A 114,106-nucleotide genomic window follows, 5' to 3' on the forward strand; every position below is an offset into this window, starting at 1 on the left:
CTCGAAGGCGGCGGAAACGACACGACCGTCGTCGGCGAGCGACGGATCGACCGGTTCGAGGTGACCCTCGAACACAACGGGACGGCGCGACGGAACGTCACGTACGCCCCGAGGGAGCCGGGACGGTACCGGGCCGTCTTCCTCCTCTACCGTGGAGAGCCGCCACAGGACCCCTCGATCGATAACGCGTACCTGGAGACGCACCTGTGGCTCAACGTGACGCGCTGACCGTACCATCCATGATCGTTCGTTACTTAGCTAAGCATACAAAAGCGTTATATTACATTGGTCGAATTAGAAAATAAATGGATCAGACAGCTGGTACGGTACGAGCGGCGGGTGAATCGTCGTGGTAGCCCTTAGCACGCAATCGGCCTTCCTGTTGCTGGTCGCCACTGCCGTCCTCGTCTGGGGAGTCGCGCGCTACCGTCGACGGTTCGTGAAGGTTGACCTCTACATCGCTCTCGCGATCGCCGTCGGCGTCTTCATGGTCGGCTTCTTCCCGACGGTGTACGACGCCATCGGCGTGCTGCTCGACATCGAGAACCGCGTCATCACGATCCTGCTCGTCGCCAACCTCGGATTCATCGCCTTCTGCCTGTACCTGCTCGGCACGCTTCGGGAGACGCGGGTGAAGCTCGGGGACCTCACGCGGAACCTCTCGATCGATCAGGCGTCGACCCACCAGACGGCGTACCCCGACGGTGGCGATCAGTCGACGATCCACGTGGTCATCCCCGCCTACAACGAGGAGAAGAGCATCCGCGGCGTCATCGAATCGCTGCCCGAGTCGCTGCTCGATCACCTCGTCGTCCCCGTCGTCGTCTCGGACGGCTCGGCGGACGCGACGGCGGAGCGCGCGCGCATCGAGGGCACGATGGTCGTCGAACACCCGGTCAATCAGGGGCAGGGCGGCGCGTTGAAGACGGGGTTCGAACTCGCCCAGCAGGCCGGCGCGGACATCGTCGTCACGATGGACGGCGACGGGCAGCACCCCGCCGAGGAACTCGAACGGCTCGTCCGCCCCATCGTCGAGGGCGAGGCGGACTACGTGATGGGATCGCGCCGGCGGGGGGCGGACAACTCCGGCAACGGCGCGACGCGTCGCGCCGGGATCCGGGCGTTCACCGTCCTCATCAACTCCCTGACCGACGCGAGCATCACGGACTGCACGAACGGGTTCCGCGCGATCCGCGGCTCCGAACTCGACCGGCTCACCCTGACCGAAGAGCGCTTCAGCGCGCCGGAACTCATCATCGAGGCCCGGAAGAACGGACTGCGCATCCAGGAGGTCCCGATCACCGTCGAGGAGCGCCAGGCGGGCGAGACGAAGAAGCCGAGCCTCGGATACGCGGTCGGGCTGACGCGGACGATCCTGACGACCTGGCTGCGGTGATTGGATGGCCTCACCTTGCCGTCTCTGGTCGGGATTGGGTTTCTTAGACGGTCGACTCCGACACCTCGTTTTTCGCCCTCGTTACGATCAATTTACAGCTAGTGGTCGTTATTGATACGCTGGTAGTACGTTCAAGAGAGATGCCGGGACGGAGGAAGTTACGTATCGACTATCCAGACGGTGTGACTTCGCAAACTGGAGCATACCGTACTTCACGCCGATGTCGAAGCAGTTTCACGCAGAAACCGTGGAGTCACCATCTCTCGTAGAGTATCGCCAGCGGCGGGTTGATCACGGACATATTCAATTATCCAATCCTCAATTGGGTCGTCGGAAAAGCGTATAGCCATCGTTCGCATATATTCGATGGTATCGAGCGTTCAGAACCCGCTCTGGGTTCCAGAGCAACTCCCAAGATCCAGTATCGGTTCGATAGACATCGATTGTTCGGCGAACGGCGATATACCGCCGATTTTGTTCCAGAAGAGTGGCATTCACGTAGCCAGTCGTAATCGGGGTATACTTTCCTTCGTCGTGTCCGGCGACGATTGCAGGTGGAGATGATTCGACGGCCGCATAGTAATCGAGGCTGATGTTTCCATCGACGTACTGATAACCGGCGAGTTTTCCAGCGACTTCTTCAGAGGTGAGATACTGTCGAGGACGATCGGGAAAATCGGGAGCAGCCACGGGAGTAATAATCTGTGAGGTCACCATGACTAGGAGAGATACGTACAGCGCCAATCGCGTGAGTGCAGTAGAAAAGCGGCGAGCAGACACCTGAGAGTTATAAGATATCGTGAGCAATTTAGGGAGTCCGAGAGCAACGAGGGCGACTAGGAGGAACTCCCCTTGAAAGAGAGCGCGGGCAGGATTGATAGCTCCCATGAACAGTCCAACCGCGACTAACGCGACGGTTGTACTTGACGCGGCGAGGAGATACTGAACTGTCAAAGTGTCTCGGTCGTAAATATAGACAAGAACCCAGCCGAGTCCCGCGGAGATCAGGAGCGTGATGAAGCTAAAGAGATTAGATATGATTCGCATAGCGTACGGCATCGAGTGGACTGCAGCCGTTGGAATCCCACCAACGTCAATCATTTCAAGCGATTTACCAGATAGAAGGATGAATAGCCTGAAGGCGAACCTAGCGGCATAATCAGTGGCGAAGGTCCATTGAACTGCGAGCAAACTTCCGGTAAACAATAGGACGTACGTCATCCGCTTGAGTTGAAGTCGGTACGTGATATTGGAGCGAGAGAAGAACTGGAAACGGCCGATTAGATGTATGATAAACATGAAACATATTGTAAAGAAAAACGAAAATACAGATAATTTGTGAGTGTATGATAACGCTGTAGAGAATAACACAATCAGGAGTGCAAACTGCCAGGACCAATTGTCGAGGTACCTGAGAACGGCGACGGTTATCCCCCCCCAATAGACGACCGACAGCGTCTGAGCGATAGGTGCGTACGACCACGTCGTGGAGAAGGTCGCGACGGCGATCAATAGAGCAGCAAGTATCGCCATACGCCGCGGAATGAGAGTGCCAAGCAGTCGATTGACGATGATGGCCGTGGAAAGCGGCAACACCACTCCGATCAGAACGGGGAACACACCGATAGCAGCCGGCGCATTAAGCCCAGTGATCAAACCGACGCTCGCAGTAAAAGCGAAGAACAGCGGCGCTTCGGAGTAAAATCCGAGATCAAGCACGCTTATACTCTGGCTATCAATCACCGCCTGTACACCCCGTGCGAACAGATCAGGATCCATCCCAATCAGGCTAGCAGGGAAACCAAAGACGCTCATCCGTAGCACATTGTTGATTTCACAGCGTCGCTCGAACAGCGTGTTTGAGAGCGTCTCGACCGGGTTTCCGAAACAGTTCCCGACGTAGTTGGAACGCTCTGAGATACTGCGTCAACTTGTCTTTCGAGACGCCTCGATGGGGCGAGAGCCACCGTCGCGTCAGCGACGCGTGGCTCTCGCAGGTGTTGACGTGAACTTCCTCATCGGCGTATTCGCCGTCGCCGTGGACGACGTATTCGCGGTCGAATGCGTCGTCGTCTTCGAGCGGTTCGTACGCTCGAAAGCCGTCGGTATAGACCGTGAGCGACTCCTCTTTGCGGTCAGCAAGGAGGAGTCGAATCGTCGATTCGTCGGCGGCTTTCGCTGGAATCACGTACCGCTGTCCGGTCCCGCGATCAGCGATTATGAACACGGGTGGCTTGTCGCCATCGTACGAACCTCGCCCGCGCGTGGACAGGCCACGCGAGCGCGACTCCTGGTCGCGCTCGCGGCCTTTCTTCCCCGCGTTGACGTACACTTCGTCGATTTCAACCGGACCAACGAGATCGAGGGAAGGCGCATCGAGCGCTCTGGCGAAGCGCTCGATGCGCCGGTGCATCGTCTTGTGTGTTACCTCGATTTCGCACTGTAGTTGGCGGAGACTGGTGTTAAACCGGAGAAACGCGTAGATCGAGAACAACCACCGGCGGAGCGCGATCTTCGAGTGAGCAAAGATTGTGCCCGTCTTGTCGTTGAACGTGCGGTCACAATTCTTACAGAGATACCGCTGAAACTCTCTGTAGCTGCCGTTTCTGACCGTTCGGTCAGAACGGCAGCGAGGACAGGTAACACCGTCACGCCAGCGAACCTGCGCCAACAGGTCCGCTGCGACCGATTCCGACCCAAACACATCTAGCGGAATCATTCGTGTCGGGCACCGCTGACGCGGTGCCCTTGTCCTCTTCGACTCCGCAGCGACCGCTCTGCAGTATCAACAATCTCCTACGCAAGAGCGATACTAAATTTTATATCGTATTGCTTCGCGACGTGGGTCGTGCAACGACGGACGTTCCTGACGACGGTTGCGGTGACGGCGGCCAGCTCGACGATCGCGGAGGGGTTCGACGGCGCGCTCGGCCACGCCCGGGCCGCGTCGACCATCTCGCCGCTCGTGTTCGGCTCGACCGCGAGCCTGCTGGACGCGAACTACGACCCGCTCACCGACGACGCGCTGATCGCGGTGTGGGCCGAGTCGACCGCGACGAACGGCGACTCCGACGGCGACGGGTACGGCGTCGCCTACCCCGACGGGACCGCGATCCCGCTCGCGGCGGCGGACGGCGACGTGGTGGGCTTCGGCTCGATGCTGGTCGAGGACGGCACCGACTGGCAGGCCGGCAACGAGGAGTTCCTGCTCAACGTCTGGGACGCCCACGCGGGCGGCGGGACCGTCCTCTGGGACGAGGGACACGGCCAGTACTACACGCGCTCGAAGTTCGGCGAGTTCGTCGCCTACGCCGAGGAGAACGGCTACGCCGTCGCCGCGACGACGACGCTCGCCGACGACCTCCCCGGCGCGAGCGCGGCGGTCGTCACCTCCCCGAGCACCGCGTTCACGGAGGGCGAACTCCGGTCGCTCGCGGACTTCGTCGCGGACGGCGGCGCGCTGTTCCTGCACGACCAGAGCGACTACGGGAACTACGACGAGACGGCGAACCTGAACGACGTCCCCGGGTACCTCGGCCTCGGCTTCCGGTTCAACGACGACGAGGTGACCGACCGGACGAACAACGGCGGCGCGGACTACCGGCCCGAGACGGACGAGTTCAACGCGTCGTTCCCCTACTTCGCCGACCGTGAAGGGCTCGGTCTCGACCCCTCGAAGACCTACACGGTCCCCGTCACCGACGTCGTCGACGGCGACACGGTCGACGTCGACCTGGACGGGACGACCGAGTCGGTCCGGATGCTCGGCATCGACACGCCGGAGAAGGCCTCGAACAGCCAGTACGAGCGCCCCGAGGAGTGGGAGGGGATCGAGGACGCGACCTACCTCGAGTCGTACGGGGCGAGTGCGACCGACTACGCGACGGCGCGACTCGCGGGCGAGACCGTGGACGTCTCCTTCGACGAGAACGAACCGGTCCGCGACGAGTACGGTCGCCTGCTCGCGTACGTCCGCTACGACGCCGACGGCGACGGCGCGCGCGACCGGCTCTACAACCGAGAGATCCTCGCGGACGGCTACGCCCGCGTCTACGGCTCCGGATTCTCGCGCCACGACGAGTTCTGGGCCGAGGAGGACGACGCGCGCAACGCGAAGCGCGCCGTCTGGACGGAGAGCGACCCCGCGAACTCGACTGAGATACGCAACCGCGCGGTGGACGACCTGTTCTTCCCGCCGACGGCGACGGTCCGCACGGCGACCGGCGGCGTCGACCCCTCGCGCGTCCCCGTCTTCGCGGAGTCGACCGCCGCGCAGGACCTCGACGGCGGACACGAGTACGCGGGTGACCTCCCGCTCGTCGCGCTCGACGAGGCCGCCAACGTCGCCGTCTTCGGCGGCCCGCTGATCGACGAGTCCTACGAGGAGGCCGAGGGGTTCTCGACGGACACGAGCGGCTACGAGAACTTCGTCTTCCTCTCGAACGTGATCGACCACCTCACCGACCGTACCGGGGACGTGCTCGTCGACGGCGGACACGGGCAGTTCGCCGCCGACTTCGCCCTCTCGAACGAGGACGCCGCCTACTACCAGCGGTACCTCGAGGGCGTCGGGATCGGGTTCGAACAGCTCAACGATCTCACGAACGCCCGACTGGGCGACGCCCGGGCGCTCCTCGTCACCGCCCCGACCGACGCGCTCTCGGCGGCGGAACTGGACGCGATCGCCGCCTTCGCCGCGAACGGCGGGGCGGTCGTCCTCCTCGGCAGCGGCCGGGCGACCGCCGCCGCGCGCGACAACCTCGACGCCGTCGCCGAGGCCCTCGACACCGATCTGCGGGTGAACGCCGACGTCGTCCGCGACTCGACGAACAACGTCGGCGGCGACGCCGCGATCCCCGCGACGTCGAACTTCGACACGTCCTTCCCGCTGTTCGACGCCTACGGGTCGGGCGGCGGGACGACGGGCGGAAAGCTCGCCGTCGCGGAGATCCACGCGGACGCCGCCGGGAACGACTGGGAGAACCTCGACGACGAGTACGTCGTCTTCGAGAACGTCGGGGACGCGGCGCTCGCGCTCGCCGACTGGCGGGTGACGGACGAGGTGGACAAGACGTACACGTTCCCGGCGTTCACGCTCGACGCGGGCGCGACGGTCACGCTTCACACCGGATCGGGGACGGACACCGGGACCGACCTCTACTGGGGCTACGGCGCTCCCGTCTGGAACAACGGCGGCGACACGGTGTCCGTCTACGACGACGCCGGGACGCTCGTCCTGAAGGAATCGTACTGAGACCGGACCGTCGATCGGTCAGCCGTCGGCAGGCCGACGGTCGGCCTGCGGTTCGCAATCGGCCGGTAGTCGGCCGACGGTCGGCGGTCGTCGGCAACCGTCGATTACGGTCGGGGGCGCAGCGGGCGCTCGACGGGGAGTCGGCGCGACGCTCAGCGGGCGACGATCTTCGTCCCGCGGACGAGCGCGACCACGATCCCGACGCCGACGACGAGGTGCATGACGCCGAGGACGGCCACGAGTTCGGTCGTCGCGCCGGGCAGGCCGGGGGCGACGGTGACGAGCGGGAGCGCGGAGAGCGCCAGGACGACCGCGGCGACGGCGACGAACCAGCGGTCCGGGCGGGCGACGAGGCGCGTCAGGACGGCGTAGACCAGCGTCGCGCCGACGGCGGCGACGGCGCTGCTCGTGACGATCGGGGTCCACCCCATCGGGTCGAACCCGGCGGGGACGACGAGCAGCGCCCCGGCGACGAGGCGGACGAGCGCCGCCCCGAGGACGGCGACGACGAGCGCGAGCGCGCCGCGGACGAGGAGGTCGCGGGAGCTTCGAGCGGGCGTTACGACGGACTCACGGGGAGTTTCGGCGGTAGGCATGACGCATACGATAGGACGGCTGAGGAAATAAACTCGTAGCCTCCGTCACGCGATCCCGTTGTCGCGCAGGAGGTCGCAGAGGACGTGCGCGTAGAGCACGACGGCGGTGAAGGCCGCCACCGGGACGGAGACCAGCGCGAGGCCCGCCACGAGGAGGCCACCGACGACGTGGTGGCTCAGGTGTCGGCGGCGCTCCATGCCGAGACCGCGGAACGTGCCCTCCTGCTCGACGAACGCGCCCCGGAGGTCGCGCAGTCCGGCGCGCAGGTGCGACCAGTTGCCCGTCTGGATCCGGGCGAGCAGGAAGTGATCGAGGTCGACGAACACGCTGAGCGCGACGCCGTATACCCAGAGCGCGACGAGCGCGACAGTCGAGAACGTCCCCGCGACAGCGAGGACCGCGACCGCGACGGCGCTGACGACCGCCCCGACCGCGGCGTGTTCCGGCGAGTGCATCGACTCCCCCGTCGTCGCCCGCACGTATCGTCCTGTCGCCGTCGGACCGCCTCCTCGACCCGCCCTCCTGACGGCTCGAACGCTACTAGCGGTACGAATATGCGTGTCATTCATCATCAGGTCAGATACAAATGCGGAGAGGGTATACGCGCTGGTAATGCCAGCGCTGTCGTTCGAACCGCTCACCTTCGAGGAGATCGACCCGGACGAGCGGCCGACCCTGGTGCAGGCGTTCGTCCCCCTGGTCGGGATGCTCCTGTTTCTCGGCGTCGGAAAGCTCGTCTTCGGTCTCGACCCCCAGTTGCCGCTCCTCTGGAGCATCGCGCTCACGGGCGTCGTCGGTCACTACTGGCTCGGCTTCTCGTGGGAGCGGCTGTACGAGGGCGTCGTCGACGGACTCGTGATGGGGATGCAGGCGATCCTCATCATCTTCGTCATCTACATGCTCATCGCCACCTGGATGGGCGCGGGGACGATCCCGGGGCTCATCTACTACGGTCTCGACGTGCTCTCGCCGCGGGTGTTCCTGCCCGCGGCCGCGCTGTTGGCGGCGCTCGTCGCCTTCGCCGTCGGGTCGTCGTGGACGACGGCCGGCACGCTCGGCGTCGCCTTCATCGGCATCGGGGCGGGGCTCGGCGTCCCCGCGCCGATGACCGCCGGTGCCGTGCTCTCGGGCGCGTACACCGGCGACAAGATCTCGCCGCTGTCGGACACGACGAACCTCGCCGCCGCCGTCACCAACACCGACCTCATGACCCACGTCCGGACGATGCGCGTCGGGACGACCATCGCGCTGGGCGTCTCCGTGCTCGGCTACGCCGCGCTCGGCCTCGGATTCGCGGGGGCGGTCCCCGCCGGCCGCGTCGACGCCATTCAGTCGGCCATCGCGGGGGCGTACGCGATCCACCCGCTCGTCTTCCTGCCGCTGCTGTTCACGTTCGCCCTCGCGCTGCGTGGCTACCCCGCGCTCCCGACGCTCGCGGCGGGCGCGCTCCTCGGCGGGATCACGCAGATCCTCGTCCAGGGCGGCCCGTTCGTCGGGACGTGGACGCTCGCCTCGCTCGGGCAGACCGTGACCGCCGCGTCGTTCACGGCGGCGTGGGAGGTCGCACAGAGCGGCACGTCTCCGGAGACGGGGATGAAGCTCGTCGACGACCTGCTCGCGAGCGGCGGCCTCGTCGGCTCCGCGTGGACCATCACCATCGTGATCCCGGCGCTCGCGCTCGGCGGGATGCTCGAACGGACGGGCGTGCTCGCGGTCGTCGCCCACTCCATCGGCCGGGCGGTCTCAAGCGTCGCCGGACTCACCGCGGGGACCGTCGCCGCCGCGTTCTCCATGAACGTCCTCTCCGCCGAGCAGTACATGAGCATCGTCGTGCCGGGGATGAGCCTCCGCGGCATCTACGACGACTTCGACCTGGAGAGCCGCAACCTCTCGCGGGCGGTCGAGGCGGGCGGGACGACCACGAGCGCGCTCGTCCCGTGGAACTCCGGCGGCGTCTACATGGCGACCGTCCTCGGCGTCCCGACGCTCGCCTACGCGCCGTACTACTTCTTCGGCTTCCTCTCGCCGCTGGTCGTCGTACTGATGGGTCTCGTCGGCTGGCGCATCACCGCGCAGGACGAGGAGAGCACGCCGGGGCTCGCCGCCGCCGCGCGCTCGCTCGCCGACGACGACTGAAGTACGAGAACGGCGAGTCTACCTCCGCTCGCTCGTTCCCGCCTCGCCCCGCTCCGCACCGCCCACACCGCGCGTCACCTACCCGAGGAACGAGAGCTGCGCCGTGCCGTCCATCCGGAGTTCCGTCAGGTCGCCGCTGAAGTGGTAGGCGTCGACGCCGCCGTCGACGCGCCCCTCCACCCGACCGCCGGCGACCGCGTCGGCCGCGCGGTCGTCGCCGCCCCACGGGTGCTCGGCGATGGTACCGTCGACCGCCAGCACGTACGAGCAGGGGTCGCCGCCGGTCCCGTCCACGACGAACGTGTGGGGCAGGACGGCCCCGTCGATCCCTCTCGAGGCGAGCAGCTCCGGGTCCACCTGTCGATCGTCGACGTAGACCGCGGCGGGACCGTCGAGCTGGAAGTCGGTGACGATCCCCGTAACGCGGTAGGCGTCGGTACCGCCCAGGACGGCACCCTCCGCGCTGCCGCCGGAGATGGCGTCCCCGGCGTCGGCCGCCTCGGCGTCGGGGTGCGGGTCGATACCGCCGCTGACGGTGAACCGGTAGGTCGCCGCCCGATCGCCCGTGCTCACGACCGCCAGGGTGTGGGAGGGACGAGACTCAGACAGGAGTTCCGAGGCGGTGACGGCCTCCCCGTCGAGTTCGATCTCGACCGGTCCGTCGACCTGGAAGTCGGTCACCGACCCGGTGAACCAGTACGCGTCGGTGCCGCCGACGAGAAAGCCGCTGGTCGCGTTCCCGTCGAGGTAGTCCTCCGTCCCGAACGCCGGGTCGAACGACAGATCGCCACTCACCGCGAACGAGTAGGGCGACGACTCCTCGGAGTGCAGTGTCAGGTGACGCCTGCTCCCGTCGGCGGGTGCGTCGTCCCCGGATCCGTCCGGCGATCCGTCGCCGACCGAGCCGTCGTCACCGGATCCGTCGCCGGTATCGGTCGATCCGTCGCCGGCGTCGCCACCATCCGTCTCCTCCGCGCGATCGTCCATCGAGCGGAGTTCCGAGGCGGTGACGGCCTCCCCGTCGAGTTCGATCTCGACCGGCCCGTCGACCTCGAACGAGGTGACGCGGCCCGTGAACCGATAGGCGTCGGTGCCGCCGACGAGAAAGCCGCTGGTCGCGTTCCCGTCGAGGTAGTCCTCCGTCCCGAACGCCGGGTCGAACGACAGGTCGCCGCTCACCGCGAACGAATAGGGCGACGGCTCCTCGGAGTGCAGTTTCAGGTGGTGTTCGGTCGTCTCGGCCGGTTCGGTCGTCTCGGCGGGGCGGATCGAGGGCGACGAGCCCTCGGCGGCGCTGTCGTCGTCGCTCCGTCGCCACCGCTCGCTCGGGAGGGGACAGGACTCGTCGTAGCGCAGGCCCCGCGTCTCCGCCGACGAGCGGACGTAGTCGATCGCCGTCCCGGGGACGTTGATCGTCGTGTTGTCGACGACGCAGTCGGGGGAGTCCTCCAGGTGGATGCCGTCGCCGTGCTCCATCTGGACGCAACAGTCGCGGACGACCGACCCGGGCCGCTTGTCGAGGAAGACCGCCCCGTCCTCGTTGCGCGCGGATCCCGTGATCGAGACGCCGTCGAGGGTGATCCCCCAGCTGTCCTTCGGGGGAACCCCGTGGGACGGGAAGCGCTCGCCGGGGGCGAACGCGAAGACCGCGGGCTGATCGTCCACGTCGTTGCGGATTCGCGTGTTCTGGATGGTGACGTCGCCGTCGGAGGCGTTGACGACGATCGCGCCCATGCCGGGGGTTCCCCGGTACGCGCTGCGCACGACGACGTCGCAGTCGTAGACGCCGCCGCCGGTCTTGCCCCACGGTCCGCTGGAGAAGTACAGCCCGCTGACCCCGCCGGGGTCGCCCGTGTTCTCCGGGTGGGCGTCGTCCCAGTCGAGGACGATCGTGGAGTCCCGGACGTAGGATCCCGCGCCGAGGCGTAGAACGGCCATGTCGTTGTTCTTGAAGAGGCAGTTCTCGAAGTTGCACGATCCCTCGTGCTTGCCGGTGTAGAGGCCGCCGTCGCCCGCCGCGTTCTCGATGTGACAGTTTCGCCAGGTGAGCGTCCCCCTGTGTCCCTGGAAGACGCCGCCCGCGCCGTCGTTGACGCCGTGCGGTTCGAAATCGGACGGGCCGGTGTGGACGAACCCCGTAACGAGCCCCTCCCCGTCGGGATCGGTGATCTTCGGGAGCAATCCCCAGCGGTCGGTGTCGCCGCTCGTGTTGAACCCCGCGAACTCGACGTCGTGAACCTGGAGTCCGTCGCGAATGCGGACGACGTTACCGATGTCGCCGCCGTCCCGGCGCATCCGCTGCTGGAAGGTGAGGTTCTCGATCAGGACGTCGCTACCGTCGCGGATCCAGAGGAAGTACGACGACTCGCCGGGGGGCGTGACGAACTCGACGTCGTTCCGGTGCGCGCCGAGTCCCCGGACGCCGAAGCGGTTCAGCTCGCGCTGATCCTCGTATCCGGTGAAGAGGTATCGACCCGGCGGGAACTCGACGAGCGTCCCGTCGGTCATCGCGCCGTAGAACGCCTCGTCGATCGGTTCCTCGCCGCCGGGGTCCATCCCGAGGTCCTCGACGGCGTTCAGGACCCGGTCGAACTCGATGCCGTGGCGGGTCGTCCCCGCCGCCCGCCCTACCCGACTGCCGATCGCGACGACGCCCGCCGCCGCCGCGCCGAGCCGCAGGTACTCGCGTCGATCCAGAAGCGACCGGTCCGCCTCCGCCTCCCCCTCCATCGGGGGGCCATCGTCCGCTGCGGATTCGCTCACGCTCCCACGTGCCAATTCGTCCATGCCACCATCATTCATCGGGTACGATGTAATAAGTATTTTGTTGTATATCAAAATTAAAAGATAGTATGTTAGAATAACATGTAAGTTAGCCAGATACCAGGAGACGGCCGATCTCCACTATCGGAATTGCCACATGACGGGGTAGACACGCCGCTCACACGAGTAGTAGAATGTGCGCCGAATCTATCGTATAACGGTCTAGCCAGATGTAAAACACATATTATAGGTGTAAATACCATCTCCTATTCCATATCGTCAGTATCGACCGTATCCAGTAGGGCCAAAAGATTCAACACCGAGAAGGTACGCGCTCCGTCGAGAGGGGGGACGTTCCCGACGCACCACCGTCGGCAGAATCCCCGGACGGCAGGCGCTCCCGTAGCAGACCGCGGGCGCACGACCTGCCGGGGCCGGTCCACCGAGCGTCGAGGGCACCCACGAGTAGCGTCGCTCACGGCTCACCGCCGGTCGACGGCGGTGACGAGTCCGAGGGGACTCGAACCACGGTCGCACGGTTCCTCGCTTCGCTCGGACTGCGTGCTCCCTGATTCGAATCGCCACCTCGATCCGCTGGCCGTCGCTCACGTCCGTTCGCGACAGGCCAGCGAGCACGGTGGGATTCGAACCGGAGGGAGACGGTCGCCCTCACTCCGTTCGGCCGCTGCGACTCCCAGGGTTCGAATCCACGAGGATCGTCACTCACGGCTCACTGTCGTTCGCCGGAGGTGACGAGCACGGTGGGATTCGAACCCACGACCATCGGATTAGAAGTCCGACGCTCTATCCTAGCTGAGCTACGTGCCCTATCGACGGGTTCACGCGAGAGCATCAAAAGGAGTCGGTTTCGTGCAGCGCCCGAGGCGGCCCGGACAGAACACAGCCGTTAAGAACGGAACGGACCGACTCGCGGGTAATGGGAGTCATCGGGACCGTCGGCCTGCCGGGCAGCGGAAAGGGCGAGGCGGCGACCGTCGCCCGCGAGATGGCGATTCCGGTCGTGACGATGGGCGACGTCATCAGGGAGGAGTGTCGCCGCCGCGGCCTCGACCCGGCCGACCACCACGGTGAGATCGCGCGTCGACTCCGCGAGGAGGAGGGACCGCTCGCGATCGCAGAGCGGTCGCTCCCGCACGTCGAGGAGGCCCTCGAAGGGAGCGACACCGTCCTCGTGGACGGCCTCCGATCGGACGCCGAGGCCGAACGCTTCGAGGAGCGCTTCGGGGAGGCGTTCACGCTCGTGGCCGTCACCGCGCCATTCGACCTCCGCGCGGAGCGCGTCGGCGCGCGGGCACGGGACAACACCGACCACGACGGCGAGTCGCTGGCGGCGCGCGACGAGCGCGAACTCGGCTTCGGCATGGGCGCGGCCATCGAGCGCGCGGACGTGACCATCGAGAACGACGGGAGCCTCGAATCGTTCCGCGCGCGGGTGCGGGAACTGCTGGAGGAGGAGGGAGGAAAGGAGAGAGGGGGGTGCGATCGATGAGCGCCGTCTACAGCGTCGACGTGACGATCCGCGCGCCGGTGCGCGCGACGGAGGTGACCGACCGCGTCGCGGACGCGATACGGAACGTCTTCCCCGGCGTCGAGGTGGAGGAGCGCCCCGGCGAGGTCGTCGCGACGACCCACTCCCTCGAGTCGTTCTCCGAACACCTCCACCGCGCGGAGATCCTCGACACCGCCCGGATGACGTTCCTGGGGAACCTCGAGGGCGACACCTTCGCGTTCCGGTTGAAGAAGCAGGCGGCGTTCGCGGGGCGGGTCAACTTCGCCGTCGGCACCCCCGACGAACTGGGCGACATCGAGGTCGAGGTGACCGTCCGCGATCCGGACCCCGAGACGTACGTCGACCACGTCGCGCCGCCCACGGAGGACGGCGTCCCGATCGACCCCGACGAGCGCGGTTCCGATCGGTGAGCGGGGAGAGCGCGGCGAGCAGGGAGAGCCGGCGACCGGCCGCCGATCTCCCCCGACCCGTCAGTCCAGCCTACCGACGAAGCGGTCCCGTCAGTCCAGTCCGCTGACGAAGATGGCGATCCACTGCCCCCAGTCGCGCGTCTCGCGCACCTCGACTGCCGTGACCCACTTGACCCACTGGAAGCCGCGCCGCCCGGGCGCGACAACGCGGAGGGGGAAGCCGTGGCCGTGGTCGAGGCGCTCGCCGTCGACGTGCATGGCGAGCAGCACGTCGCGGGCGACGTCCACCGGGAAGCCGAAGCGGTAGCCCGTCACCGAGTGGAAGGTCACCCAGCGCGCCCCCTCGCCGACGCCCGCCTCGTCGAGCAGGTCGGCGACGGGGACGCCCCGCCAGTCGCGCTCGACGAACCAGCCGCTGGTGCAGTCGAGCACCTCGCGCCGCTCTGCGCGCGCGTCGAGGTCGCCGTACCCGAGCGTCAGCGGGCGCTCGACCGCCCCCGCGACGTGGAGTCGCCACGCCTCGGCGTCCACGGGATCGGGATCGTCGAGCACCCAGCTCGTCACCGGGAAGCGGTTGCCTGACCCGCCGCGCGGCTTCGAGCCGGTGAACCGGCGGTCCGCGCCGGCCGTGTCGAGGGCGGCGACGGCGGCCTGCTGGACGCGCCAGGCGAGCGCGCCGAAGAGGACGAGCCCGGCGTACTGTAGCGCCGTCCGGCGGCCCTCCCAGTCGGCGCGGGCGGGCGTCCGGAAGCGCTTCGCGAGGTGATAGAGGACGAGCGGGACGACGAGCACGCCGAGGGCCATGTGGAGAGTGAGCAACGTCCACCCCGCGAGGTCGGGATCCGCGCCGAGTACCCACGCGATCCCCGTCGTGAGCGCCGCGAGCGCGACGGCGGCGAGGAGCACCGACAGCGCGACCGTGCGGTCCGGGCGGACCGTCACCCGACGGCGGACGCGCCGGAGCTTCCAGAACAGGAGGACGACGAGGACGAGGCCGCCCGCGCCGTGGAGGACGAAGAGCCACGCCTCGCGGGCGCTCCCGGCGGTGAGGCTGACGACGCCCGTGACGACCGCGAGCGTCACGAGGACGAGGACGGTCCAGTCGACCAGCCGCGGACGGGGTTCGAGGCGCACGGGCGTCCTAGGCCCCGGAACCACATAGGGTGTGCGAGGGCGGGCGTGATCGCGATCGGACTGCACGACGGCGGAAGACCGCTATCGGACGGGGGGACGGGCCGGACGCGGTCGACGCGGCGCGGAGACAACAGCGTCATACCGTTCGGGGGACTCCATTCGACAAGCAATGTTCATCCCGCTGCGCGTGCGTGACGTGATGACGGAGCCGGTGGAGACGACGGATCCGGGGGCGGCCGTCGCCGACGCGGCGGGCCGCCTCCGGACCGGCGGGATCGGATCGCTGGTCGTCGTCGACGGCGGACGGCCCGCCGGCGTCGTGACGAAGTCCGACCTCGTCCGCGTGCTCGCCGACGGCGCGGACCCGGAGACGGTCACCGTCGAGTCGACGATGTCCTCCCCGCCGGTGACGATCGGTCCCGACGCCCCGCTCGAACGCGCGGCCGAGACGCTTGAGGAACACGAGATCGAGCACCTCCCGGTCGTGGCGGACGGCGACCTCGTCGGCATCGTCACCACGACGGACCTCACCTACCACCTCCCCGAACTCTCCCTCCAGCACAACTGGCGCGAGATCGGCGAGTTCGCCCGACTCGGGAACGACGAGACGGCCTACGAGTCCGCCGAGTGGGAGTTCACCCACACCCGCGAGAACGGCGCTCCGGTCGGCGTCGGCGACACGGTGCGCTTCAGCAAGGAACTCTCGGAGACGGACGTGCGGTCGTTCGCCCAGTCGAGCGGCGACACGAACCGCCTCCACCTGGACGACGAGTTCGCCCGGGAGACGCGCTTCGGGCGGCGGATCGCCCACGGAACGCTCGTCTCCGGCGTCATCAGCGCCGCGCTCGCGCGCATCCCCGGCCTCACGATCTACCTCTCGCAGGACCTCCGCTTCCTCGCGCCGGTCGACGTGGGCGAGACGGTCACCGCCGTCTGCGAGGTCGTCGAGGACCTCGGCGGCGACAGGTTCCGCCTCATGACGGCCGTCTACGACGAGGACGGCGAGCGCGTCGTCGACGGCGAGGCGATCGTCCTCGTCGACGACACGCCCTACGACGTCGAGGAGAAACTGGAACCGGTCGAGGGCGACGACGACTGACTACTCGCGCCCGCCGCGAGGAACGATCGGTTCTCCCCGTCGACGAGGTTCGCCAGGCGGCGGGTGCAGGCGGCGTCGAACGACAGCGGCGCGCCCGCCAGCCGGGCGAGCGAGATGGCGTCGTCGGCCTCCCTAACGGTAGGCGGGGCGCGGCGGTCGGCGGTCGGAGACGGTCGGTACGTCGTGGAACTCGGTGGGTGGGTGCTCATCGTGCGAGTGGCGTGGTGTGGCGTGGTGGTCTGCGGGCGGGGCGGGGGTCGAACCGTCACCGAGCGCGTACCGGGTGCATGACTGTACGCCACTCGACGGGTGTATCCATCATAAACGTTCATGTCAAAACAGTCGTTGCCGCCGGTCGGGCGTGTTGACACGCGCCGCGGTCGCGGCCCTACGGCCAGGCGAGCAGCAGCACCACGGCGACAGCGATCCAGAACACCTTGAGCGCGGTGTTCACGAGCACGACCTTCGAGCCGAACTCGGCCCCCCAGATGCCGTACTGAAACGGGATCGAGCGCTTGAACGTGGAGACGGCGAAGGAGACGACGCCGCCGACGAGCATCGTCGCCACGGCGGTCCGCGGGGTGAACACGCCGTCCTCGACGAGCGGCGCGAGCACGAGCGCGCCGTTGGTCGTGTCCAGGGTGAACACCGCGATCACCGGAATCGCGGCGACGGGTAACCCGATCAGATCGGCGAGCGGGTCCGCCGCCCCGCCGACGCGCGTCAGGTCGTAGCGCGCCGTCAGGAGGGCGACCGCGGCGTAGACGACCAGCAACCGCGGGAGGACGTCCCGCGTCTTCCCGAGGCCGCGTTCGACCGCGTCGCGGAGGAGGACCGGCAGCGGTCGGTCGTCGCTCCCGCCGCTCCCGCCGCTCCCGTCGGCCTCGACGGTCGGCGTCGCCGCCCGATCCGCGCGGTCGTCGAGCAGGAGCGCGCCGGCGACGACGCCCGTGCAGGTGATGGCGAGCGCGACGGCCGCCCGCGCGCCGACGTAGAGCAGGCCGACCTCGAGACCGAGGATCGGGATCAGTACCGGCGCGTAGAAGGTGAACACGTGCTGGACGAACCCGAAGAACGTGTTGATGGTGACCGCGACGAGCGTCGCGCGGTCGTCGAGCGTCCCCGACTCGCGGAACTCCGCGAGCATCCCGTAGCCCGCCGTGGTCGAGGCGGTCGTGGTCAGGATGGCGGTGCCGACCTCCTCGGGGAGGTTCGCCGGGCCGGTGAGCGGCCTCGACAGGCCCGCGATGGCGCGAACCGCGCCGAGACCGACGAGCAGGTCGGCCAGCGCCACCCCGACCGAGATGAGCAGCGCGATGGTCGCCACCCGCGGCAGCACGGTCCCGAGCGCGAGATCGACGAGTCCCGGCACACCCGCCCTAGCGCCGCTTTCGGCAAGTGTGCGTCGATCCGCCCACCTCGCGGACTTCCACACAACTCACGCCCCGCGCCTCACGCCCCGCGCCCCGCGCTCACTCCGAGGCGTCGCGGAGGCGCTCCAGTCGGTGCGAGAGCGTGGCGGCGAGCGAGGAGACGGCGCGCGACCCGAACAGCGCGACGATGAGCGCGCCCAGGGTGTCGAACAGGAGGTCCACCACGGTGTCCTCGACGCCGTACTGGTAGAGGACGGGGTCGTACCCGGTGAGCGTCCCCACCTCGCGCGCGAGGAACTCGAGGACCTCCCAGAAGACCCCCAGCGCGACGGTGAACAGCAGGATGTAGACGAAGAGAAACGACTGCGTGAAGTGGACGGCGTCGGAGTGCTCGTCGAGCACCTTCGCGGTGGCGTAGCCGACGGCGGCGACGATCGTCGCGGAGAGGGTGTGTGTGAGGTGGTCCCACCACCACACCCGGGTGTAGACGCCGAGCATGCCGATCGCGTGGAGCGACAGCGCGGCGGTGATCCACAGCGTCACGCCGGGATCGAGCGGGAGGCTGAAGTCGCGTTCGAGGACCGCCGGGAGGACGGTGATGGCGAGCGCGACGGCGGCGTTGACCACGACCCCGACGTTGTGCGTGAGGACGCCGGCGACCAGCACGATCGCGATCGCGACCTGGAACAGGCGGGTGATCCCCCGCTCGGAGACGCCCAGGTACTCCCACACCACGCTCATCGCACGGACTACGCGCCCCTCCGGCTAAACCGTGTCCCCGCGGATCCGACACGACATACGTTTATCCCGCACCTCCCTACCGACGGTCACATGATGGCAGTGACGCACGTCCTCGTGGGCATGGCGCTCTCGGGTGTCGTGCTCGCGTTCGCCCCCGACCTCGCCCCGGTAGCCCTCGCCGCCGGCGCGCTCGGCGGCGCGTTCCCCGACTTCGACCTCTACGTGGGACACCGGCGCACGCTCCACTACCCCGTGTACGCGACGCTCGGCGGGCTCGTCGCGCTCGCGGTGAGCGCAGCGACCCCCGCGCCGCTCACGGTGGCGCTCGCCGCCTTCCTGCTCGCCGCGGGCGTGCACGCCGCGATGGACGCCCTCGGCGGCGGTCTCGAGCTGAAGCCGTGGGAACGCACCTCCGAACGGGCGGTGTACAGCCACTTCCACGACCGCTGGCTCCGCCCCCGTCGCTGGGTGCGCTACGACGGCGCGCCGGAGGACCTCGCGCTCTCCGCCGTCGTGGCCGCGCCGCTGCTCGCGCTCTACGACCCCCCCGTCTCGCTCGCCGTCGGCGCGCTCCTCGCGGTGGCGATGGGATACGCGCTGCTCCGCAAGCGCCTCGCCGACTGCTGGGCCGTGCTCGTCGCCCTCCTGCCGCCCTCGCTCGCGACGTACCTCCCCGATCGGTTCGGCGAGGTGCGGGGAGACGGCGGCGAGGTGCGGTGAGGCGGCGGGGAGACGGCGGTGAGGCGGCGGGGAGACGGCGGGAAGGTGGGCGGACGCGCCGACCCGCCGACAGCCTATTTATACGGGGGTAACGAACCGCCGGCGTGGCCTTGACGGAGCGACTATTGGGGAGGGTGGCGTCGGAGCGAGTCCGTCGAACGGGGCTGGACGTCGTCGGACTCGCGCGGGAGAAGCAGGTGACGACGGTCGCGGCCAGCCTGGGGTACCACGCGTTCAACACGCTGGTCCCGCTCGCGCTGTTTCTCGTCATCGGCCTCTCGCTGTTCGGGGGGACCGATCAGGCCGCCCGGGTGGTCGAGTCGACGACCGGCGTCGGTTCGACGCAGGTCCGCTCGCTGGTCCGCTCGGTCGTGAAGACCCGGACGGGGCGCTTCCGGGCGGCCGCCCTCGCGTTCCTCATCCTCGCCTGGAGCGCCGTCCGGACCTTCCGGGCGACGAACGGCGCGTTCGTCTCCATCTACGGGACGAGAGAGGGGACGCGGTGGACCGAGCGGGCAGTCGACATCGCGCTCGCGACGGTGACCATCCCGCTCGCGCTCGTGCTCGTCGGCGTCGGCGGCGTCGCGGTCACGTTCGCCGGCGACGGGTTCGTCTGGCGGATCGTGAGCCCGTTCGTCCTGTTCGCGGCGCTCGTCGTCGCGTTCCTCCCCATGTACTACCTCTTTCCCGCGGCCGACGTGACCGTTCGTGAGGTGCTCCCCGGCGCGACGTTCGCGGCCGCCGTGTGGACGCTCTCGGGCCTGTTCTTCCGCTTCTACGCGACGATCTCCGGGAGCGTCCACTTCTACGGCGTCGCCGGCGGGCTGTTGCTCCTGCTGACGTGGCTCTACCTCGGCGGCCTCGTCGTCCTCGTCGGCGCGATCGTGAACGCCGTGCTCGCCGGCCGGACCGAACCCGACGAGGAGTGGACCCTGGACTAGAGCAGCGACTGCACGACGACGAACAGCACGATCACCCCGAGCACGTCGCAGACGTTCGTCACCACCGGGATGACGACGTCGTCCGGGTCGAGTTCGAACCGGTAGGCGGCGTAGGTCGCGGTGACGGTCACCGCGACCGCGAGGACGGCCAGCGCCGCGCCGCTGAGGGTGGCGACGAGGACGACCGTGAGGAGCCGCAGTTCCGACCCGCCGGTCACCGAGGAGAGCGCCCACGCCCCGATCCCCACGACCGGGAAGACGGTGAGCGCGAGCGCCACGGTGGCCCCGGCGTTGCCGAGGAGCGTGTCGTCCGGGCCGAACGAGAGCGTCCCCAGGTGGAACGCCGTGGACAGGCGGGCGGCGAGGACGCTCCCCAGGTTCCCCGCCGTCCCGATGGTGACCGGCACCAGCACGAGCAGCGAGGGGTACCGAAGCAGCGTCGCCTCGAAGCTCCCGAGGACGAGCCCGCTCCCGATCTCGACGAGCGTGAGCGCCAGCAGGATCGGCAGCATCGCCCGAGTGATGGCCCGCACCGACCACTCGGTCGTCATCCGGCCACCTCGAGGACGAGCCGAACCGCCAGGTAGAGGAAGGTGACGCCGAAGACGTCGCCCGCGGTCGTGACGATGGGACCGACGAGCGTGTCGGGGTTGTACCCCCGCCGATAGCCGGCGAAGACGACGGCGACGACGATCGCCGCGAGGACGACGCCCGAGAGGAGCGCCGCCACGAGCGAGATCGCCACGAGCACCCACAGCGGCGCGGCCGGCATCGAGAACAGCGCGAGGACGACGTACGCCGCCACCGCCGCGAACGCGCTGGCGATCACGCCGTTGCCGATGGCGGCGGCCACCGCCGATCGCAGGCGCTCGTCTGCCTCCGCCAGGGAGGGGGCCACCAGCCCCTGGTGGAGCGCCGTCGAGACGCGCGCGCCGAGCGATCCGTAGACGTTTCCGCGCGTCGCGAGGATGGCGGGGACCAGCACGAGCAACCCGGGGACGGCCTCGAACTCCGCCCGCATCCCGCCGAGGACGACGCCGGCCAGCAGGCCGCCCACGGCGCTGGCCGCGAGCGCGGGCAACCCCTCGCGGTAGGCCTCCCCTGCCACCTCACGGACGGTCATTCGTCCGTGAGAATGCCCCCGGGGACCAAAAATCGGGCGGGAGACGGCGACGCGTGGCATCGGTCCACGGTCGACGGCCGGGGACGCCCCCGTCGAGGGCGGCGACGGGCCGGGGTCAATCGCCGAACGGTCCGAGGCCGCCGAGCCCCCCGCCGCCACCGCCGCCGCGCTGCTGCATCTTCTTCATCATCCGCTGCATGTCGCCGTCGCCCATGCCCTGGAACTGCTTGATCATGCGCTCCATCATCCGGTGCTGTTCGAGCAGTTCGCGGACGCGCTCCTCGGGCTTGCCGGAGCCGCGGGCGATGCGTCGGGTGCGCTCGGCCCCGACGATGCGCGGGTCGCGGAGTTCCTCGTCGGTCATCGAGTCCATGACGACCTCGAAGTCGCGCATCCGACCCTGCGTGACGTCCATCGCGTCGTCGGGGAGCTGGTCCATCAGCCCGCCGCCGATCCCGGGGATCATGTCGAGGACCTGATCGAGCGGGCCCATGTTGTTCATCGCCTGCATCTGCCGACGCATGTCGAGCAGGGTGAACTTCCCCTTCATCATGTCCTCGGGGTTCCAGTCGTCCTCGTCGCCCGTCTCCTGCATGGCGCGCTCGACGCGCTCGGCGAGCTGCTTGAGGTCGCCCATGCCGAGCAGGCGGGAGATGAACCCGTTGGGCTCGAAGCGCTCTATGTCCTGGACCGTCTCGCCGGTCCCGAGGAAGGCGATGGTCGAGTCCGTCTCGTTGACGGCGGCGAGCGCGCCGCCACCCTTCGCCGTGCCGTCGAGCTTCGTGATGACGACGCCATCGATGCCCACGGCGTCGCCGAACGCCTGCGCCTGGTCCTTCGCGCCCTGTCCGATGGCCGCGTCGAGGACGAGCAGGTTGCGGTCCGGGTCGACGAACCCCTCGATCTCCTTCAGCTCCTCGATGAGTTCCTCGTTCAGCCCGGAGCGACCGGAGGTGTCCACGATGCGGACGTCGGCGTCCTCGGTCTCCTCCAGGCCGCGGCGGGCGATCTCGACGGGGTCCTCCTCGTCGGAGTCGCCGTAGAACTGCACCTCGGCGCGCTCGCACATCTGTTTCGACTGCTCGTAGGCCCCCGGACGGAAGGTGTCCGTCTGGATGACCGCGGGCCGGAGCCCCTTCTTCGAGAACCACCAGGCCATCTTCGCCGCGGTGGTCGTCTTCCCCGACCCCTGTAGCCCCGCGAGGAGGATCGTCTGCGGTTCGAGCGGGAGGTCGGTGCTGTCGCCGATGAGCGCGACCAGTTCCTCGTAGACGATGCGGAGGACGTGATCGCGGGCGGAGGTGCCCGCCGGCGGGTCCTCCTCCAGCGCGCGGGTGCGGATGGAGTCCGAGAGCTGCATCACGATGTCGACGTCGACGTCGGCCTGCAACAGCGACCGCTGGATCTCCCTGACGACCTCGTCGACGTCCTCCTCGCTCAGGCGGGACTTCCCCTGCAACTTGTCGAGGGTCCCCCGGAGAGAACTGCCGAGATTGTCGAGTACCATTACCTCCGGGTAAGCGATGCAATCGGTAAAGGCTTCGCTCCGGGGGCGACGGTGCGGTTCGGGTGCGAAGGGTCGAACGGGGATCGCCGACGCGACTACCGCGAAGGCCCCATGGACGGCGGAGATCGGAGGTAGAAGGTCGACACACCACACAGTTCAGGCTAGTGTATTTTTCCGGTGAGAGACGCGGAAGGAGGTATGTCTCACACGATCGATGATGAGGCTGAATCGGACGGCGGCGGGCGGTCGGGGCTCTCCAGGCGGACGCTGTTGAAGGCCGCCGGGACGGCCGGCGTCGCCTCGCTGACGCCGCTCGTCGGCGTCGGGTCGGCCGCCGCGGCGCGCATCGACGCATCGCTCGACACGGCGACCGACGCCCTCCAGGAGGTGCTCGTCGTCTTCGACGCGAACGCCGACGTGGACCGCCTCCGACACCTCGATCTGGAGAAGGGGTATCACCGGTTCGAGGTGCTCCCGATCGGCTACACGGCGCTGACGGGCGCGCAGATCGAGACGGTCGCCGCGTGGCCGGAGGTCCGGTACGTGCAGGCCAACCGGGAACTCGAGTACTACAACGACGACGCGCGGGCGACGACTCGCGCCGGTGCCGTCCAGTCGGACCTCGGCTACACCGGCGAGCGCGCCCACGCCGTCGTGATCGACTCGGGCGTCGACGGCGACCACCCCGACCTCCGCGACGACCTCGCGGCGAACTGGCGGTACGTAAATCCCCTCTCGAGCGGCGAGGACACGACGTGGGTCGAGGCCGGGAGCGTCGACACCGACGACAACGGCCACGGCACCCACTGCTCCGGGTCCATCACCGGGTCCGGCGCGGCGTCCGACGGGCGGTACCGCGGGATGGCTCCGGACGCCGCGCTCACCGTCTACTCCGCCGGTCTCGCGCTGTTCATCGTCAAGCCCGTCGCCGCGTACGACCACCTGCTCGCGCGCGTCCGCGACGGCGAGGCGGACGTGCAGGTCGTCTCGAACTCGTGGGGCGGCGGCGACGGCACCGACTTCGATCCGGACGACGCGGTCAACGTCGCCACCTGGGAGGCGTACAGGGAGGGGATCCTCTCGGTGTTCGCGGCGAGCAACTCCGGCCCAGACACCGACACACTCAACCAGTACGCGACCGCGCCGCACGTGCTCGGCGTCGCGGCCACCGACGACGAGAAGCGCGTCACCGACTTCTCCTCGCGCGGGCGGAAACCGAGCTACGACGGCCCAACGAACTACGACCGGAAGACGGCGCTGCGCAACCTCGAGGCGTACTACGCCGCCGATAAGACCGAGACCGAGGTCGATTCGGGCTCCCACTCGGGGACCGTGACGGCGACCGCGAGCGAGTACCACCGCTGGGACGCACCGAAGCGGGCCGGCTACGTCGAGGCGACGCTCTCGTGGACGCCGAGCGCGGAGGACGTCGACTTCTACCTGCGCGAGGGATCGCGGGACGGCCCCGTCGTCGCCAGCGGCGCGACGCTCGAGGAACCGGAGACGCTCTCGGGCGCGATCGAGGGCGGCACCGCCTACTACTTCGAGGTCCGACCCTACGCGACCGTCGCGGCCGACTACGGGATCGAGTTCACCGCCTACGAGGGCGTGAAACGGGACGTGACGCCGAGCGGGATCTACCGCCCCGGCGTCGGCACGCCCGGAAAGCTGGTGATGAGCACGCTCGCGCCCACCGACCCCCTGCAAGCGTACGGCGCGACCGGCGGCGAGGCCGACGCCGAACCGTACTACGGCCGCATCAGCGGGACGAGCATGGCCTGCCCGGTCGCGGCGGGCTGTGCGACGCTGCTCGTGGACGCCGCCCGGGAGAACGGCGTCGCGTTCGAGCCGATCGACGTGCTGAACACGCTCGAGGCGACGGCCGAGGACGTCCACGAGAGCTACGTGCCCTGGTCCATCGGCGCGGGCTTCGTCGACGCCTACGCCGCCGTCGAGCGCGCCGCGGACGGGAAGTGGGCCTCCTTCGGGGAGGTGAAACTGGTCGATGAGTGACCGCTCGACCCCCCGGCCGCGCGTCGGTCGGCGTCGGTTCCTGCGGGCTGTCGGCGCGGGGACGGCCGCGCTCGCCGCCGCGACCGGCCCCGTGAGCGCCCACGAGTGGAGCGGCGCGACGAGCGACACCTCGACAGAGGGCGATCACGACCACGGCGACGCGACGCTCCACGGCGCGTCGAGCAACGTCGAACTCGTCGGCTACCACAGCCTCGGCGGGGTCGGCCCCGCGAGCGAGAGCGGCTCGCCCGACAGCCCCCACTACGGGGCCATCACGGAACTCCGCGTCCGCGGCGACTACGCCTACGTGGGCGTCTTCTCCTCCGACGACCCGACGAACGACCGCGGGATGGCGATCCTCGACGTGAGCGAGTTCAACGCCGCCGGGACGCCGAGGGAGCTTCGGGAGGCCGAACTCTCGGTGGTCTCGTTCCTGCGCAACGACAACCCCGCGTCGGCGGTGATGGACGTGAAGGTGAGCGACGACGGGCGATACGCCTTCCTCTCGAAGCAGCCCTACACGGCGCTGTTCGAGGAGACCGACCCCACCCCCGGGACCGACGGCGAGTCCGCGAGCGTCAGCGCCAGCGCGCTCCAGGCGGTGGACGTGAGCGACCCCGCACACCCCCGCGTCGTCGGCACCTACGACGCCTGGGACACCGGGCCGCACAACGCCACCTACCACCGCATCCGTGGGAGGGAATACCTCTTCGCGGTGAAGGACCTCAACGACGGCACCGCGGGGCTGTACGTCTTCGAGTTCGACCGCGCCACGGGCGCGATCCTGCCGGTCAACCGGTGGACCGTCGACGGGAACCTACCGTCGGTCGGCGACGGCGGCCTCACCTACGTCCACGACGTAACGGTGCAGGACGACCCCCGACTCGGCGTGCCGGTGGGCTACCTCTCCTACTGGGACGCGGGGCTGTACGCGCTCGACCTCTCCGATCCGACCGACGTCTCGGTACTCGGCCACTACTCGATGAACGCCGCCCACTACGCCGAGTCCGCGCCGGCGTTCGTGGACGGGACGCGCGTCGTCGTCGCCGGCCAGGAGATATCGAGCGTCGCGGACGGCTCGAGCGGGAAGCTCTACCTCCTCGACGCCGACGGCCTCGACGACGGGTTCGACGGCGAGGACAACGTCGAGCGGCTGGCCGAGTGGGAGTGGCGCTCGAACGTCACCTTCGAGAACTTCACGCTCAGCCCGCACAACTTCCAGGTGACCGCCGACGGCTACGTCCACCTGGGCCACTACCACGGCGGGACGCGCTTCCTCGAGATCGAGCGCGACCCGTGGGCGCTGACCGAGCGGGGGTACTTCCGGCGCGCCCGGGACGTGCCCGAAGCGTCGAAGATGGAGGGGCTGAACAGCGCCGCGCCGTTCACCTGGTGCGCCGTCGAGCACGAAGGCGTCACCTACGCCGCCGACGTCAACACCGGCGTCTACGCGCTCCGGTTCGCCCCCGACAGCGGCGGCGACCTGAAGGGCGCGGGTGTGGGGGCCGTCGCCGCGGGCATCGCCGGCCTCGGCGGCCTGCTCTACCGCCGGGGGAGCGACGCGAGAGGCGCGCCGTCGGGGCCGTTCGACCGAGGGTGGAGGTGAGGCGGTCCCGACGATCTACGGCTGCGTGAGCGTCACGTCGCCGAAGCCCGACAGCGACCCGGACTCCGCCCGCTCGACGGCGTCCAGCGCGTCGACGAACCCCGCGCCGATGCTGGCGGGCGTGTAGGCCTCGCGGGCCTCGTAGGCCGTCGCCTCGAGCGTGTTCAGCACGTCGATCGGCGCGGGGTCGCTCCCCGTCGCCTCCCGGTAGGCGTCGACGACGAGGGCGGCCGTCCCGCTCACGACCGGACAGGACATCGAGGTGCCGCTGATCGCCGCGTAGTAGAGGTCGCCGTCGGGGCTCGTCGCGTTCAGCACGTCGAGCGGCGACATCGTGCTCACGACCTGATTACCGGGCGCGCCGACGCCGTTCCGGTAGAGCCCGACGGGGCCGGAGACGTCCTCGCCGGCGTAGTGCGCCCGGAGGTTGTCGAGGGCGGTCTTCCGGTCGTAGTTCGCCTCGGAGTCGGCCGACCGGCCGCGCGAGGAGAAGTCGGTGACGGCCTTCGCGTCGTCCGTCGCGGCGATCGAGAGGACGTGCGGGGCCTTCGCGTAGTCGTTGAGGGTGTCGTGGTCGGGGCCGGAGTTGCCCGCCGAGAACACCGGCAGCAGGTCGGCCTCGAACGCCCGCCAGGTGGCCGTCTGGAGCGCGCCGTCGGGGTTGTAGTCGTCGGCGCTGGCCGACCCGTAGGAGTTCGAGACGATCGACACCTCGTCGGCGTGGTTGGCGAGGACGTGGTCGTACGCCGCCGTCGCCTTCAGGATGCTGAGCGCCGCGCCCGACGAGTAGACGGTGAGCGCGGCCTCGGGGGCCATCCCCCGGTACTGTCCGTCGCTCGCGGAGCCGTCGCCCGCGACGGTCCCGGAGACGTGCGTCCCGTGGCCGATGTCGTCGGAGTCGAGGCTCCCGACGGGCACCCACAGCGTCGGCTCCGTGAGGGGGCTGCCCACCCAGCGGTAGTTGTTCGCCACGTTCGCCGCGAGGTCGGGGTGGTCGCCGTCGACGCCGGAGTCCACGACCGCGACGTGGACCCCCTCGCCGGCGTACCCGAGATCCGACTGCACCTGCGCCACCTTCGTCACCTCCCGCGCGTCGTCGTTGTGGTAGTCGAGTTCGCGGTTGGCCTCGACGTAGCGGACGCCCTCCTCGGCGGCCAGCGACTCGATCTGCGGCCCCGTCAGGAGCGTGTACGCGACGGGAAGTACGTCGAACTCGAGGACCCCCTCCGCGAGGTCGAGCGAGTCGAGCAGCGAGAAGTCCGCGCGGCTCTCGAACACCACGAGCACCTCCTGTAGCGCGTCGCTCGCGAGGTCGAGCGTGTCGTCCACGGGATCGAGTTCGAGCGCGCTCGCGCGCCCCGCCCCGAGGGGGAGGAGCGACGCGGTCCCGAGCGCTCCGGCGGTCTTCAGCGCGGTTCGTCGCGAGATCGATCGAAACGGTGTGTCGTCGGTCATGAGATTCGGTCGACGCGGAGGCCCCGATCGGTCGTGGCCGGCCCACGCCGGAGCCTCGATCGTCAATCGATTCAGAGTTTCGCAGGCTAAAATAAAAACTCCCGGAACAGTGTGGTGTGGGACACCGTCAGTCCGGACGAACGTATCCGTCGACGGACGACCCGGACCCCTCGGCGGGACCGCACGCCGGTCGGAGGATCGTCCGCGCGGCCGGTCAGAGGTCCGTGTTCGCGCCCGCGACGAGGTTCGCGTCGCTGGTTCCCGCCACGTCGACCCAGCCGTCGCCCGCGTTCACCTGCATCGGGCCGAACGTATACGAGCCCGTGTAGGTCAGTCCGTCCGGGGCCTCCGCGAAGTAGGTGTAGTCGCTCCCCGCGTCCGCCGCGGCCTCGCCTCGGAAGTAGACGTACGTCGCGCCCTCGCCTTCCTCGACGCGCTCGATGTCGGGCGAGGCGTCGGTGAGAACGGTCCAGTCAGCGGGCACGACGTCGCGGACCGCGACGGTCTCCGATGGGTTCACCGCCAGGTCGACCCGGTTCGTCTGCCCGCCGGTGAAGGCGCTCCCGTCGTCCGTGCGCGTCCCGGCGACGAACAGCCCCTCTTCCACCTCGACGCCGAGGTCGAGGTGGACCCGCAGGTCGTCACCGTTGACCGCGCCGGGGACGTTCACGAGCTTCGCGACCACGAGGACGGTTCGCTCGGGGCTGTCGCGCCCGAACGACACGGAGACGGTCGCGTTCCCGTCGAGTCCCTGCGCTCGCCCGAGGACGTTCGGCTCGCCGCGGGCCGCGGGCGACTCCGCGTCGTAGACGAACAGATCGAGATGCGGGTCGCCGGCCGCGTTCCCCTGGTCGGCCCCCGAGAGGTGAGTCGTCTCGACGGTCGCCGTGACCGTCCCCGGTCCGGCGATGACGTAGCCCGCGACGGCGCGCTCGTCGTCGGGGACGTTCAGCCCCACGGCGTCGCTCGTCGTTCCGGACAGCTCGCGGGTGACGGCGTCGACGGCCGCGCCGGGGTTGACCCGGCCGTAGCCCTCGTAGGGGTCGCGCCCGCCGAAGTCGTACGTCGGCGTCTTCACGCGGTGGTACGGCGCGGCGGTGAAGACCGTCTCGCTGGCGGTGGCGAGCAGGGTCTGTTTGAGCCGGAGGACGTCCTCGATGCCCGTCTCCTCCGGCGCGGGCAGCGCGATGCTCGCCGGGGCGTCCTCCTCCATGGCCTGCGCGACGAGCGCCGCGACGCCCGTCGTGTAGGGCGTCGCCATCGATGTGCCCGCCTTGCCGGTGTACTCGCGGATCGGCGGCTGCTCGTCCTCGGGCGTCGTCGGGTCGCCGTTGCGCGCGGCGACGATCAGGTCGGTGACGTAGCCGCCCGGCGCGGTCACGTCCGGCTTCGTGTACGAGTCGTCCGGTTCGGGCGAGAGGAAGTCGGCGTCCTCGTCGATGGCACCGGTGCCCCCGCTCGAGTAGGCGGAGATACCGTCGAGCGGTCCCGTCGCGACGACGCTGACCGCCTCGTCGGCGACGGCGGGCGCGCCGTTCCCGTTCGCCGGCGTGGCGGCGTTGCCGGCGGCGGCGCAGGTGAGCACGCCCGCCTCGGCGATGTCCCTGATCGCGGCGGGAGTGTCGTCGAGCGTCCCCCCGGCGACACCGAGCGGGAGACCGCCGACGTAGCCCCACGACATGTTGACCGCCCGGAGGTTGAAGATGCGCGTGAAGTCCTCGGCGTAGCGCGCGAGGTCTGCCGTCGGCGCGCTGAGCCCCTGGAGGCCGAGAACGCTCTGGTTCGGCGCGACTCCGGCGTGCAGCGAGGGATCCTCGCCCGTCCGGTCGGCGGCCGTGGCGTCGGGCGCGAGGAACGCCCCGACGCCGACGCGTTCGACGTACGCCGTCGAGAGGCGGGTCCCCCCGGCCGCCTCGACGTAGACCGTGTAGGTTCCGGTCGTCTCCGCCGGGGCCTCGACGACGGCGTTGTCCCCCGTGCTCGCGTCGCTGTCGATCGACGTTCTGTCGATTTCCCGACCGTCCGGTCCCTCGATGCGGAGTTCGACGCCGGTCCCGTAGGCGCTCCCGAACACGCCCGTCCCGGCGTCCGCGTCCACCTCGTAGACCAGCGCGCCGCCGGTCAGCGACGAGAGGGCCGCCCGCGGCTCCGCCTCGATCACGCTGTCGGGGTCGATCGCGCTCGCACGGCCCGACCCGGCCATGATGGACGAGCAGTGCGTCCCGTGGCCGTTGCCGTCGCGGGGGCGGTCGTAGCTCCCGTAGCGCGAGCCGGCGTCGTACCACCCGACGGTCTTCGGCGTCTCCGCCGTCGGCTCCCCGTCGATCCCCTCGAAGACCACGCGCTCGTCGTACGTCTTCACCCGCCCCCGGATCTCGAAGTACTCGCCGGTCAGCTCGTAGGTCGTGGTCGTGTTGAGGTAGAGTTCGACGGCGTAGCGGTACCGCCGGTCGGGTTCGACCGACGCGGTGATCGTCTCCGGCATCTCGGCGGTGGCCGCGCGCTCGACGGTCTCCCAGCCGCCGTCGACCCGCCGGTCGAGTCGGAGTTCGAGGTCGTTCGCCGCGTCGGCGTTCGGCGACCACGACAGCGCGGCCTCCAGCTCGTCGACGCCCTCGCTCGGCGTCGTGAACTCGTGGTGGATCTCCTCGCCCGTCGCGAACGTGCCCGGCCCGGCCGTCCCCGAGAACGACGGCGCGTCGCCGACGGAGACGCGCTCCGTCCGGTTCCGGTCGGGTTTGGTGAGCGTCACCTCGCCGTCCTCGACGAACGCCTGGACCCCGTTCCACGGGCCGAGGTCCGGGTGGCGCGCCTCGACGCCCGAGTCGGTGAGCGCGACCGTCCGATCCGCGCGGCCGCGATAGCCCCGTCTCCAGACGTGTCGCGCCTCGCGTGCCCGCCAGTTCAGGAACGCCCCGTCGAGCGGGGTCGCGGCGGTCGCCTCCCCGCTCGCGACGACGCCGACCGCTCCCAGCCCCGCCAGCAGTCCCGCCGCTCGGACGAACGTCCGCCGAGAGACCCCCGTCGATTCCCCTGTCCGTCGCGTGCAATCTCCTGGTGATCGCATCACCCGTTATCGGAGAGAGTGTTACAAAACGTACACACCTTAATTGAGAGGTGTGTCACCGGGATCGAACGTCACTGCGACCCCTCCGCACCGTCGAGCGCCGCCTCGACCAGCTTTCGTTCCGCGATACGGATGTGCTCGTGGAAGGTCGCCGTCGAGATGCCGAGCGCTTCCGCGATCTCCGCGCCGGTGTTGGCCCGGGGCGTCTCGAAGAACCCCGAGAGGTACGCCGTCCGCAGGACCTCGCGCTGGCGATCGGTCAACTCGTCGGCGAGCGCCGTCGCTGACTCCCGGTCGCGCGTCCGTTCGCGGCGCGCGACGAGCGTCGCCCCCGGGAAGCGACGCTGCACCGCCGTCACGACCTGCCTGACGCTCGTCCCCTTCGGGAGCAGCGCCACGATGCGACCGACGCCCTCGCTCGCGCGGGTCTCCTCGACGACGCCGCCGAAGTCGGCGAGTACGTCGGCGATCGTGGCGTCGGTGGTCACCCGGACGATCCCCCCGTCGGCGTCGGCGCGGGACACCGACGCGTCGAGCCCCCGGTCCGCGGCGAGGTCGACGACCGCCTCCGGGGAACCCCCCTCGACCCGGAGGAACTGGACGTATCGACCGTCGCCGTTCGGCACCGCGCCGACGAGTTCGACGCGCGGGACGACGCGGGAGGCCGCCACGGGGAAGACGTCCCCGTCGTCCACCCGGAACTCCACCTCGACGACGGTGTCGGCGATGAGCGCGCGCCGCCGCTCGACGGCGCTGATCGCGTAGGCGATGGTCCGGCCGAGTTCCCCGAGCACGTCGCGCTCGGTGTCGTCGAACGCGTCCGGGCGCGAGGCGTAGACGCAGAGGACGCCGTACGTGACGTCCCGGTAGCGAAGCGGGATCGCGGCGGCGGAGGCGAATCCGCGGTCGAGCGCCGCGTCCCGCCAGCGTTCGGTTCCCCGCGCGTCGGTGAGGTCCTGGGCGACCTCGACGCGCCCCGACCGCGCGGCCGTCGCGGCGGTGAGGTCGTCGGCGTCGAACGAGAGGTCGCGTCGCGCGTCGAGGTAGGAGGCACCCTCGCCGGCGTGCGCCACGGGTTCGACGCGGTCGCGCGCCGGATCGTACTCCCCGAGCCAGGCGAACCGGTAGGGTTCCTCGCCGGCGAGGCGGGCGCAGACCGACTGGACGATCTCCTCGCGCGTCGAGGCGCGCAGGAGGTCGCGGTTGACGCTCCGGATGACCTCGTTGATCCGGTTGAGCGTCCGCAGGCGGTCGGCCTGTCGTTCGAGCGTCCGCTCCCGACGCCGGCGCTCGGTGACGTCCCGACCGATACCGCAGACGCCGACGACGGTCCCCTCGTCGTCCGTCAGGGCCGTCCCGGTGAACTCGTAGGGGATGCGCTCGCCGTCGCGCGTCACGACCTTCGCCTCCGCCGTCGCGCTCCCCTCGCGGATCGCCCGCTCGATCGCGGCCGAGATCGGGACGACGTCCTCCGGCGCGACGAAGTCCGTCGGTCGCATCGCGGCGACCTCGGCGTCGTCGTACCCCGTCACCTCGGTCACCGTCCGGTTCCACGCGATGAACCGCAGGTCCGTCCCGAAGAGGAAGAAGATGTCCGCGAGTTCGTCGATCGACTCCCGGACGAGGCGATCGCGCCGCGTCCCCCGCTCGCGGCCGAGTTCCGACCGGACGACGGCGGCGACCGTCGCGGCGTCCGTCCCGGGATCGCCCGTTAGGTGAACGCAGCGGTCGGCCCCCGCCTCCAGCAGTTCTGCCGGCGTCCCCGCGGCCTCGTAGAGGGCGACGTGCGGTCTGGTGGAGACGGCGCTCGTCAGGCCGCCGCCGGCGAGCGGGGAACCGTCGAGCAGGCAGTCGGCCGCCTCGGACGAACTGACCGCTCTGACGTCGTGGTCGTCGTCGAGGCGACGTCGAAGCCGTTCATCCACTGGCCCGACGACCAGCGCATGAATGGTGGCTGGCATCGCCTTAGCTACGCAACCAGACGCTTGAACGTTCCGTCTACGCGTCACCATCGCGGCTCGCGGGGATCTCCCGCCGACCGTCGGTCGTCTCGCGCGCGGCGGCGCGGCGCGGTCCCACAGAGCTACGGTCGCGCCGCGGGAGAGGTCCGCATGGACCGAATCTCGGCACGCGACTACCGCGACCTCGTGACGGTGGCGGACCCGCAACTCTCGCCCGACGGCGAGCGCGTCGCGTTCGTCCGCACGGTACCGACGGGCGACCGCGAGTACGAGTCGACGATCCACGTCGTCTCCACGGATGGCGACCCGCGCCGGTTCACCGCGCGCGAGGGGACGGACGCCGAACCGCGCTGGTCGCCGGGCGGCGACCGACTCGCGTTCGTCAGCGAGCGGGGGGAGGACGACGCGCCGCAGGTGTGGGTGATGCCCGCCGACGGCGGCGAGGCGGAGCGGATCACGAACGCGGTCGGCGGCGTCGCCGACGTCGCGTGGTCGCCCGACGGCGAGCGCATCGCGTTCACGCAGCGGGCCACCGCCGACGAGCGCGAGCGCGGCCTCGACCTGGACGCGAACGCCGAGGAGGGGTACGAGCGCGCGCCGCCCGACCCGCGGGTCATCGATCGCACCGTCTACCGCGCCGGCACCGCGTACTTCGACGGCCTGCGCGAGCACGTCTACACCGTCTCGCTCGACGACGGGGCCGTGACCCGCCACACCGAGGGCGACGCCGACTTCGTCGCGCCCGCGTTCGACCCCGACGATCCCGACACCCTCTACTACGCGGTCAACCGTCAGCCCGACCCGGACGACAGCATCCGGTACGACGTGGACGCGCTCGACCTCGCGACGGGCGACGCCGAGACCGTGACGCGGACGACCGGCTGGGTCACCGACCTCGCCGTCTCCGGGGGACGGATCGCCTACCCCCGCACCCCCGAGGAGCGGGCGTCCATGCGCGGGACCGACGTCGAGGTGTTCGACCGGGCGACCGGCGAGGCGGTGACGGTGACGAGCGCGCTCGACCGCACCGTCGAACCGACGAGCATCCGGTGGGACGGGGAGGGGGAGCGCCTCTACTTCCTGACGCCGGACGAGGGGCGCGTCGTCCTCCGTCGGGCCGCCCCCGAGGAGGGGGCCGACCCCGAGGTCGTCGTCGGGGAGGGCGAACTCGTCGGCGCGTCGGCGCGCGCCGGGCGCGTCGCGTTCGTCCGGAGCGACTGGGACCACCCCGGCGACGTGTTCTCTCTCGACGCCGGCGAGGCGGCCCGCCGGCTCACGACCGTCAACGCCGACTACCTCGCCGCGCATCGCGTGGGCGAGCCGGAGGAGGTCCGCTTCGAGTCCGAGGACGGCGTCGAGGTGCAGGGGTGGGTGCTCGTCCCGCCGGACTTCGACCCGTCGAGGCGCTACCCCCTGATCGTCGAGATCCACGGCGGTCCCCACGCGACGTGGACGACGAGCGGGACGATGTGGCACGAGTTCCAGACGCTCGCGGCGCGGGGGTACGTCGTCTTCTGGTGCAACCCGCGCGGCTCGACGGGCTACGGCGAGGCGTTCGCGACGGCGATCGAACGGAACTGGGGCGAGGTGACCGCCCGGGACGTGCTCGCGGGCGCAGACGCCGTCTGCGAGCGCGCGTACGTGGACGAGTCGAACCAGTTCGTCACCGGCGGGAGCTTCGGCGGCTTCCTGACCGCCTGGCTCGTGGGCCACACCGACCGGTTCCGGGCGGCGGTCGCCCAGCGCGGCGTCTACGACCTCGCCTCCTTCTACGGCTCGACGGACGCGTTCAAGCTCGTCGAGTGGGAGTTCGACACGGTCCCGTGGGAGGACGCCGCCTTCCTCCGGGCGCAGTCGCCCGCCGCGCACGTCGGGGACGTCACCACGCCCACGCTCCTGCTCCACGCCGACGACGACTACCGCGTCCCCGTCAACGACGCCGAACTCCTCTATCGCGCCCTCCGAAAGAACGGCTTCGACACCCGCCTCGTTCGCTACCCCCGCGAGGGCCACGAACTCTCCCGGTCGGGCGAACCGGCCCACGTGGTCGACCGCCTCGAACGCATCGCCCGCTGGTTCGACGGCTACTCCGACTACCGAGACGTCCCCCCGGCGCTCGAGCGCGGCGACGACGGACTGAGTACAGCGGGGGTGGAGAGGGGAGACGAGGGGGAGGACGGGACCGACGGAGAGTAGCGACGGCTGACCGGACATCCGTCCTCCTGGCGGACTGAAAGGGCGAGGGTCCTACGCGAACCCGGAGGCCGCAAGCACCGCAGGGGAGCGAGTGTAACGAGCGAGCCGAGGAGCACAGCGTGTCTCCCGGGAGCGTAGGACCCGAGGGCTTTCGAGGTGTTCTCGGCTCCTGTCGAGTCGGAACCGTGACCTCGAAAGCCCTCGCGCTCTCGGGTCGGGGGGCTCGCTGCGCGCGCTCTCTCGCGTCGCTCGTTCGCGTGCTTACGTCGCCCGCCTTCCCCGAGAGCCTTCGCCCGTTCAGTCCACCAGGGGTAGAACTGCCCTCTGCCCTACTTCGCGTGATTGTTGAGCGCGAGGTACTGCGCCCGCATGATGCGCTCGTCCTCCTCGAGTCGGTCGATGACCTCGTCGGGCACTTCGCTGTCGAGCGAGTAGACGGTGAGCGCCTCGCCGCCGATGGTCTCGCGGGCGTTGAACATCCCCGCGATGTTGATCTCGTTCTCCCCGAGGACGGTTCCGACGAGGCCGATGACGCCGGGTTTGTCGTAGTTGCGCGCGACGAGCATGTGGCCGTGGGGGATGGCGTCCACGCGGTAGCCGTCGATCTGGACGATCCGCGGGTCGTCGCCCGCGAAGAGCGTCCCGCAGACGCGGATGTCGTCCTCGCCGTCGGTGACGATGACGCTCACGCGCGACTGGAACACGTCCGACTGGCTGGTCTTCGACTCCGTCACGTCGATGCCGCGCTCCTCGGCGACGCGAGGGGCGTTCACCGCGTTGACGCGCAGTTCGAGCGGGCGGAAGACGCCCTTGAGCGCGCTCGCGGTGACGATCTCGACTTCCTCCTCGGCGATCGTGCCGGCGTACTCCACCTCGACGGCGTTGACCCGCCCCTCGAACAGCTGGACGGCGATGCGCCCGGCCGTCTCCGCGAGTCCGATGTAGGGCTGCACGCGGGGGAAGGCGCGCCTGTCGACCGACGGGGCGTTGAGCGCGTTCAACACCGGCTCGTCGTTCAGCGCCGCGACCACCTGGTCCGCGATGCTCGTGGCGACGTTCTCCTGGGCGGCCTCAGTGCTCGCGCCGAGGTGGGGCGTGACGATCACGTCCTCGACGCCGAGCAGGGGGCTGTCCTCGGAGAGCGGTTCGGCCGCGAACACGTCGAGCGCGGCCCCGGCGATCACGCCCTCCTCGACCGCCGCGGCGAGCGCGTCCTCGTCGACGATCCCGCCGCGGGCGCAGTTGATGACGTAGCCGCCGCCGAGCCGGCGCAGCTCCTCCTCGCCGATGAGGTTCGCGGTCTCCGGCGTGAGCGGCGTGTGGACGGTGAGGAAGTCGGCGCGGTCGAGCACCTCCTCCAGGTCCGCGAGTTCGGCACCGAGCTGGTCGGCGCGCTCCTCGCTGATGTACGGATCGTAGGCGACGAGGTCCATGCCGAGCGCGCTGAGGCGCTTCGCGACCTCCTGGCCGACGCGCCCGAGTCCGACGATGCCGAGCGTCTTGTCGTTCACTTCGGTGCCGAGGTAGTCGCCCTTGGCCCACTCGCCCCCCTTGAGGCGGGCGTGGGCCTGCGGTATCGACCGGGCGACGGCGAACGCCATGGCGACGGTGTGCTCCGCGGCGGCGCGCACGTTCCCCTCGGGGGCGTTGGCGACGATGACGCCGTGGTCGGTGGCGGCGTCGATGTCGATGTTGTCCACGCCGATGCCGGCGCGCCCGACGATGACGAGTTCGCCGGCGGCGGCGAGGACGTCCTCGGTCACCTCGGTCCCCGACCGGACGACGAGTCCGGCGGCGTCGCGTACTTCCTCCCGCAGTTCCCGTCCCTCCACGTCGTAGGCCGTGACCACCTCGCAACCCGCCTCGCGGAGTCGTTCCAGCCCCGCGTCGGCGATGGGGTCCGTGACCAGCACCTTCATGCCTCACCCTGATGGTCGGCCGGGATAACCCTTTGCGACCGCGGCTATCCTTGCTGGCGCGTCCGGTTTCGACGGGTTTCAAACCCCCGGCGTGCAATCGCCGGGCATGGACCTCGTCGCGTTCGACTTCGACGGAACGCTCTCTGACTCGGAGATGACGGTGCTGCTCGGCCGCGAGCGGGGGGTGGCCGAGGAGATGGCGGCCATCACCGAGCGGGCGATGAACGACGAGATCGACTACGCGACGAGCCTGCGGCGGCGCGCCGCGCTCCTCGACGGGCTGCCGGAGGCGGCCGCCGAGCGCGCCTACGGCGAGGTCGCGCTCCGCCCGGATGCCGCGGACGTGATCCGATCGCTCCGCGAGGCGGGCGTCCACGTCGCGATCCTCACCGGGGGGTTCGAACGGGGCGTGCGCGCCGCCCTCGACGCCGAGGGCGTGGCCGTCGACTCGGTCGTCGCCAACCGCCTGCCGATCGTCGACGGCGAACTGACCGGCGACGTGGAGGGGCCGCTCGTCGAGGGGACGAAGGACGACGCGCTCGCCGCCCTCGCGTCTGACCTCGGCGTCGACCTCGAGGACGCCGCGGCGGTCGGCGACGGCGCGAACGACCTCCCGATGCTCGAAGTGGCCGGCCTCGCGGTCGGGTTCGCCCCAAAGCCCGCCGTCGCGCCCGTCTGCGACGTCATCGTCGAGTCGATGGCCGAACTCGCGGACGTCCTCTCGACGCGTCGCGTCGTCTGACTCCGGCGCGTGCATCGCCGGCGCACGCGACGAGCGCGGCGTCTGACGAAGCTTTATCCGGGTCGCCGGCGGGCACGCACGTGTGATGGCGTCGTCGTGGTTCCTCGTGTCGTGGTTCGTCGGCCTTCCGCGTCGTGCGGCCGCGCGGGTGCTGGGCTGGATCAGCGACAACCCGCTCCGGGTGGCCGGCGGGGTCGCGGCCCTGCTGGCGGCGGGTCGCCTCTACGGTATCGCCCGGGGCGCGCTACGTGGTCCGGCCGCCCCGACGGAGGCGCAACTCCCGGCACTGGCGGTCGACCTCGCCGTCGCGCACCCCGCGTACGTCCTCGCGACGGTCCTCGGGACGGTCGCGGTCGTGCGGCTTCGGTCGTGAGCCGCGAGCGCGACAAAGTATTTACGACGCGAATTACCAGAACGCGTGTGAGGGCTCGACCGGGTAACCGGTCCGGCGTCGGTAGGCTCCCCCGAAGCGAGCCACCGCTGCCGATAAAACTCCTCGCCGGTATCGGGTTCATCGTCGGGATTCTCTCCGTGGCTGGTGCCGTCGTGCTACTCGTCGCTCGGACGGCCGGCCTATCGCCGTTGCTCCTTCTCCTGTTCGGTATCGGCGAAGTAGCCGCGGCTATCGGGTTGTGGCGATTACGGGCGTGGGGTTTCTTCGTCGCACTCTCGGTCCTCGCGCTGAACGCGCTCCTGAACATGATCGAGGGCGATCTCGTATCGGTCGTCGCGATGGTACTGCTGATCGCCTACCTCGTGAAGAAGAGTTACCTCTTCCACTAGCTGCGCCACCGGAGACGCCCCCCTCCGACACGCGACGGAGCTTCGTTCGAGTCGTCACGTTCGGGGGTCGAGGGAGTTGGCCCCTCGTTCGACGAATCGCCCCGCTCGTCGTACCCCGATCAGCTGAACAGGCTCGTGTGCACCGGCGCGAACTGGCTCGGCCGGTCGGTGGAACTGGCGGTGTCGGTGACGGGACCGGCGCGCACGCCGGAGGCGAGGAAGCCGCGGAGCGCGGGGCCGAGCTTCGACGGCTCGACGAGGAAGGCGTCGTGGCCGTGGTCCGACTCGATGACGTGGTGCGCCGTCGGCGTCCCCGTCGCGCGGAACGCCTCGGCGACCGTCTCGGCCTGGTCGACGGTGAAGTGCCAGTCGCCGGTGTAGGAGACGCAGAGCGCCTGCCCGTCGAAGGCGGCGAGCGCGTCCGCATCCGAGGTGTAGCCCTCCGCGAGGTCGTAGTCGTCCATCGCCCGCGTCAGGTAGAGGTAGCTGTTCGCGTCGAAGCGGTCGACGAAGCGCTCGGCCTGGTAGTCGAGGTACGACTCCACGTCCCGGTAGGCGAAGAAGCCCGCGCCCGGGTCCGCCGGGAAGGTGTCCGGGACGGCGCGCCCGGCCGCCCGGCGGCCGAACTTCGCGTCCATCGAGTCCTTCGAGAGGTACATCACGTGCCCGAGTTGCCGGGCGAGGCCGAGACCCTCGGTGGGTCCGTCGCCGGGGTAGTAGTCGCCGCCCTCCCACTTGGGGTCGGACGTGATGGCGCGGCGGGCGACGGCGTCGATCGCGAGACACTGCGGGTCGAGCCGCGCGGCGGTGGCGATCGCGGCGACCCGATCGACGCGGTCGGGGTAGCGCTTCGCCCAGTCGAGGGCGTTCATCCCGCCGACGCTCCCCCCGACGACGGCGTGCAGGCGGTCGACGCCGAGGTGGTCGAGCAGGCGCGCCTGCGCCCGGGTCCAGTCGGCGACGGTGACGGCGGGGAAGTCCGTCCCGTAGGGCTCGCCCGTCTCGGGGTTCGTCGCGGGCGGGCCGGAGGAACCGTAACAGGAGCCGGGGACGTTCGCGCAGACGACGAAGTACTCCGTCGTGTCGATCGCCTTCGCCGGGCCGACGACGTCGTTCCACCAGGCGCGGGCCTGGCCGTCGGTGGCGTCGTCGGTTCTTCCACTCCCTCCGCTGTCTCGTGGACGGCGTCCGCTCGACGCTCCCGTCGCGCTTCGCGCGACGTTTGCCACGTGCGCACTCCCCGTGAGCGCGTGGCAGACGAGCACCGCGTTCTCGCCGTCGTACTCGCCGTAGGTCTCGTAGGCGAGTTCGAGGTCGGGGATCGACTCGCCGCAGGCGAACTCGAAGGAACCGAGGGAGACGCGTTCGGTCATGTGCCGATCGCCCGCTCTAAGTCCGCGACGACGTCCTCGGGGTCCTCGATGCCGACCGACAGGCGGACGAGGTCGGGCGTCACGCCGCTCGCGCGCTGGGCCGCCTCGTCCAGTTGCGCGTGGGTCGTGCTCGCCGGGTGGATGACGAGCGTCTTCGCGTCGCCGATGTTGGCGAGGAAGCGCGCGAGGCGCACGTTCTCGCAGAGGCGCTTTCCGCCTTCGTAGCCGTCCTCCAGGCCGAAGGCGATCACGCCGCCGTAGCCGCCGTCGAGGTACCGCGTGGCCAGGTCGTGGGTCTCGTGGGACTCGAGTCCGGGATAGGTGACCCACGCCACGTCGGGGTGGTTCGCGAGGAACTCCGCGACGACCTGCGCGTTGGCGCAGTGGCGCTCCATCCGGAGCGCGAGCGTCTCCAGCCCCTGGAGGGTGACCCAGGCGTCGAAGGGCGACTGCTGGTCGCCGAGCGACCGGAGCGCACGCTGGCGGGCGGCCTCGGTGAACGCCCGCTCGCCGTAGCGCTCGGCGAAGTTCAGCCCGTGGAAGGCGGGGTTCGCGCCGCCCACCTCGGGGTACTTCTCGGGGTACTCCTCCCAGGGGAAGGTGCCGCCGTCGACGAGGACGCCGCCGACCGTGGTGCCCGAGCCGTGGATCCACTTCGTCGTCGACTCCCAGACGAGGTCCGCGCCGTGCTCGATCGGCCGACAGAGCGCCGGCGTGGCGAACGTGTTGTCCACGAACAGCGGGACGCCCGCCTCGTGGGCCACGTCGGCGATCCGCTCGAGATCCGCGGTGACGAGCGACGGGTTGCCGATCGTCTCGAGGTGGACGTAGGCGGTGTCCTCGTCGATGGCGTCCGCGTAGGCGTCGACGTCGAGCGTGTCGACGAACCGCGCCTCGATCCCCCGCCTGCTGGCCGTGTGCGAGAGGTACGTGTGGGTCCCGCCGTAGATGGAGGAGGCGGAGACGACGTTGTCGCCCGCGCCGGCGAGGACGAGCGTCGCGGCGTCGAGCGCGGCCATCCCCGAGGCGGTGCAGAGCGCGCCGACGCCGCCGGACAGCGAGGCGAGGCGGTCCTCGAGCAGCGCGACGGTCGGGTTGCTGATGCGCGAGTAGACGTGGTCGTCGTCCTCCAGCGCGTACCGGGCCGCGGCCACGTCCGCGTCCGGGAACTCGTAGGAGGAGGTCTGATACAGCGGCGGGGCCGCCGCCCCCGTCGCCGGGTCCGCGCGCTGCCCGGCGTGGACGCAGCGGGTCCCGAACCCCAGCGGAGTCTCGTCGTTCATGTGTGCTGTGCATACGCCCGCACGAATCTATAACCGACAGTTACGGCAATGCTCGCCGCTTGTGTCCGTGGCGCATGACGAGCGGCGGGCGAGGCCCGCTACGCGGCGGGCGACGGCAGGAGGGAAGCGTGGGGCGTCGGACGATACGCCCGGTACGTCGGTCAGTCGGTCGTCGGGGCGACCTCTTCGGTCGTCGTGGACTCGCCCGCGGCCCCCCGTCGGTTCACGACGGCGAGGACGCCGAAGAGCGCGCCGCCGAGGCCGCGGAGCACGAGGTCGAGCAGGAGGGGATCGCCGATCCCGACGGCGACCCCGAGCGCCGCGAGCAGGTCGAAGACGGCGTTGAGCAGCAGCTTCGGGGCCATGAGCAGGAACGCCGAGAGCGCGAACAGGGCGCGCTGGCCCCGACCGAGGCCGGCGTAGAGGAAGCCGATGACGGTCGCGCCGAGCGCGACGACGCCGAGGAACACGCCGGCGATAGGTACGAGCACCTCGAGGAGGAAGAACGCCGGATCGGCGACCGCGCCGAGACCGACCACCGTCGCGTTCTCGCCGGTCCCCCTGATAAGCAGGATGCCGGGCGTGAGAACGAACGCGAACGGAACGATGGCCTTGTTCAGCGACAGCGAGAACGCCTCGACGCCCGTCTTGAACGGGTCGGACTTCGCGATCCCGCTCGCCGCGTAGGCGGCGACGGCTACCGGCGGCGTGATGTCGGCGATGACGCCGAAGTAGAGGACGAACAGGTGCGCCGCGAGCACCGGGATGGCGCTCAGTTCGGTGATGGCGGGGACGAGCAGCGCCGAGAGGATGATGTACGTCACCGTCGTCGGCATCCCCATCCCGAGGATGATGGCCGAGATGGCCGTCACGACGAGCAGGAGGACGATGGAGCCGCCCGCGAGGTTGGCGATGAGCTGGACCAGGTTCGGCCCCAGCCCGGTCGACGCGACGACGCCGGGGATGATGCCGGCGGCGGCGACGGCGATGACGACCTCGACGGCCGTCCGCGCACCCGCGTTCATCGACTGGAGGACGAACCCGCCGTACGTGAACGGAGCGTTGTCCGTCAATCGTGGCCGGTTCAGCAGGTCGGCGGTCTCCTCGACCGCCTCGTCGACCTGCGCGTCGTAGTCGAGCAGCGGCGAGTCGAGGTGCGGGCGCAGCAACAGGGTGGCGAGGCTCACCACGATGACGATCGTTCCCAGATCGCCGAGCGCGCCGTAGGCCGCGGTCCGCAGGCCGACGCCCCCGTCGCCGGCACCCGTGACGAGGCCGACCAGGCCCGTTCCGGTGACGAGATACGCCGCGAACGAGCCGAGCGTGAGCATCGCGACGACGCCGATCAGCGGGAGGCGGGTCCGCTCGTTGTACGCCGCCACGAACGCGATCAGCGCCATGATGGCGACGAGCGTGAACCACGCGGAGCGCGCGACCGACAGCCGCGCGATCAGCAGGTAGTAGAGCAACAGGACGACGGGGACGAGGTAGAACCACCCGCGGCGGACGTGCGTCCGCGTGTCGATGACCTCGTCCTTCGACAGGCCGCCGATGCCGACCCGGGAGGCCTCCAGGTGGACCATCACCCAGACGCCGAAGAAGAACACGACCGCCGGGACGGCCGCCGCGGTGATGATGTCGGAGAACGGCGTCCCCGTGTACTGGATCATCAGGAACGCCGCCGCCCCCATCACCGGCGGGAGGATCTGTCCCCCGGAGGAGGCGGAGGACTCGACCGCGCCGGAGAACTCGGGGCTGTAGCCCGAGCGCTTCATCAGCGGGATCGTGAACGCACCCGTCGTGACGGTGTTGGCGATAGACGACCCGGAGATGGTACCCATGAACCCCGACGCGAGGACGGACGCCTTCGCGGGGCCGCCCTTGCGCGTCCCCGTCGCGGCGTAGGCGAGGTCGATGAACCACTGGCCCGCACCGCTGGTCTCGAGGAACGCCCCGAACAGGATGAAGATGTAGATGAACTGGACGCTCACCGAGACGGGGATGCCGAAGACCCCGTTGTTGACGTTGTACCAGAGGTTCTGGACGATCTCTGCCCACGAGAACTGATCGATCGCGAGCACCCCAACGACGGGCGTATCGACGGAGATGAGGTGCCCGTAGTGGGCGTAGACGATGAAAGACGCCACGATGATCGTGAGCGGCAGGCCGAGCGTCCGGCGGGTCGCCTCGAGCACCATCAGCACCCCGACGATGCCGACGAGGTAGGCGTAGGAGAGCGTATCGAGCGGGATACCGAGCGCGGAGATCGCCTGCACCGGCACCGCGAGGAAGGTGAACACTTCCTGGATCGGCGCGCCCTGGTCGATGCCGAACAGCCGGAGGTTCAGGATCTCCTCGAAGTCGGTGACGATGTACCCGCCCGCCATGATCGAGAACAGGACGAACAGCGCGTCGAGCGGCGTGACGCGTTCGAAGTCGTCATCGACCATGAACCACCGCACGCCGCGTCGGACGCCCTCGGCGGCGCGGGTGGCGGGACTGGACGCCCCGAAGCGCGTCCGGACCGCGGGGACGACCCTCGCGAGCCGACGACTGAGGAAGCCGTCGCCCGTCGTCGTCGGGAACAGGAGGAACGCCAGCACGAGCGCGAACGTGACGTGGATGGCGTTGACCTGCAACGCCTGTAGCTGTCCCAGATCCACGGTGACGCCGAACGGGAGCGTGAGTTCGAAGTCCTGCCCGCGCGCGGCGAGCCACATCTGGAACGCCGAGAAGAGGATCCCGATGACCGAGACGAGCACGGCCGTCGCGCCGCGCAGGTCGCGCTTGCGCTCGATCTCCTGTCTGAGTTCCTCCCGCTCCTCCTCGGAGAGTACGTCGTCGTCCGCCGGGGAGTCGACGGTCCCGCCGTCGGGTCTGCGGGGCGGGTGGTTCGACTCGTCGGCGTCGGCGAGCGGGCGGTTCGTCCGGGAGTGCGTATCGTCCGTCATGATAGGTACGAGAGGGCGACGTCGAGCGCGGAGCGCTGGGCGATCGAGAGGCGGACTGACCGCGCGTCGGAGCGGGCGACGAGGTCGTAGGTTCGGTTACCGACGTGGAGTTCGTGCCCGGCGACGCGGCCGGGCTTCACGTATAGTTCTTCGCCGGCCCACGCCGGGTCGAACGTGAGGTTGCCGTCCTCGGCGAGCGTCACGTTCGCGCGGGCGGGGAGCCCCCAGCCGTACGACTGAAACTCCATGCGCGTCATGACGAGTCGGTCGTCCCTGACGGCGTAGACGTCGAGCACCCGCGTCTTCTCGACGCTGTGAGTGTACTCGAGCGCGACTGTCGCGTTCTCCTCGACCGGGACGACGAGCAGCCGTTCGCCCGTCTGGGCGTCCGAGACGACGAGCGCCTGGCCGGCGGGCACCGCCGCCGCTCCTCCCACCGCGAGCAGACAGACGAAAACCGCCGCGAACGCCCGAACTGCGGTTCGCATCGTTACCGACCTGCGATGCCGCGCCGAATACGCTTTGCGACATCGGCGCGGGCCATCAGTTGGCGCTCTCGTTGCTCGAGCTGTCGTTGCCCGACTGGTTGGTCGCGTTGCCGCCGCTGCCGCCGCTGCCGAAGTACGCCTTCGCGCCGGGGTGCAGCGGGATGGACATCCCTTCCTGGGCGCTGTCTTTCGTGATGAACTGCTGTTTGATGCTGATCTCACTCGTGTTGTCGAAGATGGCGGCGGTAACCTCCTCGACGGTCTTCTCCGGCACCTCGGCGGTCGTCGCGATCATCGCCTGTACGGAGACGGTCGGGACGGGCTGCTGGTTGTCGTAGGTCCCCTCCGGAATCTCGTCCTCCGCGTAGAACGGCGCGGCGTCGAGGACCTTCTGGCGGTTCTGACCCTCGATGGGGACGATGACCAGGTCCTCCGTGGTCGCGAGTTCGTTGACGGCACCGACGGGCCACCCGCCGACGACGAAGGCGGCGTCGGCGTCGCCGTTCTTCAACTGCTCGGCCGCGCGCGAGAACCCGGTGTTCTGCTCGTCGTACTCGGTGATACCGAGGGCCTCGAGGATCTGGACGGCGTTGACCTGCGTGCCGCTCCCGATGTCGCCCGTGTTGATCGTCTTGCCCTGGAGGTCGGCGGGCTTCGTGATCCCCGTCTCCGCCAGCGTGACGATGTGGATCGTCTCGGGGTAGAGCGTGGCGACGCCGCGGAGGTTCTTGATGGCGTTCCCCTTGAACGCCTCGATGCCCTCGCCGTTGTACGCGAAGTAGGCGATGTCGTTCTGGATGAGCGCGAAGTCCGCGTCCCCCTGCGAGAGGCTGCCGACGTTCTCGACGCTCGCCCCCGTCGAGCGGACGGTGACCTTGTAGTCCGTGTTGTCCTGGATGATGCCCTTCAGCTGGTTGGACAGGGGGAAGTACGTCCCACCGGTCCCGCCAGCGTCCCACGTGAGGCGGTTAGAACCGCCGCCACCGCCGCCACCACCACCAGAGCCATTGCCGTCGCCGGAGCCGTTACCGTCGCCGCCACCGCCGCCGGCGCACCCGGCGAGGAGGGATGCTCCGACTGCACCGACCGCAGTCAAAAACGTTCGTCGATTAGCACGTTGCGTCATAGCGTATTGTATCCCCGTGGGGGAATATAGATACACCGTTATCGACGCTCACTGGTTGGTAGTACCACGGTTACGATCCCCGCACTTCCCGTCCCGCCCGCTGTTTCGGTAGCTCCCTCGACACTACCCGGCGACGCGTCCGACGGCGTTACCATCCCCGCGCGCGTATCCCGGTCCGTGACCGTCAAACGCGCGCGGACCGTCCTCGCTGCGACCGTCTTCGCGGTCCTGTTCGCCCAGGTGCTGCTGTATCCGGGCGTCACCGACCTCGTCGCGCTCTGGACTGACGCGCCCGCCGGGGAATCGCTCGCGGAGACGGGCCTCGACGCTGGCAAGTGGTTCCTCGCGGCCGAGTTCGCCGGGTTCGTCCTCTTCGCGGGCGCGTGGGGTGCGCTCAGCGACGCGCTCGGACGGCGCGTCCCGCTCGTCACGGCCGGTGCGCTGGGCGGCGCGCTCGGCTACGCGGCGCTCGCCGGTCTCGCCCTCGTCGACGCCTCCTTCGGGACCGTCCTCCTCGTCCGGTTCGCGCAGGGCGCGCTGACGATCGGCGCGTTCTCGCTCGCGATGACGATGCTGATGGACCTCGACGGCGGCCACGGGCGGAACATGGGCGCGGCCGGCATCGCCATCGGTCTCGGGACGGCCCTCGGCGCGCCCGTCGGCGGCCGCCTCGCCGACCTCGATCCGATCGCGCCGGTCGTCGCCGCTGGCGCGCTGCTCGTCCTCCCGGGGCTGGTCGTCCTGCTCGTCGAGGACCGCGCGCCCGGCGGGCGGGAGGGCGAGGGAGCGCTCGCCGCGCTCTCGAGTCTCCGGGCCCGACCCGCGCTCTCGCTCCCCTACGCCTTCGGGTTCATCGATCGGCTGACGGCGGGGTTCTTCGCGCTCGTCGGCACCGTCTACCTCCGCTCCGCCTTCGACCTCGACGCGACGGCGACGGGGCTCCTGCTCGGCGCGTTCTTCGCGCCGTTCGCGCTCCTGCAGTACCCGATGGGCGTGCTCTCCGACCGCATCGGGCGGAAGGTCCCCATCGCGCTCGGGTCGACGCTGTACGGCCTCGTCGTCGTCGGCGTCGTCCTCGCGCCGACGGTCCCGCTGGTCGCCGTCCTGCTGGTGCTGACGGGCGTCACCGGGGCGTTCATGTCGCCCGCGACGATGGCGCTCGTGACCGACCTCGCCGCGGAGCGCGATCGGGGGGTCGCCATGGGCGGCTACAACGTCGTCGGCTCGTTCGGCTTCCTGGTCGGCATCGTCGGCGGCGGGACGCTCGCCGACGCGTTCGGCTTCACGGTCGCCTTCGTCGTCGTGGGCCTCGCCGAGGTCGTCCTCGCGGCGGCGGCGCTCCCGGCGCTCTCGCGCGTCGACCCCGAGCGCGTCAGCGTCTTCGACCGCGGCGAGAAGGGAGAGAGCGCCTGAGCACCGAGCGCTCGGCGCGGGTTCGGTCGTTCGATCGGGCGTGCGGGCGTGGTCGCTATCGACGGGGCGGCCCTAGACCGACTCTTCGTCGACCGGCTCGCCGTTGACCTTCAGGTCGGCGTCGCCCCTGACGTCGAACTCGACGATCTCGCCGGAGTAGCGGTAGACGTCCCAGCCGCCCGCGATGACGCCCTCGGCGGCCCCGTCGGCGACGCGGTCCTCGGTGCCGAAGTCGGGGTCGAACGCGATGTCCCCGCTCACCTCGACGTGGTACGGCAGGAGTTCGCCGGGATCGCCCTTGATCGAGATCGTGTTGGGCAGGTCGTCGCTCGACTCCGTCTTCTCCCCGCCGTCGGTCCCCAGCTCGTCGGGATCGACGAAGGTGCCGTTGACGCTGACCTCGGCCTGGCCGTCGATGTCGAACTCGGCGATCTCCCCGGAGAAGCGGTAGACGTCCCAGCCCCCCGCGAGGACGCCCCGCGCGGTGTTACCGCTCACGACGTCCTCGGTGCCGAAGTCGGGGTCGAGTTCGATCGCGCCGTCGACGACGACGCGGTACGGGGAGACGGCGTCCGACCGGATGGAGAGGACGTTCGGCAGCGACTGCGGCGTCGCGCCGGACGCGGTCGCACCGTCGCCCCCGTCGCCCCCTCCGGACGACCCGTCGGACGATCCACCGGACGATCCGTCGGACGATCCGTCGGTCGAGGCGGTCTCGACCTCGACGTCTCCGCCCGTCGCCGCGCCGTCCGAGGAGGCGTCGTCGGAACCGGACGAGCCGTCGGACGAACCGCCATCGGTCGCGTTACCGTCATCCGATTCGCCGGACGAGCCGTCGCCGTCGTCCGAGCCGGTCGTCTCGTTCGAACCCGTCGAGCCGTCGCCGGTGGGTTCGCCCCCCTCGCCGGCCTCGCTTCCCTCGTCCGTGTCCGCGCTCTGCGACGCCGACGAGTCGGACCCGCCGTCGCTCGAGGAGCCGTCGTCGGAGGACCCGCCGGAACTCGCGCCGCCGTCGGGATCGGGGAGCGGACACGAGCCGCTCTCGTCGATGTTCGAGGTGGCGACGCCGGCGTCGTCCTCGACGACGGTCTCGCCGGGAACGTCGATGGTGCTGTCCTTCACCGTACAGCCGCTGGCGTGGCGGACGACGACGCCGTCGTACCCCCCGTCGAGCGAGATGCAGGAGTCGGTGACGGACGACCCCGACCGCCCCACGATCTCGATGCCGCCGCGGTGGGGGTCGTCGTCGCCGCCGGTGATGCTCACCCCCTCGACGGTGATCGCCGCGTCGTCGATTTCGCTCGACGGCGCGCGCGCGAAGATGTTCGCGTGCCGCGTCTCGTTGCGGAACCGGCAGTTCCGGACGGTCATCGCGCCCGCGGTACCGGAGACGCGCAGCAGGCCGCCGCTGACGTCGGCGGACTCGAGGACGAACTCGCAGTTCTCGACGTAACCGCCCTCCTTCGCGTAGTCCCCCGACTCCCACCAGAGGGCGCGGACGTTGTCGAACGCCTCGGGGTCGTTGTCGGCCGTGTCGGTGTCGACGACGAACGTCGAACCCCTCACGTAGGACCCCTCGCCGGCGATCCGAACCGACGCGATGTCGTTGTTCTTGAAGTAACAGTCCTCGATGCGGATGTCTCCCTGACACCGGCTCGCGTAGATGCCGTTCTCGCCGGCCTCCTCGACGTGCGAGTTGCGGATGTAGAGCGTCCCCCGGTGCTTGTGACCGACGAACAGCGCCTGCGTCCCGCTCGGGTACCGGCCCACCGCGCCGCCGCCGCGGCGGACGTAGCCGTCGATGACGCCGGTACCGTCCTCGTCGTAGATGTACGGCGCGAGGCCGCGCTGGCCGCTCCGCGCGTTGTATCCGGCGATCTCGACGTCGTGGAACTGGAGGTTGTCGTTAGGAGCGAGGTACAGGCCGACGGCGGTCTCACCGTCCTCGTACTGCTGGAGCGTGAAGTTCTCGTAGAGGTGCCCGCGCCCCCAGCGGATCGTCAGGAAGAGCTCGTTGTACCCCTCGGGGAAGACGAACTGCGTGTCCCGGCGACTCCCGCCGGTCCCCCGGATGCCGAAGTCGTCGAGCTGGAAGTGCTCCTGCTCTCTCGTCGCGAGGTACTCGCCCGGCGGGAACTCGATGAGCGTCCCGCTCTGGATCGCGCCCGCGAGCGCGTCGTCGATCGGTTCGTTCCCGTTCGGATCCATCCCGAGGTCCTCGACGGCGTTCAGGACGCGATCGAACTCGATGCCGTGCCGCGTCGCGCCCTCGGCGCTCGCGGGTACGGCGGAGCCGAGGAGGCCGAGCGACGCGGTAGTGGCCGCCCCCATCCGGAGATACGACCGCCGGTCGAGACGCGGTCCGGAGCCCTCGCTCCCCTTTTTCTCATCTGTCAGCTGGTCGGTACCAGGGTGATTCCCAGTCATTGACTCGTCGGGATTGCTTTAGACGAAGGTTATGAAATTTTTGCTCTCTAAGCTTGATCCCCCTGTGAATGTATTTACCCCGTGAACGAATCGCGATACATTTACTATTGGAGAAACGTTTTGTCTCCATTCGAAAAGTATCGTTCGTACATATTCTCTAAAGCCGTTAGTTGTATTTCAGCTAGTAACAATGTCCTCGACTGTGACCGCTTTCTCGCCGTCGATCTCGATGTATCACGCGCGCAAACTACTCGGGAAGTAGATAGTGGTCGGTACCGACGAGTCCCGGGATCGCGGCCGTCGTCTCCGACGGCGCGGGGACGATCAGTCGAGCGCGCCCTCGGTGGCCGACGTGCCCGCTTCGACGTCCGCGCTGACGCCGGCGTCGTTCAGGGCTTCGCCGACCGTGCGTACGCCCCGGATCACGTGTTCGGGGGTGAGGTTCCCCATGTTGCTCACGCGGAAGATCTCGCCGCCGAGGTGGGCCTGCCCGCCGGAGAGGCTCACGTTGCGCTCCTTCACCGCGTCGAAGAACGCCGAGGAGCGGTCGCCGCGGACGGCTTCGGGGAGGGACGTCGCGGTGACCGTGTTCGACCGTTCGGTCGGTCCCGCGGCGTTCGGGAAGGGGTCCAGTCCGAGCGCGTCGAACCCCGCGCGGAACGCCCGCGCCTGTCGGCGGTGGCGCTCGATGCGCGCCGGCATCCCCTCGGCTTCGATCTCCTCGACCGCCTCGGCGAGCGCGCGGAACAGCGGTACCGCACTCGTGAAGGGTGTCTGGTGCTGCTCGGCCTTCCGGAGGTGCCACTCCAGGTCCTCGTAGAACGGCGCGGACTCCCCGTCGGCGCGCTCTGCGGCCCGCTCGGTGACGAACAGCGCGCTGACGCCGGGCGGCGCGGCGAGCGCCTTCTGGGCGTCGGTGATCGCCACGTCGACGCCCCAGTCGTCGATCCGGAACTCGTCGCCGCCGATGCTCGTCACGCCGTCGACGACGAACAGGGCGTCGCGCTCGCGGACCAGTTCGCCGACCTCGGCGACCGGGTTGAGCAGGCCCGTGGAAGTCTCGTTGTGGACCATCGTGACGACGTCCGTGTCGTCGGTGATCGCCTCCGCGACGGCGTCGAGGTCGAAGGACTCGCCCCACTCGACCTCGACGGTCGTCACGCGGGCGTGGCGCTCGGCGATGCGAGCGAACCGCCGTCCGAACTTCCCGTTGACGAGCGCCACGACCTCGCTGTCGCCGTCTGCGAGGTTGGCGACGGCCATCTCCATCCCCATCGTGGCCGTCCCGTTGAGGACGAGCGGCGTCCCCTCGCCGGTGGTGCGCTCGTCGGGCGTCGAGCGCGTGAAGACGTACTCGAGGCCGTCCTGTGCCCGCTCGTAGGTCGCCTCGAACGCCGCCGAGCGGTGCGATACCATCGGCTCGTCCATCGCCCGTCGAACGCGGTCCGAGAGGGGGACGGGACCGGGATTCAACAGGAGGAACTCCTCCGACATACCTCCCCCTCCGTCCGCTCGGGGATAAGCGTCCCCGTCCTCGCAAGCTTCGCCGCCGGAACGCCCCGTTTTTAACTCCCTCGGTCCAACTCCCGACCGATGAGCACGGACGCCCGCGAGGCCCCCGACAACCCCTACGTCGAGGACCCACCGACCGAGTTCGACCCGGTCGAGGACCTCACGGAGGACGCGGCGCGGCGGCAGGCCGAGCAGCTGCGCGAGGCCATCCGCTATCACGACCGGCGCTACTACGTCGAGGCCGATCCAGTCGTCCCCGACCGAACGTACGACGCGCTCTTCTCCCGTCTCGAGGAACTCGAAGCGACCTTCGACCTCCAGACGCCGGACAGCCCGACCCGGCAGGTCGGCGGCGAATCGCTCGACGAGTTCGACACCGTCGAGCACGTCGCCCCGATGCTGTCGATCGATTCGAGCGGCGAGGCCGAGGACGTCTACGACTTCGACCGTCGCGTCCACGAGCTGCTCGGCCTCTCACAGACCGACGGCGACTCGTCGGGACAGGCGTCGCTCGACGCCTACGCGGACGGCTCGGTGGAGTACGTCTGCGAGCCGAAGTTCGACGGCGTCTCGATCGAGGTGATCTACGAGGACGGCCGGTACGTCCGCGCCGCGACGCGCGGGGACGGCAGGCGCGGCGACGACGTGACCGCGAACGTCCGCACGATCCGCTCGATCCCGCTCCGCCTCTCGGGGGACTACCCCGAGTTCCTCGCCGTCCGCGGGGAGGTCTACATCCCCCGCGACGCGTTCCAGGCGTACAACCGCGAGCGCGTCGAGCGCGGCGACGAACCCTTCGCCAACCCGCGCAACGCCGCCGCGGGGACGCTCCGGCAGCTCGACCCCGCCGTGACCGCGGAGCGGCCGCTCGACTGCTTCTTCTTCGACGTCCTCGACGTCTCCTACGGGTTCGAGACCCACCGCGAGCGGCAGGCGACGCTCCCCGAGTGGGGACTGAAGGTCAACGAGCGCGCCACCCTGGTCGACGACGTCGAGGGCGCGATCGACTACCGCGACCGACTCGTCGAGGACCGCGACGACCTCGACTACGAGGTCGACGGCGCGGTGCTCAAGGTGAACGACCTCGAGCAGTGCGACCGACTGGGGGCGACCTCGCGCGCGCCGCGGTGGGCCTACGCGTACAAGCTCCCCGCGCGGACCGAAGAGACGACGGTGCGCGACATCGTCGTGCAGGTCGGACGGACCGGGCGGCTCACGCCGGTGGCGCTGCTCGACCCGGTGGACGTGTCGGGCGTGACCGTCTCGCGGGCGAGCCTCCACAACCCCGATCAGATCGCCGCGTTGGGCGTCGCCGTCGGCGACCGGGTGCGGATCCAGCGCGCGGGGGACGTCATCCCCTACGTGGAGGAGGTAGTCGAGGACGGCGGCGACGGGCACTTCGAGTTCCCCGAGCGCTGTCCGGTCTGCGACAGCGCGGTCGAGTTCGACGGCCCGCTCGCGTTCTGCACCGGCGGGCTCGCCTGCCCGGCGCAGTTGAAGCGCGCCATCGAGCACTACGTGAGCCGGGGAGGTCTCGACGTCGAGGGGCTGGGCGAGCAGAAACTCGATCAGCTCATCGAGACGGGGCTCGTCGAGTCCATCCCCGACCTCTACGACCTCCGGGTGGCGGACCTCGCGCGACTCGACGGCTGGGGGGAGAAGAGCGCGCGGAACCTCCTCGACGAACTGGAGGCGAAGAAGGAGCCGCGGCTCTCCGACTTCCTCGCGGCGCTCGGCGTCCGCGAGGTCGGCCCGACGACGGCGACCTCGCTGGCGCGGGCGTTCGGGTCGCTCGACGCCGTGATGGACGCCGACGAGGACGAACTGCAGGAGGTGGACGACGTGGGGCCGACCGTCGCCCGGGAGGTCCGCGAGTTCTTCGAGAGCGAGCGGAACCGCGAGGTCATCGAGGCGCTGCGCGAGCGCGGCGTCGAGCCGCGGTCGGTGGACCTCGAGACGAGCGACGCGCTCGACGGGCTCACGTTCGTCTTCACCGGATCGCTCGACGGCTACACGCGCGGCGAGGCGCAGGAACTCGTCGAGCGCCACGGCGCGAACGCCACGAGCAGCGTCTCGGGGAACACCGACTACCTGGTGGCGGGCGACAACCCGGGGGCGAGTAAGCTCGACGACGCCGAGGAGGAGGACGTGCCGGTGCTCGACCGGACCGGGTTCGAGGAACTCCTGGCCGAGCGCGGGGTCGACGCGGACGACGCGAGCGCCTGACCGAGCGCGGAGAGCCGCGGCTGGAGCGGAAAAGGGGGCGAGCAGGCGACGCGGAGGCGGCCGGGGGCGACCGGCCGCGACCGCGCGGCGGTGCGTCGCACGATCGCGAAACGCCGCGCGGTGACGATCAGCGCACGTCGACGCTGGTCCCGTCTTCGTTTATGAAGTCTCGGGATCGGTCGATCGGCCCGGCGGGGTCGCGGGGGCTCGTCCCCTCGGCGACGGGTCGTCCTCGTCGTCGCTTCCGAACCCCGAGATCGATCGCACCCCCGTTCGACCGGGGACGAAAAAGCGTTCGAGACCGCCTCAGAGGTCGGCCCGGTTGAACTGGGCGAAGCCGAGCGCGAGGGGGACGACCAGCCAGAGGACGAGGACGACCAGGCCGAACCACTCCTGGAGGTAGAACGGGACGTCCGCCGCGCCGGTCTCGAGACCGGGGATGAGCGCACGCGCGGCGTTCGAGTAGGCGGCGCTCGGCGAGAGCGTCGACACGAACGTGACGAAGTCCTGGACGGTCTGCGACGGCGGGTTCGCCGGCGTCAGCGTGAATCCGTTGATGACGTACAGGAGCACGACGGGAACGACGTCCCAGAGGAACTCGAGGACGACGAACAGGCCGACCGCGCCCGCGAGCGCCTTCGACGTGGAGGACATGAACGACGAGAAGCTGATGCCGATGCCGATGTAGACGAGCGCGAAGAACATCGTCAGCAGCACGAACAGGCTGTACGCGCCGGGTTCGAGGCTACCGTACTCGAGTACGACGACGGCCGCCGCGACGGCGAAGCCGACGGCGATGGCGACGAACACCGAGAGGGTACGCCCGACGAACTTCCCGAGGATCATCTCGCTTCGAGTGTGGGGGAGCGAGAGGAGGAGTTTGATGCTCCCCGAGTCGCGCTCGCCGACGATCGCCTTGTAGCTGATCATCAGCCCGATGATGGGGACGAGCAGGCCGGTCGGGAGCAGCAGGAACCCGAGCAGGCCGAGGACCTCCGCGCCGCTCCCGACCGTGGCGATGTTGCTGTAGAAGTACGCGACGCCGGCCGCGAACAGCACGAACAGGACCGACAGTCCCCAGAGCCACTTCGACCGCGCCGAGTCGCGGAAGTCCTTCCGCGCGACGGCGGTCCAGCTCACGCCTCCACCTCCGTCTCCGAGTCGCGCCGCGGCGCTGATCGCTCGTCGTTCGTGTAGCTCACGAACAGTTCCTCGAGCGAGGCCTTCTCCGTCGAGAAGTCCCGCACCTCGCCGCCCGCCTCCTCGACGGCGGTGAGGACGGCCGTCTTCGAGCCGTCCTGTATCGAGACGACGAGCGCGTCGCCGTCGACGGCGACGCTCGTCACGCCGGGCACGTCGCGCGCGGCCGCGACCGCCGCGTCCGACACGTCGGCCATCCGGACGGTGAGCGTCGAGCCGCTGCCCATCGACTGGCGCAGTCCCTCGATGCTGTCCTCGGCGACGAGGTCGCCCTCGCGGAGGATGCCGACGCGGTCGCAGACGGCCTCGACCTGCTCTAAGATGTGACTCGAGAAGAACACCGTCGCGCCCCGGGCGTTCTCCTCGCGGATGATCTCGCGCATCTCGCGCGCGCCGTTCGGGTCCAGTCCCGTCGAGGGCTCGTCGAGGATCAGCAGGTCCGGTTCGCCCACGAGCGCCATCGCGAGGACGAGGCGCTGGGTCATCCCCTTCGAGTAGCCGCCCGCCTTCCGGTCGGCGGCGTCGGCGATCCCGACGCGCTCCAGGAGGGCGATCGGGTCGTCGTCGGTGTCCTTCGATTCGATGGCGAACTCGACGTGCTGACGACCGGTGAGCCGGTTGTACACGTCGTAGCCGTCGGGGAGGACGCCGGTCCGGGCGCGAACCGCCTGCGAATCGCGCTGTGCGTCCATCCCGAGGACGGACGCGGACCCCTGCGTCGGGCGGATGAAGTCGAGTAGGACGTTGATCGTCGTCGACTTCCCGGCCCCGTTCGGACCGAGAAAGCCGTATATCTCGCCGTCTTCGACCGCCAGGTCGAGGTCGCGGAGGGCGACGACGCCGTCACCGAATCGCTTGGTGACGCCGTTCAATTGTATCGCGGGCATACGGGCGCGACTTGCGTCGGGGAGCAGAAAGTCTTTGCTCCGTTTTTATACCTCGATAGTCAAACGTGCACACGTACCGCGTCAGATCGTGTCGTCCGGGGCGTGCCGGTCGGCCATCCGCGCCGCCTCGGTCGCGTAGCGCTCCCGCGTCTCGTCGTCCTCGACGGGCGCGAGGTCGTCGGGGTCGGCCTCGATCGCGGCGGTCACGCCCCCGGACCCCCCGAGGAGGTTCGCGGACCGCTCGCGCTTCCGGTACCGCTCGCCGTCCGGCGTGGCGTAGACGAGCGTGATGAGGTTCCGGTCGTCGTAGGTGCGCTCGACCAGCCAGAGACGAGCGGTCCCGCCGTCCGCGTCGGTCGCACCGTCCGCGTCGATTGCGTCGTCCGCGTCGTCGGGCATGGCGAGCCCTTCGCCCGGCGGCGACTTGTATCCCGTCGGCCGTATCCGATCTCACGGAAGGTCGGCCGTCCAGTGGCTGTTCAGTGGGGTCATCATCGCCACACGAGAACGAATTCCGCGCCTCACTAGCGATGCTCTGATGACACGGTTGTTGTCGTCACCTGGCTACGGAGAGCACCTCGAATAGAACTGTGCGGTGTCAATCACCATTCCGTCGTCGTTCAGTACAGCGATGTCGAACGCCGTCGCGTCCTCGGCAGCGAACGTCACGGTTCGACGTCCCGCCTTCACGTCCGGTACCGTATGAATCGTTTCCCCGTTCGAAGTGATCACTATGCGTTCTACGTTCCTTCCTTTCTCTACCTTTAGTTCGACCTCTAGCTCATCGAAGTGCACGATGTTTACGAATCTGAACGTCCCGTTCTCGGGACGCTCTGTGACGCCGTTACGGCACCCCTGACTCGGGCCGTTCGTGTCCATTGTTCGTGTGCCCGCGCCGAATCGATTCAACAGAAAATATCCGCCAGCGATCGAACCACCCACGATCCCTGCTAAAATCGACCGTCTCGTCACCATATTGGTCAACCACGCATAGACGAGTATGCACCTTTGCTAACTGTTCCGATACGATAACTTCTCGTATATCATTCACCCAGATATGGTTCAGAGATCTAACTAACACGTTGGCCAGCTTTCCCACCGGCGGCGCGAACGCGTCACCCTCTTACCCACCGCGCCCCTCGATTTCGGTGAATGGATTCGGCGGCAGTGCGCGAACGCGCGGGCGAGTTGCCCCGCTCTCCCGGCGTCTACCTCTTTCTCGACGACCGCGAGGTCGTCCTCTACGTCGGGAAGGCGGTCGAGCTACGCGCCCGCGTGCGCTCCTACGCCGACCCGCGGAGCGCGCGCATCCGGCGGATGGTCGAGCGGGCGCGGGGGATCGACTTCGCCGTCACGGACACGGAGACGCAGGCGCTCCTGCTCGAGGCGAACCTCATCAAGCGCCACCAGCCGCGGTACAACGTCCGCCTGAAGGACGACAAGTCCTACCCGCTCGTGCAGCTCACGGCCCACGAGTTCCCCCGCATCGAGGTGACGCGCGACCCGGACGACTCCGCCACCGTCTACGGTCCATACACCGACAAGGGACGGGTGGACACCGTGGTGAAGGCGCTGCGCGAGACCTACGGCGTCCGGGGCTGTTCGGACCACAAGTTCGCCGGCCGGGACCGCCCCTGCCTGGACTACGACATCGGCCTCTGTACGGCCCCCTGTACCGGGGAGATCAGCCGCGAGGGGTACGTCGCGGACGTCGAGTCGGTGAAGCGCTTCTTCGAGGGGGAGGGGGGCGTGCTCGCCGACCCGATCCGCCGGGCGATGGAGGCGGCGAGCCAGGACCGGCAGTTCGAGCGGGCGGCCCACCTGCGCGACCGCCTCGCCGCGGTCGAGGCGTTTCACGGGGGCGGCGGCGAGGCCGTCGTCGCCCGCGACCGGCGGACGGTGGACGTGCTCGGGGTCGCCATCGAGGGCGAGCGGGCGACGGTCGCCCGCCTGCGCAGCGAGGACGGGAAGCTCGTCGACCGCGAGCGCCACACGCTCTCGACGCCCGGCGACGACGGCGAGACGGGAGGCGTCGCGGGCGTCCTCGCCGCGTTCGTCCCGCAGTACTACGCCGAGCGCGCGCTCCCCGACGAACTGCTCCTCCCGGAGCGACCCGAGGGCGAGGAGGTCGCCGCGTGGCTGGAGCGCGAGGGCGTCTCGCTGCGCGTCCCCGGCGCGGGGCGGGAGGCGACGCTGGTCGACCTCGCGCTGAAGAACGCCCGCCGCGGCGTGGGACGACGCGACGAGGCCGGTTCCCTCTCGGACGCGCTCGCGGCCGCCTACCCCGACCTCCCGGCCCGGATCGAGCGGATCGAGGGGTTCGACGTGAGCCACGCGCAGGGTCGCGCGGTCGTCGGCTCGAACGTCGCGTTCGTCGGCGGCTCGCCCGAGAAGGGCGACTACCGCCGGAAGAAGCTGGACGACCGCAACGACGACTACGCCAACATGCGCGATCTGGTGCGCTGGCGGGCGGACCGGGCGGTCGCGGGCCGCGACGACCGCCCCGACCCGGACCTCCTGCTGATCGACGGCGGGGAGGGCCAGCTCGCGGCCGCTCGCGAGGCGCTGGCGGAGGCCGGGTGGGACGTGCCCGCCGTCGGCCTCGCCAAGCGCGAGGAGCGGGTGATCACGCCGGAGGGATCGTACGACTGGCCGGGAGACGCCCCCCACCTCCACCTGCTACAGCGGGTGCGCGACGAAGCCCACCGGTTCGCGGTCCAGTACCACCAGACGCTGCGCGACGAGGTGCGGACCGTCCTCGACGACGTGCCCGGCGTCGGCCCGCGGACGCGGCGTCGGCTGCTCCGGCGGTTCGGCAGCGTGGAGAACGTGCGGGCCGCGACCGTCGAGGACCTGACGAGCGTCGAGGGAGTCGGCCCCAAGACCGCGGAGACGCTGCGGCGACGGCTCTAATCGATCGGTTCGACGACGGGCGAGCCCCCGTCAGTCCGCGTCCGCCGTCCCGCGCTCGACGGGAAACGGCGAGAGGTGCGCCTCCACGTCCTCGCGTCGGTCCTCCAGCCAGGCGGGGAGCATCAGTTCGCGACCGAGGTCTGCGGGGTCCTCGTCGACGGCGAAGCCGGGGTCGTCCGTCGCGAGTTCGAACGCGCACCCGCCGGGTTCGCGGAAGTAGAGCGACCGGAAGTACTGTCGGTCGACGACGGGCGAGACGTTCGTCCCAAGCGCGGAGATGGCCTCGCCCAGTTCGGCCTGCTCGGCGGCCGACCCGACGCGGAAGGCGACGTGGTGGACCTGCCCCGGGCCGACCGGGGCGGGTCCGGACGCCTCGCGCCTTACGACGTCGAGGACGGCCCCCACGCGGCCGACGCTCCGGTAACGCAGGCGGCCATCGTCCGTTCCGTCGAGCGCGTACCCCAGCGAGTCTTCCACGAACCGCGCCGTCGTCTCGGGGTCCTCCACGGCGACGGTGACGCCGAAGAGCCCGCGGACGGCCTCGGTCGTCGGGACGCTCCCGCCGGTCCACGGCTCGTCGCCGCCGTCGACCGCCACGAGGTCCACCGACAGGCCGTCGGGGTCGGTGAACGAGAGCACGGGCTGGCCGAATCGCTCTCGGCGCGCCGTCTCGACGCCGTGCGCGCCGAGGCGGTCGACCCAGTACCCGTGCGACTGCGGCGGGACGACGAACCCGACCGCCGTCACCTCGCCCGTCGCGCGCTGGTCCGTCTCGTCGCGGTCGGACCACGGCGAGAACGTCACGATCGTTCCGGGCGCGCCGGTCCCGTTACCGTAGTAGAGGTGGTGCGCGTACGGGTCGTCTGCGGCGACGGTCTGTTTCACCAGGCGCAGGCCGAGCAGGTCCCGGTAGAAGGCGAGGTTTCGGTCGAGCGACTCGGTGAAGGCCGTCACGTGGTGGAGTCCGCGGATCGTCATGGTGCGATGTCCGTCCGCCCTGCCCGACTCGCTCTCGCTCGACTCCCCGTCCACGCCGCGCGACCGATCAGGGGACCTTGATGTAGCGGTATCCCGACTCCTGCAGCTTCGAGACGGTGCCGACGCCCGAGCTTCCGGGCTCGACGCCCGCGAGCAGGTCGTCGGTCGAGATCTCCCGCGTCCGCAGCGAGTTGCTGCAGGCGTAGAAGTCGACCGCCCCGTCGAGGTCGGCCACGGCGTCGGCGTGCGCCGACCCCTCGACGAGCAGCCACACGGCGTCGCCGTTGGCGACGAAGGCGACCGACTCCAGGTCGACGGTGTCGTCGGCCAGGAGGTTGCGCGCGTTCGCCAGCGCGTGGCGCTGGTCGTCGTCCGACCCGCTCGAACAGTGCAAGACGACGTTCATCGATACTAGACACGTTGTCACGGGGCATAAGCTAGGGGTACTCCGTCACGTTACGTGGCGTCCCGAGGTTCCCCTCGAAACCGCACGCCGTCCGCCGTTCGCCGTCCGCCGTTCGCCGTCCGCCGTCTATCGTCGCTCGGCTCGACACGTAACCTGTCCGAAACGTTTACCCCCGTCTCCGTCGAACCTCCGCGCATGAGTCACCGCGGCGTGTTCTACGAACTCGGGCGGGCCACGGCGCGGTTGCACGCCGTCGAGGGGCCCAGCCCGAGCGGTGCCGGCCGCCCCGCGCTCGGGGCCGCGGCGCTCGTCGCGCTGGGGGTCGCGTACGTCGCGGGGGTCGTCAGCTTCGCCGTCTTCGCGGTCGGTCTCCTCCTGCTCCTCGCCGTCGCGACGGTCGTGAGCGCGGTCGAACTCGTCCAGGCGTACGAGAGGCGCACCCTCACGGTCTTCGGCGCGTACCGGGGGGTGCTCGATCCGGGGCTGCACGTCGTCCCGCCGTTCGTCTCGCGCACCTACCGGTTCGACGTGCGGACGCAGACGCTGGACGTGCCGACCCAGGAGGCCATCACGCGCGACAACTCGCCCGTCACGGCCGACGCCGTCCTCTACGTCCGCGTCGTCGATCCCGAGCGGGCGTTCCTCGGCGTCGACGACTACCGCCGGGCGACGCTCTACCTCGCCCAGACCGCCCTCCGGGCGGTGCTCGGCGACATGGACCTCGACGACACGCTCTCGCGCCGCGAGGCGATCAACGCGCGCATCCACGACCAGCTCGACGAGCCGACCGACGAGTGGGGCGTGCGCGTCGAGGCGGTCGAGGTGCGCGAGGTGACGCCCAGTCGGGGCGTCGTCGACGCGATGGAACAGCAGAGCGCCGCCGAGCGCCGCCGCCGCGCCATGATCCTCGAAGCGCAGGGGAGACGGGTCAGCGCGGTCGAGCGCGCCGAGGGCGAGCGGCGGGCGAGCGTCGTCCGCGCGCAGGGGGAGAAGCGGGCGCGGATCCTGGAGGCGCAGGGCGACGCCGTTTCGACCGTCCTCCGCGCCCGGGCGGCGGAGTCGATGGGCGAGCGCGCGATCGTCGAGCGGGGCATGGAGACGCTCGCGAGCGTCGGACGGTCGCCCTCCACCACGATCGTCCTCCCGCAGGAACTCACCTCGCTGCTCGGGCGCTACGGCAGGCACCTCTCCGGGAGCGACGCGCGCGAAGCCGCGCCCCTGCTCGATGGCCGGGCGTTCGACGCCGAGACGCGCGAACTGCTCGGGCTCGACGACTTCGAGGGGGAGTTCGACGCCGACGCGGTCGCCATCGAGATCGAGGACGCGTCCGAGGGAATGGGGGACGAGGAGGCCGTCGAGCGCTGAGCTATCCGGACTCTCCCTCCCCCCGCCCGCGACCACGCCGTTCCTCGAGTGCTCGATCCCTGAGCGCGCGCTGGTCGTCGGTCGGGCAGTCGAGCGCGGGCACCGCGGTCGGTCGCTCCTCCCCGTCGAGCGCGACGAACGTGAAGAACGAGGTGGCGGTGTCCCGCCGAACGTCCGCGGCGGGACGTTCGGCGCGGACCGTGACGGCGACGTCGACGCTCGTCTCGCCGGTGTCGAACGCGTAGCCCGAGACGGTGACGATGTCGCCGAGGGCGATGTGTGCGAGGAAGTCGACGTGATCCATCGACGCCGTGACGACCTGGCGACGGGAGAACCGCCGCGCGGCGATCGCCCCGCAGATGTCCATCCAGTGGAGGACGGAGCCGCCGAGCGCCCGGCCGAGGTTGTTCGTGTCGTTCGGCATCAGGATCTCGCTCAGTTCGGTGTAGGAGTCCGCGAGCGTCGCCGATCCGACGGGTTCGTGCTCGAGGTCGGCGCTCACCATTCGAGCGAGCCCCCGCTGCGATACTCGGTGACTTTCGTCTCGAAGAAGTTCTTCTCCTTGTTGAGGTCCACCGCCTCGGACATCCACGGGAAGGGGTTTTCGGTCCCGAACTGCGGGGGGAGATCGAGCTGGCGCAGGCGGCGGTCCGCGACGTACTCGACGTACTCGGAGAACTGCCCCGGTCCTATCCCGAGGATCTCGGGCGGACAGGCGTCCCGGGCGTAGACCTTCTCGAGATCGACGGCCTCCGCGACGAGGTCCGCGACCTCCCGACCGAACTCGTCGGTCCACGCGTCGGGGTGTTCGGCGCGGATACCGTCGATGAGGTCCACGCCGAAGTTGACGTGCAGCGACTCGTCGCGCATGATGTACTCGAACTGCTCGCCGATGCCCACCATCTTCCCCCGGCGCTTCAGCGCGAGCATCGCGGCGAAACCGGCGTAGAAGAACAGTCCCTCCATGACGACGTAGAAGCCGACGAGGTCGCGCAGGAAGGACCGCACGTCGGCGGTCGTCTCGATCTCGAAGTCGTCGCGGTCGATGGCGCGCGTGAGGTCGACCACGAACTCGTCCTTCTCCGCGATGGAGGGAACGCGGTCGTACATCCCATAGAGGTAGTCGGGGTCGAACCCGAGGGTGTCACAGCAGTAGATGAACGTGTCCGTGTGGATCGCCTCCTCGTAGGCCTGCCGGAGGAGGTACTGTCGGCACTCGGGGGCGGTGACGTGGTCGTAGACGGCGAGGACGAGGTTGTTGGCCGTCAGCGACTCGGCGGTCGAGAAGAACCCGAGGTTCCACTCGACGAGTCGCCGCTCGGCGTCGCTCAGGTCGTCGCCGGTCCACTGGGAGACGTCGCCCTGCATCGGTATCTCCTCGGGGATCCAGTTGTTGTCGACGCCCGCGCGGTAGTACTCGCGGGCCCAGTCGTATTCGATGGGGAGGATCTTGTTCGGGTCGTGCTGGCTGTCGGTGTCGAGTAGTGGCATCGGTTCGAGGTCGTGTGGGGTCTGCGTGCGGTGCTACTGGCAGGACTCGCAGGTGGGGTCCTCGACGCTCGGGAGGTCGGCCGACTCGGGCGCGTCGGCCCCCGAGTCGGAGCCGTCGTCTCCGCCGTCGCGGAACTGCGTGTCGTCGTACTCGTCCATGTCGAGGGTCGTCTTCTCGATCTGGCTCGCCCCGAGAGTGCGGAGGTAGTAGGTGGTCTTCAGTCCCAGTTCCCACGCCGTGCGGTAGACGTCGGCGAGGCGTCGGCCGTCGGTGCTCGGGAAGAAGACGTTGTGCGACTGGCTCTGGTCGATCCAGATCCCCCGCCTGGCGGTGAGTCGCAGGAGGTGGCGCGGGTCGATCTCGAACGCGCCGCGGTGGCGCTCGCGGATCTCGGCGGGGACGTCGTCGATCTCCTGGACGGACCCGTCGCGGTACTTGAGCCGATCGACCATCTCCGCGTCCCACAGCCCCGCCGCCTTCAGGTCCGCGACGAGGTGCTCGTTGACGATCGTGAACTCCCCGGACATGTTCGACTTGACGTACAGGTTCGAGTAGATCGGTTCGACGGAGGGGGTCGTCCCAGCGATGGTCGAGATGGTCGCGGTGGGCGCGACCGCCGTCACGTTCGAGTTGCGCATCCCGTGGGACGCGACGTGCTCGCGCACCGCGTCCCAGTCGAGGCGCTCCTCGACCGAGAGGGGGATCTCGCGGCCGCGTTCCTCCGCCAGGAGCGCGACGGTGTCCTGGGGGAGGACGCCGCGGTCCCACTTCGACCCCTCGAAGGACTCGTACGCGCCGCGTTCTCGTGCCAGCCGCGAGGAGCCGAGGATCGCGTGGTAGGCGACCACCTCCCCCCACTCGTCGGCCAGATCGGCGGCGCGCTCCGAGGCCATCGGTACGCCGAGTTCCAGCAGCGCCTCGTGGAACCCCATCACGCCAAGTCCGACCGGGCGGTGGCGCAGGTTCGACCGCTCCGCGTTCTCGCTCGGGTAGAAGTTGAGATCCACCACGTCGTCGAGCATCCGCGTCGCCGTGGCGACGGTGTCCGCGACGCGCTCGCGGTCCAACCTATCGTCCCCGACGTGTCGGGCGAGGTTCACCGACCCGAGGTTACAGACGGCGGTCTCGTCCTCGCTCGTGTTGAGCGTGATCTCCGTGCAGAGGTTCGAGGAGTTGACGACGCCCGCGTGGTCCTGCGGCGAGCGGACGTTGCAGGGATCCTTGAACGTGAGCCACGGGTGGCCAGTCTCGAACAGTCGGGTGAGCATCGTGCGCCAGAGGTCCTCGGCGTCGACGCGCTCGTACAGATCGAGATCGCCCGCCTCGGCGCGGCGCTCGTACTCCTCGTAGCGCGCTTCGAACTCGCGCCCGTACAGTCCGTGGAGGTCCGGGACCTCGTCCGGGGAGAACAGCGTCCACTCGCCCCCCTCCGCGACGCGCTTCACGAACAGGTCAGGCACCCAGGCGGCGGTGTTCATGTCGTGGGTGCGTCTGCGTTCGTCGCCGGTGTTGCGCCGGAGGTCGAGGAAGGCGGGGAAGTCGAGGTGCCAGCACGCGAGGTAGGCGCAGGCCGCCCCCCGGCGCTTGCCGGAGCGGTTGATCGCCGCCGTCACGTCGTTCGAGATCTTGAGGAAGGGGACGACGCCGGTGGACTCGACGCCGGTCGACTCGATGCGCGCGCCCGCGGCCCGGACGTTCGTCCAGTCGGTACCGATCCCGCCGGACCACTTAGAGAGGCGGGCGTGCTCGCCGTACCTCTCGAAGATGCCGTCGAGGTCGTCCGCGACGGTCGTGAGGTAACACGAGGAGAGTTGTGGGTGGGTCGTTCCGGCGTGAAAGAGCGTGGGCGTCGAGGGGACGAACAACAGACGCGACATCGCGTCGTAGAACTCGACGGCCCGCGCCCCCCGGTCGTTCTCCTGTAACGCGAGTCCCATCGCCACGCGCATCCAGAACGCCTGCGGGAGTTCGATCGGTTCGTCCTCCACGCGGAGGAAGTACCGCTGGACGAGCGTCTCGATCGCGACGTACCCCAGTTCGTCGTCGCGCTCGGGACGGAGGGCCCCGGACAGGGCGTCGAGATCGTACTCCGCCATCCGGTCGTCCAGGCGTCCGGCGTCGAGGCCCCGCTCGATTCCCTCCCGGAAGGCCCGCCGATAGGCGTCGTCGCGCGCCTCGTCCGCGAGCGTCGGGTCGAAGAACGAGCGCTCGTAGCGTCGGCGAGCGACCCGGGCGGCGAGTCGTTCGTACGCCGGATCGCGCTCGATCCGGGCGGTCGCGGCGTCCACGACGGCGTCGTAGAGTTCGGCCTCGTCGGCCGTCGCGTAGACGTTTCGCTCGACCGCCGCCGCGAGTTCCGCGACGGCGTCGGCGTCGAGTACGTCCTCGTGACCTGTGCGCGCCCGTTCGACGAGCGAACGGGCGGTCTCTCGCTGTGAGGTGGTGCTCTCGCTCATGATAGTATCGCCATTCGAGATCTACGGCGCGGACCCCGGCTCACGCGGGCCGCTGAGCCGCATCACCTGCGTTTCGCCGACGACACATAAACATTTCCAAGCCAATTTTACATAGAACAAGTTGATTTGTTATTCGTCGAGGGTCGAGGCGGAGTCAGGGATCGTCCGACGGATTCGGGGCGGGCAGGCCGCCGGGCAGGAAGCCGGCGTCGAGCCCGGCGACCCGACAGAGGTCCCACAGCGTCGCCAGGTTGCTCGTGACCGTCGGGACGTCCCGGGCGAGGCGCTCGACCGCCGCGAGCGTCGGGTAGTTGGTGCAGGAGACGAACAGCGCGTCCGCGTCCGACGCGGCCGCGAGGACCGACGCCGCCTGCTCGCGGGCGTCGTCGGGGGTGAGCCGACCGATGTCCGCGTTGCGCTCGATCCCGAGCCCGTCGAGGTGCCGCACGTCGAAGCCGGCGTCCTCCAGGTACTCGCGCTCCCGTTCGTTCAGCGCGTCGGTGTACGGCGTCGCCACGGCGACGGTGGTCGCGTCGAGCGCGTCGAGCGCGCGGCGGACCGAGAGCGCCGTCGCCACGGCCGGCGCGCCGGTCGCCTCCCGGAGGCGGCGCTCCAGATCGGCGTCGAAGCCGTGTCCGTGGATGAGACTGCCCGTGGTGCAGGCGTAGGCGACCGCGTCCACGTCCGCGTGGGCCAGCCGCTCCGCCGCCGCGACGGCGTCGGCCGCCATCGCGTCGAGCGCCTCGACGGTCACCTCGACGAGCGGCATCCGGGCGGCGTGGATCGACGCCCGGGGCGGCGTCCACGCGGCGAACTCCGGTTCGACCGTCGTGTTCGAGGAGGGGACGACGACGCCGAGGCGGAGGCGGTCGCCGCGGGCGGTCGGGTCACCACGAGCGGTCGAGTCGGCGGCGGCGGTCGGGTCGGCGGCGGTCGGGTCGGCGGCGGTCGAGTCGGCGGCGGCCGAACCGTCGCGTTCGGGGGGTGGTCCCGTCATCCCGTCACCCGTCACCTCGTCACCTTCCCGTCGGCGCGGTCGCGTTCGCGGGCCTCGGGATCGCGCTCGTCGGGGTCGCCGTGGCCGCCGCCGCCGGGCGTGAGCACGGTGACCGTCGTGCCGGCGTCCACGTCGACGGAGGTCTTGGCGGCGACCGGCTCGCCGTCGATCAGGTTGCGCCCGAGCGCGCCGTCCTCGCCGCCCGCGAGCCCCGCCGGCGGGGTGCGTCGGCGCTCGGTGAGCAGCGAGACGGTGGCGTCCGCCTCGACGGTCACGGATCGTTCGAGACCGAGGCCGCCGCGGAACCGGCCGTCGCCGCCGCTGTCCGGGCGGAAGCTGTACCGCTCGACGCGGAGCGGATAGGCGGCCTCGAGCGCCTCGACGGGCGTGTTGAGCGTGTTGGTCATGCCGACCTGGACGCCGTCCATGCCGTCCTTCGACGGGCGCGCGCCGAAGCCGCCCGCGACGGTCTCGTAGTAGGTGAACGACCCCGTCCGGCTCCCGACGATGAGGTTGTTCATCGTGCCCTGTCCCCCCGCCGGGACGCGGTCGGGGACGGCCTCCGCGAAGGCCGCGAGCACGACGTCCGTCACCCGCTGGCTCGTCTCGACGTTCCCCCCGACGACCGCCGCGGGCGGGCGCGGGTCGAGCAGCGACCCCTCCGGAACGCGGACGGTCACCGGATCGTAACACCCCTGGTTCGGCGGGATCTCCGGGTCGGTGACGCAGCGGACGACGAAGTAGACGGCGCTCTTGGCGACCGCCAGCGGCGCGTTCACGTTCCCCGGCACCTGGTCCGCCGTCCCCTCGAAGTCGACGACGATCCGGTCGCCGTCGATCGTGACGGTCGCCTCGATCGGGATCGACACGTCCGCCGGATCGGCCCCCGAAGCGTGCTCGAGGACGCCGTCGCCCTCCAGCGCGTCGCTCGCGGCGTACGTGCCGTCGGGGAGCGCCTCGATCTCGGCCGCGATGCGCTGGCGGGAGTAGTCGACGACCGCGTCGAACGCCGACGGCACGAGGTCCGGGTGCTCCTCGAGCAACTCGCCCAGGCGCGCCTCGGCGCGCTCGTTGGCCGCGATCTGCGCCCGGAGGTCCGCCCGGCGCTCGTCGGGCGTCCGGACGTTGGCGAGGAGGATCGACCGCACGTCCTCGTTCGGCTCACCCTCGGCGACGAGGCGGACCGGCGGGAGGCGCAACCCCTCCTGGTAGATCTCGCGGGAGCCGGCGGGCATGCTCCCGGGTGTCGACCCCCCGACGTCGGCGTGGTGGGCGCGGGAGACGGCGTACCCGAGGATCTCGCCGTCGGGGGCGAGCGGCGAGACGAGCGTCACGTCCGGCAGGTGCGTCCCGCCGTCGAAGGGGTCGTTGAGGACGAACACGTCGCCCGGCCGCGGGTCGCGCTCGCGCACCGCGTCCACCGCCTCCGGCATCGCCCCGAGGTGGACCGGGATGTGCTCGGCCTGCGCGACCATCCGCCCCTCGGCGTCGAAGAGGGCGGTCGAGCAGTCCTGGCGCTCCTTGATGTTCGGGGAATAGGAACCGTTGATGAGCACCTGGCCCATCTCCTCCGCGACGCTCTCGAGCTGGTTGCGGAGGATCTCCAGCGTGACGGCGTCGATCTCCGTCCGGGGGCTGGAACCCGGGGCGTCGCTCACGACGCCACCTCCGTGAGCACCACCGTCCCGTCCGGTTCGACGACGCCCTCCCACGACGGCGGGACGACGACCGTGCTCTCCTCCCCCTCGAGGACGGCCGGCCCCGACAGCGCCTCGCCCGGCGGCAGGCGCTCGCGGTCGTAGATCGCCGTCTCGCGCGGACCGTCGCCGAAGTGCGCCTCGCGCTCGCCGATCAGCGCGTCGCCGCGCGCCTCGTACGCCACGTCGACGGGCGGGCGCTCGACGGTCGCCTCGGTCCGGACGTTGACGAGGTCGACCGCCTCGTCCATCCGGTAGCCGTAGGTCGACTCGTGGGCGGCGTGGAACCGTTCCTCGACGGTCCGGGGATCGAACGGCCGGTCGGCGGCGACGGTGAGTTCGAAGCTCTGGCCGGCGTAACGGAGGTCCGCGCGGCGGGTCACGAGGGCCTCGGCGGCGTCGCTACACTCCTCGCGGACGGCGGCCTCGAGTTCCCCGTAGGTCGCCTCGACCGCGTCCGCGTCGATCGCGGACAGCGACTCGCGGTGGGTCCTGACGGCGTCGTGTTTCTCGTCGGCCGCGAGCAGGCCGTACGCCGAGAGGACGCCGCAGGCCCGCGGGACGACGACGGTGCCGATGCCGAGTCCGGACGCGAGCGCGGCGGCGTGCATCGGTCCCGCGCCGCCGAAGGCGACGAGGCCGAACCCGCGGGGGTCGTGGCCGCGTTCGAGCGTCACCGCCCGGATCGCGCGGCTCATCGTCGCGTTGGCGACGCGGTACACCCCGCGGGCGGCCGCGATAGGCCCGTCAAGGCCCGTCTCGTCCGCGAGGTCGGCGAGCGCGCCGCGGGCGGCGTCGACGTCGACGGAGAGTTCGCCGCCGAGGCTCGTGCTCGCGCCGACGTAGCCGAGGACGACGTTCGCGTCCGTGACGGTCGGATCGGTCCCGCCAAGGCCGTAGCAGACGGGCCCCGGTTCCGCGCCAGCGGACTCGGGGCCGACGCGGAGCGCGCCCCCGGCGTCGACCCAGCCCTTGCTCCCGCCGCCCGCGCCGACGGTCGTCACGTCCACCATCGGGGTCCTGATCGGGCGGCCGCCGATCGCCGCATCGGTGGTTCGCTCGATCTCCCCATCGCGCACGAGGCTCACGTCGCTCGACGTGCCGCCCATGTCGAAGGTGACGAGACCAGTGAGGTCCCGAGCGCCGCGCGAGTCGTCCGCGTCGGACGCCGCTCCACCGTCGCGCCCGCCGACGCTGGCCAGCGCCCCGACGACGCCGGCCGCGGGACCCGACATGCACGTGCGGACGGCGTGCTCTCTGACCGTTTCGGCGTCGGTGATCCCGCCGTTCGCCTGCATCACGGTCGGCTCGGGGACACCCGCCTCGCTCGCGCGCTCGACCAGCCGACCGACGTAGGCGTCGATGGCGGGCGTGACGTAGGCGTCCGCGACGGTCGTCGAGGCACGCTCGTACTCGCGGAACTCGGCGAGCACCTCGTGGGAGACGGAGACCGGAACGTCGAGTTCCGATTCGAGCGCCTCGGCGACGGCGGCCTCGTTCTCGGGATGGGCGTAGGCGTGCAGCAGGCAGACCGCGACGGCCTCCGCGCCCGACGCCTCGATCTCCCCGGCCACCTCGCGGACCGCCTCGGGGTCGACCTCCCGCTCCACGCCGTCGACGGTCGCCCGCTCGTCCACCGCGAAGCGCCGACGGCGCGGCACCAGCGGCGCGGGCTTCTCGGCGTCGAGGTCGTACAGCGACGGGCGGTCCTGCCGGCCGATCTCGAGCACGTCGCGGAAGCCCGCGGTGGTGACCAGCGCCGTCCGCGCGCCGTTCCCCTCGAGGAGCGCGTTGACCGAGACGGTCATCGCGTGGGTGAAGTCGTCGATCGCGTCGGGCGCGATCCCGGCGCGCTCGCAGGCCTTCTCGATGCCCGCGAGGACGCCGACGCTCTGATCGGCCGTGCTCGGCACCTTCGCGGTGACGAGGTCGTCCCCGCGGAGGAGCACGACGTCCGTGAAGGTCCCGCCGACGTCGACGCCGACGGCCGTCTCCGCTGCCACTCAGATCACCCCGAGGAGCGTGAGGAGGCTCCGAACGCCGAGCCAGACGACGATCAGCGTGACGACCGCGCCGAGGGCGTTCTGGACCGTCGAGTTGACGTAACGCCCGAGGGTCGCGTGGTCGTTCATCACCAGGATGAGGAAGACCGCGACGATCGGGAGGAGGATGCCGTTCGCGACCTGGGCGAACAGGATCGCCTCGACGGGGCTGTAGTCGAGCGCCGAGAAGAGGATCCCGACCCCGAGGATGGACATCCAGACCGCCCGGAACCGCGTGGACGTGAGGTCGGCGTCCCAGCCGAGCGCCCCGGCGGTGGCGTACGCGCCCGCGAGCGGGGCCGTCGTCGCGCTGGTGAAGCCCGCGGCGAACAGGCCGACGCTGAAGAACACCTTCGCGTACGTCCCCGCGACGGGTTCGAGCTGTTCGGCCATCCGCCCGACGTCCTCGATCCGCGTGCCGGCCGGGAACACCGCCGCCGCGGTCACGAGGATCGAGAGCGTGATCAGCCCACCGACGACGATCGAGAGGACCGTGTCCGTCCGGCACGCGCCCAGGTCCTCCGGCCCGTCCCACCGCTCCTGGACGCTGCTCGCGTGCAGGAAGAGGTTGTATCCGACGACCGTCGTCCCGATGAGTCCGGTGATGAGAAAGAGCGACCCCTCCGGAACCGACGGGACGAACCCCGCCGCCAGCGCGCCGAGGTCCGGCCCGATGAGGATCGCGTCGACGAGGAAGGAGACGCCCATGATCGCGACGAGCGCGACCAGGGCGCGCTCGATCAGTTCGTACCGACCCGTCCACAGCAGCGCGGCGGCGGCGAGGCCGATGATCGGTCCCCACACCGACGCGCTCACGCCGGTCACGGTCGCGAGGCCCGCCGCGCCGCCGAGGATGTTCCCCGTCTCGTAGGCGGCGGTCCCGACGCCGATGGCGCTCACCACGAGCGCGACGCTCGCGTACTGGAGCGCGGGCGAGTCGAACCGCCCGCGCAGCGCCTCGCCCAGCCCCTCCCGGGAGACGATCCCCAGGCGGGCGCTCATCTCCTGGAGGACGATCGTCGCCAGGACCGAAAACGCGATCGTCCAGATCAGGGCGTAGCCGAACCGCGCGCCCGTCACGCTGGCCGTCGTCACCGTCCCCGGACCGATGAACGCCGCCGCGACCATCGCACCGGGACCGATCGCCCGGAGCCGTTCGATCAGCTTCACTGCGACCACCGCTCGTGTGTCATGCTCTCACGGACCTATCTCGGGCGGAAAAGGGTTGTTATGAGCCGTGCGCACCGAGCGCACGGGCGGTACGAGCGAGTGTGACTACGGTACGATCAGGTGTGAGGGTGGTACACTCGGGGAAGGACGATGCCGGCGGCTACGCCGCGTCCGCATCCGGCCGTCGCTCGGTGACGAGCACCTTCGAGACGCTCTCCTCGATCTCGAGTTCGAACGGGAGGTCGCGGACGCTCCGCTCGATGAAGCGGGTCATGAACCAGCGGAGCGAGGCCGACGGGAAGACGACGTGGTAGGTGTCGCCCTCGGTGGCGCGCACGGAGAGGAAGCCGCAGAACGAGAGCCACTCCAGCAGTTCGCCCACGTCGTCGAAGCGCCCGGCGTACTCGCGGGCGTGATAGTCTGCGACGGTGTCGGCGGCGTCGAGGAACGCGGGATCCGGCGTCCCCGTCTCGTCCTCGACGTAGTCGAGGAAGCAGTGCAGGAAGTCCACGTCGAGGAGGACGTGCTCGCCGCCCGAGAGCATCCGGTGGTAGGCCGCGAGGTTCGGCCCGGCGTCGTTGCTGGCCGCCTCGAAGTTCGCGGCGTAGAAGGTCAGCGCCCGTCGGATGACCTCGCTCCGTCCCTCCCCCGTCCGGTCGACGAGGTCGGCGAGCGCCGCGGCCGCCTCCTCGTCGAGCGAGACCGTCACCCGTTCGGTCGGCATGAGATAACGAGGCGCGGGGACGGGGATATGGTTGACGCTCTCCCCCGACGAGGACTTCGGCCCGGGGTGGGGATGAGAGTGAGAGGGTGAGAGTGGGGATGGCAGAGTGGGGGGATGGCGGAGTGGGGTGGGGATGGGGCCGAGAGTGAGAGTGAGAGTGAGAGGGCGAGGGGGAGAGTGAGAGCGGGGGTGAACCTCGCCCCTCGCTCAGAACTCGCCCTCCGGCGCGGGCACGCCCTCGTCCTCGCGGTCCAGTTCGTAGGCCCGCCGCACGTCGCGGATGCGATCGCGGATGTCGGCGGCGAGTTCGAACTCCAGGTTCTCCGCCGCCTCGCGCATCCGCGCTTCGAGTTCGGCGACGTACTCCTCGGCCTCCTCGGGACTGTCGGGTTCGACGCCCGCCACGGAACTGGTGTCGGTCTTGCTCCCCGGGAGGTTCGTCTCGCCGACCGCCTTGTCGATGGTCCGGGGGGTGTGGCCGTGCTCCTCGTTGAACTCGCGCTGGATCTCGCGGCGGCGGCGGGTCTCATCGATCGCGTCGGCCATCGCGTCGGTCGTCTCGTCGGCGTACAGCACCACCTCGCCGTTGACGTTGCGGGCGGCCCGGCCCATCGTCTGGATGAGGGTGGTCGTGGAGCGCAGGAACCCCTGCTGGTCCGCGTCGAGGACGGCGACGAGCGACACCTCCGGGATGTCGAGGCCCTCCCGGAGGAGGTTGATGCCGACGAGGACGTCGAACTCCCCCAGGCGCAGGCCGCGGACGAGTTCGTGGCGCTCCAGGGTGTCCGTCTCGTCGTGCATGTACTCGACGGCGACGCCCGCCTCCTCCAGGTACTCGGTGAGGTCCTCGGCCATTCGCTTGGTCAGGGTGGTCACGAGCACGCGCTCGTCGTCGGCCACGCGCCCGTCGATGCGCGCCATGAGGTCGTCCACCTGCCCCTCCGCGGGCGAGACCTCCACCCGCGGGTCGACGAGGTGCGTGGGGCGGACGATCTGCTCGACCACCTGCTCGCTGCGCTCGCGCTCGTAGTCCCCCGGCGTCGCGCTCACGTAGAGCAGGTCGCCGGCCTTCTCCTCGAACTCCTCGAAGGTGAGCGGGCGGTTGTCGTACGCCGTCGGGAGGCGAAAGCCGTTCTCCACGAGCGAGTCCTTGCGCGACTTGTCGCCGGCGAACTGGCCCTTCACCTGCGGGAGCGTCACGTGCGACTCGTCGACGACGGTGAGGAAGTCGTCGGGGAAGTAATCGAGCAGGGTGTACGGCGCGTCGCCGGATTCCCGGTCGGAGAGGTGGACGGAGTAGTTCTCGATGCCCGAGCAGTAGCCCGCCTCCCGCAGCATCTCGAGGTCGAAGGTGGTGCGCTCCTCGATGCGCTGGGCGGCGAGGAGGTCGCCCTGGCGCTCGAAGTACCGCACGCGCTCGTGCATCAGCTCCTCGATCTCGCCGATCGCGCGCTCCAGTCGGTCCTCGGGGATCGAGTAGTGCTCCGCGGGGTGGACGAGCACGGCCCGCTGTTCGCCCTTCGTCTCCCCCTCCAGCGTGTCGATCTTCTGCATCCGGTCGATCTCGTCGCCCCAGAACTCGACCCGGACGGCGTAGCGCCCGTACATGGGGAACACCTCGACGGTGTCCCCGCGCACGCGGAACGCCCCCTGCGTGAAGTCCACGTCGTTGCGCTCGTAGTTGAGGTCCACGAGTCGGCCCAGCAACTCGTCGCGGTCGATCGACTGACCCACTTCCAGGCGCAGCGCCATGTCCTCGTAGTTTCGCGGGTCGCCGAGGCCGTAGATCGCCGACACGGAGGCGACCACGATCACGTCGTCGCGGGTGAGCAGCGAGCGCGTCGCGGAGTGGCGCAGGCGGTCGATCTCGTCGTTGATCGAGGCGTCCTTGTCGATGTAGGTGTCCGTCTGCTCGACGTACGCCTCCGGCTGGTAGTAGTCGTAGTAGGAGACGAAGTACTCGACCGCGTTGTCGGGGAACAGCGACCGGAACTCGTCGTAGAGCTGCGCCGCGAGCGTCTTGTTGTGCGCGAGCACCAGCGTCGGCTTCTGGACCTCCTCGATCACCCACGCGACGGTGTTGGTCTTCCCCGACCCCGTCACGCCCAGAAGGGTCTGCTCGCGCATCCCGCTCTCGTACCCCGACGCCAGCTGCTCGATGGCCGCCGGCTGATCGCCCGCCGGCTCGAACGGCGCGTCCACGCGAAACGGTCTGTCGAGTCCGGGACGGTCCGGCTGGAGCGGGCCGGAGCCTGTGTCGCTCATTGCCAGAGGGTGGAGACGGACGTACTTCAGGGGTGCGCTCGCGGAGTGAAAGTGAACGGCGCACCGACCGCTCGTCGAGGACCTCGGCGTACCGACCAGCGGCGCGAACGCTCTCTAAGTCCTCACACTCACGACGCTTCGCGCCGTTCACGCGGCCCGAGGAACGAGAAGCGTTCCTCACTGCCGTCGGCCCCGCTCCTCGGCCTTCGGCCCGCGGTGCTGACTTCGCCGTCCTTTGTCCGGAACACCCGCCACGACGAGACACGGAACGTCTCGTCCGCTCTGCGTTCACCCCGCGACCACGAGAACATCGATTCCGCCGGGGAGTAGCACCGCTCGTGGACCGTTCCGCCGCCGTCGCCAGCGTTGCATCCGCGAGCGACCGGGGGTCCCGCGAACCGGTCGGGACCGGCGGTCCCGCTGGAAGCCGGCCATCGGTCGGCGACGAAGTGAGCGGGGGCACGCTGGGCGAGCACAGCGCGTCCCTCGGAGGGAGAGCGGACGCGTCGAACCCTCGACGGAGCGGAGCGACTGAGGGGATGAGGCGCGGTTTCGGTGGAGGTTTTGGCAGCGAGTGAGGCGCGCAGTGCCGAGCGAGCGCGGCAAAACGTCCTGGCGAACAGGCGACGCCGCGGACGGCTCGCGGGGCGTGGCGTCGCACAACCGCAGGCACCCCGCGACGACTCTCACGTCACGGGGGCCTCTGGTCCCGCTCTCGGATATAAAAGTACGGGGGAGACGACCGATCTGAGCACCACGGCTGACGCCGGCGCGCTGTACCGCGAGCGACCGCAGGGAGCGAGCGGCCCGACGTTCACGAGCGTTCTACCCTCGTGAGCCAACCGGAACGCGGTGCGTTCCGGTGACGAGCCCCCGAGGAGCGCCGACGGCGCGACGAGGGGGTGAGGAGGGGATTGGTCCTTCCAGAACCGTGCACGGTTCTGGAAGCCTGTGAGACGCTTCGCGTCTCACAATGCAGCGTTTGCCAGCGAACCGCCAGCGACCGCGAAGCGTGTCGCTGGCACGTGAGCGCAGCAAAAGGGTGTCTAGAAGGACTCCACGTGCGGCCGCAGGTCGAGTTCGAGCGTCCACGTCGAGCGGTCCTGCTCGATCAGGTGCCAGTACTCGCGGCGTTCAGCGCGCGACGGGAGATCGCCATCGCGTCGACCGACCCGACCGTGGAACCGGGCGGGTTCAACGTGTCGACCGAGTATCGAGTCGATCTCGATGCGGACCGGGCGCGCAGCTGGAGCACGTTCGTTCTGCCGGTCGACACCTACACGGAGGGTGAAACGACGTACGTGCAGTCGAAGTTCGACCCGAACGCGACGGCCGAGAACGCGAGCTACACGATCACGTCCGCGAACGATAGCTCGTCGTTCGCCCCCGACCCCGTCAACGTGACCGAGGCGATGGGCCTCCCCCTCACGGAGATCGGGAACGTCAGCTACGAGCGCGCCGGGGGCGCTCGCTTCGACGGCGCGACGGTGACGCGCTACGTCGCGGACGGGCCGGCGGCGTACCGCGGCCTGCCGGCCGGCGCGTCTGAGAACGCGACGCTCACCGAGTTCTCCGCGACGCTCCTCGTCGACGGTTCGGGGATCGTCCGTCTCGACGAGTGGTCCGCGACGCTCGTCGACGCGGAGGGTACCCGAGTATCGTTCGCGTACCGTCACGCGATCACCGACGTCGGCGAGACGCGCGTCGAGCGGCCGACGTGGCTGGAGCACGCGCGCGATCGAGACGATCGGTAGCGCTAACCGAGCTACCCGAGGTTCTCCCCCTGGTAGCTCCCGTCGTAGACGCCCTCGTGGTCGGCCTCGGCGAGGACGAGCTGGGCGACGCGTGCGCCGCGTTCGAGGTCGATGGCGCGGTGGACCTGCAACAGCCCCTCGCCGACCCCCTCGTAGCCCGCGTCCCAGACGGCCGTGTTGAGCATGCAGGAGTTGCGCATGAGCGACGAGCGCGGGTAGATGAACCCGACGTGCCCCTCGGGGATGCCGACCGTCTCGGCGTACCGGAGGACGTACGCGCCGGGATCGAGGCGGAAGACGTCCGCGTCGGGACCCTCGCGGGGGGGACACTCCACGCGCTCGCCGATCGTCTTTCCGTCGCGGTCGATTCGCCCGCGGGAGACCTGTTCGAAGACGGTGCCGAGCGTGAGGTCGAGGCCGTTCGGCTGGACCTGCTCGGGCGAGACGGGCGAGCAGTGGTCCGCGACGAACGCGCCGCTTCGGTACATACCGGCGATGTGACGACGCGACGGATGACCCTTGTGATGCGCCGTGCGCGGTCGTCGGCCGCCTCGATCGACGGCGGAACGGCTATCAGCGGCCGCCGGTAACGTCGTACCGAATGCTTCGTTCCGCGCTCCGCCGACTCGGGCGGGCCGTCGCCGACAGGATCTGCGCGTGGTGGTTCTCGCTCGATCGGGGGTGGCGAGCGACGGCCATCGGCGTCGGCCTCGTCCTCGTCGTGGCGGTCGGATCGCCGTGACGGCGACCCGGCCGTCGTCGCTGGCCGCGGCGCGGGTGCGCTCGCTCGCCCCGGGGGCGGCCGTCCTCGTCGCGGTCGCCGTCGCCGCCCACGAAGTGGCGGCGGTCGTGCCGGGCGTCGGGATGCTCGTCGTCGCCATCCTCGCCGGCGCGGTGATCGCTAACGTCGCGGGAACGCCAGGGTGGGCGGAGCCGGGGATCGGCCTCCACACGCTCGCGCTGGAGGTCGGCATCGTCCTCCTCGGCGCGCAGCTGACGCTCGGCGAGGTCGTCGCGTCGGGACCGACCGTCGTCGCGCTCACGCTGGGGGTCGTCGTCCTCGGCGTCCTCCTCGGCGAGACGCTGGCGAGGCGAGTGTTCTCGCTCCCCGAACGAACCGGCTCGCTGCTCGCCGCCGGGGCGAGCGTCTGCGGGGTCTCCGCCGTCGCCGCCGTCGCCCGGGCCGTCGACGCCGACGAGAGCACGGTGGCGTACGCCGCGGGGACCGTGCTGCTGTTCGACGCGGTCACCATCGTCGCGTTCCCGCTCGCCGGGAACGCGCTCGGCCTCGGCCAGAAACCGTTCGGCGTGTGGGCGGGCCTGAGCATGTTCTCGACGGGGCCGGTCGCCGCCGCGACGTTCGCGTACGGCGAGGTCGCCGGACGGTGGGGGACGCTGACGAAGCTCGTCCGCAACGCGTTCATCGGCGCGGTCGCGATCGGCTACTCGGTCCACTACGCCCGCGGCGACGGGACGGACCTCCGGGCGCTCTGGACGGAGTACCCCAAGTTCCTCGTCGGCTTCCTCCTCGTCGTCGGCGCGACGAGCGCGGGCGCGCTCTCCCCGGGCGGGACGGCGCTGCTCGCCGCGACGAACGACTGGCTGTTCGCGCTCGCGTTCGCCGGACTGGGGTTCGACATCCGGATCCAGGAGATGCGGACGGCCGGGTTCAGACCGGTCGCGCTCGTGCTGGTCCAGTTCGTGGTCGTGAGCGCGCTCGCGCTCGTCGCAGTGACGTTCGTCGTCGGAGCGTAGATCCGCCGGCGGAACGTGAAGTATCGTCGTCTAATCGTGCGGTTCGTCGGCGGAACGTGAAGTCGCCAGAAAACCGTCGTCATCGTTCGTGGACGATTCGCGGAAAGAGATGGTCTGAAAGTGCAGAATTCGAGGGTTTTGGGCCGTACTAACGCAAAGCTGGCCGAACACGCGGGATTTATATCTCCACGGAAGGGATCTTCGGGTGATATGGGACAGACGCTCACTGAGAAGATTTTGGCCGACCACCTCGTCGAGGGGGAACTCGAAACCGGCGAGGAGATCGGCATCGAAATCGATCAGGTGCTCACGCAGGACACGACGGGCACGCTGGTCTGGCTCCAGTTCGAGGCACTCGGCCTCGACGAGGTCCAGACCGAACTCGCGGCCCAGTACTGCGACCACCAGACCTACCAGTTCGACTTCAAGAACACGGACGACCACCGCTTCCTCCGCTCGGCCGCGGGCACCTTCGGCGCGCACTTCTCCCGCCCCGGCAACGGTATATGTCACAACGTCCACAAGGAGAACTTCGCCGCGCCCGGCAAGACGCTCCTCGGCTCCGACTCTCACACCCCGACCCCCGGCGGGCTGGGCCAGCTCGCCATCGGCTCCGGCGGCCTCGACGTCGCCGTCGCGATGGGCGGCGGCGCGTACTACATCGAGATGCCCGAGGTCGTCAACGTCCGCCTCGAGGGTGAGCTCCCCGAGTGGGCCACCGCGAAGGACGTCATCCTCGAGATGCTCCGTCGGCTCACCGTGAAGGGCGGTGTCGGGAAGATCTTCGAGTACACCGGACCCGGCGTCGAGTCGCTCTCGGTCCCCGAGCGCACAACCATCACCAACATGGGGACGGAACTCGGCGCGACCTCCTCGGTCTTCCCGACCGACGAGCGGACGAAGGACTACCTCGAGCGTCAGGGCCGCGGCGACCAGTTCGTCGAGATCGGCCCCGACGAGGACGCCGAGTACGACGACGAACTCGTCATCGACCTCTCTTCCCTCGAACCGCTCATCGCCCAGCCGTCGATGCCCGACAACGTCGTGCCCGTCCGCGAGGTCGCCGGCCAGTCCGTCGACCAGGTCATCATCGGCTCCTGTACGAACGGCGGCTACGAGGACATCCTCCCGGCCGCGAAGATGCTCGAGGGCCGCGAGGTCGACAAGAAGACCGACATGATCGTCGCCCCCGGCTCGAAGCAGGCCTCCGAACTGCTCGCCCGCGAGGGCTGGGTCGCAGAACTCATGGCCGCCGGCGTCAACTTCTCTGAGGCCACCTGCGGGGCCTGCATCGGGATCGGCCACGTCCCGGCCAGCGACTCCGTCAGCCTGCGCACGTTCAACCGCAACTTCGAGGGCCGCTCGGGCATCGAGGACGACAACGTCTACCTCTGCTCGCCCGAGGTCGCCACCGCGGCGGCCATCGCGGGCGAGATCGTCGATCCGCGCGACCTCGCCGACGAACTCGGCGACCTCGAAGCCCCCGGCACGGAACTCCCCGAGGCCTACAGCGGCTCGAAGGTCGACCTCATCGCGCCCGACGAGGCCGTCGACGACGGCCTCGTGAAGGGACCGAACATCGGGGACGTCCCGCTCAAGGACCCCCTCGAGTCCGAACTCGCCGGTCCCGCCCTCCTGAAGATGACGGACAACATCACGACCGACCACATCATCCCGGCGACCCAGGACATCCTGATGTACCGGTCGAACATCCCGAAGCTCTCCGAGTTCACCCTCTCGCGCGTCGACGACACGTTCGCGGAGCGCGCGCTCGAGTCCGACGGCGGCTTCCTCGTCGCCGGCGAGAACTACGGGCAGGGCTCCTCGCGCGAGCACGCGGCGCTGTGCCCGATGTACCTCGGGATCCAGGGCGTCCTCGCCCAGAGCTTCGCGCGCATCCACAAGGCGAACCTGTTCAACTTCGGCCTCCTCCCGCTGGTCATCGACGAGGAGACCTACGAGCGGATCGAGCAGGGCGACGACGTCGAGATCGTCGACGACGTCGCGGAGGCCGTCAGCTCCGGTCAGGAGGAGTTCACGGTCCGCGTGAACGACGACTGGGAGTTCACGGCCAGCCTCGACGCCTCCGAGCGCGAGCGCGAGATCCTCGCCGCCGGCGGCAAGCTCTCGCTCACGAGACAGCAGTACGAGGAGTCCTCGGGCGGCGCGGCCCCCGCGGACGACTGAACACGACCTTTTTCTGCGGTCGCCTGCGAGCGACACGCTTCGCGGTCGCTCGCGGACTCCCTGGAAAAAGCTCGATCAAAAGCACAGCGTCACCCCCTCGCTTCGCTCGGGGGTTCCTCGGCCCGCTCGCTCGTTGCACTCGCTCGCGGTACGGTCGCTCGGCTGCGCCGGTGGCACGCGGCGATCGGCCCCCGGAACCCGGAAGCTCATACCGATCGCGCGCGTCAGTTCCCCCGTGACGGAGGCGACGCCCGGGGGCGGTGCGTCCCCGACCATCCGACCGGCCGCGCGGGCCGACCTGCTCGAGATCTACCGCATCGAGCGGGCGGTGTTCCCCCAGCCGTGGCCCTACGAGGCGTTCGAGCGTTTCCTCGGCGAACCCGCCTTCCTCGTCGCGGAGGCCGACCGCCGGGTCGCGGGCTACGTCGTGGCGGACGTGACGCCCAACTTCGGCCGCGACATCGGCCACGTGAAGGACTTCGCGGTCCATCCCGACTACCAGGGCCGCGGCGTCGGGACGGCCCTCCTCCGGCGCGCGCTCGCCGTCGTCGAGGGGCGCGGCGCGGGGTACGTGAAACTCGAGGTGCGCGAGAGCAACGAACCCGCCATCCGGCTCTACCGTCGCCACGGCTTCGAGTACCGCCGGACGGTGCCGCGCTACTACGGGAACGGCGAGAGCGCGTACGTCATGGTCCGGGAGCGCTAAATCGGGCCGACCCGTCGAAAGTCAGTACGACAGTGATAATCCGACTGAATTCCCCCGATAGGACAATGGCGTTCGTTTACGGTGTGATCCTCAGCGCAACCATCGCTGTCGTCGGTTGGATCGGATTCTTCTATCCATATCGAACTGCGCAGAGGCTGGAACAGGGGCGACTGCTCGGGAGGAGTGTTCCACCCGATTCAGTCGAACCCACCAGTTTCAACGTCAAAACGACCCGGATCACGTTCGGCGCGCTCGCGGTCGTCGGTACGCTCTCGCTACTGTATTCCGCGACTCTTCCCCCGGTCTAGCGGATCGCGGTCCACAGATCGGTCGCGTCCGAGGGCGTGACGGGTTCGGGGCGGAAAGCGCGCCCCTTTCGGGGCAGGTACGTCACCCCGTTGCTCGCACCGACGGAGTGCGATCAGTCGAGCGCCTACGGCCAGAGTCCGCGCGCGGTGTGTGCGTCGACGATGCGCTGGAGGCCGACGACGTAGGTTGCGTCCCGCCACGTGAGGTCCGCGTCGGCCTCGTAGGTCCTGCGCACGTCGTTCCACGCGTCGAGCATCTTCGTCTCCAGTTCCTCGTTCACGCGGTCGAGCGACCACGCGCGGTGGTTGACGTCCTGGAGCCACTCGAAGTAGCTCACGGTGACGCCGCCCGCGTTGGCGAGGATGTCCGGTACGACCTGAACGCCGCGCTCGTCGAGGATCGCGTCGGCCGCGAACGTCGTCGGGCCGTTCGCCCCCTCGACGACCATGTCCGCCCGCACGTCGCCCGCGTTCGCCTCCGTGATGACGTTCCCGACGGCGGCGGGGATGAGCACGTCAACGTCCAGTTCGAGCAGCGCCTCGTTCGAGAGCGTCTCGGGGGCGTCGTAGCCCGAGACCATCCCGGGGCGCTCGTCGTGGCCCATCACGTCGTTCGTGTCGAGCCCGTCGGGGTCGTAGATCGCGCCGTTGACGTCGCTCAGCGCGACGACCGTCGCGCCCCAGTCCTCGAGCGCGCGGGCGGCGTTCGCGCCGACGCTGCCGAACCCCTGGACGGCGACCGTCACGTCCTCCAGGGGCACGTCGTAGTAGTCGCAGGCCTCGCGGGCGACGATGGCGACGCTCCGGCCGGGGGCCTCCTCGCGCCCGAGGCTCCCACCGATGACCGGCGGCTTGCCCGTGACGACGCCGGCGATGGTCTCGCCCTCCTGCATCGAGTAGGCGTCCATGAACCAGCCCATCGTCTCGGCGTCCGTCCCCATGTCGGGCGCGGGGATGTCCTGCATCGGCCCGATGACGTCGCGCAGTTCCTGGGCGAAGCGCCGGGTCAGGCGCTCCTTCTCCTCGGCGCTGAGGTCCTTCGGGTTGACGACGATGCCGCCCTTCGCGCCGCCGAAGGGGAGGTCCATCACGGCGCACTTCCAGGTCATCCACATCGCGAGCCCGATGCACTCCTCCTCGCTCACGTCGGGGTGGTAGCGCAGGCCACCCTTGAACGGCCCGCGGACGCTGTCGTGCTGGGCGCGGTAGCCCGTGTACACCCGGACGCTCCCGTCGTCGCGTTCGAGCGGCAACGAGACGCGCTGGACGCGCTGGGGATGTTTGAGCCGCTCGACGACGTTCGGGTCGATGTCGAGGTGCGCGGCGGCGCGCTCCAACTGCCGACGCGCCGTCGCCAGCGCCGACTCGGGTTCGGCCGCCGAGGCCGACTCGGACGGGACCGTCTCGGGTTCGCTCGTCGCCACGGTCAGTCCCCCCCGCGGTCGCGTCGGTTCGGGGTCGAAGAACGGTTCGGACGCGCTCGACCGGTCGACGTCGTGGACGGGGGCGATCCCCACCTCCAGGTCATGCACGCCCCTATCCCATGGATCAATATAATATTAATCCATATACGTGATATTAACACAATTGTCTGAGAGGGAGTACCGTATTGACGAGGGTGCGACGCGGCAGTTCGCAGATCGTCTCGCGACTGCCGCGCTCGCCCGTCGTAGCGAGGGGTACGATCTGCACGATCGCTGCGAACGCAACACGGCTTTGTCGCTCGCGGCGCTACGGGGGACATGGGATACGCCTGTCCGGTGTGTGCGACGCCGCAGTCGGACGCCCGCCACCTCGCGAACCACCTCGCGTTCACGGCGCTGATCAGGGGCGGGGACCACGAGGCGTGGCTCGACGAACACGTCCCCGGCTGGTCGGAGCGGGGCGAGACCGAACTCGCCGAGCGCGTCGTCGGGTTCGCCGACGAGGAGGAGTTCCCCCAGGTCTTCGAAGATACGACGGGCGGAGACGACGAGCACCAGCACGACCACGAACGCTCGGGGCGACTGTTCGAGGACGAGACGCCGCCGGGCGGGTTCGCGGAGGGACGCGCCCCCGACCGCGGTCGGCGGATGCCCGGCGGCGCGCGGTCACCGGCGCGGGACGCCGAGACGCGGACCGTACTCGAGAAGGCGCGCGAACTGACCGAACGGATGCGCCGCGACGAGGCGGACGAGGGCGGGGAGCGGGACGAAAACGCGTAACTGCGCGCCGCGAGTAGCGCCGGTATGCACACAGAGGGCACGCTGGCCCCCGAGACGCCCGAGGCCGCGCGGTCGGCGTACGAGTCCTGCGGTCCCGCCGCGCAGACGGTCGTCCGCGAGGTGGCACGCGCGATGGACTTCGACCGCGAGGAGTACGCGGAGCGCGTCACGGGCGACGTGATCGCCACCGCGCGCGACGCGCTGTTCGCCTCCCTGCTCGAAGTCAGCGTCGGGAGCCGCGAGGCGTTCGACGCATGGCTCGACGGGCGCGAGGAGACGCTCGAGCGACACGGGAGCGAGGAGGTCGACTTCGTCGCCTGGCACGTCGTCCCCTTCGCGGGGACCGTCGTCGCGACTACCTACCAGAACGAGGAGGCGGCCGCCGTCGCCACACTGCGGCGCATCGCCTTCGCCGAGCACTACCGCGAGGTCCTCGCGTGAGGCGGATCACCCGCAACCTCGTTCTCGGCATCCTGGTCGTCGTCGTGCTCCTGCTCGCGCTGGGGGCCCTGCCGAGCTACCTCCGGTCGGGCGACCCCTACTACCTCACGGCGACCGAGGCACCGTCGTACGAGGGACCGACGGTCGACGTCACCGACCTCTCCGAGCGGCGCTTCCCCTACACCACCGAGGCGATCGCCGACGGGCGGTCGGCCGCGTACTACGAGGGACCGACCGGGTTCAAGGAGGCGTTCACCCACTCGCCGTTCGACGAGCTGAACGAACTCGACCAGCGCGACGGGAACGCGGCGAGCGGCGACGGCGCGGTGAACGGGACGACCGCCTACGTCACGAGCGGCGGGACCGTCTATCGGGTGGAACTCGTCAGGGGGGCGCACTGACGTGATCCCGGACGACTGGGAGCGCATCGAGTCGGTCGTCGAGTACGAGACGGGCTGGTACACCGGCGGGTACGACCTGCTGCGCCAGCCCGACGGGACCGAGAAGCGCTACTACTGGGCCGAACTCCCGCCCGCGACGGTCGTCGTCGCCCGCGACGGCGACGACCTCGTGATGGTCGAGCAGTACCGCCCGCCGATCCGCGAGCGCTGTCTGGAGCTGCCCGCGGGCATCGTGGAGGAGGACGACGTTCCTCGGGAACGCCGACGCCGGGGCGGTGGAGCCGCCGAGGACGACGCGCCCGCGGGAACGCTCGAACCGCAGGGGGCGGTCCCCCCGGCGGCGTACGAGCGGGCCGCCGCCCGCGAACTGACCGAGGAGACGGGCTACGCGCCGGGGACGGTTCGCTTCCTGGAGGCGGTCTGGGTCTCGACGGGCGTGCTGCGCCACCGCCGGGGCCACGTCTTCGCCGCCGACCTCGAACCCGCCGAGCGGGCGCTCGACACGAACGAGTTCATCGAGGTGACGCGCGTGCCGATCGACGGCGTCGTAGACCGGGTGCGCGAGGACCCCGCGAACGACGCGACGATCGAGGGCGTCCTGCTCGCCGAGCGCGAGGGGCTTCTGGACTGAGCCGCAGTGCCCGGTGAACTCGCGTAGATTACGGTATGACGTGCCAGGACCGTGACCGAGGACACCTCGAAAGCCGCCCACGGTGGCTGGTCGAACCACCGCGGTGGGTGGGACTGAAAGGGGCGGCTGCAGAACGAACGTCGGGATAGCTCACGAACGCATCCGAACGCTACCGACGCCCCGCGACTCAGGATTTATCTGGCCGGGGGCGCTCTCCACGCGCATGGACGACGAGATCTCCGTGGACGAACTGAAGGAGCTGGTAGACGAGGGGGCGGACGTCCGCCTCGTCGACATCCGCTCCTCGGCGGCGTTCGAGCGGGGACACATCCAGGGTAGCGAGAACATCCCGTTCGCGGAACTCCCCCGACGGATCGAGGAACTCGACGGGGCCGACCACATCGTCACGATCTGTCCGATGGGTCAGTCCTCGGTCCAGGCCGCCCGCCTCATCAAGTCCTACGAGGGGACGAACGAGGCGACCGTCGAGAGCCTCCGCGAGGGGCTGGAAGGGTGGGACTACGGCTTCGAGACCGCGGAAGGGAACGGGAGCGACGCGACAGGCGCGACGGACGCGACCGAGGAGGGAGCGCAGGCGACGAGCGAGGGCCCCGACGCGCCGTTCTGACCGGGAAGCGCACCGAGTCAGAGCGTGTTCTCGCTCGACGCGTTCTGCCACTCGAGTTCCCCGGCCGCGCCGCCGTCCCGACCGTCGCTCGTCGAGACCGCTGCTTCACCTTCGGGGACGCCCCACTTCTCGCCGTAGCCGCCGCGACGATCCCCGTCGTGCCCGTCGAGGAGGCTCCCCTCGTCCGCCCCGTCGAGGAAGTCGGGGACCTCCGGCGCGGACGGGAGGGGAGACGTGGAAGGCGTAGACGGGGTAGACGGTGACGGGGACGCTGGCGGCGAGGACGGTTCGGACGAGGCGGGCGTCCGTTCCGAGGGCGGGGCGGGCGTCGGTTCCGGCGTCGGCGTGGCCGTCCGCGCGGGCGTCGGGGTCGACTCGGGCGTCCCCGACGGCGTCGAGGTCGCCGTCGACGTCGATTCGGTCGCGGGCGACGCGGTCTTCGGCGAGAGGCGCTCGCGCTCGCCGGTTCGATCGTCGGAGGGGGACGCGGTCGGCGGCGACGGCGGACCCTCCGCGGGCGTCTCGTTTCCGACGAAGGCGTCGACCGGCTCCCCGGCGTCGGGCGCGCCCGGACCGCCGTCGGCCCCCCCGAGGAGACCGGGGAGCGTCCAGAGCGCGACGGCGGCGGCCGCCGCGACGACGACGAGCGCGGCGATCACGACGAGCGCGAAGACCCCGATCGATTCCGGCGAGCGGTCGTCGCCGGAGTCCGACGAGGCCTCCGCTCGCGACCGCGTGGCTCCACTCCGCGAATCTGATGGCATTGGACTGTCATCTCTGCGGGATCTATTAACTGTCGTGCACTAAACGACGGAAAGTCACGGGGCGGCAACTGTACTCGGCCGCGACGCGAGCGAGGGGGCGCTCCGAACGCGACGCGGGAGCGGCCGGCGGGAGCGACGGGGCGGCGGTGTCGTCGCTGATCGGCGGCGAACGACGGAAGAAAGCGCGGGCGTCTCACGAGGACCGTCGTACCCGTTCCCCGGTCGTCGCCGACCCCGCGGCGACGTCCGGAGACGAACGACGACAGTCGGTATCAGGCCACGTTGAAGCCCTTGTTGCGGAGGAAGTCCTCGACCCGTCCGCGGTGGTTACCCTGGAGTTCGATGGAGCCCTCCTCGACCGTCCCCCCGCAGGCGAACTTCGACTTCAGGTCCGAGGAGAGCGTGTCCATGTCCACGTCGCGAGGGTCGAACCCCTCGATGACCGTTACCTCCTTTCCGTATCGGCGCTCGTCGATGCGGATGCTTATCTCCTGGGACTCTCTGGCGACGTCCTCGCAGACGCAGAGTTCCTGGGGCAATCCACACGTCGAGCAGACTTCCGACATTACAATTGCGAACTACTCGATGCCCATATTAAACGTTGTCGGGACTCACAGGAAGAGAAACGGGAGACGCGGAACGCGCGGGTCGGAGCGGGGCCGTCAGCGGTTCGTGAGAGTGACACACGCGCACCGAACGACCCTACGGGCGCGTCTCGTCGCTCACGACCCGATCCACGAGGTCGATCGCCTCGTCCGCGCGGTCGCGATCCGTCCGGCCGGCGTAGACCGTCTGCTCGTAGATCTCGCCGACGCGACGCGCCCGTTCGTCGGGCAACGTCTCGAGGTACTGTCGCGGCGTCTCGCCCGGTTCCCGGGCGCGGCGCGTCCGTCCGAGGAGGTACTCGAGGCGCGCGAACGCCCGACGGACGTCCGCCGCCGGATCGTCGGTGCGCGGCTGTCGGCGCAGCCAGACGGCGCGGTAGGCGCGCCCGGCGAGCCCGGTTCGACGGATCCCGGCGATCAGCCCCACCGCGACGACCAGGCCGAGCGCGATCTGCTCGCGCGTCGGGAGCGTGAACCGGAACCCGCCGTCGCCCTCGTCGCCGCCACCGCCGCCACCGCCGCCACCGGCGTCGTCGAGGCTACCGGGACCGGCGACGCCCCCCGGCGTCTCCCCCGGCGGAACGGTCGTGCCGTTCGGGGTGGACCCGTTCTCGGTCGGCGCGGGCGTCGCGGACGAGTTGTCCGTCGCGTTTTCGGTCGGCGTGGGCGTCGGCGTCGGGCGCGTCTCGTTGGTGTCGACGTTCGCCGTCCCGTTCTCGCGGGCCGCCCGGAGGTTGGACTGTTCGGCCGCCTGCCGCGGCGCGGAGGGCGTGGGGTCGAACGCCACCCAGCCGTACTCGGGGAAGTAGACCTCGACCCACGCGTGTGCGTCGAGCCCGCGGACGACCCACTCGCTCTGCCCGACGCGCTCGCCCGCGGTGTAGCCCACCACGAGGCGCGCGGGGATGTCCTGCGAGCGGAGCATCGTCACCATCGTCGTCGCGTAGTAGGTGCAGTAGCCCGCGTCCATCTCGAAGAGGAACGCGTCGGCGATGTCGCCGCTCGGCCTGCGCACGTCGAGGGAGTACTCCTTTTCCTCCTCCAGGTAGGTCTCGACGATCCGGGCCGTGTCGTAGGGGTTGTCCGCGTTCGCGGTGAGCCGCTCGGTGAACCGCCCGACGCGGTCGGGCGTGCTGTCGGGCAGTTGCGTGAACCGCTGCTGGACCCCCTCCGGGTAGTCCGTCCCCGCCTTGCGCAACTGTTCCGGGTCGGCCGTCGAGACCTGACTGACGATCGTGTAGTTCTCGCCCGGGGTGAGCGTGTCGCCCGGCCGCAGCCCCCCGAACTCGGTGACGCGCGTCGAGTAGCCCGACATCCGGACGGGCTTCCACGCCGCCGGCATCACGTTCAGTTCGTCCTCGGCGGTGACCGTCTGACGGACGGTCCGCGTCGGTCCCGGCGGGGGATCGAGCGCGCTGGCGCTGTACGGTTGGGACTCGGCGGTCCTGATCCAGCCCTCGCCCGTGTAGCGGTCGTAGGCACCCACGCGCCAGTAGCTCCCCTGCTGGCTCTGGACGGTGAAGCGGACCTCGGGACTGAGGCTGATCGCCCCCTGGAGGGCGAACTCGCCGTCGTCGTTCACCAGGCTCGCCTCGATGGTCTCGGCGTCGGGCCCCCTCGTCGGGAGCAGGGGCTGGCCGGAGCCGGTCGGGACGACGCTCGCCGAGACGGTGAGGACGACCATCGCCGCGACGACGAGCGCGACCCCGTCGGCGTCGGCCAATCGGCCGCCGCGGCGATCGAGGTCGCCGACGCCCAGGACGGCGGCGGCGGCGATGACGCCGAACAGCGCGGTGACGACGCCCGCGTCGCCCGTGAGGACGAAGAACAGTAGCGCCGCGCCGCCGACGGCGGCCGCGTACGCGTAGCGCCGCCGCGCCGTCAGGTACCACGAGAGGAAGACGGGCACCGGCGCGACCGCGAGCGCCCACACCTCGGCGTTGATGATGCGGAGGATGGACAGCCCGGTCAGCAGCGCGACGACGTCGGCCCAGATGAACCGCACCTGATCGCCGAGAGCGTACGTGTTCGGGACGGTCGGCAGGTAGAGCAACCCGCCGACGACCGCGATGAGGGCGGTGAGCAGGAGCCCGCCGATCGGGGGGAGCACCCGCGCGAGCGCGACGCCCGCGACGAGCGCTCCGGCGACGATGGCGAAGAACAGCGTCGGGTCGCCGGTGACGTCGACGATCTCGTAGAGGACGCTCAGGTACGCCGCGCTGAGGACGCCCATCGCCGCGACGGCGACTCCCCGGGGACCGACGAGCGCGGACCGCGCCCGGCCGCTCACGCCGTCACCACCCCGCCGTCGGCGGCGATCTCGTCGAACGACGTCGTCCGTCCCTGGACGTCGACGGTCACCCGACCGCGGGCGTCGGCGCTGACCCGAACGTCGGCGCGGTCGAGGGCGGCCGTGTCGACCCTGCCGGGCGGGGTGCGCGCGAGCAGTTCGAGGACGGCGAGGCGGTGGTGCTCGCCGAGGCCGCGATCGAGGTGACCGCCGGGCGTCGTCAGCGCCACCTCGACCCCCCGATCGAGGAGGTACGTCGCGATGCTGGCCGTCGCCATCGCCATCCGGTCGGCGTTCCGCCCGCGCTCGCCCGCGGCGGCCTCGCACGCGATGGCGACCGTCCCGCTGTCCTCGTCGGCGAACTCCATGACGACGAACTCCTCCCCTCGCTTCGCGCTCGACTTCCAGTGGATGTCGCGGAGCGCGTCGCCGGGGACGTACTCGCGCAGGGTGTCGAACGCGTGGCGCTCGGTCGTCCCCGTCCGGTCGACGAGGCCCGCGAACGCGCCGGCCGGCGTCACGGGACGGACCTCGGGGTAGACGAGCATCCGCTCGTCGGTCGCGAATCGGTACGTGTGCTCGAACAACCCGAGGGCGTCGTACGTCGTCACGACGAGCGGTCCGACGTCGTAGGCACCCCGACGGGTGAGGTCGAACTCGTACTCGACGGTGGTCGCGCCGGCGAGTTCGTGGGTCGACTCGCGGGGACGGAGTCCGTAGCCGAGGCGGTCGGTCACCGTCGCCGGACCGCCGGCGTCGACGCGGACGCGCATCGTCCGCTCGTCGCCCGGGAACCCCGGCGCGGGGAGGACGCGTTCGACCGTCGGACGACCGCCCGAGCGCATCTGGACGGCCCCCGCCAGCACGGCGACGAGCGCCGGGGCGGCGACGGCGTTGAGCGCCTCCTGGCCGAACGTCGCCGCGAAGGCGAACGCGAGCACCGCGACGGCGACGACCGTGACGCCGCGCTTCGTCGGCCTCATACGTGCGTCGAGTCGAGCGCCGCCTCCACGACGTCGCGGGCCGTCCGCTCGCCCCCCGGCGTCGGACGGATGCGGTGGACGAGCGTCACGACCGCCTCCCGCTGTACGTCGTCCGGGATCACGTAGTCGCGGCCGTCGAGGACCGCTCGCGCCTGGGCGGCGCGCAGGAGGGAGATCGAACCGCGAGGGCTCACGCCGAGCTGGGCGTGCTCGCGCGTGTAACGCGCCAGTCGGGTGACGTACGCGCGGACGTCCTCCTCGACGCGAACGCGGGAGACGGCGCGCCGGGCCGAACGCACGTCCTCTGCCGTCGCGACCGGGTCGAGTTCCTCGATGGGGTGATCGCCGACGACGCGCGCGAGCACCTCCGACTCGTCTACGGCGTCCGGGTAACCGAGGTGGAGCTTCTTCATGAACCGGTCGAGTTCGGCCGCGGGCAGTTCGTAGGTGCGGTCGCGCTCGACGGAGTTCTGCGTCGCGATGACCGCGAACGGGTCCGGCAGGGGGTGGGTCTCGCCGTCGACGGTCACCTGCGTCTCCTCCATCGCCTCCAGGAGCGCCGACTGGGTCTTCGGGGGCGCGCGGTTGATCTCGTCGCCGAGGACGATGTTCGCGAAGAGCGGCCCGGGACGGAACTCGAACTCGCGGGTCTGCTGGTTGAACACGTTCACGCCGGTCACGTCCGTCGGGAGGAGGTCGGGGGTGAACTGGACGCGCTTGAACGAGCAGTCGACCGATCGCGCGACCGCGCGCGCGAGCATCGTCTTCCCCACCCCCGGCACGTCCTCGAGCAGGACGTGCCCGCGGGCGAGCACGGCCGTCACGATGTGCTCGACGGCCTCCGGGTGACCGACGATGACGCGCTCTACGTTCTCGGTCACCTGGTGTGCGAGGGCCCCGGCGGCCTCCACGTCGTCCGCGTCGACCGTCGTGTCGGCAGCCACGTTGTCACTCATTGCGTCCGAATGGTATCATATGTAACAAGTACTTTCCGTCGATCATATCGGGCGAGGCGTTCTCTCACATGCCCCTCACGCGACGGAGCAAAGTAATTCTGCTGGAACAGGAATCCTGCGAGATAGGTTATCGAAACGCACGTCGGAGTCGGAGCACGTTCCGCGATCTCGTCGGCGAATCGTCACGTCACGTCTCACCACTCCTTGCACGCCTCGCACACCAGTCGATCCCCGTCGCGCCAGCGCCGCTCGAATACGCTGAACGCGACCGCGGTCCGCACTGCTCGACGCGAGTCGACCGTGAGTTTATACCGAGATACGACCAAATCCGACCCATGACCGAGATCGTCCGCGACCCGAAACACAGCGGCGGCGCGCCGACGATAGACGACACCGGTATCCGCGTGATAAACGTCGCGAGCGCCTACGAACACAGCGGGTACTCGCCGGACGAGATCGTCGGCTTCTATCCCGCTCTCACGCTGGAGGACGTCCACACCGCACTCGCCTACTACTACGCGAACATCGACGAGTTCCGCGACGTCGAGGTCGATTCCGACGCCGCTCCGGCATGAGGGTGTACGCGGACGAGAACGTCTGGCTACCGGTCGTCGAGGGCCTCCGTCGCCGGGGGTGGGACGTGACGACGGTCTACGACGAGGGGACGGTAGGGGACAGCGATAGATACGGACTGCTGTAACTGTTTTACCGCTTCGATCGCCCGAAAGCTGGCGGTCGCTACGTAAACGACCTACAGCAGTCCGTATGAGAGCACCTCCAACGTGCGACGCGAAACGGGTGGCTCATGCTCACGTTCGACGACGACTTCCTCTCGCTGGCCGCGGCCGACGAGAACGCGGAGCGCGCCGGGATCGTCTACGTGGGACAGTACGGGAAGGAGGTCGGCGAACTCGTCCGACGCGTCGACGCGGCACTACGGCGCAATCGCGACCGCGATCTCGTCGGCGAGATCGTCTACGCCTGACCTCACCACTCCTTGCAACGCTCGCACACCAGTCGATCCCCGTCGCGCCAGCGCCACCGGCGGGGAAACGTAAAGTACCACGAAGGGCGTACTCCGACGCATGAGCGAGCGGGAAACGTCGAGTTCGCCGCCGTCGGCCGACACCCACGTCCTCGCAGCGGAGGCGTTCGTCGACCGCGCCCGCTCCCGATTCGGAGGCGAGATCAGCGAACTGTACGTCTTCGGGTCGACCGTCCGTGGCGAGACGCGCGGTCTCGCTAGCGACGTCGACGTTCTCGTCGTCCTCGACGACAGCACCGATCGGGAGGCGACCGCCGACGCTCTCCGCGACCTCGCCTACGACGTGATGCTCGAGTACGGGCCGGTCGTCGAACTCCACGTCCTCTCGGGACGCGAGTTCGATCGGTTCCGGAACGAGGGAAACCCCTTCATCGAGAACGTCATCGACGAGGGGCGCTCGTATGCCTGACGAAGGGGAAGACCCCGAGGAAGCAGCGGTCGAAGACGAACTCCGGCAAGCCCACCGTGCGCTCGCGGACGCCGAAGGCGCGCGGAACGCGGACCTCTCCGACGCGGCCGTCATCAACCGACTGTACTACGCTTGCTTCCACGCTGCCCAGGCCGTCCTGTACGACCGCAGTCACGACCCCGGCTCCCACGGGGGCGTTCTCTCTCTGTTCGGGTCCGAGGTCGTCGTCGCCGGCGACGTACCGCGCGAGCGCGGTCGCTTCCTCAACGACCTCTCCGAACTCCGCAAGCGGGCCGACTACGGCTACGGGAGCGTCGACGAGGACGTCGACGCGCTCCTCGCTCGCACCCAGCAGTTCGTCTCCGAGATGGGGGACCTGTGTACGTCTCGAGATTGAGTCCCACACTGCGCCTTCGACGGACTTGACGACTTCGTAATGTTCTACGAGGAGACGATCACCACTCCTTGCACGCCTCGCATACCAGTCGATCCCCGTCGCGCCAGCGCCGCTCGACGCGCTCCTCGCACGCCTCGCAGGGCGCGCCGCCGGGTGTCCAGGCCATCGTCGCGGCGGCGGGGCGGAGGGGGAGTCCGGCGGGGAGGCCGTCCGGCGCGGACGGCGAATCGTCGAGGGCGTCCTCCGGCGATCCGACGGCGGTCCCCGACGCGTCGGTCGCTTCCGCGTCCCCCGTGTCCACGTCCCCCGCGTCCACGCCCGCGTCGTCCGGCGCGTCGTGCGTCTCGGCGTCGGCGTCGGAGGCGGACGCGGACGCGGAGGGCGACTCGCCGAGGAACTCGTCGAGCGAGCGATCCCGTTGCATGCCCCTATCTCTCGCCCGGCGACGTATAGCCGTGGCGGACGGACACACCCAAGTACCAGCGGGCGAAGTGGGAGGTATGCAGAACGTGCTCCTTCGACTGCTGGAGAGCGTCCCCGAACTCGGCGCGAGGTTCGCGGACATCGCGACGGCGAGCGTCGGTCAGGCGGTCCTGCTCGCGATGGGGGCGCTCCTCATCGCCTTCACGATGGGCTTTTTCGGCTACCTGGTCTTCGGCGCGCTCGTCCGACCGATCGCCAACTTCGCGACGCCCGGCCGCGGCCCCGTCGAGCGCCGCGAGCAGGAGTACCGCGAGCCGCGGTACTGATCGAACCCCGAACCCCCGATCCTCGCCTCATCCCCCTTCCGCCCGGTCGAGCGCCGCCGCCGCGAGGTCCACCGCCGCCTCCAGGTCGGGACCGAGCGGCGCGCCCACGACCACGCCGTCGGCGTGATCGAGGAGCGACCCGAGTCGCTCCCCGACCGCCTCGGGCGTCCCCGTCGCGCTGAACGCGTCGATCATCGCGTCGGTGACCAGCCCGAACGCCTCGCCGAACCGCCCGGCGCTGATGGCGTCGCCGACGTCCGCCGCCCGCCCGGCGTCGATCCCGTGGCGGTCGAGGACCGGCGGAGCCGCGCCAGCCGCGATGAACGCCGCCGGCGGGCGGGCCGCCTCGCGGGCGGCGTCGGCGTCCTCCGCGACGCTCACGCTCGCGTAGGCGGCGAGGTCGAACCCGCCGTTCCCGTCCGGCCCGCCCGGTCGGTCCTCCAGCCCGATCTCGACCTGCTCGCGCGCCCACGCGAGGTCCTCCGGGTGCGAGCCGTTGAACAGGAGGCCGTCGGCGCGCTTGGCGGCCATCCGGCACATGTGCGGCCCCTCGCCGCCGACGTACACCGGGATCCCGTCCCCGCTCGGCGGTTCGTAGTTCAGGCCCGCGTCCGTCGCGACGAACGTCCCGTCGCGGGTGACGCGCTCGCCGCGCCAGAGCGCCCGCGCGGTCTCGAACGCCTCGAGCACGGGACGCAGGCCGCGGTCGTCGAGCAGGCCGAGGTTCCGGAGCGTCGAGGGGTCGCCCGGCCCGATCCCGAGGACGGCGCGCCCGCCGGAGAGTTCGTCGAGCGTCGCCACCGCGGAGGCCAGCCGAACCGGGTGGACCTCGTGGGGGTTGACGACGCCCGGACCGAGGCGGACCTCGTCGGTCGCCCGCGCCACCTCGGTGAGCGCGAGGAACGGGTCGCGGTTGTTGTAGTGACAGCTCGTGAACACCGTGTCGAAGCCCGCCGCCTCCGCCCGCGCGCCGAGGTCGGCGAGCCGCGGAACGGGGTGTTCGGGCGTGAGTTCGATTCCTCTCATGGGTCGTGGGGGGGTGTAGAGCGCGGGGACGGTCGCGGAGGCGGTGCGATCGACGAGTTCATCCGGGAAACTCCCACCGCTCTAAGGCCTGCCTGACGAGGTCGTCCTCCCGCGCGCGGAACAGCAGGTCGCTGCCGCCGTGGTCGCCGAACTCGAAGTCACGGATCACGACGACCGGGGTGCCGCCGTCGCCCTCGCCGGAGACGAGGTTGGCGGCGGCGGCGAGTTCGTCCACGACCGCCTCGACGGTGACGTCGAGTTCCCGGCCCTCGCGGTCGGTCTCGCCGCGCCAGTCGCGGCTGGCGGGCATCCCCGCCCAGCCGATCGCGACGCCGCGCTGGCCGTGGCGGAACGGCCGCCCGCACGTGTCGGTGACGATCACGGGCACGCCGAGCGCCCCCGAGAGCGTCCCGGCGCTCGCACTCGGGTCCTCGGGGAGCAGGAGCAGGTCCGCCTCGGGGACGTTCGAGCGGTCGATGCCGGCGTTGACCGTGACGTGCCCGAAGCGCGTCTCCGCGAGGAGGAAGGGCGCTTCGAGCAGCAGCGCGTTCGACTCGTCGAGGACGACCTGCGCGAACCTGGGGTCCTTCGACTCGCCCGTGATCGACGCCAGTCGCCCGGCGATCGCGCGGGCGCGCTCGCCCGCGGTCACGCTCTCGAGGTTCACCGTCCGCCCCTCGGCCTTCGAGACGACGGTGCTCGCGACGCAGACGACGTCGTCGGCGCGCAGGTCGACGCGCTCCTCGACGAGCGCGGCGACGTCGTCGCCGGCGCGGATCTCGGGCAGGTCGGGGACCGCGAACACCTCCATGACGGTGCCTGGGCGGGCCGGAACGTAAAGGGGCGCGGTACCGGAGACGACCGCTGGTGTCCGCCGCCCCGACCGCCCGGTGGCACACCCGCCGGGTCAGGGACCCTCCTCGACGCTCACCTCGTACTCGCCGCCCTTCGCCCGGACGACGAGCATCGTCGCGTGCGTCGCGGGATCCGCGCCGGTGGCGCTCCCGGGGTTGAGCAGGCGGACGCCCTCCACCACCTCGTCCATGAGCCGGTGGGTGTGCCCGCAGACGCCGACGACGGGGGCGTCGCTCTCGTCTCCGTCGGCCCCACCGCGGACGATCCCCGCCACGCGCTCGCGGTAGGTGTCGAGGTCGCCGGTGCCGTGCGTGACGACGAACCGGACGCCGCCGAGTTCGACCGACGCCACCTCCGGCAGTTCCGCGTCGGACATCACGGGGTCCATGTTTCCCCTGACGGCGGTCAGCTCCGGGGCGAGGTCCGCCACCGTCGCGTACGCCTCCCGCGAGTCGAAGTCGCCGGCGTGGACGACGTGATCGGCGGCCCGTACCTCGTCGCGCACCCACGAGGGGATCTCCGCGGCGCGCGAGGGGACGTGCGTGTCGCTGATGACGGCGATGCGCATGTGAGGGGCGACACCCGCCAGCGGTATATAGTATCGGCCGCACGCCGTTCGAGCGCACCGTCTCCCGGACGGTGGGGGGTTCGACCGAAGGGCGGGGTGCGGCAGACAGTATAAGCCGCTCGCGGTCGCAGGGGCACGACGAGGAACGATGGACGAGACGCACGTCGTCACCTGCTTCCTTCGCAACGGGGGCGACGTCCTCCTGCTGCGTCGGAGCGACGCCGTCGGGTCGTACTCCGGCATGTGGGGGACCGTCGCCGGGCACGCCGAGGGCGACCCCGACGCGCTCGTCCGCGAGGAGATCGAGGAGGAGACGGGCCTGCTCGACGCCGCGACGTTCGTCCGGCGGGGCGATCCCTTCGAGGTGCGCGACGAGGCGCTCGACGTGCGCTGGGTCGTCCACCCCTACCTCTTCGACTGCGACTCGCGGGCCGTGACGACCAACGACGAGACGGTCGAGTGGGAGTGGGTACCTCCCACCGAGATCCTCCAACGGGAGACGGTGCCCGACCTCTGGCAGTCCTACGCGGCGGTCGCGCCGACGGTCGAGACGGTGGTCGAAGACCGCACCCACGGGGCGGCGTACGTCTCGGTGCGGGCGCTCGAGGTCCTCCGCGACCGCGCCGCCGAGGCCGTCGCGCGCGACGAGGCCGAGTGGGGGGCGCTCGCCGCGCTCGCCCGCGACCTCCGCGACGCCCGCCCGAGCATGACGGTCGTCGCGAACCGGGTGAACCGCGTCGCCGCCGAGGCGGACGGCGACCCGACCGCCGTCGCGGAGCGCGCGCGGGCGGCCATCGACCGGGCGCTGACCGCCGACGGGGACGCCGCCCGCGAGGCCGCAGAACTCGTCTCGGGCGCGCGCGTGCTCACGCTCTCCCGGTCGGGGACGGTCCGCGAGGCGCTCGCGCGCGCCGATCCGGCGGCGGTCTACGTCGCGGAGTCGCGCCCGGACGGCGAGGGGGTAGCGGTGGCGGAGGCGCTCGCGGGGGACGACGACGCGGACGGCCCGACCGTGACGCTCCTCCCGGACGCCGCCGTCGCGCAGGCGCTCGCGGACGAACCGATCGACGCCGTGCTCGTCGGGGCGGACTCGGTGCTCGCGGACGGGCGGGTCGTGAACAAGGTCGGAACGCGCGCGGCGGCGCTTTCGGCCGGTCGGGAGGGGATCCCGGTCTACGCCGTCGCGGCCGCCGACAAGGTCGCCCCAGCGACGGACGCCGACCTGGAGTCCCGCGGACGCGAGGCGATCTACGACGGCGACGCGCCGCTGTCGGCGTACGTCCCGACGTTCGACGTGACGCCCGCGGAGGCGGTGACGCTCGTCACCGAGGACGGCCCGCAGTCGGTCGGGGACGTGCGGGCGCTGGCGGAGGCGGCGCGTGAGCGGGCGAGGTGGGACGAGGACGCGGGTGGATCATGCGGGAGCGACGGGGACGAGGATGAAGGCAGGGAATGAGAGCGAGAATCGATTGCTCCGTTGACCGCCAAGGGAGCGTCAACCACAAATCAATATAAAAACGGATATGGGGAGGATTCAAGAGGGTTGCAGCACGACTACTGCACAGAATAGTATGGCTCTTCGACACCCCGTGACCTGCGAGCAGATTGGTCAGCGTTCGCTATATCTTGGCAGCACTCGAGCCGCCCGTCAAGGGGTTGTCGATACTCAGTTTGATCACGTTATCACAGTCAGTTCATCCAAACAGCCACTGACAACCGAGTTCATTCCCCTCGTCGATGGGCCTTCTCTCAGCTATAAGCAGTTCAAGCAGGCAGTTGATGCAGTGAGGGCTCACTATCACAGTGATGAAACTATATTAGTCCACTGCGAGGTTGGCATCTCTCGAAGTGCTGCAGTGATTGCAACGGTACTTGCTTGTGAAGAGGGAATCAGTTTCGAGGAGGCACTCGATGAAGTCAAGCGCTATCGAGGTCGGGCGTCACCACGACGTTCCCTCCGTGAGTCAGGGGAGAAGTACATCCGGGAGGTCGGTTCCCCCTTATCGATCACGTGATCTAACCGGGACGTGAAACAGTGAGTTCGAATTGCCTCCTCGCGCATTTCTAACTCCTCGTAGCGATAGATACAGTAAGTGTGACTTTCACGCGTAATATACATAATCGAAAAGGTATAACGGAGTTCCATGACGAATTGGGAAACCAATGAGTTGGGACGAGAAGTCGAGGACGACACCAGGGTCATTTGCACGCACGCTACTCTCGGGCAATTCTATCGCGCCCCGATACCGGATGGCTTCACCGACCGATTGTAAGGTCCTGGCGGACTCAGAACCCTCTGCATCGCCTGCTGGGGTTGGCGGCTGGCCTGAATTCGAATTGAGCCACATCGAATCAGAACAACCACTGAAAGAATCACGATATAGTGGTCGACGGGCTGATAGCATGACGATCTACACGTTCGCAGAAGAGTGCGAGCAGGTGAGAGCTTTCGCCACACAGTACCCAGGCGTGGGGAGTACACGACAGCCGCGGATTCGTCAAGCTCACTCACAAATGGCTGTTTGGGCATTCTGTGACGCAATTGGTATTGATGTCCCCAGACATCAGTGGCTCTCTGGGGAGCGGAAGGTCATTGTTGAGGAAGTTGGTACACCAGTCGAAGAGACATGGCCCGTACTTATGCTCCCCGACAACGGCATTGCAGACAGAGTAGATCAAGGGCGGCTTCAAGACCTACTCAGTGTTCAACTACTCGCTGGCGTCGAAGATCTCGGTTCTCGAAACCTCAAAATCGGCGAAAGCGGTCGCGCATACGTATTCGACTTCGACAAGGCAGATCAAGAGTATCAGACTCACAACGTACTCCCCGCCGCTTGTACGAAAGCGAAGCAATCAATTCGGCTCATCAACGAGGTCAGGTCAGAACCACTTACTCTCGATCGTGATATGCTCTGTGAACGTACGCGTACAATCGCGACGAAAATCAATAATTCGGTTCACAGAGATCGAATCCTGGCGACGGTTCGTCGCTACGATGATGTATTCTTCGATGAGACAAACGAGTCGTTCGCAGACCTATTCGCCAATAATATCAGTTGCCTCGCCACTTGACTGGGTGACCGTGGGAGTTATAATGTGTGATGTAATATGAGAGACAACGCATGACCCGAATCGGTGTGTACGTCGTGGATTCGGCTGATCTAGATAAGCCGCCAGCAGAGCGACGACACGAACGGCGAGGGTTATACAACGACTCAACTGCGAGTTGGAGCGAAGGAACAGACAGCCGTCTCCAGATCGTTCTTCCAGAGGGCGGTGAAACGCCCTATTCGATCGGCGAAATCCAAGACGCCGTTGAATCTCCAACAGTGCACGTCTACCGCGAGGATGATGTTCCAGGATGTACTACTCACTCACGAAGTCCCAGCTCCCGTCCTGCCTCAGACTAACCGTCGATCCGGTACCCCGATCAAAAACAGAGGGATTCTTGGGTAACAACGTCAAATCACTTTTGGCGGCGATGATGACGGTTACCCCCTCCGAGCCCCGTATGACGATGAATTTCAACTGAGCCGCCATTTCACACCCTCTGACGAGCCAAAATCCATCAGTAGCTGCTGTGTCGACTCCACTGAGCCCCGTGTGACGAGGGACCACGACCGAGCCGCCCGTTCAGTCACTCCTATTACGCTCGTGCGCCGAGCGTCGACCATGCACGTCGCAGTCCACGAGTCCGTCTCCCCGGTGTTCGATCCCGAACTGCTCCTCGAGTACCTGCGCGAGCGCGACCTGGAGGCGTCGCGCTTCGATCCCGAGCGCCGTGAGGAGTACGACGGCGTCGTCGCCTTCGGACCGGACGAGGCCTTCCTCGAAGTCCCGTGGGTCCACTGCGTCCGCGCGGGGTACGACGAGTTCCCCGTCGAGCGCTACGAGCGGGCGGACGTGACGCTCACCACCAGCACCGGCATCCACGGGACGACTATCGGCGAGACGGTCGCCGGCATGATGCTCGCGTTCGCCCGGCGGCTGCACGTCTACCGCGACTACCAGGGCGCGGGCGAGTGGGCGCGCGAGCCCTACGAGGCCGCGTTCACCCTCGCGGGCGAGCGCCTCTGCGTCGTCGGCCTGGGGACGCTCGGGCGGGGCATCGCAGAGCGCGCCGCGGCCCTCGGGATGGACGTCGTCGGGGTGCGCCGCTCGCCCGACCCCGTCCCGGGCGTGAGCGAGGTCCACCAACCGGAGGACCTCCACGAGGCCATCGCCGACGCGCGGTTCGTCGCGCTCGCCGTCCCGCTGAACGTCGCCACGGCGGCGATGTTCGGCGCGAGGGAGTTCGACGCCATGCGCGGGGACGCCTACCTGATCAACGTCGCGCGCGGGGGCGTCGTCGAGCAGGACGCGCTCGTCGAGGCGCTCTCCGCCGGCGAGATCGCCGGGGCCGGCCTCGACGTGTTCGACCCGGAACCCCTCCCGCGGGAGTCGCCGCTGTGGGGGATGGAGAACGTGATCCTCACCCCGCACGTCGGCGCGATGACCAACCGCTACCACGCCGACGTGGGCGAGTTGGTCGTCGAGAACGTCGAGCGGGCCGAGCGCGGGGACGACCTGGTGAACCGCGTCGTCTGAGGCGGCGATCGGTCGAGGGCGGCGGGTTCGCCACGCTCAGAGGCTCCGTCGCACCTGCCCGACGAACTCGTTCAGTCCGATGTCGAATCGCAGTTCGAGCGCGAGCATGACCAGCGCGTAGGCGACGACGCCGGCGACGACGGTCGCGACGAACGCCGCGAGTGGCCCGCCCGCGTCGACGACCGCCCGTCGAACGGCGAGCGCGCAGACGCCCATGACGACGCTCCCGGCCGCCGGGAACGCGACGATGGCGGCGAGCGAGCGCAGGTCGTCGTCGACGATGCGGATCGCCAGCCACGTCGCGACCGGGATGCCGACCGCGCTCGTCAGGAGGACGGCCATCGACGTTCCCGGGAGCCCGAACGCGGCGGTGAGCGGGTAGATGGCGACGACGAGGACGCACAGCCGGAGCGCGTGGAGCTTCGCGGCGTAGTCCGGACGACCGACGGCCTTGAACAGCGGGGAGGTACACGTCCGAACCGAACGCAGCACGCCGAAGCCGGCGAGTATCTGCATCGGGACGACCATCGCCTCCCAGCCGTCCCCGAGGAACGTCGGGACGAAGACGGGCGCGACGACGGCGATCCCGACGCCGACCGGCAGCGAAATCAGCGACGAGAGCCGCAGGGCGCGGTGGAAGCCCTCGCGGAGGGCGGTCGCGTCGCTCTGGACCTTCGAGTACGCGGGCATGGCGACCCGCGAGATGGTGTGTGCGACCTCCGTCGCGGGGGCGTTCGAGAGCTGGTAGGCGAGCTGGTACGCGCCGAGGGCACCCGTGCCGAGGAACCGACCGACGAAGACGTCGTCCCCCTCGCCGTAGAGGAACGTGACGACCGACGAGCCGAGGATCCACTTGCCGTAGTCGACGAGTTCGGCGGCGCGGGCGCGGTCGAACCGCGGCCAGGGGCGGTAGTCGTGGATCGCGTAGGAGGCGACCATCCTGACCCCGTTTCCGACGACGAACCCGGCGACGAGCGCCCACACCGTCGCCTCGACGAACACCGCGTACCCGATCGACACCGCGACCCGAGGGAGCGTCCCGCTGAGGGAGAACGCGAACTGCCTGTGGAACGCGAGGTCCTTCTCGAAGTAGACCCGTCCCGGGTTGTAGAGCATCTCGAAGAGCGTGGCGAGAGCGACGGCGCGCAACAGGAGCGTCGCGCGCGGCTCGCCGAAGAACGACGCGACCAGCGGCGCGGAGAGGTACGCCACTGCGGCGATCGTGACGCCCCTGAGAAGCTGGAGGGTGAACGCCGTATCGAGGTACGCGTCGACGTTCGCCTCCCTGCGCTGGATGAGCGCCGTGTCGAGCCCGAGCCGGGAGAAGCGCTTGAGCGCCGAGAGGGCGACCAGCGCGATGCCGAACAGCCCGAAGTCGGCCGGCGAGAGCAGCCGCGCCAGCACGACGAGCATCACCGTCTCGAGGACCCTGTTGCCGCCGTTGGTGAACGCGAGCCACAACCCCCCGACGACCGTCCGCGAGGTGAGATCGCCAGTCGGCGAGAGCGACCGCTTGAAGACGTCGAGGAGCCGCATTAGTCCAGGGAACCGTCGAGCGTCCGTCGGCCGCGCGACCCGCGGGGCGGGACCGGCCGGGAGCGCGACCGGCGTCGGTCGCGCGGATCGGTTCGAGATCGGTGTGATACTGTCACATCGATAGCTCTCCGGAGAGGAGGAATACTATTTCGATAGCGTTCGGCTGGCGGTGTCGCTCACCGAGATCGCGGGGGATCGGCCGGGAGGCGTACCTCCCGGGGATGTGCGACGGACGGAGGAGACCAACGGACGGCGAGTCGCGCATCGCCGGTCGGTCGATCGGTGCCGGATTCAGAGGTCGTACAGCTCCCCGTACTTCGCCTCCGCGTAGTCGAGGAAGTAGTCGGCCGTGTACGCCTCGCCGGTGGCCTCCTCGACGAGGTCGGGCGTGGTGTAGCGCTGGCCGTGGCGGTGGACGTGCTCGCGGAGCCAGTCGCGCAGGGGGTCGAAGTCACCCTCGCGGACCTGCGCGTCCACGTCGCCGAGGTCGCGCTCCGCGGCGGCGTAGAGCTGCGCGGCGAGGACGCTCCCGAGCGAGTACGTCGGGAAGTAGCCGAAGTTCGCGTGCGCCCAGTGGATGTCCTGCAGACAGCCCTCCGCGTCCGTGTCGGGGCGCACGCCGAGGTACGCCTCCATCTTCTCGTTCCAGACCTCGGGCACGTCGCGCACGTCGAGGTCGCCCGCGATCAGGTCGCGCTCGATCTCGAAGCGGAGGATGACGTGCATGTGGTAGGTGAGTTCGTCCGCCTCGACGCGGATGAGGTTGTCCGGGTAGATCCGGTTCGCGGCCTCGTAGCCCTCCTCGGGCGTCGCGTCGGTGCCGAGGTGCTCGTTCACCGTCGGCGCGATCAGCTCCCAGAAGGCGCGGGTGCGCCCGACGTGGTTCTCCCAGAGCCGCGACTGGGACTCGTGGACGGTGAGGTCGCGCGACTGGCCGAGCGGCGTGCCGTACTCGTCGGCCGGGAGTCCGAGCTGGTAGGTCGCGTGGCCGAACTCGTGGATCACCGCGGTGAGCGCGTCGAGGGGGTCCTCCTCCTTGAATCGCGTCGTCACGCGGGCGTCGAACTGCGTGCCGGACATGAAGGGGTGGGGGGCGGTGTCGAGCCGACCGCGCTCCCAGGGGTAGCCGAGCGTGTCGAGCACGTCTCGGGCGAGCGCCATCTGCGTCTCGTCGTCGTAGCGCCCCTCGAACGGGGAGGCGAGTTCGACGTCGCTCGCCTGGATCTCCTCGATCAGCGGGACGAGCCGCTCGCGGAGGCGTTCGAGCACGCGCTCCGCGGTGTCGAGGTCGAGGTACGGCTCGTAGTCGGCGAACAGCACCTCGTAGGGGTCCGCGTCGGGATCGACGTGCGCCGCGTACTCGCGCTTGAGTTCGACTAGGCGCTCGAGCGTCGGCGCGAAGGCGTCGAAGTCGTCCGCCTCCTTCGCCTCCTGCCAGACGGGGAGCGCCTCGCTCGTCGCCTCGGAGATCTCCTCGATGAGGTCGCCCGGGACGCTCGCCGCGCGGTCGTGCTCGCGCCGGAGTTCGCGGACGACGGCGCGCTTGTCGGCGTCGAGGTCCGCCGCCTCCAGGGCGTCGAGGTCGGCGGCCATCTCGTCCGTCGTGAGCAGTTCGTGAGAGAGCGCGGAGAGCGTCGAGAGCTGCTTCGAGCGGGCGGGCGTGCCGCCCTCCGGCATCACCACCTGCTGGTCCCAGGAGAGCAGCATCCCGGCGGATCGGAGGTTACTGATTCGCCTGACTCGATCCAGGAACTCGTCGTACCGCGACTGCTGTTCTGTCGCCATGCGTGACGACTAGTCACGGCATCCTATCAACTTGCTGAATGTCTCACAGGATCCGCGACCGAGACGTACAGGCCGACGAGACCGCCGCCGACGAACAGCGCGCCGACGGCCAGGGCGAACGGGGAGCGGGCGTAGAGCGCGAGCCACGCCCCGGAGACCAGCGCGAAGAGCGAGGCGAGAGCGGCGAGAACGCGCAGCGGGAGCGTAAGACCGGACGGGTCGTCGGAGGGCATCGACCGGCGACAGGTCGCCGGTCGATATATACTATCGGCCGCCCCGGGTCGGGTCAGCGCGATGCGACCCGCTCGATCGCCTCCCGGTAGATCCCGTAGCACCGATCGAGTACGGCGAGCGAGACGCTCTCACCTGCGGTGTGCGCCTCACCCGGCTCCGCCGCGCCGCAGACGACGCACGCCGTGCCCGCGGCCGCGAGCCACCCGGCGTCGGTCGCGTGGGGCTTGGCGACGCGCTCGGGGGACCCCGACTGCGCTCCGTCGGCGGCGGCCAGCACCGCGTCCGCGAACGCGTCGTCCCGACAGGCCATCGGCGGGAGGTCCTGCTCGACGCGCCACTCGACGCCCTCGATCCCCTCGACCCGCCCGAGGTCCGCCCGCGCGCCGGGGACGGTGCGCTCGTCGACGGTCACCTCGCACCGTTCGGGGACGACGTTCCACGCGCTACCGCCGTCGATCTCGGTGACGACGACGCTCCCCGCGAGGTCCTCACCGAGGACGGTCGCGGTCGGCGCGTCGAGGCCGCGGACGATCTCGACGGCGTCGAGCGCCCGGTAGATCGCGTTCTCGCCCGCTTCTGGTTCGCTTGCGTGGGCCGCGGCACCGCGGACGACCAGCCGGCTCGCCTGCCGCCCCTTGTGCGCGACCGCCACGTCCGTCACGCCGGGCGCGGAGTAGCCCGTCGACCCCTCGCCGACGATCGCGTAGTCGGGCGCGAACCCCGAGTCGATGGCGCGACGCGCGCCCGCGCCGCCCCGCTCCTCGCCCGCGAACGAGGCGAGGACGCAGGGGGCGTCCGCGTCGCGGAAGGCGCAGCACATCGCGGCGAGCGCACCCTTCATGTCGGCGCTGCCGCGGCCGTAGAGGCGGCCGTCACGCTCCTCTATGGCGTATCCCCCGTCCGCGTCGACCTGCGATTCGTCCGGCGGCACCACGTCGTGGTGCCCGACGAGCGCGAGGCCCCCGTCGACGGCCCACGGGTCGTTCGGGTCGCCCCCACCGTCCCCGCCGTCCCCGCCCTCCCCGCCCTCCCCGCCCTCCTCGCCCTCCTCGCCCTCCCCATCGTCTCCGCCGTCCCCGCTCCGTCCGCCGCTCCCGTCGCCTCGGTTACCGACCACCCCGGGATCTCGCCGGGCGATCACCCCGGCGTCGGTGTGCGCGACCGCGGCGTCGGTGCGTTCGCGGAGCCAGTCCGCGAGGTACTCGCCGGCGGCGGTCTCGTCCTCGTGGCTCGGGGTCGCGACGAGGTCGCGGGCGAGGGTTCGAACGTCGTCCATGGCCGGAGGCTCGGCCCCGGGGGCTAAATTCCTGTTGCGATCTTGAACACGCTTATACGGCGGCGCGGCGCAGGTACCGTATGAACGTCGTTCCGGACACGAGCGTGGTCGTCGACGGCCGCGTGTCCGAGCTGGTCGAGAGCGGCGAGTTCGCCGACGCCGTCGTCTACGTCCCCGAAGCCGTGGTGAGCGAACTCGAAGCTCAGGCCAACAGCGACCGCGAGATCGGCTGGCAGGGCCTCGAAGAACTCCAGCGCCTCGCGGAACTCGCCGACGCGGGGCGGGTCCAGCTCGAATACGTCGGCCGCCGGCCGAACGAGGAGGAGATCCGTCGCGCCCGCGCGGGCGAGATCGACGCGATCATCCGCGACGTGGCGAGCGAGCACGACGCCACGTTCGTCACCAGCGACGTCGTGCAGGGCGAGGTGGCGAAGGCGAAGGGCCTCGACGTGCGCTACCTCGAACCGTACGACACCGAGGTGGGGGAACTCGCCGTCGAGTCCTACTTCGACGAGGAGACGATGAGCGTCCACCTGAAGACGGGGATGGTCCCGATGGCGAAGCGCGGCACGGTCGGCGAGATGCGCTACGAGGCCATCGGTGACGAGGAACTGGACGACGAGACGATGCGCGAGTACGTCCACGACATCAGAAACGCCGCCGACGCCTCCGACGAGGGCTTCACCGAACTCTCCGAACCGGGGATGCGGATCGTCCAGTTCCGCAACTACCGCATCGCCATCGCCGAACCGCCGTTCAGCGACGGCGTCGAGATCACCGCCGTCAGGCCAATCGCCAAGACGAGCATCGAGGACTACAGCCACGTCGAGGAGATGAAAGAGCGCCTGCTCGACCAGCAGCGCGGCGTCCTCATCGCCGGGGCACCCGGTGCCGGGAAGTCTACGTTCGCGCAGGCGGTCGCCGAGTTCCTCGCGGACGCCGACTACTCGGTGAAGACGATGGAGAAGCCCCGCGACCTCCAGGTCGGCCCGAACATCACGCAGTACACGGAACTCGACGGGCAGATGGAGAAGACCGCCGACGCCCTCCTGATGGTCCGGCCGGACTACACCATCTACGACGAGGTCAGAAAGACCAGCGACTTCCGTACGTTCTCGGACATGCGCCTCGCGGGCGTCGGGATGGTCGGGGTCGTCCACGCCACGCGCGCCATCGACGCCCTCCAGCGTCTCGTGGGGCGCGTCGAACTCGGCATGATCCCGCAGGTCGTCGACACCGTCGCGTACGTCGAGGCCGGCGACCTCACGACCGTCTACGACGTGAAGACGGAGGTGAAGGTACCCGCCGGGCTGATGGAGGAGGACCTCGCCCGCCCGGTGATCGTCGTCAGCGACCACGAGACCGGGACGCCGGAGTACGAGATCTACACCTTCAACCGCCAGGTCGTCACCGTCCCCCTCGGCGACGAGGAGGAGGAGCGCGAGACGGGCGTCGGTCGCATCGCGAAGCAGGAGATCGAGCGCGAGATCCGCTCGGTCGCCCGCGGCCACGTGCAGGTCGACCTGCAGGGGCAGAACCGGGCCGTCGTCTACGTCGAGGAGGACGACATCTCCTACGTCATCGGGAAGGGCGGCGGTCGCATCAACCAGATCGAGGACCGCCTCGGCATCGACATCGACGTGCGGACGCTCGACGAGCGCCCCCGGGCGAGCGCCGGGGGCGGCGGGCGTTCCGGCGGCGAACGGAGCGCCGGCGAGCGCGTCACCCCCGAGATCACGGGCCGCCACATCATCGTCCCGCTCGGCGGCCACGCGGGCGAGACGGTCGAGGTGCGCGCCGACGGCGACTACCTCTTCACCGCCACCGTCTCCCGCGGCGGCGAGATCCAGGTCTCCCGCGGCAGCGCGATCGCCGAGGAGATGGAGGGGGCGATCGATCGCGGGGAGGCGATCACGGTGGTGCCGTCGTAGGGCAGCGCGTCCGCCGTCGGGACGTCACCGCTCGCGCTCGCTCGTCCGGTACCGTTCGACGGCGTCGCGGATCTGCCGCGCCTCGTTACGGGCGTGAAAGAGGTGCGGACGGATCACGGACGTTCGATACCGCAGTTTCGTCCCCGGTTCGCCCGACTCGAGCGTGACGTCGGACAGGGTCGCGAGGTGGACTCCGACGTTCGTCCGGTAGTCGATGACGCCCCCCTCGTCCGCGCACGCCACGTGCTCGACGCGCTCCGAGATGCGCCGGGCCGCCTCCTCCTTCGTCACTCGCAGGTAGAGCGTCTCGTACTCGACCATGGCCTACCTACCTCACGTGCCGACGGGTAATCAAGTGACGACCTCTCCCGGACGTCACACGTACGAGAGCGTCGTTCACCCGGAGCGGTACGCGTTCGCGCCGCTTCGCAGAACAGATTTCTCGAGGAGCGGTGTGCCGAAGGCGCACCCGACGAAGAAAGAGGTGCGCTAGAAGGAAGACGCCGGCCGCCCCGCCCGGTCGATCACTTCGTCGCTGATCTCGATGGGGCAGTCGGTGCGGAGCGCGAGGGCGATGGCGTCGCTGGGTCGGGCGTCGAAGGAGAGCTGACGACGCTCGCCGTCGCGGTACTGTTCGGCGTCGATCTTGGCGTAGAAGGTGGCGTCGGCGAGGTCGTCGATGCGGACGCGGTCGATGGCTCCGCCGAACTCCATGACCATGTCGACGAGGAGGTCGTGCGTGAGCGGTCGTTCGAAGTTCTCCCCGTCGAGGGCGAGCTGCATCGACTGGGCCTGATCGTCGCTGATGAAGATCGGAACGACGCGATCGCTCGCGTCGAGCAGTACCACGGGCGTGCGGTGACCGTCCTCGCTGACGCTCACGCCCACACCGCGCACCGTGGCAGTCGCGGTCATGTTCTGTCATTCACGATGGGGGTATGAAAAGCTACCCTCAGCCGGCGCGTACAGTCAGCGGGAGAGATAGCACATGCAGGAGAACGGATACGTCGTCGCCGTGAAACCGTCCGCTCGACGCCTGAGCGCCGCGGCCGGGCAGTGGGTGAACGAACGGGGGCCGCACCGTGAGTTCGAGACGAAGGCGCTCGCGCGCCGCTGGGCCGGGGAGCTGAGCACACCCGGCGCGCGACTGTGGGTTCAGGACGCCGTCCCGAACGATCCCACACCGATCGACGGCTACCTCGTCGGCACCGGACGCGAGCGGGGACTCCGCGCGCGGGACGGTCGGGGAGAACAGGCGACGCTCGACCGACTCGACCGACTCGACCGACTCGATCGGGCGGCCGGAACGACTTTTGAGTGACACCCACTACCGCGGTACATGAACACGTACATGGCGCTCGTCGACGTGCGGGAGACGATCCAGAACGTTCAGGAACTCGCGAGCGTCTGGGGGGAGATCCGTAACGAGATCCACGACCTTGACGGCACTCTCACGGACGCCTACGCCGTCCTCGGCGAGCACGACTACCTCCTCCTGTTCGAAGCGCCGAACCGCGACCGCGCGCTCCAGATCTCGCTCGTCGTCGAGCGTCGCGGGCTGGACATGCAGACGATGGAACTGATCCCCGTCGATCGCTTCGGGGAACTGGTCGACGACATTTAAATGGGTAGTCGTCAGCGCGGCGGGTACCGCCCCCGCCACGGCCGCTCGCGCTCGTAGGCGGCGTTGGCCGCGAGCACCGTGGCGTCGCCGTGGCGCTGACCGACCAGTTGAAGCCCGACCGGGAGGCCGTCGTCCGTCCAGCCCGCCGGGATCGACGCCGCGGGGTGGCCGGTCATGTTGAACGGCTGGGTGAGGTACCAGCCGGCGTAGGGGTCGATCGGCTCGCCCTCGACCTCCTCGGGGCCGAACGCCTCCTTCGAGAAGGGCGGCACCGCGAGCGTCGGACAGGCGAGCAGGTCGTACTCCCCGAGGAGCGCCTGCACCGCGTCGAAGACCGCCGTCCGGACGGCGTTCGCCTCGGAGAGCGCGACGGCCGAGTGCTCCCGGCCGCGGCGGATCATCGGCGCGACCACGCCGCTCAACTCGTCCATGCGCTCGCGCAGGTCGACGCCGAACGCCTCCTCCGAGCCGGCGGCGAGCGCCGCCATCTTCGCCTGGAAGACCGTGAGCGATCCCCGGCGGGCGCGATCCCACATCCCGCCGAGGTCGGGATCGGCGCGCTCGACCGTCATCCCCGCGTCGGCGAGGGCACCGACCGCCTCGTCCACGAGGTCGCGCACCTCGCCCGCCACCGGGAAGGCGTCGAGCGTCGGGCTGTAGGCGACGCGCAGATCCGTCACGGGCGCGTCGAGGGCGGCGACGAAGCCCGTCTCCGTCTCCGGCGATGGGAGCGAGAAGGGGTCTGCGGGGTGCGCCCCGGCCATCGCGTCGAGCAGCAGCGCGGCGTCCGCCACAGTTCGCGTCAGCGGGCCGGTGCAGGTGAACGGGAGGGCGTCGGCGATCGCGTCGGGGCGCGTGCGCCGAGGCACCAGACCAAAGGTCGGTTTGAGACCGTACACGCCGCAGCAGGCGGCGGGGATGCGGACGGACCCGCCGGCGTCGGTCCCCTGCGCGAGCGGGACGAGGCCGTCCGCGACGGCCGCCGCGCTCCCGCCGGAGGAGCCGCCGGCCGTGCGCTCTGCGTCGTACGGCGTCGCCGTCGGACCGAACAGGTCGTTGTCGGTGGTCGCGACGTGCCCGAACTCGGAGGTGTTGGTCTTGCCGAGGACGACGGCACCCGCCGCGCGCAGGCGGCAGACCGCCGGGGCGTCGCGCTCGGGGACGTGATCGGCGAGCGGGACCGAACCGTACGTCGTCCGCACGCCCGCGACCGGCGTGAGGTCCTTGATCGCGACCGGAAGACCGTGCAGCGGCCCGAGGTCGTCGCCCCGTTCGACCGCGCGGTCGGCGGCCGCCGCGGCGGCCCGCGCCTCGTCCGCGCAGACGGTGACGAAGGCGTTCGTTCGATCGTTGCGTGCGTCGATCCGGTCGAGACAGGCCTCGACGAGCGCGACCGACGAGAGGTCGCCCGTTCGGATCCGGCGGGCGAGGTCCGTCGCCGACGAGAAGAGCAGATCCCCGGTCATGCCCAGCGCTGTGGTCCAGGGTACCAAAAGTCTACGCGACGCGGCGAGGGAAGTCGCTCCCTCGAACGGAGGGGTGGGAACGAGAGCGGGGCGGGAGGGACGGAAAGAGGGTGAGAGAAACGGAGCGGGGGAGCGGAGGAACGGGAACGGGAACGAGAACGAGAACGAGAACGGGAGCGGGGGGCTTTTGCCCCCGGAGCGCCGACGGGGAGTATGCGCTACGGCGAGACCTCCATCACGCGCAAGCGGGCCGCCATCGCGATACTGCCGTTTCTCCTCCTCGGCCTGGCGGACGTCGCGCTCCTGCTCGCGTGGGGTCTCGAACCGCTCTGGGGGTTCATGATCCTCCCGCCCATCCTCTTCATCTCCGTGCTCGGCTGGTTCGCCTTCCGCGGCGGGATGGTGGGACCGGGGGCTGACGGACGAGAGGACGAGGACGTAGAGCGAGTGTAACGCCGGCTCGTTCCGTTCGCGGGGGCGTCGGAACCGGCGCGATCAGTGTGGTAGCACGGCCGGCAGGTCACTCACGGGCGAGAGACGCGAGCCTACGGAGGGGAAGGAGGCGACGATCCTCGGGAGCCTCGAGTCGTCCGACGACGACCGAGACGAGAACGGCAGCGATCAGGCGAGTACGTCGAGCAGTTCGCGGTCCTCCTCGATGAGCCGGTCGAGGTGCTCGTTCAGCTCCTCGTAGTCGATCGCGCGGTCGTCGTGGGCGCGCTTACTCATTACTCTCGTGTAGTTTGCCGTCCGTCTTGAAGCTTCGCGTAGTGTGCCACCGGTCATGGATAGAGCCGATCCTCGTCGATCTCGCCCGTCCGAAGCCACGCTGCGAGTTCGTCGACGTCGTACCGCCGGATCTTCTTTAGCACTGTATGCGCTCGCTCACCCCGTTCGGCCGGCGTCTCGCCGTGTTTGTCGAGGTATCGCCGCGTCGTGAGCCACGCACGGACGGTACCGTTCGCTTCGCTCTCAGGTTGCGTCCGTTCTCGTTCAAATCACCCGTTGTCGCTCCGCGAGACCGGTTACTCGCTTCGCTCGTCACGTCGTCTCGCTAGAAGCGCCGAGGGGGAGATTTGAACCACGGTCGCTCGTATCACTCGCTCTCTGATCGCGTTCGCTGGCGCTCACGCGACCACGGTCGCTCGTATCACTCGCTCCCTGCTTCAAATCTCACGACCGGGTTTCGCGGCATCGATGGCTCGCTCCGCTCGCCGTGTGATGCCGCGAAAACGCCGAGGGAGAGATTTGAACTCTCGAGTCCTTGCGGACAGCAGATTTCGAATCTGCCGCCTTGGCCAGGCTAGGCTACCTCGGCTCACCACCGAGTACCCCGCCGCGCCATTAGTCGGTTTCGGTTGCGGACAGTATCATTCGACAGTCATAAACACCCACGGATCTGCGTCACGACATGGACATCGACGAGGCGCGCGACGCCTGCGACGCGGTCGCCGACGCGGTGCTGTCCGGCGTCGTCGCCGAACGGGAGTTCCTCGACCACGTGCTGCTCGGCGTGCTCACCCGGGGACACGTGCTCATCGAGGACGTGCCGGGGACCGGGAAGACGCTCACCGCCCGCCTGTTCGCCGCGGCGCTCGGCCTGTCGTTCTCGCGCGTGCAGTTCACCCCCGACCTCCTGCCCGCCGACGTGACGGGGACGTTCGTCTTCAACGAGCGGACCCGCGAGTTCGAGTTCACCGAGGGACCGATCTTCGCGAACGTGGTGCTCGCCGACGAGATCAACCGCGCGCCGCCGAAGACGCAGTCGGCCCTGCTGGAGGCGATGGAGGAGGGGCAGGTGACCGCCGACGGCGAGACCCGCGCGCTGCCGGATCCGTTCTTCGTCGTCGCGACGGCCAACCCCGTCGAACAGGAGGGGACCTTCCCGCTCCCCGAGGCGCAGGTCGATCGCTTCGTCGCGAAGACCGGCGTCGGCTACCCGGACCCTGAGGGCGAGGTCGAACTCCTCCGCCGGCGGGCGGGCCGCGAGACGCGCAGCCCCGAGGTCGAGCGCGTCCTCGACCCCGAGTCCGTCCGCGCGCTCCGACGGGTCCCCGAGCGGGTGCGCGTCGAGGACGACCTGCTCGACTACGTGGTCGCGCTCGCCGGGGCGACCCGCGAGGATCGCCGGGTCCGCGTCGGCGTCTCGCCGCGCGGCACGCAGCGGCTGTTCGAGGCCGCCCGGGCGCGCGCCGTCCTCGCCGGCCGGGCCTTCGTCACCCCCGACGACGTGAAGCGCGTCGCCCGACCGGTGCTCGCCCACCGCCTCGTACTGACCCCCGACGCGACGGTCGAGAACGTGTCGAAGGCGGCGGTCGTCGACGACGTGCTCGACGCCGTCCCCGTCCCGACGGTCTGATCGGAGACGACGGTCCGACCGAAACGACGATCCGATCGACGCCGCCGGTCGGACCGGACGACGCCTCAGGCGCGCAGGGCCGCCGCGAGCGCGAGCGCGCCGACGAGCAGCAGCACGAGCGCGAGGAGCGGCCGCCCGCCCGCGGAGAGGCGGAAGGTGACGTAGCCGAGGGCCGCTGCCGCGGCCACGAGGCCGGCGGTCGCGGCGACGTGGACCGCGAGCGGCCGTGGAGCGTCCGCCGCCCGGCCGAGCGTCGCCCCGAGGTCGATCGCCTGCGCGGCGGCGTCCCACGCGACGACCGACGCCCCCGTCGCGAACAGGAGGGTCGCCGCCCCCGCGCCGCCGAGGCCCGCGACGACGACCCCCGCGAGGAGCGCGCCGACGCCCACCGTGGCCCCCCGCTCCGAGCCGGTGGCGGTGCCGCTCGCGAGCAGGAGGACGCCCGACAGTCCGAGCGGGAGCGAGAGGGGCGTGACCGCGAGCGGGAGCGCGGCGACGAGCGCCGCCGCCGTCGCCACCCCGACCGCCGCGCCGGACGGTCTGGCGTCGACGACCGACTCGCTCACGCCGATCGCCTCCGGGCGGCGCGCTCGACCGCCGTCGACAGCGGTTCGTCCGCCCAGTCGAGGACGGGGACGCCCGCTTCGCGGAGCGTCGAGGCGCGCAGCGAGCGCTCGACCCGCGCGAGCCGTTCGCCGGCGGTCGCCGACGCCGTCGGGTCGGGGCTGACGACCGTCACGGGGTGGCCGGCGGCGTCGAGACGACGGGCCGCGCTGACCGCGTAGTCGTCGACCAGCGGCGTGCAGAGGACGACCTGCGCGCCCGCCGGGAACCGCCGCCGCAACCGCGAGAGCCGCAGCGTCGGGAAGAACGGTTCGTCGGGCCTGGTCGGTGCCAGCGCCGGGTGCGTCGCGAGGAGGTCGCGCGCCCGCTGTCGGTGGCCGTCGCCCGCGCTCGGCGCGAGCCAGCAGTCCGTCGGCCCGAGCGCGGCGACGCCGACCCGGTCGCCGGCGTCGAGGCGACCCCGGAGGACCGCGCCCGCCGCCTCGACGCACCGCTCGATCGCGGGCGGGTCGTCCGCGGCGGGCGCGACGTACGCCTCCTCGCGGGCGTCGATCACGACGACGACGGTCGCCGAGCGCTCGCGGTGGAACTCGACGGTGCGCAGGTCGTCGGTGCCCGCGCTCCGCCGCCACGCGATGCGCCCGAGCGGGTCGCCCCGGCGGTACTCGCGCACGGAGTGGAAGGCGATCCCCGGTCCCCCCTCCCCCGTCGTCGTCTCGCCGGTGATGCCCGTCGCCGACGCGCGGATCGAGAGCGAGACGGGGGCGGGAAGTCGGGGGACGCAGGTCAGTTCCGTCTCGCACGGCACCTCGACGCGGCGCTCGGCCGCGCCGGTCGGATCGCGGGCGACGACCAGCGGCGGATCGAACCGGTGGCGGCCGCGCGCCGCCGTCACCGCGTAGGAGAAGGTCGTCGAACGACCGGGGCGGAGCGCCGTCCCGTGCCGCGGACTGCCGTCGGCCACCGCCAGCGCGAGGGGGACGCCGTCGAGCACTCGCACGTCCGCGAGGAGCGCGTCGCCCTCGTTCGTCACCTCGACGACCACCTCCACGGACTCGCCCACCGCCGGGCGGTCGGTCGACAGGGTCCGCTCGACGGAGAGGCGCACGTCGGGCGGCGACGCGCCGTGCGCGACGGCGGCGAGGACGAGCGGGACCGTCGCGGCGAGGACGAGCGGGGGGCGACCGACCAGGATGCCGACCCCCGCGAGCAGCAGGGTGATCG

Annotated in this window: 102 protein-coding genes, 2 tRNA genes and 1 pseudogene (2 of these 105 cut by a window edge); 44 read left to right on the plus strand and 61 right to left on the minus strand. The window is 69.9% G+C overall.

All coding sequences use genetic code 11. The annotated features are described in order from the left end of the window. Positions 1–228, plus strand: partial view of a DUF1616 domain-containing protein gene (locus tag NKI68_RS07540; RefSeq protein ID WP_254546104.1) — the final stretch only. It extends 744 nt beyond the left edge of the window; the window shows 228 of its 972 coding nt (coding positions 745–972); its start codon lies beyond the left edge, outside the window; it ends in the stop codon at positions 226–228. A 115-nt stretch (positions 229–343) separates the two neighbouring features. Next, positions 344–1,396, plus strand: a complete 1,053-nt coding sequence (locus tag NKI68_RS07545; RefSeq protein WP_438267812.1) for a glycosyltransferase family 2 protein — start codon at positions 344–346, stop codon at positions 1,394–1,396. 318 nt (positions 1,397–1,714) lie between these two features. Here NKI68_RS07545 and NKI68_RS07550 read toward each other — a convergent pair whose 3' ends face one another. Both NKI68_RS07550 and NKI68_RS07555 read right to left on the minus strand, forming a co-directional pair. Beyond that, positions 1,715–3,175 carry a hypothetical protein gene (locus tag NKI68_RS07550; protein WP_254546106.1) on the minus strand — a complete coding sequence of 487 codons (1,461 nt, stop codon included), beginning with the start codon at positions 3,173–3,175 and terminating at the stop codon, positions 1,715–1,717. Positions 3,176–3,230: 55 nt separating this feature from the next. Continuing rightward, positions 3,231–4,115 carry an IS1595 family transposase gene (locus NKI68_RS07555; protein WP_254545389.1) on the minus strand — a complete coding sequence of 295 codons (885 nt, stop codon included), beginning with the start codon at positions 4,113–4,115 and terminating at the stop codon, positions 3,231–3,233. 129 nt (positions 4,116–4,244) lie between these two features. On the opposite strand from NKI68_RS07555, the gene NKI68_RS07560 reads away from it, so the two are divergent. After that, positions 4,245–6,650 carry a DUF4350 domain-containing protein gene (locus NKI68_RS07560; protein WP_254546107.1) on the plus strand — a complete coding sequence of 802 codons (2,406 nt, stop codon included), beginning with the start codon at positions 4,245–4,247 and terminating at the stop codon, positions 6,648–6,650. Positions 6,651–6,802: 152 nt separating this feature from the next. Here the strand turns inward: NKI68_RS07560 and NKI68_RS07565 are convergent, their stop codons facing one another. Next, a complete protein-coding gene (locus tag NKI68_RS07565; protein ID WP_254546108.1) occupies positions 6,803–7,246 on the minus strand; it encodes a DUF6069 family protein in 444 nt (147 codons plus the stop codon). A gap of 45 nt (positions 7,247–7,291) precedes the next feature. Then, positions 7,292–7,702 carry a hypothetical protein gene (locus NKI68_RS07570; protein WP_254546109.1) on the minus strand — a complete coding sequence of 137 codons (411 nt, stop codon included), beginning with the start codon at positions 7,700–7,702 and terminating at the stop codon, positions 7,292–7,294. 157 nt (positions 7,703–7,859) lie between these two features. Here NKI68_RS07570 and NKI68_RS07575 point away from each other — a divergent pair, with 157 nt between their 5' ends. Continuing rightward, entirely contained in the window at positions 7,860–9,383 is a 1,524-nt protein-coding gene (locus tag NKI68_RS07575) for a Na+/H+ antiporter NhaC family protein (RefSeq protein WP_254546110.1), read from the plus strand. 78 nt (positions 9,384–9,461) lie between these two features. Here the strand turns inward: NKI68_RS07575 and NKI68_RS07580 are convergent, their stop codons facing one another. Both NKI68_RS07580 and NKI68_RS07585 read right to left on the minus strand, forming a co-directional pair. Beyond that, positions 9,462–12,146: a right-handed parallel beta-helix repeat-containing protein gene (locus NKI68_RS07580; RefSeq protein WP_254546111.1), complete on the minus strand. Its 2,685-nt coding sequence runs from the start codon at positions 12,144–12,146 to the stop codon at positions 9,462–9,464. 753 nt (positions 12,147–12,899) lie between these two features. After that, a tRNA-Arg gene (locus NKI68_RS07585) sits at positions 12,900–12,974 on the minus strand. Positions 12,975–13,083: 109 nt separating this feature from the next. Between NKI68_RS07585 and NKI68_RS07590 the strand changes: the two genes are divergently transcribed. Then, the gene (locus NKI68_RS07590) at positions 13,084–13,656 is read left to right on the plus strand and encodes an AAA family ATPase (RefSeq protein WP_254546112.1); all 573 of its coding nucleotides are present in this window, start codon (positions 13,084–13,086) and stop codon (positions 13,654–13,656) included. After that, positions 13,653–14,087, plus strand: a complete 435-nt coding sequence (locus NKI68_RS07595) for an RNA-binding domain-containing protein (protein WP_254546113.1) — start codon at positions 13,653–13,655, stop codon at positions 14,085–14,087. Before NKI68_RS07590 ends, NKI68_RS07595 begins: the two co-directional genes overlap by 4 nt. Before the next feature lie 90 nt (positions 14,088–14,177). On the opposite strand, the gene NKI68_RS07600 is transcribed toward NKI68_RS07595, so the two are convergent. Next, positions 14,178–15,221 carry a molybdopterin-dependent oxidoreductase gene (locus NKI68_RS07600; protein WP_254546114.1) on the minus strand — a complete coding sequence of 348 codons (1,044 nt, stop codon included), beginning with the start codon at positions 15,219–15,221 and terminating at the stop codon, positions 14,178–14,180. 169 nt (positions 15,222–15,390) lie between these two features. Between NKI68_RS07600 and NKI68_RS07605 the strand changes: the two genes are divergently transcribed. Further along, positions 15,391–16,320 (plus strand): CBS domain-containing protein, encoded by a 930-nt coding sequence (locus tag NKI68_RS07605; RefSeq protein WP_254546115.1) that lies wholly within the window; start codon positions 15,391–15,393, stop codon positions 16,318–16,320. Here the strand turns inward: NKI68_RS07605 and NKI68_RS07610 are convergent. The 3 genes from NKI68_RS07610 to NKI68_RS07620 form a co-directional block, all read right to left on the minus strand. Next, positions 16,272–16,529, minus strand: a complete 258-nt coding sequence (locus NKI68_RS07610; RefSeq protein WP_254546116.1) for a hypothetical protein — start codon at positions 16,527–16,529, stop codon at positions 16,272–16,274. The two genes, NKI68_RS07605 and NKI68_RS07610, sit on opposite strands and share 49 nt — an antisense overlap. Positions 16,530–16,708: 179 nt before the next feature. After that, on the minus strand, positions 16,709–17,692 hold the full coding sequence (locus tag NKI68_RS07615; RefSeq protein WP_368410937.1) for a nucleoside recognition protein: 984 nt from the start codon (positions 17,690–17,692) through the stop codon (positions 16,709–16,711). 100 nt (positions 17,693–17,792) lie between these two features. After that, positions 17,793–18,434 (minus strand): DUF2238 domain-containing protein, encoded by a 642-nt coding sequence (locus NKI68_RS07620; RefSeq protein WP_254546117.1) that lies wholly within the window; start codon positions 18,432–18,434, stop codon positions 17,793–17,795. A gap of 90 nt (positions 18,435–18,524) precedes the next feature. Between NKI68_RS07620 and NKI68_RS07625 the strand changes: the two genes are divergently transcribed. Both NKI68_RS07625 and NKI68_RS07630 read left to right on the plus strand, forming a co-directional pair. Continuing rightward, positions 18,525–19,154, plus strand: coding sequence for a metal-dependent hydrolase (locus NKI68_RS07625; RefSeq protein WP_254546118.1), 630 nt, complete (start codon positions 18,525–18,527; stop codon positions 19,152–19,154). 134 nt (positions 19,155–19,288) lie between these two features. Then, complete coding sequence (locus tag NKI68_RS07630) at positions 19,289–20,095, plus strand: YihY/virulence factor BrkB family protein (protein ID WP_254546119.1); 807 nt, start codon at positions 19,289–19,291, stop codon at positions 20,093–20,095. Here NKI68_RS07630 and NKI68_RS07635 read toward each other — a convergent pair. The 3 genes from NKI68_RS07635 to NKI68_RS07645 form a co-directional block, all read right to left on the minus strand. Beyond that, the gene (locus NKI68_RS07635) at positions 20,092–20,646 is read right to left on the minus strand and encodes a magnesium transporter (protein WP_254546120.1); all 555 of its coding nucleotides are present in this window, start codon (positions 20,644–20,646) and stop codon (positions 20,092–20,094) included. The two genes, NKI68_RS07630 and NKI68_RS07635, sit on opposite strands and share 4 nt — an antisense overlap. Beyond that, positions 20,643–21,218, minus strand: coding sequence for a magnesium transporter (locus NKI68_RS07640; protein WP_254546121.1), 576 nt, complete (start codon positions 21,216–21,218; stop codon positions 20,643–20,645). Before NKI68_RS07640 ends, NKI68_RS07635 begins: the two co-directional genes overlap by 4 nt. Positions 21,219–21,333: 115 nt before the next feature. Further along, positions 21,334–22,725, minus strand: a complete 1,392-nt coding sequence (locus NKI68_RS07645; protein WP_254546122.1) for a signal recognition particle protein Srp54 — start codon at positions 22,723–22,725, stop codon at positions 21,334–21,336. Positions 22,726–22,923: 198 nt separating this feature from the next. Here NKI68_RS07645 and NKI68_RS07650 point away from each other — a divergent pair, with 198 nt between their 5' ends. Beyond that, complete coding sequence (locus NKI68_RS07650) at positions 22,924–24,738, plus strand: S8 family serine peptidase (protein WP_254546123.1); 1,815 nt, start codon at positions 22,924–22,926, stop codon at positions 24,736–24,738. Then, positions 24,731–26,344: an LVIVD repeat-containing protein gene (locus NKI68_RS07655; RefSeq protein WP_254546124.1), complete on the plus strand. Its 1,614-nt coding sequence runs from the start codon at positions 24,731–24,733 to the stop codon at positions 26,342–26,344. Before NKI68_RS07650 ends, NKI68_RS07655 begins: the two co-directional genes overlap by 8 nt. Positions 26,345–26,359: 15 nt before the next feature. Here NKI68_RS07655 and NKI68_RS07660 read toward each other — a convergent pair whose 3' ends face one another. The 3 genes from NKI68_RS07660 to NKI68_RS07670 form a co-directional block, all read right to left on the minus strand. Then, positions 26,360–27,799, minus strand: a complete 1,440-nt coding sequence (locus tag NKI68_RS07660) for a S8 family serine peptidase (RefSeq protein WP_254546125.1) — start codon at positions 27,797–27,799, stop codon at positions 26,360–26,362. A 214-nt stretch (positions 27,800–28,013) separates the two neighbouring features. Beyond that, complete coding sequence (locus tag NKI68_RS07665) at positions 28,014–30,866, minus strand: S8 family serine peptidase (protein WP_254546126.1); 2,853 nt, start codon at positions 30,864–30,866, stop codon at positions 28,014–28,016. A gap of 71 nt (positions 30,867–30,937) precedes the next feature. Next, complete coding sequence (locus NKI68_RS07670; RefSeq protein WP_254546127.1) at positions 30,938–32,827, minus strand: bacterio-opsin activator domain-containing protein; 1,890 nt, start codon at positions 32,825–32,827, stop codon at positions 30,938–30,940. Positions 32,828–32,977: 150 nt separating this feature from the next. Here NKI68_RS07670 and NKI68_RS07675 point away from each other — a divergent pair, with 150 nt between their 5' ends. Then, the gene (locus NKI68_RS07675) at positions 32,978–35,023 is read left to right on the plus strand and encodes a S9 family peptidase (RefSeq protein ID WP_254546128.1); all 2,046 of its coding nucleotides are present in this window, start codon (positions 32,978–32,980) and stop codon (positions 35,021–35,023) included. A 329-nt stretch (positions 35,024–35,352) separates the two neighbouring features. On the opposite strand, the gene serA is transcribed toward NKI68_RS07675, so the two are convergent. Next, a complete protein-coding gene (serA, locus tag NKI68_RS07680; RefSeq protein ID WP_254546129.1) occupies positions 35,353–36,942 on the minus strand; it encodes a phosphoglycerate dehydrogenase in 1,590 nt (529 codons plus the stop codon). A gap of 106 nt (positions 36,943–37,048) precedes the next feature. On the opposite strand from serA, the gene serB reads away from it, so the two are divergent. The 3 genes from serB (at position 37,049) to NKI68_RS07695 (ending at position 38,467) form a co-directional block, all read left to right on the plus strand. After that, entirely contained in the window at positions 37,049–37,684 is a 636-nt protein-coding gene (serB, locus tag NKI68_RS07685; RefSeq protein ID WP_254546130.1) for a phosphoserine phosphatase SerB, read from the plus strand. Positions 37,685–37,769: 85 nt separating this feature from the next. Continuing rightward, entirely contained in the window at positions 37,770–38,057 is a 288-nt protein-coding gene (locus NKI68_RS07690) for a hypothetical protein (RefSeq protein ID WP_254546131.1), read from the plus strand. 47 nt (positions 38,058–38,104) lie between these two features. Next, positions 38,105–38,467 carry a hypothetical protein gene (locus NKI68_RS07695; protein ID WP_254546132.1) on the plus strand — a complete coding sequence of 121 codons (363 nt, stop codon included), beginning with the start codon at positions 38,105–38,107 and terminating at the stop codon, positions 38,465–38,467. 119 nt (positions 38,468–38,586) lie between these two features. Here NKI68_RS07695 and metX read toward each other — a convergent pair whose 3' ends face one another. From metX to NKI68_RS07720, 5 genes are all read right to left on the minus strand, one after another. Further along, on the minus strand, positions 38,587–39,840 hold the full coding sequence (metX, locus tag NKI68_RS07700; protein WP_254546133.1) for a homoserine O-acetyltransferase MetX: 1,254 nt from the start codon (positions 39,838–39,840) through the stop codon (positions 38,587–38,589). Further along, positions 39,837–41,123: an O-acetylhomoserine aminocarboxypropyltransferase/cysteine synthase family protein gene (locus NKI68_RS07705; protein WP_254546134.1), complete on the minus strand. Its 1,287-nt coding sequence runs from the start codon at positions 41,121–41,123 to the stop codon at positions 39,837–39,839. The genes metX and NKI68_RS07705 overlap by 4 nt, the downstream gene beginning before the upstream one ends. A 161-nt stretch (positions 41,124–41,284) precedes the next feature. Beyond that, a complete protein-coding gene (locus NKI68_RS07710) occupies positions 41,285–44,074 on the minus strand; it encodes a TRAP transporter permease (protein ID WP_254546135.1) in 2,790 nt (929 codons plus the stop codon). After that, positions 44,071–44,562 (minus strand): DUF1850 domain-containing protein, encoded by a 492-nt coding sequence (locus tag NKI68_RS07715; RefSeq protein WP_254546136.1) that lies wholly within the window; start codon positions 44,560–44,562, stop codon positions 44,071–44,073. The genes NKI68_RS07710 and NKI68_RS07715 overlap by 4 nt, the downstream gene beginning before the upstream one ends. Positions 44,563–44,617: 55 nt before the next feature. Continuing rightward, complete coding sequence (locus NKI68_RS07720; RefSeq protein WP_254546137.1) at positions 44,618–45,688, minus strand: TAXI family TRAP transporter solute-binding subunit; 1,071 nt, start codon at positions 45,686–45,688, stop codon at positions 44,618–44,620. 177 nt (positions 45,689–45,865) lie between these two features. On the opposite strand from NKI68_RS07720, the gene NKI68_RS07725 reads away from it, so the two are divergent. After that, positions 45,866–47,101, plus strand: a complete 1,236-nt coding sequence (locus NKI68_RS07725; protein WP_254546138.1) for an MFS transporter — start codon at positions 45,866–45,868, stop codon at positions 47,099–47,101. 72 nt (positions 47,102–47,173) lie between these two features. On the opposite strand, the gene NKI68_RS07730 is transcribed toward NKI68_RS07725, so the two are convergent. Both NKI68_RS07730 and NKI68_RS07735 read right to left on the minus strand, forming a co-directional pair. Continuing rightward, positions 47,174–49,528, minus strand: a complete 2,355-nt coding sequence (locus tag NKI68_RS07730) for a right-handed parallel beta-helix repeat-containing protein (RefSeq protein WP_254546139.1) — start codon at positions 49,526–49,528, stop codon at positions 47,174–47,176. Positions 49,529–49,852: 324 nt separating this feature from the next. After that, complete coding sequence (locus NKI68_RS07735; protein WP_254546140.1) at positions 49,853–51,022, minus strand: pyridoxal-phosphate-dependent aminotransferase family protein; 1,170 nt, start codon at positions 51,020–51,022, stop codon at positions 49,853–49,855. A gap of 99 nt (positions 51,023–51,121) precedes the next feature. Here NKI68_RS07735 and ligA point away from each other — a divergent pair, with 99 nt between their 5' ends. Continuing rightward, positions 51,122–53,266, plus strand: a complete 2,145-nt coding sequence (gene ligA / locus NKI68_RS07740; RefSeq protein WP_254546141.1) for an NAD-dependent DNA ligase LigA — start codon at positions 51,122–51,124, stop codon at positions 53,264–53,266. Between the two features lie 306 nt (positions 53,267–53,572). Here ligA and NKI68_RS07745 read toward each other — a convergent pair whose 3' ends face one another. The 4 genes from NKI68_RS07745 to NKI68_RS07760 form a co-directional block, all read right to left on the minus strand. Continuing rightward, positions 53,573–54,406 (minus strand): ABC transporter permease subunit, encoded by an 834-nt coding sequence (locus NKI68_RS07745; protein WP_254546142.1) that lies wholly within the window; start codon positions 54,404–54,406, stop codon positions 53,573–53,575. After that, entirely contained in the window at positions 54,403–55,353 is a 951-nt protein-coding gene (locus NKI68_RS07750; RefSeq protein WP_254546143.1) for an ABC transporter ATP-binding protein, read from the minus strand. The genes NKI68_RS07745 and NKI68_RS07750 overlap by 4 nt, the downstream gene beginning before the upstream one ends. A gap of 81 nt (positions 55,354–55,434) precedes the next feature. Then, a complete protein-coding gene (locus NKI68_RS07755; protein ID WP_254546144.1) occupies positions 55,435–55,752 on the minus strand; it encodes a DUF7967 family protein in 318 nt (105 codons plus the stop codon). Positions 55,753–55,917: 165 nt separating this feature from the next. Continuing rightward, positions 55,918–56,232, minus strand: a complete 315-nt coding sequence (locus NKI68_RS07760) for a hypothetical protein (RefSeq protein WP_254546145.1) — start codon at positions 56,230–56,232, stop codon at positions 55,918–55,920. A 273-nt stretch (positions 56,233–56,505) separates the two neighbouring features. Between NKI68_RS07760 and NKI68_RS07765 the strand changes: the two genes are divergently transcribed. After that, entirely contained in the window at positions 56,506–58,266 is a 1,761-nt protein-coding gene (locus NKI68_RS07765) for an excinuclease ABC subunit C (protein WP_254546146.1), read from the plus strand. Positions 58,267–58,296: 30 nt separating this feature from the next. On the opposite strand, the gene NKI68_RS07770 is transcribed toward NKI68_RS07765, so the two are convergent. Together NKI68_RS07770 and NKI68_RS07775 are read right to left on the minus strand one after the other, a co-directional pair. Next, positions 58,297–59,244, minus strand: a complete 948-nt coding sequence (locus NKI68_RS07770) for a ring-cleaving dioxygenase (RefSeq protein ID WP_254546147.1) — start codon at positions 59,242–59,244, stop codon at positions 58,297–58,299. Between the two features lie 67 nt (positions 59,245–59,311). Beyond that, positions 59,312–59,650 (minus strand): DsrE family protein, encoded by a 339-nt coding sequence (locus tag NKI68_RS07775; RefSeq protein WP_254546148.1) that lies wholly within the window; start codon positions 59,648–59,650, stop codon positions 59,312–59,314. Between the two features lie 195 nt (positions 59,651–59,845). On the opposite strand from NKI68_RS07775, the gene NKI68_RS07780 reads away from it, so the two are divergent. Continuing rightward, positions 59,846–61,015, plus strand: coding sequence for an SPFH domain-containing protein (locus NKI68_RS07780; protein WP_254546149.1), 1,170 nt, complete (start codon positions 59,846–59,848; stop codon positions 61,013–61,015). A 1-nt stretch (position 61,016) separates the two neighbouring features. On the opposite strand, the gene NKI68_RS07785 is transcribed toward NKI68_RS07780, so the two are convergent. From NKI68_RS07785 to NKI68_RS23775, 10 genes and pseudogenes are all read right to left on the minus strand, one after another. Continuing rightward, positions 61,017–61,520, minus strand: coding sequence for an acyl-CoA thioesterase (locus NKI68_RS07785; protein ID WP_254546150.1), 504 nt, complete (start codon positions 61,518–61,520; stop codon positions 61,017–61,019). Beyond that, positions 61,514–62,506, minus strand: a complete 993-nt coding sequence (locus tag NKI68_RS07790) for a ribonucleotide-diphosphate reductase subunit beta (protein WP_254546151.1) — start codon at positions 62,504–62,506, stop codon at positions 61,514–61,516. The genes NKI68_RS07785 and NKI68_RS07790 overlap by 7 nt, the downstream gene beginning before the upstream one ends. Before the next feature lie 33 nt (positions 62,507–62,539). After that, complete coding sequence (locus NKI68_RS07795; RefSeq protein WP_254546152.1) at positions 62,540–64,963, minus strand: ribonucleoside-diphosphate reductase subunit alpha; 2,424 nt, start codon at positions 64,961–64,963, stop codon at positions 62,540–62,542. Positions 64,964–65,117: 154 nt separating this feature from the next. Then, the gene (locus NKI68_RS07800) at positions 65,118–65,960 is read right to left on the minus strand and encodes a maleate cis-trans isomerase family protein (RefSeq protein WP_254546153.1); all 843 of its coding nucleotides are present in this window, start codon (positions 65,958–65,960) and stop codon (positions 65,118–65,120) included. 11 nt (positions 65,961–65,971) lie between these two features. After that, entirely contained in the window at positions 65,972–67,618 is a 1,647-nt protein-coding gene (locus tag NKI68_RS07805; protein ID WP_256562681.1) for a hydantoinase B/oxoprolinase family protein, read from the minus strand. Then, positions 67,615–69,660 carry a hydantoinase/oxoprolinase family protein gene (locus NKI68_RS07810; RefSeq protein WP_254546154.1) on the minus strand — a complete coding sequence of 682 codons (2,046 nt, stop codon included), beginning with the start codon at positions 69,658–69,660 and terminating at the stop codon, positions 67,615–67,617. Before NKI68_RS07810 ends, NKI68_RS07805 begins: the two co-directional genes overlap by 4 nt. Continuing rightward, on the minus strand, positions 69,661–70,869 hold the full coding sequence (locus NKI68_RS07815) for an Nramp family divalent metal transporter (RefSeq protein ID WP_254546155.1): 1,209 nt from the start codon (positions 70,867–70,869) through the stop codon (positions 69,661–69,663). 160 nt (positions 70,870–71,029) lie between these two features. Then, positions 71,030–71,593 (minus strand): ribbon-helix-helix protein, CopG family, encoded by a 564-nt coding sequence (locus NKI68_RS07820; protein WP_254546156.1) that lies wholly within the window; start codon positions 71,591–71,593, stop codon positions 71,030–71,032. A 207-nt stretch (positions 71,594–71,800) separates the two neighbouring features. Beyond that, the gene (gene uvrB, locus NKI68_RS07825; protein ID WP_254546157.1) at positions 71,801–73,858 is read right to left on the minus strand and encodes an excinuclease ABC subunit UvrB; all 2,058 of its coding nucleotides are present in this window, start codon (positions 73,856–73,858) and stop codon (positions 71,801–71,803) included. Between the two features lie 1,046 nt (positions 73,859–74,904). Then, positions 74,905–74,988, minus strand: a pseudogene (locus NKI68_RS23775) (short-chain dehydrogenase); the annotation flags it as partial. 69 nt (positions 74,989–75,057) lie between these two features. Between NKI68_RS23775 and NKI68_RS23925 the strand changes: the two are divergent. Further along, positions 75,058–75,612 (plus strand): DUF7537 family lipoprotein, encoded by a 555-nt coding sequence (locus tag NKI68_RS23925; protein WP_438267813.1) that lies wholly within the window; start codon positions 75,058–75,060, stop codon positions 75,610–75,612. Positions 75,613–75,623: 11 nt separating this feature from the next. On the opposite strand, the gene NKI68_RS07835 is transcribed toward NKI68_RS23925, so the two are convergent. Then, positions 75,624–76,109, minus strand: coding sequence for a deoxyuridine 5'-triphosphate nucleotidohydrolase (locus NKI68_RS07835; protein WP_256562696.1), 486 nt, complete (start codon positions 76,107–76,109; stop codon positions 75,624–75,626). 104 nt (positions 76,110–76,213) lie between these two features. Here NKI68_RS07835 and NKI68_RS07840 point away from each other — a divergent pair, with 104 nt between their 5' ends. The 4 genes from NKI68_RS07840 (at position 76,214) to rimI (ending at position 80,260) form a co-directional block, all read left to right on the plus strand. Further along, on the plus strand, positions 76,214–76,354 hold the full coding sequence (locus tag NKI68_RS07840; RefSeq protein ID WP_254546160.1) for a hypothetical protein: 141 nt from the start codon (positions 76,214–76,216) through the stop codon (positions 76,352–76,354). Further along, the gene (locus NKI68_RS07845) at positions 76,351–77,367 is read left to right on the plus strand and encodes a YeiH family protein (RefSeq protein ID WP_254546161.1); all 1,017 of its coding nucleotides are present in this window, start codon (positions 76,351–76,353) and stop codon (positions 77,365–77,367) included. The genes NKI68_RS07840 and NKI68_RS07845 overlap by 4 nt, the downstream gene beginning before the upstream one ends. A gap of 210 nt (positions 77,368–77,577) precedes the next feature. Next, positions 77,578–79,554: an aconitate hydratase gene (locus NKI68_RS07850; RefSeq protein ID WP_254546162.1), complete on the plus strand. Its 1,977-nt coding sequence runs from the start codon at positions 77,578–77,580 to the stop codon at positions 79,552–79,554. 235 nt (positions 79,555–79,789) lie between these two features. Further along, entirely contained in the window at positions 79,790–80,260 is a 471-nt protein-coding gene (gene rimI / locus NKI68_RS07855) for a ribosomal protein S18-alanine N-acetyltransferase (protein WP_254546163.1), read from the plus strand. Between the two features lie 433 nt (positions 80,261–80,693). Here the strand turns inward: rimI and gdhB are convergent, their stop codons facing one another. Continuing rightward, on the minus strand, positions 80,694–81,998 hold the full coding sequence (gene gdhB, locus NKI68_RS07860) for a glutamate dehydrogenase GdhB (protein ID WP_438267814.1): 1,305 nt from the start codon (positions 81,996–81,998) through the stop codon (positions 80,694–80,696). Positions 81,999–82,310: 312 nt separating this feature from the next. Between gdhB and NKI68_RS07865 the strand changes: the two genes are divergently transcribed. The 5 genes from NKI68_RS07865 to NKI68_RS07885 all read left to right on the plus strand — a co-directional run bounded on the left by NKI68_RS07865 (position 82,311) and on the right by NKI68_RS07885 (position 84,873). Then, on the plus strand, positions 82,311–82,772 hold the full coding sequence (locus NKI68_RS07865; protein WP_254546164.1) for a DUF5810 domain-containing protein: 462 nt from the start codon (positions 82,311–82,313) through the stop codon (positions 82,770–82,772). Between the two features lie 24 nt (positions 82,773–82,796). Then, the gene (locus NKI68_RS07870) at positions 82,797–83,213 is read left to right on the plus strand and encodes a DUF5809 family protein (RefSeq protein WP_254546165.1); all 417 of its coding nucleotides are present in this window, start codon (positions 82,797–82,799) and stop codon (positions 83,211–83,213) included. Next, positions 83,210–83,614, plus strand: a complete 405-nt coding sequence (locus NKI68_RS07875; RefSeq protein ID WP_254546166.1) for a hypothetical protein — start codon at positions 83,210–83,212, stop codon at positions 83,612–83,614. Before NKI68_RS07870 ends, NKI68_RS07875 begins: the two co-directional genes overlap by 4 nt. Positions 83,615–83,618: 4 nt before the next feature. Beyond that, positions 83,619–84,245, plus strand: a complete 627-nt coding sequence (locus tag NKI68_RS07880) for an NUDIX hydrolase (protein WP_254546504.1) — start codon at positions 83,619–83,621, stop codon at positions 84,243–84,245. 223 nt (positions 84,246–84,468) lie between these two features. Next, the gene (locus NKI68_RS07885) at positions 84,469–84,873 is read left to right on the plus strand and encodes a rhodanese-like domain-containing protein (RefSeq protein ID WP_254546167.1); all 405 of its coding nucleotides are present in this window, start codon (positions 84,469–84,471) and stop codon (positions 84,871–84,873) included. A 17-nt stretch (positions 84,874–84,890) separates the two neighbouring features. Here NKI68_RS07885 and NKI68_RS07890 read toward each other — a convergent pair whose 3' ends face one another. From NKI68_RS07890 to NKI68_RS07910, 5 genes are all read right to left on the minus strand, one after another. Beyond that, positions 84,891–85,637: a hypothetical protein gene (locus tag NKI68_RS07890; protein WP_254546168.1), complete on the minus strand. Its 747-nt coding sequence runs from the start codon at positions 85,635–85,637 to the stop codon at positions 84,891–84,893. A 272-nt stretch (positions 85,638–85,909) separates the two neighbouring features. Next, positions 85,910–86,203 (minus strand): stress response translation initiation inhibitor YciH, encoded by a 294-nt coding sequence (yciH, locus tag NKI68_RS07895; protein ID WP_254546169.1) that lies wholly within the window; start codon positions 86,201–86,203, stop codon positions 85,910–85,912. A gap of 136 nt (positions 86,204–86,339) precedes the next feature. Next, positions 86,340–88,532: a transglutaminase TgpA family protein gene (locus tag NKI68_RS07900; RefSeq protein ID WP_254546170.1), complete on the minus strand. Its 2,193-nt coding sequence runs from the start codon at positions 88,530–88,532 to the stop codon at positions 86,340–86,342. Then, positions 88,529–89,515, minus strand: a complete 987-nt coding sequence (locus NKI68_RS07905; protein ID WP_254546171.1) for a DUF58 domain-containing protein — start codon at positions 89,513–89,515, stop codon at positions 88,529–88,531. The genes NKI68_RS07900 and NKI68_RS07905 overlap by 4 nt, the downstream gene beginning before the upstream one ends. Continuing rightward, the gene (locus NKI68_RS07910) at positions 89,512–90,471 is read right to left on the minus strand and encodes an AAA family ATPase (RefSeq protein WP_254546172.1); all 960 of its coding nucleotides are present in this window, start codon (positions 90,469–90,471) and stop codon (positions 89,512–89,514) included. Before NKI68_RS07910 ends, NKI68_RS07905 begins: the two co-directional genes overlap by 4 nt. 335 nt (positions 90,472–90,806) lie before the next feature. Between NKI68_RS07910 and NKI68_RS07915 the strand changes: the two genes are divergently transcribed. The 5 genes from NKI68_RS07915 (at position 90,807) to NKI68_RS07935 (ending at position 92,322) form a co-directional block, all read left to right on the plus strand. Continuing rightward, complete coding sequence (locus tag NKI68_RS07915) at positions 90,807–91,046, plus strand: DUF433 domain-containing protein (protein ID WP_254546173.1); 240 nt, start codon at positions 90,807–90,809, stop codon at positions 91,044–91,046. Further along, positions 91,043–91,171: a DUF5615 family PIN-like protein gene (locus NKI68_RS07920; protein ID WP_254546174.1), complete on the plus strand. Its 129-nt coding sequence runs from the start codon at positions 91,043–91,045 to the stop codon at positions 91,169–91,171. The genes NKI68_RS07915 and NKI68_RS07920 overlap by 4 nt, the downstream gene beginning before the upstream one ends. A gap of 105 nt (positions 91,172–91,276) precedes the next feature. Continuing rightward, positions 91,277–91,456 carry a hypothetical protein gene (locus tag NKI68_RS07925; protein WP_254546175.1) on the plus strand — a complete coding sequence of 60 codons (180 nt, stop codon included), beginning with the start codon at positions 91,277–91,279 and terminating at the stop codon, positions 91,454–91,456. 100 nt (positions 91,457–91,556) lie between these two features. Beyond that, positions 91,557–91,925, plus strand: coding sequence for a nucleotidyltransferase domain-containing protein (locus NKI68_RS07930; RefSeq protein WP_254546176.1), 369 nt, complete (start codon positions 91,557–91,559; stop codon positions 91,923–91,925). Next, complete coding sequence (locus tag NKI68_RS07935) at positions 91,918–92,322, plus strand: HEPN domain-containing protein (RefSeq protein WP_254546177.1); 405 nt, start codon at positions 91,918–91,920, stop codon at positions 92,320–92,322. The genes NKI68_RS07930 and NKI68_RS07935 overlap by 8 nt, the downstream gene beginning before the upstream one ends. Positions 92,323–92,380: 58 nt before the next feature. On the opposite strand, the gene NKI68_RS07940 is transcribed toward NKI68_RS07935, so the two are convergent. After that, a complete protein-coding gene (locus tag NKI68_RS07940; RefSeq protein ID WP_254546178.1) occupies positions 92,381–92,746 on the minus strand; it encodes a DUF7573 domain-containing protein in 366 nt (121 codons plus the stop codon). A gap of 76 nt (positions 92,747–92,822) precedes the next feature. On the opposite strand from NKI68_RS07940, the gene NKI68_RS07945 reads away from it, so the two are divergent. Then, positions 92,823–93,071, plus strand: a complete 249-nt coding sequence (locus NKI68_RS07945; RefSeq protein ID WP_254546179.1) for a DUF8024 family protein — start codon at positions 92,823–92,825, stop codon at positions 93,069–93,071. Between the two features lie 27 nt (positions 93,072–93,098). Here NKI68_RS07945 and NKI68_RS07950 read toward each other — a convergent pair whose 3' ends face one another. From NKI68_RS07950 to NKI68_RS07960, 3 genes are all read right to left on the minus strand, one after another. Continuing rightward, positions 93,099–94,097: a 5,10-methylenetetrahydromethanopterin reductase gene (locus tag NKI68_RS07950; RefSeq protein WP_254546180.1), complete on the minus strand. Its 999-nt coding sequence runs from the start codon at positions 94,095–94,097 to the stop codon at positions 93,099–93,101. A 58-nt stretch (positions 94,098–94,155) separates the two neighbouring features. Then, positions 94,156–94,908 (minus strand): coenzyme F420-0:L-glutamate ligase, encoded by a 753-nt coding sequence (locus NKI68_RS07955; protein WP_254546181.1) that lies wholly within the window; start codon positions 94,906–94,908, stop codon positions 94,156–94,158. 96 nt (positions 94,909–95,004) lie between these two features. Further along, positions 95,005–95,520, minus strand: coding sequence for a metallophosphoesterase family protein (locus tag NKI68_RS07960; RefSeq protein ID WP_254546182.1), 516 nt, complete (start codon positions 95,518–95,520; stop codon positions 95,005–95,007). Between the two features lie 148 nt (positions 95,521–95,668). On the opposite strand from NKI68_RS07960, the gene NKI68_RS07965 reads away from it, so the two are divergent. The 4 genes from NKI68_RS07965 to ddh all read left to right on the plus strand — a co-directional run bounded on the left by NKI68_RS07965 (position 95,669) and on the right by ddh (position 100,107). Next, positions 95,669–96,976 (plus strand): eIF2B alpha/beta/delta subunit family protein, encoded by a 1,308-nt coding sequence (locus NKI68_RS07965; protein WP_254546183.1) that lies wholly within the window; start codon positions 95,669–95,671, stop codon positions 96,974–96,976. A gap of 115 nt (positions 96,977–97,091) precedes the next feature. Continuing rightward, positions 97,092–97,535: a dual specificity protein phosphatase family protein gene (locus tag NKI68_RS23780; protein WP_368410938.1), complete on the plus strand. Its 444-nt coding sequence runs from the start codon at positions 97,092–97,094 to the stop codon at positions 97,533–97,535. A 388-nt stretch (positions 97,536–97,923) separates the two neighbouring features. Beyond that, positions 97,924–98,592 (plus strand): hypothetical protein, encoded by a 669-nt coding sequence (locus tag NKI68_RS07970; protein ID WP_254546184.1) that lies wholly within the window; start codon positions 97,924–97,926, stop codon positions 98,590–98,592. A 600-nt stretch (positions 98,593–99,192) separates the two neighbouring features. Then, complete coding sequence (gene ddh / locus NKI68_RS07975; protein ID WP_254546185.1) at positions 99,193–100,107, plus strand: D-2-hydroxyacid dehydrogenase; 915 nt, start codon at positions 99,193–99,195, stop codon at positions 100,105–100,107. A 36-nt stretch (positions 100,108–100,143) separates the two neighbouring features. Here ddh and NKI68_RS07980 read toward each other — a convergent pair whose 3' ends face one another. The 4 genes from NKI68_RS07980 to NKI68_RS07995 all read right to left on the minus strand — a co-directional run bounded on the left by NKI68_RS07980 (position 100,144) and on the right by NKI68_RS07995 (position 104,938). Then, positions 100,144–101,643, minus strand: a complete 1,500-nt coding sequence (locus NKI68_RS07980; RefSeq protein WP_254546186.1) for a lipopolysaccharide biosynthesis protein — start codon at positions 101,641–101,643, stop codon at positions 100,144–100,146. 291 nt (positions 101,644–101,934) lie between these two features. Next, entirely contained in the window at positions 101,935–103,428 is a 1,494-nt protein-coding gene (locus tag NKI68_RS07985) for a carboxypeptidase M32 (RefSeq protein WP_254546187.1), read from the minus strand. Positions 103,429–103,454: 26 nt separating this feature from the next. Next, positions 103,455–103,661, minus strand: coding sequence for a hypothetical protein (locus NKI68_RS07990; protein ID WP_254546188.1), 207 nt, complete (start codon positions 103,659–103,661; stop codon positions 103,455–103,457). A gap of 53 nt (positions 103,662–103,714) precedes the next feature. Continuing rightward, positions 103,715–104,938 (minus strand): M20 family metallopeptidase, encoded by a 1,224-nt coding sequence (locus NKI68_RS07995; protein ID WP_254546189.1) that lies wholly within the window; start codon positions 104,936–104,938, stop codon positions 103,715–103,717. A gap of 80 nt (positions 104,939–105,018) precedes the next feature. Here NKI68_RS07995 and NKI68_RS08000 point away from each other — a divergent pair, with 80 nt between their 5' ends. After that, positions 105,019–106,869 carry a PINc/VapC family ATPase gene (locus NKI68_RS08000; RefSeq protein WP_254546190.1) on the plus strand — a complete coding sequence of 617 codons (1,851 nt, stop codon included), beginning with the start codon at positions 105,019–105,021 and terminating at the stop codon, positions 106,867–106,869. Positions 106,870–106,893: 24 nt separating this feature from the next. Here the strand turns inward: NKI68_RS08000 and NKI68_RS08005 are convergent, their stop codons facing one another. Both NKI68_RS08005 and NKI68_RS08010 read right to left on the minus strand, forming a co-directional pair. After that, entirely contained in the window at positions 106,894–107,190 is a 297-nt protein-coding gene (locus tag NKI68_RS08005) for a hypothetical protein (RefSeq protein ID WP_254546191.1), read from the minus strand. A gap of 168 nt (positions 107,191–107,358) precedes the next feature. Further along, on the minus strand, positions 107,359–107,784 hold the full coding sequence (locus NKI68_RS08010) for a bifunctional nuclease family protein (protein ID WP_254546192.1): 426 nt from the start codon (positions 107,782–107,784) through the stop codon (positions 107,359–107,361). Positions 107,785–107,857: 73 nt separating this feature from the next. Between NKI68_RS08010 and NKI68_RS08015 the strand changes: the two genes are divergently transcribed. Then, on the plus strand, positions 107,858–108,190 hold the full coding sequence (locus NKI68_RS08015; RefSeq protein ID WP_254546193.1) for a DUF8081 domain-containing protein: 333 nt from the start codon (positions 107,858–107,860) through the stop codon (positions 108,188–108,190). Between the two features lie 18 nt (positions 108,191–108,208). Beyond that, positions 108,209–108,493, plus strand: a complete 285-nt coding sequence (locus tag NKI68_RS08020) for a GYD domain-containing protein (RefSeq protein ID WP_254546194.1) — start codon at positions 108,209–108,211, stop codon at positions 108,491–108,493. A gap of 11 nt (positions 108,494–108,504) precedes the next feature. On the opposite strand, the gene NKI68_RS08025 is transcribed toward NKI68_RS08020, so the two are convergent. Continuing rightward, complete coding sequence (locus tag NKI68_RS08025; protein WP_254546195.1) at positions 108,505–109,959, minus strand: amidase; 1,455 nt, start codon at positions 109,957–109,959, stop codon at positions 108,505–108,507. 213 nt (positions 109,960–110,172) lie between these two features. Between NKI68_RS08025 and NKI68_RS08030 the strand changes: the two genes are divergently transcribed. Continuing rightward, positions 110,173–110,412, plus strand: coding sequence for a DUF8142 family protein (locus NKI68_RS08030; protein WP_254546196.1), 240 nt, complete (start codon positions 110,173–110,175; stop codon positions 110,410–110,412). 780 nt (positions 110,413–111,192) lie between these two features. Here NKI68_RS08030 and NKI68_RS08035 read toward each other — a convergent pair. Continuing rightward, a tRNA-Ser gene (locus NKI68_RS08035) sits at positions 111,193–111,277 on the minus strand. 93 nt (positions 111,278–111,370) lie between these two features. On the opposite strand from NKI68_RS08035, the gene NKI68_RS08040 reads away from it, so the two are divergent. Next, on the plus strand, positions 111,371–112,318 hold the full coding sequence (locus NKI68_RS08040) for an AAA family ATPase (protein ID WP_254546197.1): 948 nt from the start codon (positions 111,371–111,373) through the stop codon (positions 112,316–112,318). A gap of 65 nt (positions 112,319–112,383) precedes the next feature. On the opposite strand, the gene NKI68_RS08045 is transcribed toward NKI68_RS08040, so the two are convergent. Both NKI68_RS08045 and NKI68_RS08050 read right to left on the minus strand, forming a co-directional pair. After that, entirely contained in the window at positions 112,384–112,884 is a 501-nt protein-coding gene (locus tag NKI68_RS08045; RefSeq protein ID WP_254546198.1) for a DUF7519 family protein, read from the minus strand. Further along, on the minus strand, positions 112,881–114,106 hold the 3' portion of the coding sequence (locus tag NKI68_RS08050) for a DUF58 domain-containing protein (RefSeq protein ID WP_254546199.1). The gene runs 49 nt beyond the window's last position; 1,226 of the gene's 1,275 nt are visible here — the last part of the coding sequence; the start codon falls outside the window, past its right edge — the gene reads right to left on this strand; its stop codon occupies positions 112,881–112,883. Before NKI68_RS08050 ends, NKI68_RS08045 begins: the two co-directional genes overlap by 4 nt.

Origin of the sequence: Halomarina pelagica (assembly GCF_024228315.1) — an archaeon.
GTDB classification, from domain to species: Archaea; Halobacteriota; Halobacteria; order Halobacteriales; family Haloarculaceae; genus Halomarina; species Halomarina pelagica.

Coding starts and splice junctions, on each gene's coding strand:
- NKI68_RS07625 (WP_254546118.1), top strand. CDS start 18,525: ATGATGGCAGTGACGCACGTCCTCGTGGGCATGGCGCTCTCGGGTGTC.
- NKI68_RS07735 (WP_254546140.1), bottom strand. CDS start 51,022: ATGTCGGAGGAGTTCCTCCTGTTGAATCCCGGTCCCGTCCCCCTCTCG.
- NKI68_RS07595 (WP_254546113.1), top strand. CDS start 13,653: ATGAGCGCCGTCTACAGCGTCGACGTGACGATCCGCGCGCCGGTGCGC.
- NKI68_RS07690 (WP_254546131.1), top strand. CDS start 37,770: ATGGCGTCGTCGTGGTTCCTCGTGTCGTGGTTCGTCGGCCTTCCGCGT.
- NKI68_RS07820 (WP_254546156.1), bottom strand. CDS start 71,593: ATGCCGACCGAACGGGTGACGGTCTCGCTCGACGAGGAGGCGGCCGCG.
- NKI68_RS07550 (WP_254546106.1), bottom strand. CDS start 3,175: ATGGATCCTGATCTGTTCGCACGGGGTGTACAGGCGGTGATTGATAGC.
- NKI68_RS08015 (WP_254546193.1), top strand. CDS start 107,858: ATGCAGGAGAACGGATACGTCGTCGCCGTGAAACCGTCCGCTCGACGC.
- NKI68_RS07750 (WP_254546143.1), bottom strand. CDS start 55,353: ATGCCCGCGATACAATTGAACGGCGTCACCAAGCGATTCGGTGACGGC.
- NKI68_RS07800 (WP_254546153.1), bottom strand. CDS start 65,960: ATGACGGGACCACCCCCCGAACGCGACGGTTCGGCCGCCGCCGACTCG.
- NKI68_RS23780 (WP_368410938.1), top strand. CDS start 97,092: ATGGCTCTTCGACACCCCGTGACCTGCGAGCAGATTGGTCAGCGTTCG.
- serB (WP_254546130.1), top strand. CDS start 37,049: ATGGACCTCGTCGCGTTCGACTTCGACGGAACGCTCTCTGACTCGGAG.
- NKI68_RS08005 (WP_254546191.1), bottom strand. CDS start 107,190: ATGGTCGAGTACGAGACGCTCTACCTGCGAGTGACGAAGGAGGAGGCG.
- NKI68_RS07665 (WP_254546126.1), bottom strand. CDS start 30,866: ATGCGATCACCAGGAGATTGCACGCGACGGACAGGGGAATCGACGGGG.
- NKI68_RS07970 (WP_254546184.1), top strand. CDS start 97,924: ATGACGATCTACACGTTCGCAGAAGAGTGCGAGCAGGTGAGAGCTTTC.
- NKI68_RS07920 (WP_254546174.1), top strand. CDS start 91,043: ATGAGGGTGTACGCGGACGAGAACGTCTGGCTACCGGTCGTCGAGGGC.
- ligA (WP_254546141.1), top strand. CDS start 51,122: ATGAGCACGGACGCCCGCGAGGCCCCCGACAACCCCTACGTCGAGGAC.
- NKI68_RS07590 (WP_254546112.1), top strand. CDS start 13,084: ATGGGAGTCATCGGGACCGTCGGCCTGCCGGGCAGCGGAAAGGGCGAG.
- NKI68_RS07720 (WP_254546137.1), bottom strand. CDS start 45,688: ATGACGCAACGTGCTAATCGACGAACGTTTTTGACTGCGGTCGGTGCA.
- NKI68_RS07730 (WP_254546139.1), bottom strand. CDS start 49,528: ATGACTGGGAATCACCCTGGTACCGACCAGCTGACAGATGAGAAAAAG.
- NKI68_RS07645 (WP_254546122.1), bottom strand. CDS start 22,725: ATGGTACTCGACAATCTCGGCAGTTCTCTCCGGGGGACCCTCGACAAG.
- NKI68_RS07850 (WP_254546162.1), top strand. CDS start 77,578: ATGGGACAGACGCTCACTGAGAAGATTTTGGCCGACCACCTCGTCGAG.
- NKI68_RS07770 (WP_254546147.1), bottom strand. CDS start 59,244: ATGACGATCCGCGGACTCCACCACGTGACGGCCTTCACCGAGTCGCTC.
- NKI68_RS07785 (WP_254546150.1), bottom strand. CDS start 61,520: ATGGTGAGCGCCGACCTCGAGCACGAACCCGTCGGATCGGCGACGCTC.
- NKI68_RS07945 (WP_254546179.1), top strand. CDS start 92,823: ATGCAGAACGTGCTCCTTCGACTGCTGGAGAGCGTCCCCGAACTCGGC.
- NKI68_RS07905 (WP_254546171.1), bottom strand. CDS start 89,515: ATGAGGCCGACGAAGCGCGGCGTCACGGTCGTCGCCGTCGCGGTGCTC.
- NKI68_RS07575 (WP_254546110.1), top strand. CDS start 7,860: ATGCCAGCGCTGTCGTTCGAACCGCTCACCTTCGAGGAGATCGACCCG.
- NKI68_RS07610 (WP_254546116.1), bottom strand. CDS start 16,529: ATGAGCACCCACCCACCGAGTTCCACGACGTACCGACCGTCTCCGACC.
- serA (WP_254546129.1), bottom strand. CDS start 36,942: ATGAAGGTGCTGGTCACGGACCCCATCGCCGACGCGGGGCTGGAACGA.
- NKI68_RS07840 (WP_254546160.1), top strand. CDS start 76,214: ATGCTTCGTTCCGCGCTCCGCCGACTCGGGCGGGCCGTCGCCGACAGG.
- NKI68_RS08000 (WP_254546190.1), top strand. CDS start 105,019: ATGAACGTCGTTCCGGACACGAGCGTGGTCGTCGACGGCCGCGTGTCC.
- NKI68_RS07755 (WP_254546144.1), bottom strand. CDS start 55,752: ATGCCCGACGACGCGGACGACGCAATCGACGCGGACGGTGCGACCGAC.
- NKI68_RS07990 (WP_254546188.1), bottom strand. CDS start 103,661: ATGCCCTCCGACGACCCGTCCGGTCTTACGCTCCCGCTGCGCGTTCTC.
- NKI68_RS07890 (WP_254546168.1), bottom strand. CDS start 85,637: ATGCCATCAGATTCGCGGAGTGGAGCCACGCGGTCGCGAGCGGAGGCC.
- NKI68_RS07915 (WP_254546173.1), top strand. CDS start 90,807: ATGACCGAGATCGTCCGCGACCCGAAACACAGCGGCGGCGCGCCGACG.
- NKI68_RS07570 (WP_254546109.1), bottom strand. CDS start 7,702: ATGCACTCGCCGGAACACGCCGCGGTCGGGGCGGTCGTCAGCGCCGTC.
- NKI68_RS07780 (WP_254546149.1), top strand. CDS start 59,846: ATGAGTCACCGCGGCGTGTTCTACGAACTCGGGCGGGCCACGGCGCGG.
- NKI68_RS07710 (WP_254546135.1), bottom strand. CDS start 44,074: ATGACGGACGATACGCACTCCCGGACGAACCGCCCGCTCGCCGACGCC.
- NKI68_RS07565 (WP_254546108.1), bottom strand. CDS start 7,246: ATGCCTACCGCCGAAACTCCCCGTGAGTCCGTCGTAACGCCCGCTCGA.
- NKI68_RS07760 (WP_254546145.1), bottom strand. CDS start 56,232: ATGGACACGAACGGCCCGAGTCAGGGGTGCCGTAACGGCGTCACAGAG.
- ddh (WP_254546185.1), top strand. CDS start 99,193: ATGCACGTCGCAGTCCACGAGTCCGTCTCCCCGGTGTTCGATCCCGAA.
- NKI68_RS07865 (WP_254546164.1), top strand. CDS start 82,311: ATGGGATACGCCTGTCCGGTGTGTGCGACGCCGCAGTCGGACGCCCGC.
- NKI68_RS08020 (WP_254546194.1), top strand. CDS start 108,209: ATGAACACGTACATGGCGCTCGTCGACGTGCGGGAGACGATCCAGAAC.
- NKI68_RS08025 (WP_254546195.1), bottom strand. CDS start 109,959: ATGACCGGGGATCTGCTCTTCTCGTCGGCGACGGACCTCGCCCGCCGG.
- NKI68_RS07870 (WP_254546165.1), top strand. CDS start 82,797: ATGCACACAGAGGGCACGCTGGCCCCCGAGACGCCCGAGGCCGCGCGG.
- NKI68_RS07635 (WP_254546120.1), bottom strand. CDS start 20,646: ATGACGACCGAGTGGTCGGTGCGGGCCATCACTCGGGCGATGCTGCCG.
- NKI68_RS08010 (WP_254546192.1), bottom strand. CDS start 107,784: ATGACCGCGACTGCCACGGTGCGCGGTGTGGGCGTGAGCGTCAGCGAG.
- NKI68_RS07660 (WP_254546125.1), bottom strand. CDS start 27,799: ATGACCGACGACACACCGTTTCGATCGATCTCGCGACGAACCGCGCTG.
- NKI68_RS07640 (WP_254546121.1), bottom strand. CDS start 21,218: ATGACCGTCCGTGAGGTGGCAGGGGAGGCCTACCGCGAGGGGTTGCCC.
- NKI68_RS07910 (WP_254546172.1), bottom strand. CDS start 90,471: ATGAGTGACAACGTGGCTGCCGACACGACGGTCGACGCGGACGACGTG.
- NKI68_RS07705 (WP_254546134.1), bottom strand. CDS start 41,123: ATGAACGACGAGACTCCGCTGGGGTTCGGGACCCGCTGCGTCCACGCC.
- NKI68_RS07670 (WP_254546127.1), bottom strand. CDS start 32,827: ATGCCAGCCACCATTCATGCGCTGGTCGTCGGGCCAGTGGATGAACGG.
- NKI68_RS07935 (WP_254546177.1), top strand. CDS start 91,918: ATGCCTGACGAAGGGGAAGACCCCGAGGAAGCAGCGGTCGAAGACGAA.
- uvrB (WP_254546157.1), bottom strand. CDS start 73,858: ATGAGCGACACAGGCTCCGGCCCGCTCCAGCCGGACCGTCCCGGACTC.
- NKI68_RS07885 (WP_254546167.1), top strand. CDS start 84,469: ATGGACGACGAGATCTCCGTGGACGAACTGAAGGAGCTGGTAGACGAG.
- NKI68_RS07950 (WP_254546180.1), bottom strand. CDS start 94,097: ATGAGAGGAATCGAACTCACGCCCGAACACCCCGTTCCGCGGCTCGCC.
- NKI68_RS08040 (WP_254546197.1), top strand. CDS start 111,371: ATGGACATCGACGAGGCGCGCGACGCCTGCGACGCGGTCGCCGACGCG.
- NKI68_RS07960 (WP_254546182.1), bottom strand. CDS start 95,520: ATGCGCATCGCCGTCATCAGCGACACGCACGTCCCCTCGCGCGCCGCG.
- NKI68_RS07795 (WP_254546152.1), bottom strand. CDS start 64,963: ATGAGCGAGAGCACCACCTCACAGCGAGAGACCGCCCGTTCGCTCGTC.
- NKI68_RS07555 (WP_254545389.1), bottom strand. CDS start 4,115: ATGATTCCGCTAGATGTGTTTGGGTCGGAATCGGTCGCAGCGGACCTG.
- metX (WP_254546133.1), bottom strand. CDS start 39,840: ATGACCGAACGCGTCTCCCTCGGTTCCTTCGAGTTCGCCTGCGGCGAG.
- NKI68_RS07715 (WP_254546136.1), bottom strand. CDS start 44,562: ATGCGAACCGCAGTTCGGGCGTTCGCGGCGGTTTTCGTCTGTCTGCTC.
- NKI68_RS07965 (WP_254546183.1), top strand. CDS start 95,669: ATGGACGAGACGCACGTCGTCACCTGCTTCCTTCGCAACGGGGGCGAC.
- NKI68_RS07955 (WP_254546181.1), bottom strand. CDS start 94,908: ATGGAGGTGTTCGCGGTCCCCGACCTGCCCGAGATCCGCGCCGGCGAC.
- NKI68_RS07940 (WP_254546178.1), bottom strand. CDS start 92,746: ATGCAACGGGATCGCTCGCTCGACGAGTTCCTCGGCGAGTCGCCCTCC.
- NKI68_RS07925 (WP_254546175.1), top strand. CDS start 91,277: ATGCTCACGTTCGACGACGACTTCCTCTCGCTGGCCGCGGCCGACGAG.
- NKI68_RS07790 (WP_254546151.1), bottom strand. CDS start 62,506: ATGCCACTACTCGACACCGACAGCCAGCACGACCCGAACAAGATCCTC.
- NKI68_RS07980 (WP_254546186.1), bottom strand. CDS start 101,643: ATGCGGCTCCTCGACGTCTTCAAGCGGTCGCTCTCGCCGACTGGCGAT.
- yciH (WP_254546169.1), bottom strand. CDS start 86,203: ATGTCGGAAGTCTGCTCGACGTGTGGATTGCCCCAGGAACTCTGCGTC.
- NKI68_RS07620 (WP_254546117.1), bottom strand. CDS start 18,434: ATGAGCGTGGTGTGGGAGTACCTGGGCGTCTCCGAGCGGGGGATCACC.
- NKI68_RS07650 (WP_254546123.1), top strand. CDS start 22,924: ATGTCTCACACGATCGATGATGAGGCTGAATCGGACGGCGGCGGGCGG.
- NKI68_RS07675 (WP_254546128.1), top strand. CDS start 32,978: ATGGACCGAATCTCGGCACGCGACTACCGCGACCTCGTGACGGTGGCG.
- NKI68_RS07655 (WP_254546124.1), top strand. CDS start 24,731: ATGAGTGACCGCTCGACCCCCCGGCCGCGCGTCGGTCGGCGTCGGTTC.
- NKI68_RS07995 (WP_254546189.1), bottom strand. CDS start 104,938: ATGGACGACGTTCGAACCCTCGCCCGCGACCTCGTCGCGACCCCGAGC.
- NKI68_RS08030 (WP_254546196.1), top strand. CDS start 110,173: ATGCGCTACGGCGAGACCTCCATCACGCGCAAGCGGGCCGCCATCGCG.
- NKI68_RS07930 (WP_254546176.1), top strand. CDS start 91,557: ATGAGCGAGCGGGAAACGTCGAGTTCGCCGCCGTCGGCCGACACCCAC.
- NKI68_RS07775 (WP_254546148.1), bottom strand. CDS start 59,650: ATGAACGTCGTCTTGCACTGTTCGAGCGGGTCGGACGACGACCAGCGC.
- NKI68_RS07985 (WP_254546187.1), bottom strand. CDS start 103,428: ATGGCGACAGAACAGCAGTCGCGGTACGACGAGTTCCTGGATCGAGTC.
- NKI68_RS07765 (WP_254546146.1), top strand. CDS start 56,506: ATGGATTCGGCGGCAGTGCGCGAACGCGCGGGCGAGTTGCCCCGCTCT.
- NKI68_RS07605 (WP_254546115.1), top strand. CDS start 15,391: ATGTTCATCCCGCTGCGCGTGCGTGACGTGATGACGGAGCCGGTGGAG.